This window comes from Burkholderia seminalis (assembly GCF_001718535.1).
GTDB lineage: Bacteria > Pseudomonadota > Gammaproteobacteria > Burkholderiales > Burkholderiaceae > Burkholderia > Burkholderia seminalis.
The window spans coordinates 2,744,011-2,855,427 of record NZ_CP013400.1 but is presented as its reverse complement, the minus strand read 5'-3'; the positions used below and the strand labels follow the sequence as shown (position 1 = coordinate 2,855,427).

Below are 111,417 nucleotides of genomic sequence, written 5' to 3'. Positions count from 1 at the left end.
AAATCGTTCATGTTCCGGGCGACCCGGGCGGACGCGCAGCGCATGACAGGCGGCCGGCAGGATCGGAAAGCGCGCTCGCACCGGAGCGCAACGGGGGCCAGTATGTCAGCCGTTATTTCGAAGAAAATGCGAAAAAATACCGGGAATCCCCTGATAAAACGGGGTTGTGCGATGGGGTCGGATGGCAACGCGCCGCGCGGTGCGGCAGGGGCGAATCGTCCGACGTTTGCGTGCAGGCGTGCACCGCTGTTGCAAAAATTAATCGGTTGAACTGGCTAATTCGTCAGGCGGATGCGGATCTTGCACCGAATGAACGAATGCGCGCGTCGGTGCGTCCGAATCTGCCGGGCCGCGCAGCATCATGCATGCGCCGATCGAAAATAAAAGAAAAGGCGGGCAAGCCCGTGGGCCTGCCCGCCTCGTCCTCGCGACGGCGGATGTCAGTTGCGCCAGATCCGCACCGCGAGCGCGGCCAGCGACGTCGCGACGGCCAGCGCGGTCACGGCATTCCAGCCCAGTTGCGCGAGCAACAAACTGCCGATCGCGGCGCCGGCCGCCATCCCGATGAACATCCCGACGAACAGCACCGCGTTGAGGCGGCTGCGCGACGCGGGATCGATCCGGTAGACGATGGCCTGGTGCGCGATCAGCGTCGCCTGCACGCCGAGATCGAAGCCGATCGTCGCGAGCGCGAGCAGGACGAGCTGCGCATGCGGCGACATCAGCGGCGCGGCGGCCATCGATGCGAACGACAGCGTCGCGATGCCGATACCGATGCGCGTGACGCGCTCGGGGCCGTGGTGGTCGGCCAGGCGTCCGGCGATCGGCGCGGCCAGCGCGCCGGCGGCGCCCGCGAGGCCGAATGCGCCGGCAGCCGCGCTGCCGAGATGGAACGGCGCGCCGTGCAGCATCACCGCGAGCGTCGACCAGAATGCGCTGAAGCCGATGGCAAGCAGTCCCTGCGCGAGCGCGGCGCGACGCAGAGCCGGATGATCGCGCCACAGCGCGCCGAGCGAGGCGATCAGCGCGCGGTACGGCAGCCGCGTGGTCGGCTCGAAGCGCGGCAGCCCGCGCGCGGCCACCCAGCCGATTACCGCGACGCTGACGGCCGCGAGCGCGAACATCGCGCGCCAGCCGGCCGTTTCGGCGATGAAGCCGGCCACGACGCGCGACAGCAGGATGCCGAGCAGCAGCCCCGTCATCACCGTGCCGACGATGCGGCCGCGATGCGTGTCGTGCGCGAGCGTCGCGGCGGCCGGCACGACGTCCTGCGCCATCGTCGCGGCGAGGCCGATCGCGAAACTCGCCGCGAGCAGCAGCCCGAGAGACGGCGCGATCGCGGCGAGCAGCAGCGCGACGACCAGCGCGGCAGCCTTGGTCACGATCACGCGGCGCCGGTCGAAGCGGTCGCCGAGCGGCGCGAGCAGCAGGATGCCGAGCGCATAGCCGAGTTGCGTGAGCGTCGGCACGAAGCCGATCGCGCGCGCCGATGCGCCGAGATCGGGCCCGAGCGCGCCGAGCATCGGCTGCGCGTAGTAGAGCGGGGCGACGGCGAGGCCGGCGGCGGCCGCGAGCAGCAGCACGAGGCGGCGATCGGGCATCGAATGGGCGGCCGGATGGGCCGGGGCGTGCGCCACACGGGGCGCGGCGTCGAGACGGGTCGGGGTGGACATGGTGTGCATCCTCGGTTGGATAACGGGATGGACGCGAGTGTGGCGGTACGCGGCCGGCCACGGTAGTGCCGCCTCGCGCAGATTTGTTATACGCTGCACGAATGACCGAAAAATCTTCTGCTTCTCCCGCCGCTGGCGGGTCTCAGCGCATTCAGGCCGTGCCGGTGGACGGTGCCGGCTATCGTTTCGAGCTGATGGAAACGTTCGTGCGCATAGTCGAGGCCGGCAGCCTGTCGGCGGCCGCTGCGCAACTGCATACGACGCAGCCGACCATCAGCCGGCGGCTGCAGGCGCTCGAACGGTCGCTCGGCATGCGGCTGCTGCAACGGACGACGCATACGATGCGGCTGACCGTCGACGGCGAGCGTTGCCTCAAGCGGGCGAAGGAGCTGCTGGCGAACTGGGCGGCGTTCGAGGCCGATTTGCGCGGCGCGCAGGAGGAGCCCGACGGGCTGCTGCGCGTCGCGGTGCCGCACGCGTTCGGGCAGGAACGTTTCGTCGCGCCGCTCGCGCAGTTCCTGCGCGACTACCCGCGCGTGTCGGTCGAGTGGCTGCTGCAGGACGAGGTGCGCGATTTCGTCGGCAGCGGCATCGATTGCGCGATCCAGGTCGGCGAGCCGACCGATCCCGGCGTGGTCGCGATCCGGCTGACGAAGGTGCCGCGCTTCGTGGTCGCCGCGCCGTCGGTGCTGAACGGCGCCGATCTACCGGGCGACCCCGACGCGCTGGCCGGGCTGCCGTGGCTCGCGTTGCGCACCTACTACCGCAACGAACTCGCGCTGACGCACGCGGTCACCGGCGACACGCGACGCATCGCGATCCGGCCGCGCATCACGACCGCGAACCTGTATGCGCTGCGTAGCGCGGCGCTGCTGGGCGTCGGTGCGTGTGTCGGCTCGTCATGGATGCTGGCCGGCCATCTCGCGCGCGGCGAGCTCGTGCATCTCGCGCCCGAGTGGCAGGCCGCGCCGCTGCCCGTCTATCTGACCTATCCGCACGCGCAGTTCTATCCGTCGCGGCTCGTGCGGTTCGTCGCGATGATGCGCGAGGCCGTGCCGACGCTCGTCGAAGGGCGCGAGGCATGATCGCGCAGGCGCGCGATGGCGGCCGTGCCGTCAGCCGCGCCGGATGCCTTCCGGCAGCGCGCTGATGCGGCGCACCTCGGGCGAGTCGAGCCACGCGCGCGACGTCGCGCAGTCGACGAACATGTCGGTCGCGTCCTCGCCCCAGAACAGGTCGCCGTCGAGCGCGAAGGTCGGCACGCCGAATACGCCGTCGGCGATCGCCCGATCGGTGTTCGCGCGCAGCGCGTCCTTGACCGGCTGTGCCTCGACGGCCGTCACGCCTTCCGGAAAGCCGACGGCTTCGCATAGCGCCGCGAAGCCGTCGGGCGTCGATACGTCGTGGCCGTCGCGCCAGATGTGCCGGAAGATCCGCCGGATCGCGTCGCGCGAACTGCCCATCGCGATCGCGAGGCGCAGCGGCCTGATCGGGTTGAACGGGTGCGCGGGCGGCATCCGGAACGCGATGCCGAGCTTGTCCGCGCGATATTGCGCGTGACGATAGGTGAAGACGCGTTTGGCCGCGATCTCGGCCGGCGCTTTCTGGCCCCAGTGCGTGAGCAGCGCGCCGAGCACGATCGGGCGCGGCTCGAACGCGGCGGCCGGCGGCAACCGGTCGAACTGTTCCTGCTGCAGATAGGCGAACGGCGAAACGAAATCGAAATACCAGGCGGCGGGGCGTGCGGCGCTCATCGCGATTGTCTCCTCGTGCGGGTCCGGTTGGCGGTTATACGCCCGGTGTGCATGCGAGTGGCACACCGGGCGTGCATCGTCGGCCAGTGTCGCATGCGGCGGCCCGTCGTGCCGTCGCATCGCCGCTGTCGTGCGCAATCGCCTACGACCGTGCAGCGTCGTCGGCCGACGACGCGAGCCGGGCGAGGCTGTCGCGCACGGCGGCCGCGTCGTAGCGCGTGCCCGCGCCGCCGAGCGCGACGGTCGCCTTCTGCGCGAGCGGCAGCAGCATGGCGAGCGCCGCGGCCATCGCCGGCGCGGCGGCGAGCCGCGATTTCGGGCCCGACACCGTCAGCGCGCCGACGCATTCGCCGGCCGCGCCGAACACGGGCACGGATGCCGATGCCGTCTCGGGGTCGCGCTCGCCGTACGACGCGGCCCACAGCTGTTCGCGCACGTCGTCCCAGCGGGCGTCGTGGGTGTCGGTGAAGGCCAGCAGCACCTTCCCGGACGCGCCCTGGCGAACCGGAAATTCCTCGCCGACGCGAATCGACACGCGCACGGCGCGGGCCGGTTCGACGCGATAGAGCACCGAACGCATGTCGCCCTGGCGCACGTAGAACGAAGCCGTTTCGCCGAGTTCGCGGCTCAGCGCCTCGAGCAGCGGCTCGATCACCGGGCCGACGCGGAACGAACGCTGGTACAGCGCGGCGAGCCGCAGCGGCTCGTGCCCGATCGCGTACTGGCCGTCGTCGAGCTTGCGCATGAAGCCGCCGTGTTCGAGCGCCGCGAGCAGGCGCAGGATCGTGCTCTTGTACAGCCCGGTGCGGCGCGACAGCTCGGCGAGCGACAGCCGGTCGTCGGTCTGGCCGAACGCACGGAGGATCGCGAACGCGCGATCGAGCACGGCGACGCCGCTGGATGCTTCTTCGGCCGCCGGATCGGACGTGTCGCTGGTATGACCTGCTTGATGCGTGGGCACTGACTGCTTCCTTCGAATGATGGTCGGCCCACTATATCGTTCTGTCTGACAGAACTCAAGTTCCATAAAATCGCGATTTCACGGGTATACCCCGCTTACCGCTCGTTCGCTGCCCGCCTAAAGTTCTGTCAAACAGAATGATGTTCTTTCAGATAGAACGATGAGGTGTCGAATGAGCGTTTCCGAATATCCGAAGGTGCTGGTCAGCGAGGTCGGTCCGCGCGATGGGCTGCAGAGCATCAAGGCCGTGATGCCGACGGCCGGCAAGCTGCGCTGGATCACCGCGCTGGCCGCGGCCGGCCTGCGCGAGATCGAGGTGGGGTCGTTCGTGCCGGCCCGGCTGTTGCCGCAGATGGCCGACGTGCGCGAAGTCGTCGCGCATGCGCGGGCGATTCCGGGGCTGCACGTCGCCGCGCTCGCGCCGAACCTGCGCGGTGCCGAAGGGGCATTCGACGCGGGCGTGCACAAGCTGACGCTGCCGGTCTCGGTCACGGAAGCGCATTCGCTGGCGAACATCCGCAAGACGCCCGCGCAGATGATCGACGAAGTGCGCGCGATCGTCGCGCTGCGCGATGCGCGGTATCCGTCGGTGCAGATCGAGGCCGGCGTGTCGGTCGCGTTCGGCTGCACGATCGCGGGCGCCGTCAGCGACGACGAGACGATCGCGATGGCCGCCGCGATGGCCGAATGCGGTGTCGACGAAATCGGCTTGTCCGATACCAGCGGTTATGCGAATCCGGCCCAGGTGCGCCGGCTGTTCACGCGGCTGCGCCGTGAAGTCGGCGACAAGGCGGGCGGCGCGCATTTCCACAACACGCGCGGGCAGGGGCTGGCGAACGTCGTCGCGGCGCTCGACGCGGGCGTGACGACGATCGACGCGAGCCAGGGCGGCCTCGGCGGGTGCCCGTATGCGCCCGGCGCGACCGGCAACATCGTGACTGAGGATCTCGTGTTCCTGCTCGAAGCGATGGGATACGACACGGGGGTCGACGTCGACGCGCTGCTCGCCGCGCGCGCGATCCTGCATGCGGCGTTGCCCGCCGAGGCGCTGTACGGCCACGTGCCCGATGCGGGTTTGCCGAAGGGTTTCCGCTATGCGGACGGGCGTGTCCCGTCGGCCGCGCAACCGGAAGGATGCCTGGCGGGAGTCGCGCAATGAACGAACGCCAACCGGCCTCGGCGCTGCCGTACGCAGGCGTGCGCGTGATCGAGATGACGCACATGGTGATGGGCCCGACCTGCGGGATGCTGCTCGCGGATCTCGGCGCGGAAGTGATCAAGATCGAGCCGATCGCGGGCGACGGCACGCGGGCGCTGCGCGGTTCCGGCGCGGGCTTCTTCGGGATGTTCAACCGCAACAAGAAAAGTCTCGCGGTCGACGTGAAGGATCCGCGCGGGCTGGAGATCGTGCTGCGGCTCGTCGCCACGGCGGACGTGTTCAGCGAGAACTTCAAGAGCGGCACGCTGGACCGCCTCGGCCTCGGCTATCCGTCGCTGCACGCGCTGAATCCGCGCCTCGTGTACGTGTCGCACAAGGGCTTCCTGCCGGGCCCGTACGAGCATCGCACCGCGCTCGACGAGGTCGTGCAGATGATGGGCGGCCTCGCCTACATGACGGGCCCCGAAGGGCGGCCGCTGCGCGCGGGTGCGAGCGTGAACGACATCATGGGCGGCATGTTCGGCGCGATCGGCGCGATGGCCGCGCTCGCGCAGCGCGAGCGCACGGGCCGCGGCCAGCAGGTGCAGAGCGCGCTGTTCGAGAACAACGTGTTTCTGGTCGCGCAGCACATGATGCAGTTCGCGGTGACGGGGCAGGCCGCGTCGCCGATGCCGAGCCGCATTTCCGCGTGGGCCGTCTATGACGTGTTCTCCGTCAAGGACAACGAACAGATTTTTCTCGCGGTCGTGTCGGACACGCAATGGGCGCTGTTCTGCGATGCATTCGGCCTGGCCGCGCTGAAGGACGATCCGCGCCTCGCGACCAACAACCTGCGCGTCCAGGCGCGCGAATGGCTGCTGCCCGCGTTGCGAGCGCGGCTGGCGTCGTACTCGGCCGCCGAGATCGGCGCGATCTTCGAGTCGACCGGTCTGCCGTACGCGCCGATCACGAAGCCGCAGGACCTGTTCGACGATCCGCATCTGCGCGCCACGGGCGGCCTCGAAGCCGTGACGCTGCCGGCCGACGCGAGCAGCGCCGGGCGGCCGGTCGACACGCGCACCGCGCTGCTGCCGCTCACGCTCGCGGGCGAGCGCCTGCGGCTGCGCTCGGCGCCGCCCGTGATCGGCCAGGACACGCATGCGCTGCTCGGCGAGCTCGGCTACACGCCCGACGACGCGCGTGCGCTGATCGACGCCGGCGTCGTCGCGGGCCGGGGCGGCGCGGACGACGCGGCGCACGGCGACGGGCCGGGCGGCGCGCCTTCGCCGACTGAAGTGGCGAGCGCGTAGCGCGGCCGCGATCCCCCGAACGAACACAGGCAGCCCGGCCGCGCCATGCGCGGACGAGGACCGCCGTATCCATGGAGACGAACATGACATCCGCTTCCCCGGCGCTCGCCGCCGACCGCGAGACCGACACGTCGGCCGAGCAGCGCGCCGTGCGCAAGGCCGCATGGCGCTTCATCCCGCTGCTCGCGCTCGCGTACTTCTTCAACTACCTGGATCGCACGAGCGTCGGGTTCGCGGCGCTCACGATGAACCGCGATCTCGGGCTGACCGCGACGCAGTTCGGCTGGGGCGCGGGGATCATGTTCGCGGGCTACTGCGTGTTCGAGGTGCCGAGCAATCTCGCGCTGTACCGCTTCGGCGCGCGTCGCTGGCTCGCCCGCATCATGATCACGTGGGGGCTGATGGCGGCCGCGACCGCGCTCGCGACCGGGCCGACGAGTTTCTACGCGATCCGGCTGCTGCTCGGCATCGGGGAGGCCGGCTTCTTCCCGGGCGTGATCTTCTTTCTCGCCGTGTGGTTTCCGGCGAGCTACCGCACGCGCGTGCTGGCGTGGTTCACCGTGTCGACGCCGCTGTCGTCGCTGATCGGCGGCCCGCTGTCGACGTGGCTGCTGCAGCTCGACGGCGTGCTCGGGCTCGCCGGCTGGAAATGGATGTTCATCGTCGAAGGGCTGCCGGCGTGCGCGCTCGGTTTCCTCGTCCTGAAGCTGTTGTCCGATTCGCCGGCGCATGCCGCGTGGCTGTCGGACGACGAGCGCGCGGCGCTGCAGCGCGCGTTCGAGCGCGAAGGCGCGGCGGCCGGCCGCAAGAAGGGCTTCGGCGTCGCGTTGCGCGACGTGCGCGTGTACGTGCTGGCGCTGATCTCGTTCGGCTTCACGATGGGCTCGTACGGGATCGGCATCTGGCTGCCGCAGATGCTGAAGGCGCACGGCATGTCGACGATGCAGACGGGCTGGCTGTCCGCGGTGCCGTACTGCTTCGCGACGGTCGCGCTGCTGTGGTGGGCGAAGCGGGTGGACCGTCGCGGCGGCCCGGTCGCGAACCTGGCCGTGGGGCTGTGCATCGGCGCGGTGGCGCTGGGCGTGTCGACGCATTTCCTGACGCTCGGGCCGGCGCTCGTCGGCATCACGTTCGCGTTGATCGGCACGATTGCCGGCCGCACGATCTTCTACACGCTGCCGTCGCGCTTCCTGTCCGGCCAGGCGGCGGCCGGCGGGCTGGCGCTGATCAACTCGATCGGCGCGCTCGGCGGCTTCGCGGGCCCCTATCTCGTCGGCTACCTGAAGGACAGCTTCGGCACGTTCACGGCCGGCATGCTCGGCCTCGCGATCGTGCTGGCGATCACGACGCTGCTCACGCTGTCGCTGTACGCGTTCGACCGGAGCGAATGACATGGATACGATTTCGATCAAGCGACGCCGGTTGCTCGGCGCGGCCGCGGCCTCGTTCGCGCTGCCCGCATGCGCCGACACGCCGGCCCACGATGGAGCTTCCCGCATGACGACGCAAGGCAACTATCTCGCGGTCCGCCCCGACTGGCTCGCGTCGGCGCTCGAACCCGCGCTCGAGCCGGACCTGCCGATCGTCGACGCGCATCATCACTTCTACGAACGGCCGGGCTGGATTTACATGCTCGACGACTATCTGCAGGACGCGCGCTCGGGCCACCACATCCAGGCGTCCGTCTACATGCAGGCGCAGACGCGCTATCGCGATTCGGGGCCGGCCGAACTGAAGCCGGTGGGCGAGACGGCCTACGTGGCCGGCGTGACCGAGCCGCTGCAGCACGGCCCGGTGGCCGTCGCCAAAGGTATCGTCGGCCATGCGGACCTGCGGCTCGGCGCACGCGTGCGCGACGTCCTGGAAGCGCATCTCGAAGCCGGACGCGGCCGGTTCCGCGGCGTTCGGCACCTGACCACGTGGGATCCCGATCCGACGCTCGCGAATCCGCTGTCGGCGGTGCCGCGCGGGCTGCTGCTCGATCCCGCGTACCGGGCCGGCGTCGCACAGCTCGCGCCGCTCGGGCTGTCGTACGACGCGTGGCTGTTCTTTCCGCAACTCCCCGAACTGTTCGACCTCGCGAAGGCAAACCCCGACACGCGGATCGTCGTCAATCACTGCGGCGGCGTCGTGCGGATCGCCAGCTATGCGGACAAGCGGCCGGAGGTGTTCGAGCGCTGGTCGGCGTCGATGCGTGCGCTCGCGCAACTGCCGAACGTTTACGTGAAGGTCGGCGGCCTCGGGATGCGCATCAACGGGTTCGATTTCGAGAAGGGCGCGACGCCGCCGTCTTCCGTGCAGCTCGCCGACGCGTGGAAGCCGTGGATGATGACCTGCATCGACGCATTCGGCCCCGGCCGCTGCATGTTCGAGAGCAATTTCCCGGTCGACAAGGGCTCGTATTCGTTCGTCAACGGCTGGAACGCGTTCAAGCGGCTGACCGCGCAGGCCAGCCGGGACGAGCGCGACGCGCTGTTCCGTGGCACGGTCACGCGCGCCTACCGGCTCGGCTGACGCGCGTGCGCGGCGTCACCCGGCTTCCACCAGCGCGGCCAGCCGCGCCAATGCCATCCGCCAGCCCGTTTCGTTGTCGGCGGCCGGCACGCCGGGCGGCACCCCGTCGTGCACGGCATCCACGCGCGTGCCGCCGGCTTCGTCGGACAGCGTGATGGTGATCGTCATCGCGCCGCGCAGCATCGGATCGTCGGTTTCGAACACGTCGATCTCGACGATCCGCTCGTCCGGCACGAGCGTGACGAAGCGGCCGTGATAGGTATCGGTGCGCGCGGTGGTCTTGCCGGTGTCGGCCGACGGCGCGTCGTAGCTCAGCGACACGCGCAGCGCGCCGCCTTCGCGCGCATCGTACGCGTGCACGCGGCACGTCATGCCGTCGGGCACCTTCCACTGCTCGACCGCGTGCGGATCGAGCAGCGCGCGGTAGACGCGCCCGCGCGGTGCGTTCAGGTGCCGGCTGACCCGGGTGGAATGCGTGTGCGTGTGCAACATGTGGCCTCCCGCGGAACGCGCGCGACGGTGCACGCCGGCGGCCGGCGTGTCGTCATGCTTCCTTCAGGAATCCTAGGCGCGGGCGCGGCGGCATGCAATGGCTGCCCGCGCGGGCGCGTTCAGCCGTTCAACGCAGGGCGGCGGCGAAGGCATCGAGCTGCGTGATGCAGGTGTTCCAGCCCTCGAAAAAGCCGAGCGCTTCGTGGCGCTCGCGCGTCGCGGCATCGGGATGCATCACGCGCGCCTCGTAGCGGCTGCCCGCGTCGTCGTCGGCCATCGTGACGATCGCCGTGAAGCCCATCCACGGCGTCTGCGGCCGCCAGCCCCCCGCGAGCATCGACGTGAACGCGATGCGCGATTCCGGCACGATCTCGAGAAAGCAGCCGGGATTGTCGCTCGTGCCGCCGTCGGGGCCGCGCATGAACGTGTGGAAGGCGCCGCCCGGGCGCAGGTCGAATGCGCGCACGTCGGTGGTCCACGGCTTCGGGCACCACCATTCCTTCAGCAATTCGGGGTCGGTCCACGCGCGCCACAGCGCACGGCGCGGCGCGTGCAGCGTGCGCGTGATGACGAGATCGTGGGCTTCAGCGGGGTCGACGGGGCTGGCTGACATCGTGCTCCTCCTGATGATGGCGTTCGACGAATTCGACGAGGCGGTCGGATCGCGCCTTCCACAGCGCGCGCTGGGCGGCGAGCCATGTCTCGGCCTCGGTCACCCGGCTGACCACCAGCGCGCAGGTGCGCGAGCGGCCGGTTTTCCGGGTCTGCACGAGGCCGCTGCGCTCGAGCACCGCGACATGCTTCATGAATGACGGCAGCGCCATGTCGAACGGCGCGGCCAGCGCGGAAACGGTTCGCTCGCCCTGGCCGAGTGCGCTGACGATCGCGCAGCGCGTCGGATCGGCGAGGGCGTGGAACACGTCGCTGATACCGGGTTGAAAGTTATCCATTCGGCTAAGTGTAGGCGACGTGACGGGTGATGCAGCGGAAGTTTTCATCGCGTACGATGATGGGGCGGTAACGCGCGCCGACCGGGCGCGGCGTTGCCGGACGCCTGCCGCCGTTTCTTGAGCCTCGACGACCGGCCGGCGTGCGTTTGGGATCCCGGCCCATGCCGAAACCGTGCGTGCGGCCTGCCTGACTACCGGAGAGGGCATGACCGAATCTGTTACCGTCCGTCGGATCGACGCACGCGACGCGATGCGTTGCGTCGACGCGCTGGCCGACCTGTTGATCGATTGCGTCGAAGGCGGCGCATCCGTCAGCTTCATGTTGCCGATCGCGCGGCCGACCGCCGTCGCGTTCTGGACGCGCGTGGCTGAGGGCGTCCAGAACGACGAGCGCATCCTGCTCGTCGCCGAGGATGCGGCGGGCCGGATCGTCGGCACGGTGCAGGTCGTGACCGCGCAGCCCGAGAACCAGCCGCATCGCGCGGATATCGCGAAGATGCTCGTCGCGCGGCACGCGCGCCGGCAGGGCATCGCCGCGCGGCTGATGGCGGCGGCCGACGCGGCCGCGCGCGACGCCGGCAAGACCGTGCTCGTGCTCGACACCGTGACGGGCGGCGACGCCGAGCGGCTGTACGAGCGGGCCGGCTGGCAGCGCGTCGGCGTCGTGCCGAACTATGCGCTGATGCCCGACGGCGCGCTCTGCGCGACGACCTATTTCCACAAGCAGCTCGCGTAACGACAGCCGTCATGCATCCCGTCGCCCCGGCGCTGCTGTGCGCCACGCTGGCGGCCGGTGTCGCGGCACTGATCGCGCCGGTGTGGCTCGCGGTCCGCTGGCGGCGCCGCACGCAGGTGCCGCTGCGCGTGTTTTGCTACGGCATGCTGACCTTCTTCGTGTTCCAGCCGCTGCTGCGCCTGTCGTGGCAGGCGCCGCTGTTCCACTGGCTCGGAACCAGTCCGCGCTGGCATCTGCCGATGCTCGTGTTCGCCGCGTTGACGGCCGGGCTCTTCGAGGAATGCGGGCGCTGGGTCGCGTTCCGGTATCTGCTGCCGAAGCGGCACGATGCGCGGACGGCCGTGATGCTCGGGCTCGGGCACGGCGGGCTGGAAGCGATGCTGCTGGTCGGCGTGGGGTTCGTCGCGCTCGGCACCGGCTACCTGCTCGCGCACGCGGGTGTCGCCGTGCCGGCCGGCATGCGATCGCTGATCGGGTCGGGGTTCGCGGGGATGACGCTCGTGTCGCCGCTGCTCGCGCTGTTCGAGCGCGTGAGCGCGATGGCCGCGCATGTCGGGCTGTCGCTGATCGTGCTGCAGGCGTTCGTGCGCGGCGCGAAACGCTGGCTCGCGTATGCGATCGCGTTCCATTTCATGTTCGACCTTGTCGCGGTGCTGCTGACGCGGTACTGGCACGTCGAGACCGTGCTGGTCGAGGTGCTCCTGTTCGTGTGCAGCGCGGGATTGCTGTGGCTGGGCGTGCGCGTGAGCCGTCGCGGAGCGGGCGCGGGCTCGGTGCGCAGCGAGCATGCCGCGTGACGCGTGGGGTCGGCCGCGGGCGTACGCGGCGCCTTCCTGGTCGCAGCGCGAACTGTCCGGCGGCCGGTTTTCCCGCAGCATGAAAAGCCGGGCCGGAAGCGCCGCCGGTTCGATATATTCACGCCAGAAGACTTCAACGAAAAGCCAGGGAACCGCCGCCCAGATGATGAAACGCTCACACGTCGCCTTCGCCCTTGCGGGCTTGCTCGTCGCGCTGCCGATTGCCGCTTATGCGCTCGTCAAGCCGCTGCGAATACTCGCGCCCGCGTTGATCCCCGGCGTGTCGTGCCCGAGCGCCGACATCTGCACGGACGATGCCGCGAAGCTTGGCGACGCGCAGCGGCTGTATCGCGACGGCTATGCGCGCGCGGCGGCGGCCGTCGGCCCGTTTCACGATGCGCCGCGCGTCGTGTTCTGTTCGACGCGCGCGTGTGCCGACGCGTTCGGCCTGGGCGCGCGCGCGGCGCTGACACTCGGCAATTTCGGGGTGGCCGTCGCGCCGCGCGGCTGGACCCCCTATTTCATCGCGCACGAGCTGATCCATCATCGTCAGGCCGAAGTGCTCGGCAACCTGGCCGTCGCGACCAAGCCGCGCTGGCTGATCGAGGGGATGGCGTATTCGCTCAGCGACGATCCGCGCCATCCGCTCGCGCAGCCGTTCGAAGCGTGGCGCACGCGTTTCGATGCGTGGCATGCGGCGCTTGGCGGGCAACCGCTGTGGGATGCCGCGCGGGCGGTCGAGTAGCGCGGGAGGGCGGCGTTACGCAGGCGTGCCCGGATCGCCGCGTCCGGCGCCCAGCGTCTTGCGTCCCGCGTCGAGGATCTCGTCGGCCAGCGCGCGATCGGTGCCCGCGACCGCGCGCGACAGCACGAGCGCGCCGACCATCTGGCTGAAGACCGCCAACGTGTCGCGACGTGTCTGCTCCGGCGTCGCGCCTTCGGCCGCCACCATCGGCGCCAGCCGGTCGAGATACGCGGCGAGACCGTGCGCGTAGCATGCGCGCGCCGCGTCGGTCAGCCGCGCCGCGTCGCCGGCGAAGCCGGACAGCGGGCACCCGGCCTCGACGTTGTCGCGATGCGCGGCCGACAGGTACGCCGCCACCTGCGCGTCGAGACTGCCGGCGTTCGGCGAATCGGCGCGGTCGTGCATCGCCTTTTCCATCACTTCGGCGACGAGCGCGTCTTTCGACTTGAAGTGGTTGTAGAAGCCGCCCTGCGTGAAGCCGGCTTCCTTCATCAGCTCCGTCAGCCCGACGGCATCGACGCCGCGCGCGCGGAACAGCCGCTCGGCGGCCGCGACGATCGCGCTCCGGTTCTCGGCGGCCTGCTGTCTTGATACGCCCATCGATCTCTCCCTGATTTTGCCGATCGCGTCGATTGGAAAACACAATTGCGATCACCATTGACATGAGGGCGTGGCACGAACAGAATGCACCGCAAAGACAATGGTGATCGACATTGACATCGAGTGTAGTCGACTTGGCCGGCGATGCAAAGCCACGGCCGGACACGGATGGCAGTCGGTTGGCGTCTTTGGCGCCGCGGCTATCGGGCGGCGGACGGCTCGCCGCCCGCCGTCGGCGGCGCACCGGTTCGGCAAGCAATGGCAACCTCGTTTTCCACCGGATCTCATGCGCGCGGCGAGCCGGCGCGCAGGCGATTCATCATGCGAAAGGAACGATCATGAAGATCGAAGGTGCAGTCGTTTTCGTGACGGGCGCGAACCGCGGGCTCGGGCTCGAGTTCGCGAAGCAGGCGCTCGCCAGAGGCGCGCGCAAGGTCTATGCGGCGGCGCGCGATCCGGCCACCGTGACGCTGCCGGGCGTCGTGCCCGTGAAGCTCGACGTGACCGATCCGGCGGCCGTCGCCGCGGCGGCCGATGCGGCCCGCGACGTCACGCTGCTGATCAACAACGCCGGCATCGCGCGGCTCGGCAGCCTGACGGACGACGGCGCGCCCGACGCGCTGCGCGAGCACTTCGAAACCAACGTGTTCGGGATGCTGGCGATGTCGCGGGCGTTCGCCGGCACGCTCGCCAGCCACGGCGGCGGCGCGATCCTGAACATCCTGTCGGTCGCGAGCTGGGTGAACCGGCCGATCCTGTCGGGCTACGGCGTGTCGAAATCGGCCGCGTGGGCGCTGACCAACGGGCTGCGCCATTCGCTGCGCGAACAGCATACGCAGGTCGTCGGGCTGCATGCGGGGTTCATCGATACCGACCTGACGGCCGGCCTCGACGTGCCGAAGGCCACGCCGGCCGACGTCGTGCGCCAGGCCTACGAGGCAATCGAAGCAGGAGAAGAGGAGGTGTCGACCGACGAATTCACGCGGCAAGTGAAGGCCACGCTGTCGTCGGGCGTCTATCTGGAAGAGCCGGCGCCGCGTTGACGCGGCCGGCAACGCGGCCCCGCCGCCCGCTCGATGAGCGCGGCGGCGGGGCGTTTCGTCAGACCGTCGTGTCGATGATGCCCGGGATCTTCACGTCCGGGTTCACGTCCGCGTCGTAGTCGACACCGGCGATCTCGAAGCCGAACAGCCGCAGGAAGTCGGTCTTGTAGCCGGCGAAGTCGGTCATCTCGTACAGGTTCTCGTTGGTCACCTTGTCCCACATCGCGACGACCTTCTCCTGCACCTGCGGATCGAGCTCCTTGTAGTCCGCGCGCAGGCGGCCTTCCGCGTCGATGTGCGGCGTCGCGCCGTACAGGCTGTCCTTCAGGAGCCCGTACACCTGCTCGATGCAGCCTTCGTGCGTGCCGGCTTCCTTCATCACCTTGAACAGCAGCGACAGGTACAGCGGCATCATCGGGATCGCCGAGCTGGCCTGCGTGACGACGGCCTTCAGCACCGACACGCGGGCATCGCCGCCGTGCGCGGCCAGCTTGTCGCGGATCGACAGCACCTTCTTGTCGAGATCCTTCTTCGCTTCGCCGATCGAGCCGTTCCAGTAGATGTCGTGCGTGATCTGCTCGCCGAGATACGTGAACGCGGTGGTCTTCGCGCCGTCGGCCAGCACGCCGGCGTCGGCCAGCGCGTCGATCCACATCTGCCAGTCCTCGCCGCCCATCACCGCGACGGTGCCGTCGATCTCTTCCTGCGTCGCCGGTTCGAGCGCGACGTCGCGGATCACTTCCTTGTCGGTGTCGAGGCCGCGGAACGTGACGGCCTTGCCGACCGGCTTGAGCGTCGAGCTGATCGTCTCGCCCGTCTTCGGATGCGTGCGGCGCGGTGCCGCGAGGCTGTAGACGACCAGATCGACCTTGCCGAGATCCTGCTTGATGGTGTCGATCGTGACCTGCTTGACCTTGTCGGAGAATGCGTCGCCGTTGATGCTGCGCGCATAGAGCCCCTTTTCGGCGGCGAATTTCTCGAACGCGGCGCTGTTGTACCAGCCGGCCGTACCGGGCTTCGTTTCGCTGCCGGCGCGCTCGAAGAACACGCCGAGCGTGTCCGCGCCCGAGCCGAATGCGGCCGAGATCCGGGCCGCGAGGCCATAGCCGGTCGACGCGCCGATCACGAGCACCTTTTTCGGGCCATTGGCGATCGGGCCGTGCGAAGTCACGTAGTCGATCTGTTCCTTGACGTTGGCCTCGCAGCCGACGGGATGAGTCGTCACGCAGATGAAGCCACGCACGCGCGGTTTGATGATCATGGAAAAACCTCTGTCTATCAGAAAGGCGGGGACGGCCTGAAATCGGAAAATCCCGCGCATTGTAAAGGAAGCGGCCGATCGCGGGCGGGCGCGGCCGGACGGTGTCGGATCGCCCCGGTTATTTCTCTCTTGACAGAAATAACTGAAATGAATAAATTTCCTGACATGGAACTCACACCGATTGCCGAACGATTCATTCTCCACTGGGGCGAAATGGGCTCGCGGTGGGGCGTCAACCGCACCGTCTCGCAGATTCACGCGCTGCTCTACCTGGCCGGCCGGCCGGTCGCGGCCGACGAGATCGCCGACACGCTCAACGTCGCGCGCTCCAACGTCAGCACGAGCCTGAAGGAGCTGCAGGCGTGGCGGCTCGCGAAGGTCGTGCACGTGCTGGGCGACCGCCGCGACCACTTCGAGACGTCGACCGACATCTGGGAGTTGTTCAAGCTGATCGTCGAAGGGCGGCGGCAGCGCGAGATCGAACCGACGCTCACGGTGCTGCGCGATTGCCTGACGAGTCCGGAGATCGCGAACGAAAGCCGCGAGACCGAACAGCGTATCCGCGACACGCTGCAGTTCGTCGAGACGCTCACGACCTGGTCGGACGAGATGCTGCGGCTCAAGCCCGATACGCTGATGAAGGCGCTCGGCATCGGCGCGAAGATCAGCCAGACGGTCAGGCGCAAGCCGTCGAAGTAAGCGGTAGCGGAAGTGCGGGCGGGCAGCCCGCTTTTTTTGGGGTTGATATTTCTGTCTTTACAGAAATAACTGTAAATAGAGGATGAAGATGAACGCAATCCTGCCGTCGGCCCGACAGCACGATCGCACCGGCGCGCGCAGTATCACCGTGCTCGTCTGCGGCGCGAGCGGCTTCATCGGGCGGGCGCTGTGCGCGCAGCTCGAAGCCGGCGGCCATCACGTGCTGCGCGGCGTGCGTCACGCGGCCGTCCCGCGCGACATCGCGATCGACTTCGCGCGGGACGTCGATCCGCAGGCGTGGCTGCCGCGGCTGACGGGCGTCGACGTGGTGGTCAACGCCGTCGGTATCCTGGCCGACCGACGCGGCGCGACGCTCGACGCCGTGCACCGCGCCGCGCCGTGCGCGCTCTTCACCGCATGCTGCCGCGCCGGCGTGCGGCGCGTGATCCAGATCTCGGCGCTCGGCGTCGAGCGCGGCGAGACGCGGTACTTCGCGAGCAAGCACGCGGCCGACCGGTTCCTGCGGACGCTGCCGATCGATTCCCGCATCGTGCGCCCCGCGCTCGTCTACGGCGCGGCCGGCGCGTCGGCGCGGTTGTTCCGGAGGCTCGCGAGCCTGCCCGTGCATGTGCTGCCGGCGGGCGGCCGTCAGCGGCTGCGCCCCGTGCACGTCGACGATCTCGCGGAAGTCGTCGCGCGGCTCGTCGTGCAACCGGACGATGCGGCGGAGGCCGGCAACCGGGTGATCGACGTGGTCGGCGGCGACGAAGTCGAATACCGCGAGATGCTGGCCTGCTACCGGGCCGCGCTGGGGTTTCCGCCGGCTGCGCGCGTGACGCTGCCGGGCCCGCTGGCCGGCGCGGCGGCTGTCCTGTCCGGCATGCTGCCGGGCGCGCTGTTCACGCGCGACACGTGGACGATGCTGCGCGCCGGGAACACCGGCGATCCGTCGGCCACCGCGGCCGTGCTCGGCCGGCCGCCGCGCGGCATCGGCCGCTTCATCGGCACGGAAAGCGCTGCCGCGCTGCGCCGCGAGGCGCTCGCGATGTGGCGGCGCCCGTTGCTGCGCGGCGTGCTCGCGATCGTGTGGATCTGGACGGCCATCGCGAGCGCGTTCATCCATCCGCTGCACGCGAGCCTCGCGCTGCTCGCGCCTGCGCACCTGACGGGACTGCCGGCGTTGCTCGCGCTCTATGGGGCCAGCGCGCTGGACTTCGCGTTCGGCATCGCGACCGTCGCCGCGCCTTCGCGGCGCCTGTGGGCTGCGCAAGCGGCGCTGATCGTCGCGTATTCGGCCGTGATCGCGGTCACGATGCCGGGCCTGCTGGCCGAACCGTTCGGTCCGGTGCTCAAGAACGTGCCGATTCTCGCCATCCTGTTGATCCTCTTTTCAGAAGAAGAACGCGCATGAATACCTATCTCGTCATCAAGGCGCTTCACATCCTGTCCTCGGTGCTGCTGGTCGGCACGGGGTTCGGCACCGCGTTCTACCTGTTCTTCGCGAACCGCACGCGGTCGGTGCCCGCGATCGCGGCCGTGTCGCGGCTCGTGGTGCGCGCGGACGGGTGGTTCACGACGCCGGCCGTGATCTTCCAGCCGGCGTCCGGCTTGTGGCTCGCGCACACGGCCGGCTGGCCGTGGCATACGCCGTGGTTGCTCGCGTCGATCGTGCTGTACGCGGTCGCCGGTGCGTGCTGGCTGCCGGTCGTGTGGCTGCAGCTCGAACTGGCATCGATGGCGAGGCTCGCGCACGCGAACGGCGATGCCGCGCTGCCCGAGCGCTACTGGCGCTACGCGAAACGCTGGGAACTGCTCGGTTATCCGGCGTTTTTCGCGATGCTGACCGTCTACTTCCTGATGGTCGTCAAGCCGATTTAAGCGTGTCGCCGCCGTGCGGGCGCGGCGGTTCGAGGCACCGGCATGCAGTCGATCGATTCATGATGCTTTCGATAAAAAGAAGGAGTGCAAATCATGAGCGCAAGTGAACTGGAAGTTTACTTCGACGGGCGATGTCCGTTATGCGTCGCGGAAATTCGGCGTCTCGCGGCGCGCGACGCGCGACACCGGCTGACGTTCGTCGATATCGCCGAACCGGGCTTCGACCCGGCGCCGCTGGGCGTCGACCTGCCCGCGCTGAATCGCGAACTGCATGCGCGCCTGCCTGACGGACGCATGCTGACCGGCGTCGACAGCGTCGCGGCCGCCCACGCGCTGGCCGGGCGCCGCTGGCTCGCCTGGCTGCTGCGCGTGCCGGCCCTGCGCGGTGTGCTCGCACCGCTGTATCGCCGCTTCGCACGCAACCGGCAGGCCGTTTCGCGCTGGCTCGGGTATCACGCCGAAGCGCGCTGCGACGACGCGGCGTGCGGGATCGGCGAGGCCGCCGGACGCAGGGCATCAGCGCGCCCCGCACGCGACACCCAGCGCCGCATCGTCGTGAACTGGATGGGGGCGGTCGCGATCGTGCACCTGCTGGTCGGCGCGGTCGTGCCGTGGATGGCCGGCGCGCCGTGGCTCGATGCCTATCACCGCGGCATCGAGCTGCATTTCTGGGCAGGAACGGCGCCCGACGCCGCACGTGCCCAGCAGGTCTGGTGGATGTCGCTGGCCGGCGCGACGGTACAGTGCGCGTCGGTCTGGATGCTCGCGCTCGTCCACCTCGGCAACCGGTTGCGCAAACGGGAAGTGTGGGGCTGGCTGCTGGCCGGCCTGTCGATCTGGGCGCCGCAGGACATGCTGTTGTCGTGGCAGGCGCATGTGCGGGGCCACGTAGCGATCGACCTCGTCGCGCTCGTCGCGATGGTGCCGCCGCTCGTCTGGCTGTGGAGGAGGGATACCGTATGAACACCTTGCCTGCTTTCGACTGGGCGCTCAACCTGCTGATCGTGCAGGGCGCGATGGGCGCCTTCGATACGCTTTATCACCACGAACTCACGCAGGACCTGCCGCACAGCCCGCGCGCGCGGCTCGAACTGGCGATTCATGCGGTGCGTTCCGTGTTGTACGGCCTCGTGTTCGCATCGATCGCGAACGTTGCGTTTCACGGGGCGTGGGTGGCAGCGCTCGCGGCGGTCGTACTCGTCGAAGTGGCGCTGACGTTGTGGGACTTCGTCGTCGAGGACCAAAGCCGCAAGCTGCCGGCCACCGAGCGCGTGCTGCACACGCTGCTGGCCGTCAACGGCGGCGCGCTGTTCGGGATGATCGCGATGCAACTGGCCGTGTGGGCGCACGAGCCGACCGCGCTGCAGCCGCTCGATCCCGGCTGGCGCGGCTGGCTGCTCAGCCTGTTTGCCGTCGGCGTGACCATATCGGGTGTGCGCGACGGGATCGCCGCGTGCCGGATCGCACGCCGGGTGCCGGCCGCCAATCCGTTCGCGGGTCAGCCGCCGGGCCACGTGCTCGTGACCGGCGGGACCGGCTTCATCGGCGAAACGCTCGTGAACCGGTTGCTCGATGCCGGGCATACCGTCACGCTGCTGGCGCGCGATCCGCTGCGCGCGGCCTACCTGTTTGACGGCCGCGTGCGCAGCGTGACGTCCGTCGAACAACTGCGGCCGCACGAGCGTGTCGACACGGTCGTCAATCTCGCGGGCGCGCCGGTGCTGGGCGCACGCTGGAGCAAGCGCCGGCAGGCGCGGCTGCTTGCGAGCCGCGTCGGCGTCACGCAGGCGCTGACGCGCTGGGTCGAGACCGCCGAGATCAAGCCGCGCACGTGGATCCAGGCATCCGCGATCGGCTACTACGGCGTGCGTCCGGCCGACGAACGGCTCGACGAGGCCAGCAGCGCCGGCACCGGCTTCATGTCCGAACTGTGCCGGCAGTGGGAGCGTGCCGCGCAGCCGCTCGAACGCCACGGCGTGCGCACGGTGGTGCTGCGGCTGGGCATCGTGTTCGGCCCCGGCGGCGCGTTGCGCCCGATGCTGCTGCCGCATTACTTCGGGATGGGCGGGCGATTCGGCGACGGCGCGCAGGTGATGAGCTGGATTCACCGGGACGACGTGCTGCGGATCGTCGCGCGCGCGATGTCGAGCGCGGGCATGCGCGGCGTCTACAACGCGGTCGCGCCGGTGCCGCTGACCCAGCGCGCGTTCGTGCAGGTCGTGTCGAAGGTGCTGCGCCGCCCCGCGTGGCTGCACGTGCCGGCCGCGCCGCTGCGCGTCGCGATGGGCGAGATGGCCGAGCTGCTGCTGGACGGGCAGCGCGTGATGCCGGCGCGGCTGCATCGGGAAGGATTCATGTTCCGCTTCCCGACGGCCGAGCATGCGCTGCGCGACCTGACGAACCGGCCGCACACCGATTTCGCGGGGCCGGCCTGCCGTTTGCCCCGCCGTCGTGTATAAATTCGGCGTGAACGTGCGCGGGGCGTGTCCTGCGTCCCGCGCGCTCCGCATCCGACCTCACAAGGAGACTGCATGCTGCACGTCCTCGGCAAGATCCCGTCCATCAACGTCCGCAAGGTGCTGTGGCTGTGCACCGAACTGAACCTGCCGTTCGAACAGGAAGACTGGGGGGCGGGCTTCCGCACGACCCACGATCCGGCCTATCTCGCGCTGAATCCGAATGCGCTCGTGCCGGTCATCAAGGATGACGACTTCGTGCTGTGGGAATCGAACACGATCATCCGCTACCTCGCGAACCGCCATGGCGGCGACGCGCTCTATCCGGCCGAGCCTCAGGCGCGCGCACGGGTCGACCAGTGGATCGACTGGCAGGGCTCGGACCTGAACCGCTCGTGGGTCGGCGCATTCCTCGGCCTCGTGCGCAAGTCGCCCGATCACCAGGATCCGGACGGCATCGCGCAGTCGATCGCCGGCTGGACGAAGCACATGCAGGTGCTGAATGCGCAACTCGACAAGACGGGCGCGTACGTGGCCGGCGATACGTTCACGCTCGCGGACATTCCGATCGGCCTGTCGGCGAACCGCTGGTTCGGCACGCCGTTCGCCCATCCGGAATTGCCGGCGGTGTCGCGCTATATCGAACGTCTCGCGACGCGCGAAGGCTTCAAGCAGTACGCGGGCAGCGCGAATCCGTAAAGCCGGGCAGGCCGCGTGTGAAGCGGCGGCGTTGCAAGCGCTGCCGCTTCACGCGCGCGTCATCGATTCGCGCGCCCGCCGTCACGCGCCGGGCGCCGGCACCGCATCGAGCACGCGCGCGAGAAACGCCTCGTGATTCCACGCGGCCTCCGGCCGCGACAGCCCGAGCCGCACGACCACCAGCTGACGGCTCGGCACCACGCTCACGAACTGCCCTTCATGGCCGACCGCATGAAACGCGTCGGCCGGCATCGCGGGCGCATTCGGATCGCGATCGTTGAACGGCTCCGGCACCTTGACCCACAGTTGCGCGCCGAACGTCTGCCGTGCCGACTGCGGCGTCGCGCGCGTCAGGTAACGCACCCAGCCCCGCGGCAGCAACTGCTGCCCGTTCCACCTGCCGTCCTGCAGCAGCAGTTGCCCGAAGCGCGCCCAGTCGCGCGCGTTCGCATACAGGTACGACGGCGCGACGAGCGTGCCGGATGCATCGGGCTCGAACACCGCGCTGCGCATCCCGAGCGGCGCGAACAACGCGCGGCGCGGATACGAGAGATAGTCGCCGTCGCTGCCGCCGAGCGCTTCGCGCATCACACGCGCGACGATCGCGCTCGTGCCGCTCGAGTAGTACCACTGCGTGCCGGGTGTCGCGGCGAGCGGTTTCGCCGACGCGAACCGCGCCATGTCGGGCTGCGTGAACAGCATCACGGCGACGTCGGAGAGCGGGTCGTCATAGTCCTCGTTGAACTGCAGGCCGCTCGTCATCCGCAGCAGCTCGTCGAGCGTGATGGCCGCGCGCGCGTCGCCGCTGCCGCGCCATTCGGGCAGCAGCGCCGACGTATCGGGCGACAGCTTGTGCTGCGCGACGAGCGTGCCGATCAGCGCGGCCGTCACGGTCTTCGTCATCGACCAGCCGGGCAGCGGCGTATCGGCCGTGAAGCCGGGCGCGTAGCGTTCGGCGATCACCTGGCCGCGCCACATCACGACGACCGCGCGGGTGCGCCGCGGCCGCGCCGGATCGGGTTCGTCGAACGCGCGGTCGAGCGCGGTCCGCAGCTTGTGCGCGTCGATGCCGGCGGGCGGTGTGGCGGGGGCGGGGGCGGGCGGGGTGGCCGGCGGGTCGGGAAGCGGCGGCAACGCGGCCGGCAACGCGGTCGACGTCGCGCCGGGCGAGGGTCCGGGCGCGAGCGTGCAGCCGAGCCCCGGCCGGAAGTCGGCTTCGCGCTCGGCGAAACCGGCGAAGGTCGCCGTCGCGCGATGATGGTCGGGATCGATCGACGGGCGCACCAGCTTCAGCAGCGGATGCACGCCGGCCATGATGTCCACGTCGATCACGGACGCGGCCGGCCGGCCCGATACGAACACGCCCGAACACAGCGCCTTGGCCGCATAGCCGGTCGCGATCGGCGCGAGCCGGGACAGCATGTAGCCCGTGTAGCCGATCGCGGCAACGAGCGCGAGTGCGACACCGCGCAGCATCAGCTTCTTGAGGGGGATCGTCATGCGCGAGCATCCTCGGTGGCGTGCCGGCCGGCAACGATCCGGCAGTGTCTCAGGTTTGGGCGATGCGTTGCAATCGCGGCCGCGTGACGTGCGATGACGACCGCATGCGTTCGCGTGGCCGTGTGTCCGGCGGCTCGCCCCGTGTTGCGCGTCGCGCAGGTTGATGTCCGGGCGGCCATCGGCCGATAATCGTCCGGCATTGGCCACCCGGCCCAACTGTCCAACCGAGATCGGAAAACGCCATGACCTACGACAACGACAACCCGTTCGCGAAAATCCTGCGCGGCGAACTGCCTTGCGTGAAAGTCGCCGAAGACGATGCGACGCTCGCGATCATGGACCTGATGCCGCAGGCCGACGGTCACGTGCTCGTGATCCCGAAGGAGCCGGCCGCGCAGATCTTCGAGCTGTCCGGCGACGCGGCCGCGGCCGGCATCCGCATGACGCAGCGCGTCGCGGCGGCGGTGCGCGCGGCGCTCGAGCCGGACGGCGTGTTCATCGGCCAGTTCAACGGCGCGGCGGCCGGCCAGACGGTCCCGCACGTGCATTTCCACGTGATTCCGCGCCGGGAAGGCGTCGAGCTGCGGATGCATGCGCGCGAGATCGCGGACGCCGCGACGCTCGAGGCGCTCGCGCAGCGCATTCGTGCGCATTTCGTGTAACGGATCGATTGCATGCGGTCCGGCAAGGGCCCGGCGGCCGGCCGCCGCCCCGCACCCGACTGTTTCAGCGGTCATGCGAGGTAACACGTGTAACCGCCGGCGAAACTCGGCCGGCCAGGCCCGGCGCTAGACTCCGCGCATTGCATCATCGAGCGACACGAGAGGCGGATCGCCTCGTCGTGCCGGCCGCCGCCGTCGCGGCGGCGCGGCCTTCGCGAGATGCCATTCGTCTTTCGCGCCGGGAACCGAGCCATGTCCAGAATTCTCATCACGCTTGCCCTGATCGGCGGCCTGTCAGGCTGCTACGTCGCGCCGCCATACGGTTACGCGCCCGCGCCGGCCTACTACGGCTATGCGCCCGCGTATTACGCGCCGCCCGTCAGCGTCGGGATCGGCGGCAACTTCCGCATCCGCTGATCGCCTCCGGGCGGGCGTTCCGGCCGCAGGGGCACGGTGCGCCGCCTTTCGCCGGGCGATCCGCCGGGCGTCGCGTGCCGCATGACGGCGGCGCACGGCGCTTCGCGAGCGCGCTTCCTATACTTCACGGGAAAGCGCATCCCCGCGAGGCCGTCATGGCAGTGCCCCCCAAGGTCGTCGTCCTGTCGAGCGTATCCACGCTCGTCTATCTCGGGCTCGCCGTTCTCGGTATCGGCGGGTTCGCCGCGTTCTTCTCGCATCCGCAGCTGACCGTCGTCGCGATCGCGACGCTCGCGATGGCCGTGGCCGCGCTGTTCACCGAAGGCAACCTGAGCAGCGGCGAGCGTGAAAATCGCGACAACCGCTGGGTGCTCGCCGCATTCGCGGTGAGCGGATTCCTGCTCGCCTACGTGCCCGCGCTGACCGACCGGCTCGAAGTCTGGACCTTCGGCGGCGACACGGTGCGCTGGCTCGGTGTCGTGCTGTACCTCGCGGGCGGTGCGTTGCGTATCTGGCCCGTGTTCGTGCTCGGCAGGCGCTTCAGCGGCCTCGTCGCGATCCAGCCGGGCCATACGCTCGTGACCGACGGCATCTACCGCCATATCCGCAATCCGAGCTATCTCGGCCTGCTCGTCAATTCGGTCGGCTGGTCGCTGGTTTTCCGCTCGGGCATCGGCCTGCTGCTGGTCGGGCTGACGCTGGTGCCGCTCGTCGCGCGGATCCGCTCGGAGGAGGCGCTGCTGCGCGCGCATTTCGGCGCCGAATACGACGCGTATTGCGCGCGGACGTGGCGGTTGCTGCCCGGCGTGTACTGACCCCGTCATCCTTCCCCGTTGCCGTCGTTCGGGCGCCTGCTCACGACGCGTGCCCGATGTGTTGCCACGTGTGTCTCGAACGTGCGACGACGCGCAGGGCCGGGCTCTCTCCGCGCTGGTCGGGACCCTCGCCGGAGCCAATGCCGGCGCGGGTTTGGCGCAATTTCGGGGTGCCCGTCCGACCTTCGTTATTCGTAAACAACTTGTTACCAGAATGTCCACGGCAAGGCGGCGGGACCGGTGCTATTCTTCGCCGCAAGCTCATTGAAATGAATTGGTCCGCGGTTCGGCACAATGCCTCACCCGACGTCGATCGATTCAGATCGTCGTAGCGAGCGGACCTTCGATAACCAGATTGCGAACAAGGAAGAATACGGGAATGTGGAAGAAAATCGCCCCCGCTCTCGTCGTCGCCGCGCTGACCGGCACGACTGCACTGCCGGCGCTGGCCGGTGACATGAACAACGCGCTTGGCGGCGCGCTCGGCGGGGTAGCCGGCGCGGCAGTCGGCGGTGCGCTCGGCGGCAGCACGGGCTCGGTGATCGGCGGCGCCATCGGCGGCGGCGCGGGTGGCGCGGTGACGTCGAACCGTCGCGAGCGCACCGGCGCGATCATCGGCGGCGCACTCGGCGGCGGCGCGGGGACCGCGGCGGGCAACGCGATGGGCGGCCGCACGGGCGGCCTGCTGGGCGCGGCCGTCGGCGGCGGCGCCGGCGCGGCGCTCGGCGGCAACATGTCGCGCAGCTCGTACGAGCGCGACTACGGCGATCGCGGTTATCGCCACCGCAAGCATCGTCACCACCACCGCGACTGGGACTGATCGCCGCGGGCGCGGCACGGTGCGCGACATGCGCACCGGCGCGCCGACGGCGTCGGCACCCGACGCGAGATTCGGCCCGGCGGCCTGCCGGGCCGTCATCGCCGGCCTGACCGGCGTCCCCCTTCCGGTTTCATCAGCCGCTGCCATGCGCCCGATCGACGGGCCGGCCATCCATCTCCCCCGTGTTTCCCCGTTGCTCGACGACCTGACCTGCCGCGCATGAACGCGTCCGGGCAGAATCGGCATGCGCCATCGCGGATCGTTCTTCCGACCATTTCAGCCTGACGACCCCGTCGCAGCGATCCGCTGCCGCAAGCCCGTCGTTTCCCCTCGATTCGCATGACCGGACATGACCTGGCCGCTGCCTGGCCGTCAGGATTTCCCTGATGGCCCGCCCGCCGCGCCATGGCCCTTCACCGCGCATCGCGGGCGCCGGCGGGTAGTGGCAAATCGAATGGATGTCATCGCAACATTTAATTGGTCGATCGCGATCGACTTCGCTATCGTCGGCGGTGCCCGCGTACGGAGTCGAACCGTGCCGCCCGCCGTGCCTCGCCGCATGACCGCGAGCGCCGCGGCCGGCCGCCGGACCCGACAACCCGGGTCGCCGCGTCCGATGAACCGGACGGACCCGACGCGAAGCCTGGCCGACCGAACGAAGGCGCACGCGCTTTCAAGCCACCCCGGCAACGATGTCCCGCCGCCGCATGCGTGCCCCACGCGCGTGCGAACCGCCCGATGCCGTTTGCGCCAGGGGCCGGACCAACCCATTGCCTGGATGCACTATGTCTAAGACAACGTATTACGCGCCGCATGGCGGCCACCCGCCGCAGACGGATCTGCTGACCGATCGCGCGATGTTCACCGAGGCGTACGCGGTGATCCCGAAGGGGGTGATGCGCGACATCGTCACGAGCTGGCTGCCGTTCTGGACGAACACGCGCCTGTGGGTGATCGCCCGCCCGCTGTCGGGTTTCGCCGAAACCTTCTCGCAGTACATCGTCGAAGTGAATCCGGGCGGCGGCAGCGACAAGCCCGAGCAGGACAAGAACGCCGAAGCCGTGCTGTTCGTCGTCGAAGGCGAGGCCGAGCTGACGCTGCAAGGCAAGCAGCACACGCTGAAGCCGGGCGGTTACGCGTTCATTCCGCCGGGCGCGGACTGGACGCTGCACAACGTCAGCGATGCCGCGGTGCGCTTCCACTGGGTGCGCAAGCACTACCAGGCCGTCGACGGCATTCCGCTGCCGGACGCATTCGTGACCAACGAGCAGGACGTCGAGCCGATCCCGATGCCGGGTACCAACGGCGCATGGGTGACGACGCGCTTCGTCGACATGAGCGACATGCGTCACGACATGCACGTGAACATCGTGACGTTCGAGCCGGGCGGCGTGATTCCGTTCGCGGAAACGCACGTGATGGAGCATGGCCTGTACGTGCTGGAAGGCAAGGCCGTCTATCGCCTGAACCAGGACTGGGTCGAGGTCGAAGCGGGCGACTTCATGTGGCTGCGCGCGTTCTGCCCGCAGGCCTGCTACTCGGGCGGCCCCGGCCGCTTCCGCTACCTGCTGTACAAGGACGTGAACCGTCACATGAACCTGTTGCTGAACCCGGCGCGCTAACGCGCCGCCACGCAGGTCGGACACGAAAGCCCGCCGGTGCAAGCCGGCGGGCTTTTCTTCATGGGTTTCCGCGAGTGTCCGGCGCGGCCCCGACCGCGCCGACCGTGGAGCCGGTCATGCGACCGCGATGGCGAGTTCCTCCGCATACGCATTCAAGCGGTCACCGACCCGCACCTTCAGGACATCGATGAACCGTTTGATCTTCGCGTCGACGAACTGACGGGACGAATACACCGCATATACGTTGCGCTGGGCGGTGTGGAATTCGGGCAGGACGCGAACGAGCGATCCTTTGCGCAAATCGTCGATCGCCGAGAAGGCGGCGATCAGCCCGATCCCCGCGCCCTCCTGCAGTACCGTGGACATCGCATCCATGTCGTTGATACTGAAGTGCGATCCCGACGGACGATACACGGCCTCGCCGGCCTTGCCTTGCAGATGCCATTCGTCCGGTGCGTAATCGACCGTGCTGAGGCGCACGCACGTGTGATCGGCGAGATCTTCCACGCACTCGGGCGCCGGATGCCGCGCCAGATAATCGGGCGACGCCGCCAGAATGCAGTGGCTTGCGCCGATCTTCTGGCTCACGTACGCCGAGTCCGGCAGCGTGCGGGCAATCACGACCGCCACGTCGAGCTGCTCTTCGAGCAGATTCGGCATCCGCTGCGACAGCATGAGATCGACCGATACCTCCGGGTAGGCGCTCCGATAGGCCAGCACGGCTTGCGCAACAAGTTGGCGGCCCAATCCCGGAACCGCATGTACGCGCAATACACCACGCGGCTCCAGCAGCGCATCGCGGGCTTCCGCTTCCGCCCGTTCGATGTCCGAGAGGATCGCAACGCTGCGCTCGTAAAAACGCCGCCCCGCATCGGTCACCACGAGCCGTCGCGTCGAGCGCTGCAGCAACCGCGTGTTGAGATTGTCCTCAAGTACCGAGACCGCTCGGGAAATGTTGCCGACAGTCGTATCGAGGTGGTTCGCGACAGCCGTGAAACTGCCCATCTCGACCACTTTCGCAAACACCGACATGGTGTGAACCTTGTCCATTACGCACCCTGGCTTTGAATTTTTCGTCGAATCGCCGCGTTCCGGCCCGCGCGAGCCTGTGATGATAGGGCCCGTGCCTGTTTCGTGCCGTCAGCGTGAAATCCCGTGTCGTTTTTATGCATCCCTTCAATATGCTTTCGTGCCGACGGGGCGATTTTCTCTCCACAGACAAGATTCATTCTTTCCGGCCCCTCTAAGTTGCCGCCCGCTTCACGCCTAGACTGAGTCCCGAAGTCAGGCAGTCGGAGCACCGACGTTTCGAACCCGGGCCCAGCCCGATGCGGCGGATCATCCCGACACGGCGCGGCGCGGGTTCTCCTGTCCGGCTCGCCGCGAACTTAAATTGAATCGTAATCCTAAACATAGAGGTCAATGCCATGGACATCACGTACGACGCACTTCATCTTTTCATCAACGGGGAATGGATCGACGCGGGCGAACGCGAAACGGCGCCGGTGATCAATCCCGCCACGCAAATCGAGATCGGACGCGTCCCGCTGGCGACGGCAGCCGATCTGGATCGCGCCCTGCAAGTCGCCGCCCAGGCGTTCGACGTCTGGCGCCGCACCGTGCCGGCCGAACGCGCGCGCATTCTCAAGCGCGGCGCGGAACTGATGCGCGAGCGTGCCGAGCACATCGCTACCGTCATGACGCTCGAGGAAGGCAAACCGCTGGCGGAAAGCCGCGACGAAGTCCTGCGTGCGGCCGACTACTTCGAATGGTTCGCCGAAGAGGCGCGCCGCATCGACGGCCGCGTCGTGCCGTCCAACCGCCCGGGTGTGCAACAGCTCGTGAAGAAACAGGCGATCGGGCCGGTCGCCGCATTCACGCCGTGGAACTTTCCGGCGATCACCCCGGCGCGCAAGCTCTCGGCCGCACTCGCCGCCGGATGCAGCGTCATCATCAAACCCGGCGAGGAAAGCCCCGCCACGGCGCTCGCGCTGGCGCGCGCACTGGATGACGCCGGTTTGCCGAAGGGCGTGCTTCAAGTCGTATTCGGCGTGCCCGACCAGGTGTCGAAGCACCTGATCGCGTCCCCGGTCATCCGGAAGGTGACGTTCACGGGCTCGGTGCCGATCGGCCGTCTGCTGTCGGCGCGCGCGGCCGAAGGCGTCAAGCCCATCACGCTGGAACTGGGCGGCCACGGGCCCGTCCTCGTATTCAACGATGCGGATGTGGAAAAGGCCGCGGTCGAAGGCGCGGCGAATCGCTTTCGCGGCACGGGCCAGATCTGCATCTCGTCGACGCGCTTCCTGATCCAGCGCGACGTCTACGACGCGTTCGCCGGTCACTTCGTGCGTGCGGCCAACGCGCTCAAGGTCGGGAACGGCATGGAGGCCGGCACGCAGGTCGGGCCGCTGGCGAATCCGCGCCAGCTTGCCAAGATGGAGGAACTCGTCGCCGACGCGGTGGAACGTGGCGCAACGGTTCTCGCCGGCGGAAAGCGTATCGAGGGCGAAGGGTACTTCTTCGAGCCCACGGTCCTCGCCGACGTGCCGAAAGACGCGCGCGTGATGCACGAAGAACCGTTCGGCCCGATCGCGGTGCTGATGCGCTTCGATGGCCTCGCCGACGGGCTCGCCGAAGCGAACCGGTTGCCGTACGGGCTCTCCGCCTATGCGTTCACGAGCAGTGCGCGCATGGCCATCGATGTCGCGGACGGTCTCGAGGCCGGCATGATCGGCATCAACCAGTACCGCATCGTTTCGACCGAACTGCCGTTTGGCGGCATGAAGGAAAGCGGCCACGGCTCGGAAGGCGGTGCCGAGGGCATCGAGTACTACCTCACGCACAAGTTCGTCAGCCAGGCTTGAAGGGGAATCGCCATGTCTCACGCAGATTTCAGCAGCCCGCGGGAAGCCGCACGCGCCTTTACGCCGACGCTCTCGGCATTCGTCGACGACACGCTCTATCCGCGAATCTGGAGCGATCCGGCGCTCTCGCCGCGCGACCGCAGCCTCGTGACCGTCACCGCGCTGATCGCGGGGGGCCATCTCGACGAGTTGCCGGCGCACCTGCGCCGCGCGTTGACGAACGGCGTAACGCGCGAAGAACTCGCCGCGGCGATCACTCACCTCGCGTTCTATGCGGGGTTCCCCGCGGCGATCTCGGCATCCGCCGCGGCGCAGGCGACGCTTGGCGCACCAACCCGGTCCGACGATTTCGCCGGCCATTCATCCACGACGCAGGAAGGTTCGAAATGAAAGCCATCACATTCAACGAATTCGGCGAGGCCGAGGTTCTCCAGCTCGCCGAGGTCCAGGCACCCGAGGTTCGTCCCGACGATCTGCTGGTACGCGTCCATGCCGCGGGCGTGAATCGCGCGGATCTGACGCATCGGCGAGGCGGATACGGCCGGCCGAACTTCGGCGACTCGACGATCATGGGACTCGAAATCGCCGGCGAGGTGATCGAGACCGGACCTGCCGTGCAGGGTTACAAGGTCGGCGATCGTGTCATGGGCGTCGTGGGCGGCGGGGCCTATGCGGAACTGGCGCGCATCGACTGGAGAATGGCGATGCCCATTCCGGCGACGATCGACTACGTGCATGCGGCTGCCATACCGGAAGTCTTCGTCACCGCGCACGAAGCGTTGTTGCATCTTGGCCGCTTGCAGCGCGGCGACTCGGTGCTCATTCATGCCGCGGCGGGCGGGGTCGGTTCCGCGGCGGTCCAGTTGGCCTATGCAACCGGTGCGACGATATTCGCGACTGCCGAAGCTTCGAAGCTGGAACGGATCGTTCAACTGGGTGTGGACCATGCGATCGACTACAAGACGCAGGATTTTTCGGAAGTCGTAGCCAGCAGGACGGACAAACGCGGTGTCGATGTCGTGATCGATTTCGTGGGCGCGCCGTATGTTTCCCGGAATGTCGCGTCATTGGCAAACGGTGGCCGGCTGGTGCAGGTCGGCATACTCGGCGGCGGCGGTGACGTGAGCGTGGGTCTCGAACAGATCCTGTACCGTCATCTGCAAATCATCGGCACGGTGATGAAGTCGCGCGACCCGCGCGAGAAACACGCGATGGTGCGGCGGTTTCGCGAACATTGGCTGGACCGCTTCGCGGGCGGGGCAGGCCTGGAGCCGGTCGTCGACAGCGTGTTTCCGCTCGCCGATGCCGCGGCCGCTCATCGACGGATGGAGTCGGCCGTGAACGTGGGCAAGATCATCCTGACGATGAACGAAAACAGCTGACGTGACGCTTGTTCACGTCGCATGCCGGCGCATGAAGCCGTCCGGCAGTTGCGTGGAGCGAAGCGGCCCCTCGGCGCAACCGGCGCGAGCGACCGCTTCCGGCCGGATACCGGTTGTCCTCGCCGCTTTCCCTTGGAAATCCGGTATGGACCCGCTCTTCACGGTCGGGGCGTATTGCTACAGACCGAGCGCGATTGCCGCGAGTTGCGCAACCTGCAGCCGCGTATCGGGCGGCAGGCCGTCTTCCATCAACCACACGGCCGACAGGCCCGACCACGCGAGAATCCATTGCAGCAGCCGCTGCCGGTCGAGTTGCGCGGCGTCGGTCACGAGCGCGACGCGCCGCTCGAAACGCGCGGGATCGACCGCGATGTCGTGCGCGGGATTGCAGAACAGGTTCGCGTAGTCGAACGCGCGCTCGCCGCGCAGCCCCTTCGGGTCGATCGCGAGCCAGCCTCGATCGCCGAAATGCAGGAGGTTGCCGTGATGGATGTCGCCGTGCAGGACGACTTCGTCGACGGTCGGGGCGGTTTCGGTCAGCAGCAGGCGTGCGACCGCGGCCGAGCGGCGCAGCACGTCGTCGCCCGCGTCACGCGACAGCCATGCATGGAACCACTCGTGCAGCGGCACGACCGGCGGCAACCGCGGCGCACGATGCGCGTGCAGCCGCGCGACGACGTTGCAGGCGATGCGTATCGTGTCGTCGTCGTGGCCCGCTGCCGACAACGCGGTGAGCGTCGGCGCCGGCTGCGCGCGTTCGAGCAGGATCGCGTCGCCGTCGTGCAGCCACACGCGGGCGGCGCCTTGCCCGTGCCACCAGGCCATCAGCGCATTGCCGCGCCGCTCCTCGTCGCAGGTGGCGACCTTCAGCATCGCGGGCCGGCCCTGCCAGACCACGGGCAGCAGGCCGCCGCTCGCGGTCAGGATCGCGCCGCCGTCGGGAACGAGGCCCCACAGGCCAAGGTATCGATCGAACATCACACGATGGTACAAGCGAACCGGAGCGCGTGTCTCGTGCGCGCTGCGGCGACGATACGCCGCAGGCCCGCACATGCCGCGCGGAAGGCTTCCGGCGCGCTTTCCTGAATAAAATTTAGCCTGCCAAACTTTGGCTAAAGAATGTTCCGGTTTCGGGTGATCCCTTCGACAATGCGCGCCTTCCGTGAACGGTCGGCGCTCCTCTCGCGCCGGCCGTCGCGGGCACTGAAGAAGGAGCCCGACATGACCGACCACACCGCCAACCCGTCACCGCCACCCGCCCCGCCGCCGCGCCGCGGACGCGTGTGGCGCACGCTCGCGGGCGTGCTGCTGGGCCTGACGCTTGCGTGCGCGGGCATCGGCGTTTGGACGATCAATCGCATCTGGACGCAACTGCCGTCCGTCGAGCATCTGGCCGTCTATCGTCCCGCGCTGCCGCTGCGGATTTTCTCGCGCGACGGCGACCTGCTGGCCGAATACGGCGTCGAGCGGCGCGAGTTCGTGCCGCTCGAACGCATCCCGCCGCTGATGCGGCACGCGCTGCTCGCGGCCGAGGACGCGAAGTTCTACGCGCACGGCGCGGTCGATGTCGGCGGCCTCGCGCGCGCGACGTTCGCGAACGTCGTGACGGGGCAGCCCGGGCAGGGCGGCAGCACGATCACGATGCAGGTCGCGCGCAACTTCTACCTGACGCGCGACAAGGTGCTGAGCCGCAAGCTCGCCGAGATCCTGATGGCCGCCAAGCTCGAGCGCGAGTACAGCAAGGACAAGCTGCTCGAGCTGTACATGAACGAGATCTACCTGGGCGAGCGCGCGTACGGTTTCGCGGCCGCCGCGAACGTGTATTTCGGCAAGCCGCTCGACGCGCTGAGCGCGGGCGAAGCGGCCGTGCTCGCGGGGCTGCCGAAGGCGCCCTCCGCGTTCAACCCGGTCGTCAACCCGGCGCGCGCGACCGCGCGGCGCGACTACGTGCTCGGCCGCATGCATGCGCTCGGCCAGCTCGACGACGCGACGTATCGCGCGGCCGTCGATGCGCCGATCGTGCTGGCGACCACGCCGCCGCCGGGGATCGTCGCGGCGCCGTACGTCGCCGAGCGCGCACGCCGGATGATGGTCGAGCGGTTTCACGACGACGCTTACACGCTCGGCCTCGACGTGACGACGACGATCTCGATGCGCGACCAGCGCGCGGCCGAAGCAGCGCTCGAGCGCACGCTGAACCGGCAGCCGCGCGCGAAGCGCGATGCGCGCAATGGGCTCGAGGGCGCGCTCGTGTCGCTCGATGCGGCAACCGGCGACATGCTGGCACTGGTCGGCGGCGCGAATTTCAATCGCAACGTGTTCGACCATGCGCTGCAGGCGTATCGCCAGCCGGGCTCGAGCTTCAAGCCGTTCGTCTATTCGGCGGCGCTGGAGAAGGGCTACTTCCCGGGCGTGCTGGTCGACGACACGCAGCGCACGCTCACGCGCGCGGAAACCGGCGCGCAGCCGTGGCGGCCGCGCAATTTCGGCAACCGCTACGAGGGCTTCATCCCGGTGCGGCGGGGGCTCGTGCGCTCGAAGAACCTGGTCGCGGTCAGCCTGATGCAGGCCACCGACGCGCGTTACGTGCAGCAGCACGCGGTGCGTTTCGGTTTCGACGCGCAGCGCAATCCGGCGTCGCTGCCGCTCGCGCTCGGCGCGGGCGCCGTGACGCCGCTCGAACTCGCGAGCGCCTACAGCGTGTTCGCGAACGGCGGCACGCGGATGGAGCCGCGCCTGATCCTGTCGGTGAAACAGCGTCACGGCGGCGCGATGTACGAGGCGACCGCGCCGTCGGGCGAGCGCGTCGTCTCGGCGCGCAACGCATTCGTGATGGACAGCATGCTGCGCGACGTCGTGCGCGCCGGCACCGCGCGCGGCGCGCTCGCGCTGCGCCGCGACGACGCGGCCGGCAAGACGGGCACGTCGAACGGGTCGAAGGACGTATGGTTCGCCGGCTACTCGTCGGGCATCGTCGCGGTCGCGTGGCTCGGCTACGACACGCCGCGCCCGATGGGGCGCGCGACCGGCGCGACGCTCGCGCTGCCGGTCTGGCTCGACTACATGAAGATGGCCGTCGACGGGCGCACGCCGGTCGACGCGACGCCGCCGCAGGACGTCGCGCTCGTCGATGGCGACTTCGTCTACGCCGAATACGCGCACGGCGCCTGCACGGCCGACGTGCCGGCGTATATTCGCAGCCGCTTCGCGTGCGGCGGCGCGCCGGCAACCGACAAGCCCGACGCGCCGGGCGACAGCGGCAAGCCCGACGAGCCGATGCCCGCGGCTGTCGATGCGGCCGAGCGCGAACGTGTGCTCGACCTGTTCCGGACCGACGACTGACGCGCGCCATGCATACGCTTTATCTGATTGCGATCGTCGCGGAAGCGATGTCGGGGGCGCTGATGGGCATGCGCCGCGGGATGGACCGTTTCGGGCTCGCGCTCGTCGGCGCGGTGACGGCGCTCGGCGGCGGCACCGTGCGCGACGTGCTGCTCGGCCACTATCCGCTCGGCTGGATCGCGCATCCGGAGTATCTGGTGATCACGCTGGTCGCGGCGACCGTCGCGTCGTGGGCCGCGCGGCACGTCGCGCGGATGAAGACGCTGTTCGTCACCGTCGATGCGATCGGCCTCGCGGCGTTCACGATCATCGGCTGCGACGTCGGCGCGTCGACCGGCATCGCGCCGATCATCGTCGTGCTGGCCGGCGCGATCACGGGCGTGTGCGGCGGGATGCTGCGCGACCTGCTGTGCAACGAGATGCCGCTGATCCTGCGCGAGGAGCTCTATGCAAGCGTCGCGTTCGTCACCGGTGCGCTGTACGTCGGCATGCCGCATCTCGGCATCGACGCGGATGTCGCGACGATCGTCGCGCTCGCGGCCGGGTTCTCGATGCGGATGCTCGCCGTGCGGCTCGGCTGGAAGATGCGGACGTTCGGCGCGGCGGACCTGGAGCACTGAGCGCTCGCGGCCACGTCGACCGGGACGGCGTTCAGTCGGGCTGCATCATCTGAAAGACGTTTCCTTCCGGATCGATGCCGTCGACCATCCGGTACGGGAAGCCGTCGTAGCGCTTGAGATCGCGCACGGCCACGCCGTCGCGGGCGAGCCGGTCGCGATGCGCGTCGATATCGGCATCGATCCGGAAGACGAGCTTGACGTGACGGGTGCCGGCGTTCGCGTGCGCGGGCACGGCCGTGTGGCGGAACGCCGGGCCGGCCCGATGCAGCGCGAGTTCGACCGCACCGGCGTCGAGCACGACCCATTCGCCGTCGATCTCCTCGATGACGGGCAACGCGAAATACCGCTGGTAGAACGCTTTCAGCAACGCGACGTCGTGGACGTACAGGATGATGCGAGTCATCGGAACGGGCATGGGGCGCCTCGAAGGAAAGGGGCAAACGATCTCGAATGAAAGCGGCGGACGATCGCGGGCATCGAGCCGTGCGGCGCCCGGCGCTACGCGGGCACCATCACCGGCGGCGCACCGTCGCCGGTGTCCACCATCTTTACCGCGAATCCATAGCATTGCGCGATATGCGCGGGCGTCATCACGTCGCGCGGTGCGCCGTGCGCGACGATCGTGCCGTCGGCGAGCATCGCGATCGTATCCGCGTGCCGCGCGGCGAGGTTCGGATCGTGAACGATCGCGAGCACGCCGAGCTGCCATTCGCGTGCAACCGCGCGCACGGTGTCGAGCAGGCGATGCTGGTGCGCGAGATCGAGCGCGGCGGTCGGCTCGTCGAGCAGCAGGTAGCGCGGGCCGCGTTCCGCTGCGTCGTCGTCCGGCCACAGCTGCGCGAGTACGCGGGCGAACTGCACGCGTGCGAGCTCGCCGCCCGACAGCGTCGTCACGTCGCGGCCGACGAGCGCATCGGCGCCCGCGCGTTCGAGCGCAAGCCACGCGATGTCGCGATCGCGGCGGGACGTCGCGCCGCTGCGTCGCGCATGCGGATAGCGGCCGAGCAGCACGATTTCGTCGACGCTGAAGGGGAACGCCGCCTGCGCGGCCTGCGGCAGCACCGCGCGCAGGCACGCGAGCCGCGGCGCGTCGATGCATTGGAGCGGCTCGCCGTTCAGCGTGACGTCGCCCGTCACGCGCACGCCGTTCGGCGCGACGCTGCCGGTCAGTTCGCCGGCGAAGGTTTTCAGCAGCGTGCTCTTGCCCGCGCCGTTGCGGCCGAGCAGCGCGGTCACGCGGCCGGGTTCGATCGACAGCGACAGGTCGCGCAGGATCGCGTGGTGCCGGCGGGCGACGTCGAGGTGGTGGGCGGTCAGCATGGTCGTCGTGAGGAAGGGATTACCCGCCGAGCGCGCCGCGGCTCTTCCACAGCAGCGCGAGGAAGAACGGTGCGCCGAGCAGCGCGGTCAGCACGCCGAGCGGAATGTCGGCCGGCGCGGCGACGGTGCGCGCGGCGAGATCGGCGGCGAGCGTCAGCAACGCGCCGAGCAGGGCGGCGCCGGGCAGCACGATGCGCTGGTCGGGGCCGCACGCGAGCCGCACGCAATGCGGCGCGACGAGCCCGATGAAGCCGATGATGCCCGCGCACGAGACGAGCGCGCCGACCGCGAGCGCGACCGCGACGAGCACACGCCGCTTCAGCCGCTGCACGGGCACGCCGAGATGCAATGCCTCGGTTTCGCCGAGCTGCAGTGCGTTCAGCGCGTCGCGTTCGCGCGCGAGCAGCACGCAGCCGATCGCGACGCATGGCGCGACGGCCGCCAGCGCGGGCCATTGCGCGCCGCCGAGGCTGCCGAGGCTCCAGAAGGTTAGCGAGCGCAACTGCGCGTCGTCGGCGACGAACGTGAGCAGGCCGATCGCCGCGCCGGCCAGCGCGTTGATCGCGATGCCGGCGAGCAGCAGCAGCGGCAGCGCGAGCCGGCCGCGCGACGCGGCGAGCCGATAAACGAGCGCGGCGACCGCGAGCGCGCCCACGAACGCGGCGACGGGCAGCGCGGCCGCGCTCACGTGCGCGGCAAAGAGCGCGGGGCCGAGCACGATCATCGTCGTCGCGCCGAGCGCGGCGCCGCTCGACACGCCGACGAGGCCCGGATCGGCGAGCGGATTGCGGAACAGCGCCTGCATCGCGGCACCGGTCGCGCCGAAGCCGCCGCCGACCAGCAGCGCGAGCGCGACGCGCGGCGCGCGGATGTCAAGCAGCACCGCGCGCGCCTGCTGCGCGGCGGCATCGCCGCTCAGGGCGGCCCAGGCCTCCGCGAGCGGAATGCGATACGCGCCGACGCACAGCGCGACGACGGACATCGCGCACACGAGCACGGCGAGCGCGGCCAGGGTGAACGGCGCCAGGCGGCGCGACGTGCCGACGCGCGCGGCGCCGGCGCGCGAGGCGGGCGACGGCGCGGAGAAGGGCGAAGCGTGAGCGGGCATCGAGATGATCCGGAATCAGGCGAGCGCATCCGACAGGCGTCGGTGCAGGGTCGTGACGGCGAGCGGCAGGCGCGGGCCGAAGCCGAGCAGCAACAGCGCGTCGAGCGACACCACGCGCCGCGCGCGGCCGGCCGGCGTCGCACCGAAACCCGGCGTTGCCAGTAGCGCGGCGCGACCGCCGACGGCGGCCAGCCCTTCGTCGGAGATCAGCACGACGTCGGGCGCGGCGGCCGCGAGTGCCTCGGTCGTCAGCGGCTTGTAGTGATCGAAGCCCTGCATCGCGTTGCGCGCGCCCGCATAGCGGATCATTGCGTCGGCGGCCGTGCGCTGGCCGCCGACGAGCGCCTGGTTGCCGGTATGGTTCAGCACGAACAGCACGCGCGGCGGTTGCACGCCGGCAGGCGCGCGCGCGGCGACCGCGTCACGCGCGGCCTGCCAGTCGCGCTCGAAACGTTGCAGCAACGCGGTGCCGGCCTCGCGCACGTCGAGCGCCTGCGCGATGCCCGTGATCTTCGCGCGCACCGATTCGACGTCGTGGCGTTCGTCGAACGTCGTGATCGTGACGCCGGCGCTTTTCACCTGCGCGATCGCGGTGGGCGGGCCGGCTTCCGCCGACGCGAGCACGAGATCGGGGCGCAGCGACAGCAGCCCTTCGGCCGACAGCGCGCGCTGGTAGCCCACTTTCGGCAAACGCTTCGCGGCGTCGGGATACGTACAGGTCGTGTCGGCGCCGACGAGCCGGTAGCGCGGCGTCTCGGCACCGCCGAGCGCGAACGCGGTTTCCGCGAGCGCGCCGCCGATCACGACCACGCGCTTCGGGGCGGCCTGCGCAGCCTGGGCGAGCACGCTGCCGGGCAGCGCGCCCGCGAGCGCGCCGGCCGCCGCGCCCGCGAGCACGGCGCGGCGGCGCGGATCGAACGGCCGCGCGCTCACCGCGCGCCCCCGCGTGCGGCCGCCGGCAGCGTCGCGACGAGCGCACGCCAGTCGTCGCGTTCGACCTTGCCCGGCTTGCGTTCGCCGAACAGCAGCGCGACGTGGTCGCCCTGCCGGTCGAACAGTTCGAGCGACGTGACGATGCCGTCGCTCGTCGGTTTCTTCACGACCCAGGCGGCGGCGATCAGGTCTTCGCGGACATGCAGGTTGAAGCCGGGGTCGAGCACGTTGATCCATGCGCCGACCTCGCGCACGTTCGCGACGGGACCCGTGTGGATCTGGATCATCCCCGCGTTGCCGACGAACACCATGATCGGCTGGCCGCTTTGTGCCGCCTGCTGAAGCACGTGGCGCAGCGCATGCGCGGTTTCGACCGGATATGCATGGTGCGGCTCGGCGAGACGCAGCGCCTGCATGCGGCTCACGCCGAAGCGCTGCGTGATGCCGAAGAACTGGTGCGTGTCGGTCATCGCTTCCCACGCGGCGCGGAAGCCCGCGACGTCGATCTCGGTGTCGGCACGCTCGGGTGTTTTCGGTGCGGCGGGCGCGACGTCGAGGCCCGGCTCCTGCGACGGCGCACGCCAGCGTTCGACGAACGCGTCGTACGCGGCGTGGTCGCTGTGCGCGCGCAGGTACACCTTGTGGATCGCATGGCCTTGCGCGTCGAAGAACTGCAGGCTCTTCAGCGGGCCGTGCGCGGTTTCGTCGCGCACCGCGAACGCCGACACCCAGTGACGATAGAAGATGCGCAGGTCGATGTCGCCGAGCGCGAGGCCGACCGGGCCGTCGTGGCTCATCTGCGCATATTCGCCGTCCTTCTCGTGGACGGCCGTGTCGTTGCGCGTGAGCGCCATCACGCGGCCGAGGCGCGGCATTTCCTCGAACATCGCCGGAAAGCGCGCGTCGAGCCGCACGACGTGCTCGCCGACGAACGCGGCAAGCGCCTCGCCTTCGCTGACGCCGAGCGCCTGGGCGACGTCGCGGTTGCGCAGCTGACGCTCGGTCTTGAGCTTGATGAATGCGTCGCGCAGCGCGGCGGCCGCACGGGCCGGGCCGGCCGATTGACCGGGAAGGGCGGATTGCATCATGTCGGACTCCTTCAAGTAGCGGTTGGGGTGGGTGCGCGGGCGATGCGCATCAGAAATCCACTTTCATGCTGACGGCGACCGTGCGGCCGGGCGACGAATACGCGTCGAGCACCTGCGAATCGGCCGCGATGCCGCGCACGTCCGACCAGTTCCAGTACTTGCGGTCGAACAGGTTGCGGATGCCGATCGTCGCGCTCACGTGCTTGCTGAAGCGGTAGCCGCCGCGCAGGTCGACGACCAACGACGACGGCGGCGTGAAGCACGCCTTGTTCGAGCAATCGGACTTGTCGACGTCCTTGTCGCGTTTCGCGGCCTGGAACAGCAGGTCGGTCTGCACGAACCAGCGCTCGCTCGGCTCATAACGCACGCCGAACACGGCGGAGAAAGGGTTGACGGTGTTCAGCGGCTGGCTGGCCGCGCCGTCGTTCTGCGTCGAGCCCTTCGTGAACGCCATCGCCGTCTTCAGCGTGATGCCGTTCGGCATCACCCATTCGGCGCGGCCTTCGAGGCCGTGGATGCGCGCGTCGGCGAAGTTCACGTACTGGAACACGAACGGGTCCGACGGCCGGCCGGCGCCGGCGATCGTCGTGCGCGAGATGAAGTTGCGGTAGCGGCCCGTGAACGCGGCCGCGCTGTAGCGCACGACGCCGTAGCCGGTGCCGGCCTTGCCGCGCAGGCCGGCTTCGAACGTGTCGCTCGTCTCGGGCTTCAGGTTCGGATTGCCGATCGACGTGTAGCCGTACACGGGGTTCGAGAAGCTGCTGTTCACCTGGTCGGGCGTCGGCGCGCGGAAGCCGTGCGCGTACTGCACGTACGGAATGACGGCCGGCGTGATCTCGTAGAGCACGGCGACGCGCGGCGACAGTTCGTTCGCACTCGTCGACACGGCCTTGCCGGTGAACAGCGGATCGTTTTCGGTCGGGCTCAGCCGGTACGTGTCGAAGCGCAGGCCCGGCGTGACGAGCAGGCGGCCGTAGCCGATCTGGTCCTGCACGAACGCGCCGAACAACGTGTAGTCGGTGTCGGGGAACGCCTTGTTCGGGAACGCTTCGCCGACGCCCGGCACCGTGCCGTCGCGCAGGTTCGTCACGCGCGACAGGCTGCCGTCGACGCCATACAGCAGCTTGTGCGCGAACGGGCCGGTCGCGAAGCCGCTTTCGGCGAACGCGGAGCCGCCGAACGTGCGTTCCCGGTACTGGTTGTCGCGCGAACGCGATTTCAGCGGCGCGCCGCGCGTCTCGAACGCGTACTGGTCCTGCTTCGCGTCCTGGTAGTAGAACTGCAGGTGCGCGGTCTGGAACCAGCGGAACGCGTCGTCGCGGAAGTCGTAGTCGACGCTGAAGCGGTTGCGCTCGAGCCGGTCGTGGGTCGTGAGGCCGAGCGTGGTCGGCGGGTTGATCGCCGACAGCACGTCGGTGCTCACGCGCCGCTGCACCGTTTCCGCGGTGAACTTGAAGGTGTCGCGCGTGGTGGGCGTCAGCACGAGCTTGCCGAGCAGCGATTCCGAATAGACGTCCTGCGGGTTCGACGTCGTGCGCAGCGTGCTCGCCGAATGGTTGCTGCCGCGCGTATCGACTTCGTGGCCGCGCCGGCCGTCGGCGATGATCATCCCCAGGATGCGGTCGTTGCCGCCCGCGGCCGACACGGTCGCGCCGATGCTGCGGTCGGCCGAGTCGTAGCTTGGCCGGAACGAGAAGTAGTACGGCTTGTCGTAGATCGACAGCAGGTCGCGCGGGTCCTTCGTGATGAAGTTCACCGCGCCGGTCAGGCCGTCGCTGCCGTACAGCGCCGATGCCGGCCCGCGCAGGATCTCGATGCGCTTGAGCGTGTCGAGGTCGGCGTAGTCGCCGCGCCCCGCTTCGAGCGGGCCGAACGAGAACGCGTTCGGCAGGCGGATGCCGTCTTCCATCAGCAGCACGCGGTTGCCCTCGAGGCCGCGGATGTTGATGCTCGAATCGCCGTCGCGGCCGCCGCCGAGCGCGGCGCTGCCCGGCCGGTACGCGGTGCGGCGCACCGTGATGCCGGGCTCATAGCGCAGTGCATCCTTGATGTTGGTGGCCTGCTGTTCCTCGAGATCCTCGTCGGTGATCACCGACACGGATGCCGCCGTGCGGCTCGCGGCGGTGGCGGTGCGGGTGGCCGTGACGGTGACGGGGTCGAGCAGCGCCGCGTCGCCGCGCTCGGACGCGGCGACGAGGACGGCGGAAGGCGGGTTGGCGCCTTGCGGCGACGAATCGGCGTGAGCCGTGGCGGCGGACAGGCCGAACGCGCCGAACAGCGCGGCACAGATCGGCCGCCGCGCCAGCGAATAACAATGCACAGGTGGTCTCCCATTGACGATAACAAGCCCGAAGGCTGGCTGGGTGACGCGTTCACCTGGCTGGCCCGTTTGCGCGCGGCAGGCGGCAAACGGCGAATTGAAAGGCAACTGACAACTTTACCAGTGTAAATGAGAATTATTATCAATACAAGGATGAAAGGCGGCGTGAGTGAGCGCTCGCGTGCGCGGCTCGCACGCGCGGCGGCAGCCCTTTCGGGAGCCGTGCGCGCGCCGGTCAGGCCAGCGCTTCGATGCGGATCAGCAGGTTGCGCGCGTGCGCGATGAACGCTTCGTGCGTCGCGCGATCGCTGTGGACGTCGAGGCCGGCCTGTTCGGCGAAGACGATCTGTTCGGTGTAGAGGTCGACGAGCGCGCGGCGTGCGTCAGGGGGCAGCGCGCGGATCATCGACACGATCAGCAATTCCTGCGCGCGAAGCGTGCCGGACAGCGACTGGACGTTCATGCTGGCCTCCTCGGACGATGCGGCGGCGCGCCGCTCCTTCCATACTAGGCGGTCGGCGCGCGCGGCGCAGGCGCGGGGCGGGCGATGACGTGCGGGAAGACGGTTCGCCGAGGCAGCCGCACGTGCCGACACGTGCCGGCACGCACCGCGTGCGTCCGGCAACCGTGAATCGAAGCGTGCAGCCGCGTGAAGGGGATCAGTTGGCGGGAGTGGCGGTCCTGGCGGCCCGTGCATCGCGCACGACCTGCGCGACGCGTTCGACGAACGCGGCGTCGGTGCTCGACAGCGCTTCGCGCTTGCCGTCGGGCATCTCGACCATCAGCCGGTACGTGATGTCCTGCGTGGCCCAGGCGAGGTAGCCGACGACGACGAGCATCACGCCGACGACGAGCGCGGCGCTCGATGCGCCGATGCCGCCTGCGACGGCGATGGCCGCGCCGATCAGCGAGATCAGCGACGGAACGAGGCGGTTCTTGGGAATCTTGACGACATCGACGTGACGGATGTCACGCAGTGCGAATACCTGCCCGGCGGCCGACAGGCCGTTGCGCGTGACCATGACGCCACGTTCGTTGAATGCGTTTTCCATCGTGTGTTGCGTGGACGAAAACGCGCAGCGTAGCAGGTTTCGTTGCCGCGTCAAACGAGACCGACTGCCGCACGATGCGTGCGGCGCGGCCGACAGGCGGGACGCGGGTGGCGCGGGAGCGCGGTCAGAACTGCAGCCGGCCGTCGCCGTAAAGGCGGCCCGGCACGTGCGAGGCGACGACCTCGGCGATCTCTTCGTCGGTCGATTCGGCCGGCACGATCTGGCGCCGTGCGGGGGCGTCGAGATGCATCGTCCATTCGACGAGCCGATACGGTCGGCCCCACGGGCGCTGCATTTCGACCGAGACGCGGCAACTCTGGACCGGCAGCGAGTGTTGGCACGTCAGAATCGCGTGCAGATGGCTGAAAACGGTATCTTCGATCATCATGGCCTCCGATCCTGTCTTGTGGGCAATCGATGGCGGCGCCGTCGGCATTTAAAAAAAAAGCCGCCGATGCTCAGGCGGCCAACAGGGGGGGTGAGAGCATCGTCTCAGCCCAGAATTAAGCGAAACTTAAAAGCCCATAAAAAAGCGCCCCGCGTGGAGCGGGGCGCTTCTTGCCGTCGTGATCCGCGAGTTAAGCGGACGCTTTAGAACTTGTGACGGATACCGATACGAGCGGCGATCTGGTTCTTCGAACCCGTGCCCGACGTGTTGAAGTAGCTCGTGCTCGAGCCGATCTGCGCTTGCACGCCCTTGCCCGAAGCCTGCTGGTACACGACCAGGCCGTACACGTCCGTTCGCTTGCTGAGTGCGTAGTCGGCGATACCGTTGACCTGGTTCCAGTGCCACGAATTGCCGTTCTGCGTCGCGTTCGTGTACGTGTAGCCGAGGCCGCCCGACAGGGCCGGCGTGAACGCGTACTTCGCGCCTGCTTCGTATGCGTTGTAGAACGTGCCGCCCGCGCCCGAAACGGTCGAGAACTGCGTACGCGTCCACAGCAGCCATGCCGTTGCCGGCCCCCAGACGTAGCGGCCGCCGACGCCGTACGTGCGCAGGTCGCGGACGTTGCCCGTGCTCAGGTTCGCGATCGTCGTCGAGAAGGCCGGCGACGACTGGCTCGGGTAGCGGATGTCCGTGTAGGCGGCGCCGACCGAGACCGGGCCGTTCGCGTAGTTCAGGCCGAAGCTGTATGCGCGCGACGAGCCTGCCGTCGTCGTCGTGCCCGACGTCGTGGCCGGTGCGCCCGCGAAGTCCGTCGAGTTCGAGAAGCCGTACAACGCGCCGAACGTGAAGCCCGAGTAGTTCGCGCTCTGGAACTTCACGGCGTTGTTGATGCGGCTCGACGTGAGCTGGTCGATGTCGTTCACGTGGTACGCGTAGTTGCCCGCGACCGTGTTGCCGCCCGTCGAGTAGTTCGAACCGAGGATGTCGGTCGAGAACGAGTACTGGCGGCCGAACGTGACCGTGCCGTACTGCGACTGGCTCAGGCCGACGTAAGCCTGGCGGCCGAAGATCGCGCCACCCTGGCCGATCGTGCCGTTGCCGCTGTTGAAGCCGTTTTCGAGCACGAAGATCGCCTTCAGGCCGCCACCGAGGTCTTCGGTGCCGCGCAGGCCCCAACGGCTGCCCTGGGCAACGCCGTCGTCGTACTTGAACAGCTTGCCCGTGCCGCCGTTGGCGGTCTTGCTGTGGTTCACGTAGCTGATACCGGCATCGATGACGCCGTACAGCGTCACGCTGCTTTGTGCGTGCGCCGTGCCGGCCGTTGCTGCCAGGGCGGCGATGGTCAACAGTTTCTTGTTCAAAGGATTCTCCGAGCGAATAAATGGCGTGTCCAGTTGCGGTTCCGGCGCTCTCTCTGGGCGCTTTCACGGACCGGCCGCAACTTTATCGGCGGGGCACGTAATGAATATGACAGCGACTGTCATATGAAGAATGTGTGGCGCCGATGCGACACCGAATTCTGCCCGGGTTGGCCAGCGGGGGTTATACCGATTTCGGCAGAGAATCGATCCCGATCCGGAATATGCACATGAAATAAGCTTGGTTTGTCGCGTTCGGGCCCCGTGTCACGATCCGTGCTCCAACAAACGACACGGGACAAGAGGACACCATGCGACGTTCGATCCTGACCGGCCTCGGCGCACTCGCCGCCGCGCTGGCATTCGCGGCGCCCGGCGCGCACGCCGATCCGCAAACGCTGAAGATCGGCACGATGAGCGGCCCCGACGCGCAGATCTGGACCGAAGTGACGAAGGTCGCCGCGCGCGAAGGGCTCGCGATCAAGGTCATCGAATTCAACGACTACGTGCAGCCGAACGCGGCGCTCGATTCGGGCGACCTCGACGCGAACGGCTTCCAGCACCAGCCGTTCCTCGACAGCCAGATCAAGCAGCGCGGTTACAGGATCGTGAACGTCGGGCTCACCTACACGGCGCCGATGGGCTTCTACTCGAAGAAGCTCAAGTCCCTGAAGGACTTGCCGGTGGGGGCGAAGGTCGGCATCCAGAACGACCCGTCGAACGGCAATCGCGCGCTGCTGCTGCTGCAGAAGTACGGCGTGATCAAGCTGAAGCCGGGCGTCGGCACGAACGGCGTGAACGCGACGCCGCTCGACGTCGCCGAGAACCCGAAGAAGATCAAGATCGTCGAACTCGACGCCGCGCAGTTGCCGCGCGCGCTGCCCGACGTCGATGCCGCGTCGATCAATACCGACTACGCGGTGAAGGCCGGGCTGACGCCGGTGAAGGACGCGATCGCGATCGAGGACCTGCGCGGGCCGTACGCGAACCTGATCGCGGTGCGTGCACAGGACAAGGACAAGCCGTGGGTGAAGAAGCTCGTCGCGGCCTATGAATCGGACGACGTGCGCAAGTTCATCGACCAGAAGTTCGGCGGCGCGATCGTGCCGGCATTCTGAACGGTCTTCACGCCGAACGGCCGGCGGCCGTCGCCGGCCGCCGACGTGCCCTCCGGAAAGCGAATCGCCCGCGCAAGCGGGCGATTTCGTTGGTGCGTGCGCTGCGCGCCGTGGCCCGGCGCGCGGGCCGCGCGCTCAGGCCGACAGCAGCGAACCCGTGCGGATCGCGGTCGCGCCGGCGACGCGCGCGACTTCCATGCCGGCCGTCGCGAAGCGCACGATCTGGCGCGCGTACAGCACGCCCGATACGCTGCTTTTCAGCGTGACGACGCGATCGGTCAGCGGATCGACGATGTCGGCCACGGCCTGGCCCGCCTCGATCATCGCGCCGACCGGCGTGCGGAACACGATCACGCCCGACACCGGCGCGACAAGCGGATCGGTGCCCGCGAGCGGCGTGGCCGGATGCGCGAGCGGCGGCAGCGGCGCCGGCGTGCCGTCGACGATGCCGCGCTCGGTCAGGTACTCGACGATGGCCTGTGCGTCCTTTTCGGCGAGTTCGTACGACACGTCGCGTTCGCTGCGCAGTTCCACCGTGACGGAAATCGCGCCGTTCGGGATCGGGAAGCGGTCGCCGAAACGGCTGCGCAGATCCGACCAGCAGAAGCTGTGGATTTCGTCGAACGGGTTGCCGACCGAATTCAGCGCGAGCAGCGACGCCTGCGCGTCGAGATAGCGCGACAGCGGCTCGACGTCCGGCCACAGGTCGGGATTCGTGTAGAGGTGCATCACCGCATCGCTGTCGCAGTGCAGGTCGAGCACGATATCGGCGTCGAACGACAGCTTCTGCAGCGCGAGGCGCTGCGAGTCGAGTTCGGTGCGCGGTTTCTGCTCGTCGAGCGCTTCGCGCATCGCGGCGCGAACGGCGACGAGGTTGCGCTGCGCGTCGTTCGTGAGATGGTGTTCGACGCGCGGCAGCACCAGTGCCGCGAGATCGTAGAAATTGCGGTTGAAGTTCTGCATCGAGCCGAGCTCGAAGCGGCCGAGGTGATCGCCGAACACGTGCTGCGACAGGCCGATCGGGTTCGGCACGGGCACGACCACGATTTCGCCGCGCAGCTTGCCGGCCGTCTCGAGCGCGGCGATCTTGCGGCGCAGCAGCGTGGCGACCAGCATGCCGGGCAGTTCGTCCGCATGCAGCGACGACTGGATGTAGACCTTCTTGCCGCCGCGCGGGCCGTAGTGGAAGCTCGTGATCTGGCGTTCGGTGCCGACGGCGGGGGAAATCAGCGGATGGGTCTGCGTTTGCATGATGGGGGAGTGCGGCGCAGCCGCGAAGGATCCGGTGTGCGTGGAAGGACGATTGTACGTTGCCTGCGTCGTCGCCATCAAACCGGTACCGGAACGCGCGGATTTTCCTTGCGAATCATCGGTTTGGTACGGAAAAAATAACGTCGCCCAACCCGCGCGCGCAAAAAAAACGGGCTCCTCGCGGAGCCCGTTTCATCGCGGCGCGCGGCGCGCCGGCTGGCCGTATTACTTGCCGTAGACGTCGAAATCGAAGTACTTCTTCGCGATCTTGTCGTACGTACCGTCCTTGCGCATGCCGGCGATCGCGCCGTCGATCTTCGCCTTCAGGTCGGTGTCTTCCTTGCGCAGACCGATACCGGCGCCGTTGCCGAGCGTCTTCGGATCGTCGATGTCCTTGCCGGCGAAGTCGAAGTTCGCGCCGCGCGGCGTCTTCAGGAAGCCGATCTCGGCTTGCACCGCGTCTTGCAGCGCGCCGTCCAGACGGCCGGAGATCAGGTCGGCGTAGACCTGGTCCTGGTTCTGGTAAGGCACGACGTTCACGCCCTTCGACGCCCAGTACGTCTTCGCGTAGGTTTCCTGGATCGTGCCCTGCTCGACGCCGACCGACTTGCCCTTCAGCGATTCGGCCGTCGGCATCAGGCCCGTGCCCTTCTTCGTGACGAGGCGCGTCGGCGTGTTGAACAGCTTCGCCGAGAAGGCGATCTGTTCCTGACGCGCCGGCGTCATCGACATCGACGACAGCACGCCGTCGAACTTGCGGGCCTTCAGCGCCGGGATCATCCCGTCGAAGTCGTTTTCGATCCACACGCACTTCGCGTGGATGCGGCGGCAGATTTCATTGCCGAGATCGACGTCGAAACCGACAACCTTGCCGTCGGCGCCTTTCGATTCGAAAGGCGGGTAGCTGGCGTCGACGCCGAACCGCACGGTCGACCAGTCCTTCGCGTACGCGCTGCCTGCCGATACGGCGAGCAGGGCAACGGTCACAGCCGCAAGAATCTTTTTCACTCGGTGACTCCTCGTTTTGTTCGATGGGTGCGCGGTTGTGCCGCGCCGTAAGCCTTCGGTCCGCCGCGGCTTCGCGTCGGACAGTCCGTTTCGCCCACCCGATGCGGGTGCGCGACGTGCGCAAGATTATCAAGACAAAATACCGGCAGGGCGCCTAGGACAAGCCCCGATACCGGGCCCGGCGGCGGCGCGTTGCGGGCGCCGCCGTTTCAGACACAGGAACGATTCAGCCGAGCGTTTCGTTGACCGCGCGCCGCAGGCACGTGACGAATTGCGACACGGCGGGCGTGGGCAGCAGGTCGCGCCGCGCGATGATCGACAGGTCGAAGCGCGGCATGCTTTCGTCGAGTTCGGCCGTGCGGATGCCGAGCGGCGCGACCATCGCGGCCAGCGGGCGCGTGAAGCAGCCGATCACGTCGGAGCGCGCGACGAGCCCGAGCGTCACCGCGAACGACATCGGCGAGCGCAGCAGACGTTTCGGCAGCGGCAGCCCGTGCTTCTCGAACATCCCGACCATCACGCTGTGCGGAAACTGCTCGGCGCCGACGGTGACGATCCACTCGGCATCGAGCAGTTCCTCTAAACGGCGCGCATGCGCGAGCGGGTGGCCGTCGCGCATCACGATCGTGAATTCGGTCGACAGCAGCGGCGATTGCGTGAAATCGCGGTCGAGCGCGGGCACATGGTGCATCGCAGCGATGTCGAGCGTGCCGTTGCGCAGCTGCGCGAGCGCGTCGGGCACCGTCACTTCCTCCAGATGGAGGCTCACGTTCGGCATCGACCGGCGGAACGCCGTCACCGCGTGCGGCAGCGCGGTCAGCGCGATCGACGGCATCGTGCCGACCGCGACGCGCCCCGACATCTCGCCTTTCACCTGCTCGACGGCCTCGACCGTGCGGCGGATGTCGCCGAGCAGCTGCTCGGCGCGCGGCAGCAGCGCGTGGCCGCATGCGGTCAGCTCGACGCCGCGCACGCTGCGCGCGAGCAACTCCGCGTTGAGCGCCGTTTCGAGTTCGCGGATCGTGTGCGTGATAGCGGGCTGCGTGACGCCGAGTTCGCGCGCGGCGGCGCGCAGGCTCTTGAGGTGCGCGGCGGAGACGAACGCCTGGAGCTGCGCGATGTTCAGCGGGTTGCGGATGCGGGTCATCGGTCGGGTCCGGTTGGCGCGAAAGGGGGCGACGGTTTCATGCTTCGGATGGCGGTCCTGGGGAACGTCATGCGCCGGCGCGTGCGCGGAACGTCTGGCGATAGCGTTGCGGCGACGTGCCGACGATGCGCGCGAACCGTTCGCGAAACGCGGTGACCGAACCGAACCCGGCTTCCGTCGCGACATGTTCGATCGACAGCTCCGTCACCTCCAGCAACTGCTGCGCGTGCCGGACGCGAGCGGTCTGCAGCCATTGGCGCGGCGACGTGCCCGTCTGCGCCTGGAAGCGCCGCGTCAGCGTGCGTACGCTCGTCGACGCCTTGCGGGCCATCGCATCGAGCGTGAGCGGCTTGCGCAGGTTCGCCTGCAGCCAGTCCATCAGGTCTTGCAGCCCGTCGCCGCCGGCAGGCCATTCCGGCGCGATGAACTGCGCCTGCCCGCCTTCGCGCACGCGCGGCGCCACCGCACTGCGTGCGGCGTCGACGGCCACCGCCGCGCCGTAGTCGGCCTGGATCATGTGCAGGCACAGGTCGAGGCCGGCCGCCGCGCCGGCCGACGTCAGGATCTGTCCGTTGTCGACGAACAGCACGTTCGGATCGACGTCGACGTGCGGATGGCGGCGTGCGAGTTCGGCGGCCGCGAGCCAGTGCGTCGTCGCGCGCAGGCCGTCGAGCAGCCCGGCTTCCGCGAGCACGAACGCGCCGCTGCAGATCGACGCGATCCGGCTGCCGCGCGCGGCCGCTTCGCGGAGTGCGGCGAGCACGCGGCGCGGCGTCGGCGCGAGCGGCACGGACGTGCCGGGGACCATGATCGTATCGGCGTCGGCCAGCGCGTCGAGACGAAACGGCGGGCGCAGCTCGAACAGGTCGCCGGCGACGCGCGGCTGCTCGCTGCACACGCGCACGCGGTAGGCGGGCGCGCCGTCGGGCAACCGCACGCGCGCGAACGTGTCGCACGCGATGCCCAGGTCGAACGGGACGACATCGGGCAAGGCGAGAACGGCGACCGTGTGCATGGCGTTCGCGGCCGTGGCCGGAATCCGTTGAAAGATGTCATTCTAGCCAATGGCCGGAACCCGCACCACACGCGACAATCGCGGCGGATCAACCTGGATGGAGCCGGCCGATGACACAAGACGATCGCAACGCGTTGCGGAACCTGCAGTACCTGTCGTTGCTGGAGGCGGCCACGCTCGTCGTGCTGGTGTGCGTCGCCGTGCCGCTCAAGCATCTGGCCGGTTATCCGGCCGCGGTATCGATCATGGGGCCGGTGCATGGCATCGCGTTCGCGATGTACGTGTGGGCGCTCGCCGGCACCGCCTCGAGCGGGCTGTGGAGCGGGCGCGAGGTCGCGCGACTCGTGCTGTCGGCCGTCGTGCCGTTCGCGGGGCTGGCGAGTGCGGGATGGATCGCGCGCCGGCGGCACGCGCGATGATCTACCTGGTGCTGAAGGCCGTGCATGTGGCGGCTGTCGTCACGTTCGTCGGCGGGCTGCTGATGTTGTCCGTCGGTGTCCGGATCGCGAACCTCGCCGTGCATCGCGCGGTGCGGCGCTGGGATCGCACGGTGACGGCGCCGGCCCTCGCGATCGTCTGGGTCACGGGGATCGCGATCGCGCTGAGCGGTCACTGGTTCGGCGCGGCGTGGCTGTCGGCGAAGCTTGCCGTCGTCGTCGCGCTGTCGGCGCTGCACGGCATGCTGGCCGGCACGCTGCGGCGCATGGCGCGCGACGATCTCGCCGTCGCGCCGGCTGCGTGGCTCGGGCAGGCGGCGGGCGCGGTCGTGGCCGCGGCTGCGATCGTCGTCGGGCTGGTCGTGATCAAGCCGTTCTGACCGGCCGGCTCAGGCCAGCGCCGTCTCCACCGCCGCGAGCGTGCGGCGCCGGATCCAGCCGCTCCCCAGCCGGATCGCGAGCCAGTACGGCGTGAGCAGCCAGCGCGTGCGCTCGCTCGGGCAGTGGATGAACGTTTCCGTGCGCAGCATGTGCGCGCCCGAGGCGAGCCCGACGACCTCGAACCGGAGCACCAGCTTCGCATCGCGCGGGTCGTCGTGCCGGACGAAGGCGGCGGCATCGGCGATGGCGCGCACGTCGGGCGCGGGACGCCAGAAGCGGCCGACGAGGCCGAGCGACAGCGACGTGTCGTCGCGATGCAGCGGCGTGAATGCATGGAGGCCGAAGCGTTCGCGTTCGCGTCGCGTGGTGCCGCGGCACAGCGAGGCGGCAAGCGCGGCCGGGAATTCGCGGAGGCTGAGCAGCGTATCGACGACCGGATCCGTGCGCATGTTGATCGCGGAGACCGCATCGATGATGCGCGCCGGATCGGCATCGATCGGCTTCGATTCGTGTATTTCGTAAAAGCCGAACGACGGGATGAACGGCGGCTTGCGCGCCGAGGTCCTGCTGTCCGATTCGGAGACGATGCCGAGCGCGTTCATGTCTGCTCCGGAACACAAAACGCGATCGTAGCACCGGCGGCGGATTCGCAGTGCGGCGGCAGCGCGGCGGCGATGCGGCGGCGATGCGGCGCTTCGCCGCGTCGCGCGCACCGGCAAAAAAAGCCTGGAAACTCGCGTTCCCAGGCCTGGAGACCATCAACGATGATGGTGGAGGAGACGTCGTCGTCCCGATGCGCGCCGCCCTTCTGCAGGCGACGTCGCGCATGTGTCGCGGTCAGATGGCCCAGCCGCCGAGATAGAAGGCGACGAGCACGGCCGCGATGAGCACGGTGCCGACGTTGAGCTTGCGGAATTCGCCGCTCGCGATGCGGCCGATCACGAGCGTCGAGAAGCCGAGCATGATGCCTGTCACGATGTTCGCGGTCAGCACGATGAACACCGCGCACACGAGGCCCGACATCGCATCGACCATGTCGTCCATGTGCAGCTTGCTCACGCTGCCGAGCATCAGCAGGCCGACGTACATCAGCGCGGGTGCGGTGGCGTACGACGGCACCAGGCCCGCGAGCGGCGAAAAGAACATCACGACGAGGAACAGCAGGCCGACCATGGCGGCTGCCAGGCCCGTCTTCGCGCCGGCGGCCACGCCGACGCTCGACTCGATGTAGGCCGCCGCCGGCGCGCCGCCGAGGAAACCGGAGAAGATCGAGCTGATCGAGTCGGCCGTCAGCGCGCGGCCGCCGTTGATGATGCGGCCGTTCTCGTCGAGCTGGCCGGCCTGCCCGGCGACCGCGCGGATCGTGCCGGTCGCGTCGAACACGGCGGTCATCACGAGTGCCAGCACGCTCGGCAGCACGGCCATCGACAGCGCGCCCTTGATGTCCATCGCGCCGATCAGCGATTCGTGCCCCGGTGCGCTCAGCGACGGCAGCGCGAAGATGCCGTGGTACTTCACGGCCGGATCGAAGATCAGGCCGAAGATCGAGATCGCGATCACGACGAGCAGGATGCCGCCCGGCACGCGGCGCTTCTCGAGGCCGAAGATCGCGGCGAGGCCGACGATCGACATGATGACCGGAAGTGCGGTGATCTGGCCGAGCGAGACCGGCAGGCCGGCGCCCGGGTTCTTGATCACGAGGCCGACGTCGTTCGACGCGATCAGCAGCAGGAACAGGCCGATGCCGATGCCCGTGCCGTGCGCGACGCCCGCGGGCAGGTTGCGCAGGATCCACGAACGCACGCCGGTGACCGAGATGCCGGTGAACACGAGGCCCATCAGGAACACCGCGCCGAGCGCGACCGTCGGATGCAGGCCCTTGCCGAGCACGAGGCCGAACGCGGTGAACGCGGTCAGCGAGATCGCGCAGCCGATCGCGATCGGCAGTTTCGCCCACAGGCCCATCAGCAGCGAGCCGAACGCGGTGGTGAGGCAGACCGCGACGAACACGGCGCTCGTGTCGAAGCCGGCCTTGCCGAACATGCCGGGCACGACGAACACGGAATAGACCATCGCGAGGAAGGTGGTGACGCCGGCAATGATCTCGCGGCGCTGCGTGCTGCCGCGCGACGAAATGCCGAAGTACCGGTCGATGACTCCCGGGGTGCCAAAGTCCGTTTTTGCCGCGCCGACGTCGACCGTCGGCTGCACCGGGGTATCACTCATGAGCTTGCTCCTTTATCAGCATGCTGAAACGGCTCGTCGCGAACCGTCGTCAGGGTGTCTCGTATCTAGTTGGGATTGTTCGGCAACGTCGTGGGGACGAATGACGCGTGATGCGTGTCGTTACGCGCGAATCGAAACGATCGCGAGGGTGTCGCGCCGGACGACGCGTGGTGAGGGCGATCCCGTCACGTGTGCTTTGCCGTAGCGAAGGTTAGGCGAGCGGCCCATCACGTCCCATCGGGGGAAGAGCATGCAGCGCATGTCGCAGCGCTTATATCGGCGTGCAACGGGGCTTCGATGCGGCGACACACGTGTATACGCCTAGTTCGAATCCGTTAAGGCGACTATTTGAATGCGGGGTCGACGGGCCTGGCGGAAGCGGTTGAGGTATCGAATATTACGAGTATCTTTCATCGGGGCTGCGCACGCGCAAGCGAACGGCGGCGGGCGGCGCGACCTGCGGCCATGCGCCAGCGGCAGCCGGATGATACCGGTGCCGCGCGAGGCTTGCGCGCACGCCTTTCGGCGCTCGTCGTGTCAGGCGCGCGCGAGATGCGCGAGGTACGCGCAGAACATGTCGGCCATCGCGGCCGAATAGGCGTCGATTTCCGCCGGCGTGCGCGCGGTTTCGGAGAAGGTCTTGCCGCCCGACGTGAGCGTCGTCATGACCAGTTCGCAGGCGAGCGCATGCGTGGCGTCGGGCACGCCGGGCAGCGCTTCGCGCATGAACGCGTTGAAGACCCGGTGGCCCTCCGTCCGCACTGCCTGCGCCTCGGGGGCGTCGCGATAGAGCGGCGCGGCGTCGTCGAGTGCGATGCGCATGCCCGCCTCGTCGCATTCCGAGCGGATGAACGCATGGACGGCCGTGCGCAGCCGCTCGGGCGGCGTTTTTCGCGTGTCCTGCAGTATCCGGCACAGCATGTCGGACGTCTGCCGCCATTCGTCGTGCTGCAGCCGGAACAGCACGGACGCCTTGTTCGGGAAGTACTGGTACAGCGAGCCGACGCTCACGCCGGCGCGCTCGGCGACGCGCGCCATCGTGAAGCGCTGCGCGCCTTCGGCGGCCAAAACCTGAATAGCGGCCTGGAGAACGTCTTCGACGAGACGGGTCGAGCGCGCCTGCCGAGGCAGCCTGCGCGTGGCGATCGGGGCGTTGCGGCGGTCGGTCATGGGCGGTTGGCCAATGCGAATAGCAAAACATGAATAGTTCGTCATATTCTAGTCGGGCGCACTGACGCACTCAACCTGACACCGGAGAACCGCATGACCACCCTGATTCACGACCCGCTGGCGTCGCTGCTCGCGCGCCTGTTCGACGAAGCCGAGGCGTCGTCGCCCGCGACGAGCCCCGGCTTCGCCGGCGTGTCGCGCGACGAGCAAGCGCGGCTGATGCGCAGCAAGACGGACTACGCCGATCTGTATGCGCGCCTGAAGGACTATCCGCTGGCCGTGTCGCGCGAGACGGGCTCGCTGCTGTACATGCTCGCGCGCAGCGGCGGCGCGCGGGCGATCGTCGAATTCGGCACGTCGTTCGGCATCTCGACGCTGCATCTCGCGGCCGCATTGCGCGACAACGGCGGCGGCCGGTTGATCACGAGCGAGTTCGAGCCGTCGAAGGTCATGCGCGCACAAGCGAACCTGGCCGCGGCCGGGCTCGCCGATCTCGTCGAGATTCGCGAGGGCGACGCGCTGCGCACGCTGGCCGTCGATCTGCCGGATGCGGTCGACCTGTTGCTGCTCGACGGCGCGAAGGCGCTGTATCCGGAAATCCTGGCGCGGGTCGAGCCGCACCTCAGAACGGGGGCGTTCGTCGTGGCCGACAACGCGGAATACAGCCCCGACTACCTCGCGTACGTGCGCGCGCCGGAAAACGGCTATCTGTCGGTGCCGTTCGGCGGCGACGTCGAGTTGTCGATGCGGATCGGCTGAGCAGCCGGAACGAAGATGCCGGCGGTTTCACGCATCCGGGCCTGAAAGATAGGAAAACTGATTAACTGGTCGCGAGGGCGAAAGGTACCGGGTGATGCCCGGTGCCCGCGCCGCCGCGCGCATCACTTCAGGAACACGTATCGCGCGAAGTATGGGAAGCGCCCGACCGCGTGCTCGGTCGGGCACGATGCGGCCGGCGGCGTGCCGCCCGCCGTGTCGAGCCGCTGCACGAAGCGCACGCCGGCAAGCGTGCCCGTGGCGGCCGGCGTCGCCGCGAGCAGCAGTTGCGGAATGCTGGCGGGGCTCGCGCTCGGCGCTTCCGCGAGTTTCTTGCCGGTGATGCGGCTGCCGTCGAGCGCCTCCCACGACGGCCCCGCGCCATGCCGCACGACGAGCGTGCCGCCGCCGTCGAACAGCGTCGCCTCCGGACGCTGGAAGGCCCACGCGAGCCGATGGTCGGCATCGTATTCGCACGAATAGATCTGCACACCGGTCGCGGTGGTCGACAGTACCGGCGCGGCCGGCGCCGGCGGCGCGAGGCCGGCAGCGTCGTCGGCCCGCACCGGTGCGGCGAAGGCCGCCAGGGAAAGACCGGCCGCCAGGGCCAGCAGCATGTCGCGTGTCGGGGAACGGCTTGGCATGGCGGAGCGTCCTTTCAGGTCGGGTGGCGGTCGTGCGGAGGGGATCCTGTCAACGTTAGACGCCGAATGCACAGGCTGCCATTCGGAAATGACAATCGCGGCGATAGCGGCCGCGATCGTCGGGGGGGCGCAGGCGCGATCAGCGGATCGCGACCGGGTCGATGTCGACCTGCGTGGAGGACGGCGGTCAGGCCGCGGCTTGCGCGAGCGTCGGATAGTCGGTCAGGCCCCGGGCGCCGCCGCCGAACAGCGTGTTGCGGTCGTGCGGCGCGAGCGCGGCGCCGGTGCGCAGGCGTTCGGGCAGATCGGGGTTCGCGACGAACGGGCGGCCGAACGCAATGAGGTCGGCCCAGCCGGCGGCGATCGCCTCGCGTGCGCGCTCGGCGGTGTACGCGCCGGCGTAGATCAGCACGCCCGGGTAGGCGGCACGCAGTTGCTGCTTGAAGGCGACCGGCATCAGCGGCGCGTCGTCCCAGTCGGCTTCCGCGATGTGCAGGTAGCCGACGCCGAGTTCGCCGAGCAGCTTCGCGGCCGCGAGATAGGTCGTTTCCGGATCGTCGTCGACGCAACCGTTCAGCGTGGTCAGCGGCGCGAGGCGGATGCCGACGCGCGCGGCGTCGCCGGTGCCGTCGATCAGCGCCTGCGTGACTTCGCGCAGGAAGCGCAGCCGGTTGTCGAGCGAGCCGCCGTATGCGTCGGTGCGCGTGTTGGCGTTCGAATCGATGAACTGGTTCACGAGGTAGCCGTTCGCGCCGTGCAGCTCGACGCCGTCGAAGCCGGCCTCGATCGCGTGGCGCGCGGCGGCGCGGTACTGGTCGACGATCTCGCGGATCTCGTCGATCGACAGCGCGCGCGGCTCGGATGCCTGCACGAAGCCCGGCGTGCTGCCGTCTTCACCGGCGATGAACACGTTCACGCCCTTCGCCTGGATCGGCGACGACGATACGGGTTGCGCGCCGCCGAGCAGGCTCGTATGGCTCAACCGGCCGACGTGCCACAGCTGCGCGAAGATGCGGCCGTGCGCGGCATGCACGGCGTCGGTCACCTTGCGCCAGCCGGCGACCTGCGACGGCGTGTGAATGCCGGGCGTCCACGCGTAGCCCTTGCCGAGCGGCGCGATATAGGTGCCTTCGCTGACGATCAGGCCCGCACTCGCGCGCTGCGCGTAGTACGCGGCCATCAGGTCGTTGGCTTCGTCGCCGGGCTGGCTCGCGCGCGAGCGCGTCATCGGCGGCATCACGATGCGGTTCGGCAGCGTCAGCGCGCCGAGTTGCAGCGGTTGAAAAAGCGGGTCCTGGGTCATGGTGGTGTCCTGTGGATGCCGCGGCCGGCTGGCCGCGGACGGGTCGATGAGGCGGGGCGGCGCGCTTAGTCCCACTGCGGCGCGAGGCCGGCCGGGTCGACTTCGCGGCCGTTGCGCTCGAGCGCGGCGATCTGCGCCATGTCTTCGTCGGTGAGGCGCAGCGTCTGCGCGAGCAGGTTGCTTGCGAGGTTTTCGCGCTTCGTCGACGACGGAATCACCGAGTAGCCGAGCCGCAGCGCCCACGCGAGCGCGACCTGGGCGGGCGTCGCGTCGTGACGGCGGGCGATCGCGCCGAGCACCGGGTCGCCGAGCACCTTGCCGTACGCGAGCGTCATGTACGACGTCACGTGGATGCCTTCGCCGTTCAGGAACTCGACGAGCTTGCGGTTCTGCAGGTACGGGCTCAGTTCGATCTGGTTCGTGGCGATCGCCTCCTTGCCGACGGCCGCGATCGCTTCCTTCGTCAGTTCGATGTTGAAGTTCGAGATGCCGATCTGGCGCGTGAGGCCTTTCGCCTTGGCGTCGGCGAGTGCGGTCATGAATGCCTGGATCGATACGCCGTTGCCCGGGGCCGGCCAGTGGATCAGCGTCAGGTCGACATGGTCGGTGCGCAGCTTGCGCAGGCTGTCTTCCAGGCTTGCGCCCAGCTTTTCCGGCGCGTAGTTGTCGACCCAGATCTTCGTGGTCAGGAACAGGTCTTCGCGGCGCACGCCCGAGGCGGCGATCGCTTCGCCGACTTCGGCTTCGTTGCCGTAGATCTGCGCGGTGTCGATCGCGCGGTAGCCGACTTCGAGGCCGTTGCGGACCGAGTCGATGACAACCTGGCCTTGCAGGCGGAAGGTACCGAGGCCGAATGCGGGAATCTTGCTCATCACGTGCTCCAGGGAGGGTGAAACGATTACGGGTCAGGCGTCATTCTGGCGTCTTGGACTGATGAAATAAACGCCTATAGAAGTCAATGATATTTGACTTGAAATCAAATATAAGTCCTGCGGCGGGCCCGCCGCAGGCCGTTGCCGGCCTTATGCGGCGCGCGTCTGCACGTTCGTCGCCGGATGAAAGACGGGCAGCACGTCCGATGCGATCTCGGCCATCGTCTCGTCGAGCGGGCGGCGGTTGCGGCGGAAATGCAGGCCGATGTGCCGCACGCCCGCGTCGCGCATCGCCGCCAGTTCTTCCGTCAGCGCGATGCGGCCCGCGCGGGCGCCGAAGCGGTGCCGCTGCAGCGGCTCGTGCGGATCGTCCGCGAGGTCGAGATGGATGAAGCTCACGTACGGCTTGTCGCCGGCCACCGCGCGCCAGTTCGCGGCGCGCTGCGCGTGGTCGGCCGGCGTGCCCGGATACGCGAGGCAGCCGTCCATGTGCTCGCCGATCCACGCGGGCGTCTGCTGCGCAAGGCCCGCGACGAGCAGCGGCACCGGCGAACGGGCGACCGGCAGCACGTCGAGACCGGGCGGCAGGTGGCCGCGCGCGCCGTCGCGCAGCAGCGCGATCTGGTCGCGGAAATTCGCGCCGCGCGACGCGAAATCGCGGCCGAACAGCGGATATTCGACCGGCCGGTCGCCGCTCGCGACGCCGAGCATCAGGCGGCCGCCGCTCAGTTCCTGGATCGTCGCGGCCGATTTCAGCGTCAGCAGCGGCTCGCGCAGCGGCAGCACGACGGCTGCCGTGCCGAGCAGGATGTCGTTCGTGATGCCGGCGAGGTAGCCGAGATACGAGAACGTTTCGAACACCTGCGCGGCGTCGCCGAACGACGGGTCGTATACCGGCACGTCGCGTACCCAGAGCGCGCGGAAGCCGAGCGTGTCGGCCAGTTGCGCGAGCTCCGCGTGGATCTCCAGGTCGGGCACGCCGGGGCGGCGGCCCTGGTGCTGGCGCTTCGCGTCGCCGGCCGGCGACCAGTCGTTGTCGAGCGGCAGTTCGATGCCGACGCTGAAGTCGCCGTCGGCGAGTTTCTCGAGTGAAGTGGACATGTTCGGGCTCCGTTCAGACCGCGCGCAGGCTGCCTGCGAGGCGGTGGAAATCGAGCGACGGCGCGGTGAAGAACGCGCGCGACGTGCCGGCGGCGAAATCGTCGATGTGCACGACCGTCGCGCGGTCGGCTTCCTGCCACGCGATCGCATAGGTCTCGCCGGCGACGGGCTGCCACGCGTATTCGACTTCCCCCTTCGCGCCCGCGTACGGGCCTTCGGTGATCTCGTAGCGCATGTGGAGGCCGTCCTCGTCGTACGCGTTGAGCGCGGTGAGGCCGTCGTAACGGACTTCGAAAGTCTTGCCGGCGAACGGCGGACGTCGGGTCGATGCGTTCATGCGGGTGGACTCCTGCAAAAAAGTGACGTTCAGTGGGCGAGTTCGACGGGTTCCGCCGTGCGTTCCGGCAGCCCGTGGCGACGGTCGAGGCGGCCGCTCAGCGCGGTGAGCGCGAATGCGCCGAGCGTGACGACGGCGGCGATCCACGGCGTGTGGCCGAGGCCGACGTTCGCGACGATCAGGCCGCCGAGCGACGAGCCGCCGGCCACGCCGAGGTTGAACGCGGCGATGTTGAAGCCCGAGGCGACGTCGGCGGCGTCCGGCGCGAAGTGGCGCGCCTGCTTGACGACGTACACCTGCAGCCCCGGCACGTTGCCGAACGCGACCGCCCCCCAGGCGAGCATCGTCAGCACCGCGAGCCATTTCACGTGGATCGTGAAGGTCAGCGCGAGCAGCACGATCGCGAGCAGCAGGAAGATCCGCTTGAGCGCCTTCACGGGGCCGACGGCATCCGCGAGCTTGCCGCCCCACACGTTGCCGAACGCGACCGACACGCCGTAGCCGACGAGCACGAGGCTGACCTGCGACGGCGTGAAGCCGGCGATCTGTTCGAGCAGCGGCGCCATGTACGTGAACGCGATCAGCGAGCCGCCGTAGCCGACGGCCGTCATCGCGAAGACGAGCAGCAGGCGCGGCTGGGCCAGCACGCGCAGCTGGCGGGCGAGCGGCGCCGGCGGCGTCCGCGGCAGCCCGCGCGGCACGAAGGCGACTGCGCCGAGGAACGCGACGAGGCCGAACAGCGCGACGATCAGGAACGTCGCGCGCCAGCCGAAGTGCTGGCCGATGAAGGTGCCGAGCGGAATACCGGCGACGAACGCGACGGTCATCCCGCTGAACATCGTCGCGATCGCGCTCGCGGCCTTGTCCTTCGGCACGAGCGTCGTCGCGATGATCGAGCCGACCGAGAAGAACACGCCGTGCGCGAGGCCGGTGAGGACGCGCGCGACGATCAGCGATTCGTAGCCCGGTGCCTGCCAGGCGACGAGGTTGCCGACGGTGAAGAGGGCCATCAGCCCGGCGAGCAGCGTCTTGCGCGGCACGCGGCCGGTGAGCGCGGTGAGCAGCGGCGCGCCGATGGCGACGCTCAGGGCATAGAGGCTGACGAGCAGGCCGGCCGACGGCAGGCTGACGCCGAGATCGGCGCCGATCGTCGGGATCAGCCCGACGATCACGAACTCGGTCGTGCCGATGGCAAACGCGCTGATGGTCAGCGCAAGCAGGGCGAGTGGCATGGTGGATCCTGGTTCCGGTAAGGATGGATCGCAGTGTGCCGACTTTACTTTTGCGGAAAAACTGGTCTATAAACCAAATTGTTTTGATTTCAGATCAACAATGAAGATCACGCTCGACGAACTCCAGGCCTTTGCCGCCGTGGTCGACACCGGCTCGATCACCGCCGCGTCCCAGCAGCTCGACCTCACCGTGTCGGCGACGAGCCGCACGCTCGCGCGGCTCGAGGAGAAGCTGAAGACCACGCTGCTGCGCCGGACCACGCGCCGGCTCGAACTGACCGAGGAGGGGCGTGCGTTCCTGCAGGATGCGCGCGCGATCATCGAATCGGTCGAGAATGCGGAGGAGCAGATGCTCGCGCGGCGCGAGATGCCGTCCGGGCGCCTGCGCGTCGACGCCGCGACGCCGTTCATGCTGCACGTGATCGTGCCGCTCGTGCGCGGCTACCGCGCACGCTTCCCGAAGGTCGAGCTGGAGCTGAACAGCAACGAGGGCATCATCGACCTGCTGGAGCGGCGTACCGACGTCGCGATCCGGATCGGCCGGTTGAAGGATTCGACGCTGCACAGCCGACGCATCGGCAACAGCCGGCTGCGCATTCTGGCGAGCCCCGCCTATATCGAAGCGCACGGCCAGCCGCGCAAGGTCGAGGAGCTCGCCAGGCACGCGCTGCTCGGCTTCACGCAGCCCGAGTCGTTGAACGTGTGGCCGATCCTCGGCGCCGACGGCGAAGCGTGCCGCATCGAGCCGGACGTCAGTTCGTCGAGCGGCGAGACGCTGCGGCAGCTCGCGCTGGAGGGCGCGGGCGTCGTCTGCCTGTCGGATTTCATGACCGCGCAGGATCGCGAGGCGGGGCGGCTCGTGCAGGTGCTCGCGCGTCAGACGCTCGAGGTCGAGCAGCCGATCCATGCGGTGTATTACCGCAATACCGCGATCTCGTCGCGGATTGCGTCGTTCGTCGACTACATGATCGAGGTGCTGGGCGGCAGCAACGGCGGCGGCGGGACGCCGACGCGGCGCAAGGCCGCGTGGCTGGAGCCGCAGTAGCGGCGCCTCGCGGACGGGAAGACGGCGGGCGCCGCCCCCATTGATCCGGCGTGCCGCGCGGGCGGCACGCCGTCATGCGGCCGTTACGCCTCTTCGGCCCAGGACATCCCGTCGCGCGCGAGCAGCGCCGACGAAGCGGCCGGCCCGAACGTGCCGGCCGTATAGAGGCGCGGCCGGTCGCCGAGCTGCTTCCAGCCGTCGAGGATCGGCTCGACCCACGTCCACGCGGCTTCGAGCTCGTCGCGACGCATGAAGTGCGTGAGGCGGCCGCGGATCACGTCGATCAGCAGCCGTTCGTACGCTTCCGCGCGCCGCTCCGGAATCGCCTGCTGCAGGTCGAGGTTCAGGTTGACCGGCACCATGTTCATCCCGCTGCCCGGTTCCTTCGCGAGCATCTGCAGCTGGATCGACTCTTCCGGCTGGAGCTGGATCACGAGGCGGTTGCCGTAATGGCGCGGGCCGTTCGGGATGATCGAGAACGGCATGTCGGCGAACTCGACCACGATTTCCGACTGGCGGCGCTGCAGCCGCTTGCCGGTGCGCAGGAAGAACGGCACGTTCGCCCAGCGCCAGTTGTTGATGTGCGCGCGCAGCGCGACGAAGGTTTCCGCGCGGCTGTCCGCCGGCACGTTGTCTTCCTCGAGGTAACCCTTCACCGGCTGGCCGTCGACCGCGCCGGCCGTGTACTGGCCGCGCACCGTGTCGCGCGCGACGTCCGACAGCGACATCGGCCGCAGCGAGCGCAGTACCTTCAGCTTCTCGTCGCGCACCGCGTCCGGGTCGAGCGACACGGGCGGCTCCATCGCGACGATGCACAGCAGCTGCAGCAGGTGGTTCTGCACCATGTCGCGCAGCGCGCCCGTATGGTCGTAGAAGCCCGCGCGGCTGCCGACGCCGACCGTCTCCGCCACCGTGATCTGCACGCTGCGGATGTTCGGCGCCTGCCACAGCGGCCCGAAGATCGGGTTGCCGAAGCGCAGGACCATCAGGTTCTGCACGGTTTCCTTGCCGAGATAGTGGTCGATCCGATAGATCTGCGATTCCTCGAAGTGCTTGCCGACCGCATTGTTGATCGCCTTCGCGGACGCAAGATCGTGGCCCAGCGGTTTTTCGAGGACGACGCGCGAGCGCGCGTCGACCAGGTGCGCGGCCGACAGGTTGTCGCAGATCGTCGTGAACAGCTCCGGCGACGTCGACAGGTAGAACACGCGGATCGCCTCGCCGCGCGCCGCTTCGGCGAGGCGCTGGTAGTCGTCGGGCGCGTTCACGTCGATCAGCACGTACTTGAAGAGATCGAGGAAGCGGCTCCACGCGTCGGCGTCGAACGCCTTCGCGTCGATGAACGGGCGCGACTGCTCGTCCATGAACTTGCGATAGCCGTCGATGCCCCAGTCGCGGCGGCCGACGGCGATGATGCGCGTCTCGGGCGGAAGATTGCAGTGCAGGTGCGCCATGTACAGCGCGGGCAACAGCTTGCGGGCGGCCAGGTCGCCGCCGCCGCCGAAGATGATCATGTCGACGGGCCGGTCGGCCGCGGTCTGGGTAGGCTGATTCGTCATGGGAGGTTCGCGGTTTGAAGCGGTGAACGTGAAACGAACGTCGAGGGCGCCGGGCGCTGGCACGGCAAAACCCTAATAGTGCACGGTTTTGATGGATTGCGTGTGCGTTCGCCCGGATGTAACAGCGCTTGCGTTCCGGATGAAGGCTTGATTATGATTGAGTGCTCACTCATTAAAGGAATCGAACGTGGCTCGACCGCGCAGTCCCGACAAGCACGAAGCCATCCTCGCCGCCGCCGCCCGCGCACTCGCCGAGGACGGCGCCACTGCGACCACCGCGCGCATCGCGCGGCTCGCCGGCGTGGCGGAAGGCACGGTGTTCACGTACTTCGAGACCAAGGATGCGTTGCTGAACGCGCTGTACCTGAGCCTGAAGGCCGACATGCGTGAAGCGATGATGACCGGATTTCCGGAACACGCGCCGGTCGAGCAGGCCGTGCGGCATGCGTGGAACGGCTATGTGTCGTGGGGCGTCGCGAATCCGGACGGGCGGCGCGCGCTGCAGCAGCTTGGCGTGAGCGGGCGCATCGACGACGCGCATCGCGCGGCCGGCGCCGAAGGCTTCGGCGGAATCAGCACGCTGCTGCGCGAGCAGGTTGCCGCGTCGGGCGCGCTGAACCGCGACGAAGCGCATGCGTTCTGCGCGGCATTGTTTACGTCGATCGCGGAAACGGCGATGGAGTCGATCGCGCGCGATCCGGCACGGGCGGATGCCTATCGGGAAGCCGGGTTTCGTGCGTTGTGGGCCGTGCTGCACGCGGTGTGAGTGAAGGATTGCCGTCGTGGCGGCGCGTGCGGTTGCGCGTGTCGCGGCGGCGGCCGGCGGTGCGTTTCGGGCAGGGTGATGCAGGTCATGAAGGACCGAATCGTTGCCCTTATTAATGAGTGAGTAATCATTCATTTTTGTGATTTCACCACGATCAAGGAGTGGAACATGTCGAAAGTCTGGTTGGTAACGGGGGCCGCGCGCGGCCTGGGGCGAGCGATTTCGGAAGCGGTGCTCGCGGCGGGCGACCGGCTGGTGGCCGGCGCCCGCGATCCGGCGCGGCTGGCCGATCTGGCCGAGCGGTACGGCGACCGGCTGCTGACGGTCGCACTCGACGTCACCGACGAAGCGGCGGCCGCGCAGGCCGTCGCGGCCGCACAGGCGGCGTTCGGCCGTATCGACGTGCTGGTGAACAACGCGGGTTACGGCCATACGGCGCCATTCGAGCAGATGGGCGCCGACGACTTCCGCGATCAGATCGAAACGAACCTGTTCGGCGTGATCAACCTGACGCGCGCGGTGCTGCCGACGCTGCGTGCGCAGCGTGCGGGGCACATCTTCCAGGTGTCGTCGGTCGGCGGGCGCACGTCGACGCCCGGGTTGTCCGCGTACCAGGCCGCGAAGTGGGCGGTCGGCGGGTTCAGCGACGTGCTCGCGAAGGAAGTCGCGCCGTTCGGCGTGCGCGTGTGCACGCTCGAACCGGGCGGGATGCGTACCGAATGGGCCGCGCAGGCGAAGCGCGACATCGACGAGCTGCTGCCCGACTACCAGCCGTCGGTCGGGAGGATTCTCGAGTTGCTCGGCACGTATGGCGGCCACGAGGTCGGCGACCCCGCGCGGATCGCGGCGCTGATCGTCGAGTTGTCGCGCCGCGACGATGTGCCGCTGCGTCTGCTGCTCGGCGGCGATGCGCTGTACGTGTGCGAGCAGGCGGAAACGCAGCGCGCGGAAGAGGCGGCGCGGTGGCGCGATGCGACGCTGTCGACGATGTTTCCGGATGCGAGGCTGCCCGACGGGCTCGATGCGCTGAAGGCGGTCGACTGAGCGATGCCGCGGGGGGCTGCCCGGCTGTTCGAAGCGTGCGGCATGGAGGTTGTGCCGGTGACGGGGGAGAGGACGGCCGGGCCCATGCCCGTATTAACCCTGATCAACAAATCTTATCGCGGTGAAAAATTCCGCATCTTATTGAATCGATATCGGCTCGATATAGTGGCTCGCTTTCCCGCACGCGGCCCCCGCATGCGGCTGACACGCTGACATCAGCAGGAGCCCTCTTGATGACCACCGATACCCGATTCACCGAAATCGAGGATCTGATGCCCGCCGCCGGCGGGCTGCGCGAGATCCGTCACCACATCCATCACCATCCCGAACTCGCGTACGAAGAGCACGACACGGCCGCGCTCGTCGCGGACAAGCTCGAGCAATGGGGCTGGCAGGTGACGCGCGGAGTCGGCAAGACGGGGGTGGTCGGCACGCTGCGCGTGGGCGACGGGACGCGCAGCATCGGCATTCGCGCCGACATGGATGCGCTGCCGATCGTCGAGGCGACCGGCCTGCCGTATGCGAGCGGCACGCACGGCAAGATGCACGCCTGCGGCCACGACGGCCACACGACGATGCTGCTCGGCGCCGCGCAGCATCTCGCGAAGACGCGCAACTTCTCGGGCACCGTGCACCTGTATTTCCAGCCGGCGGAAGAGCACGGCGTCGACAGCGGCGCGAAGAAGATGATCGACGACGGCCTGTTCGAGCGCTTCCCGTGCGACGCCGTGTTCGGCATGCACAACCATCCGGGCGCGGCGCCCGGCGTGTTCCTCACGCGGCGCGGCCCGTTCATGTCGGCCGGCGACAAGGCGATCATCACGATCGAGGGCGTCGGCGGCCACGCGGCGCGGCCGCACCTGACGGTCGACCCGGTGGTCGTCGCGGCGAGCATCGTGATGGCGCTGCAGACGATCGTCGCGCGCAACGTCGACCCGGCGCAGCCGGCGGTCGTCACGGTCGGCTCGATGCACGCCGGCACTGCGAACAACGTGATCCCGAACGGCGCGCGCCTCGAACTCAGCGTGCGCTCGTTCAGCCCCGATGTCCGCGCGCTGCTCAAGCGCCGCATCACCGAGCTGGCCGAAACGCAGGCCGCGAGCTACGGCGCGACGGCCAATGTCGAGTACATCGAAGGCTACCCGGTCGTCGTCAATACGGATGCCGAAACGGATTTCGCCGCGCAGGTCGCGCGCGAACTGGTCGGTGACGCGCAGGTGGTCGAGCAGACCGACCTGCTGATGGGCAGCGAGGATTTCGCGTTCATGCTGCAGCGGCGGCCGGGCTCGTTCGTGCGGCTCGGCAACGGCGAAGGCGAGGACGGCTGCATGGTGCACAACCCGAAGTACGACTTCAACGACCGGAACCTGCCGATCGGTGCGGCGTACTGGACGCGTCTCGTCGAGCGTTACCTCGGGCAGTGATCGCAGCGGCGCGCGGCCGGCGCTTCCGGCCGCATTGAGAAGAGGCGACAACGATGCAGAAAGACCATCTCGCGCTGCACCCCGCATCGGCGGGGACCGCCGAAACCGGCATGCCCGGCGCGCGTGCCGTCGCGCGGCGCGGCGCGATCGCCGCGGCCGTGATCGGCAACTGGCTGGAGTTCTTCGATTTCACCGTGTACGGCTTCTTCGCGGTGCTGATCGGCAAGCTGTTCTTCCCGTCGAGCGACTCGACCACGTCGCTGCTGCTGTCGGTCGCGACGTTCGCGGCCGGCTTCTTCACGCGGCCGCTCGGCAGCATCGTGCTCGGCGTCTATGCGGACCGCAAGGGGCGCAAGGCGGCGCTGAACCTGACGATCATGCTGATGGCGCTCGGCACCGGCCTGATCGCGATCGCGCCGACCTATGCGCAGGTCGGCGTGGCCGCGCCGCTGCTCGTCGTGTTCGCGCGGCTGCTGCAGGGCTTCTCGCAGGGCGGCGAATTCGGCGCGGCGACCACGACGCTGCTCGAACACGGCGGCACGTCGCGCCGCGCGTTCCGCGCGAGCTGGCAGCTGGCGACGCAGGGCGGCGCCGCGCTGATGGGCTCGGGCTTCGCGGCGCTGCTGTCGAACACGATGACGAAGGACGCGCTGGAAAGCTGGGGCTGGCGGCTGCCGTTCCTCGTCGGCGTGCTGATCGCGCCGGTCGGCATGTACCTGCGCCGCCGGCTCGCGGACGACGCGCCCGGCGACCGTCATCACGGAATCGAGCGCGGCGTGCTGCACGCGCTGTTCTCGAAGCACGCGCGCACCGTGCTGCTGCTGATGCTCACGGTGATGGGCGGCACGGTGTCGACCTACATCCTGACGTTCTACATGCCGACCTACGCGATCCACACGCTCGGCCTGCCGATGAAGCTGTCGATGTTCGTCGGCGTCGCGTCGGGCTGCGTGATGCTGGTCACGTGCCCGCTGTTCGGCTGGCTGTCGGACCGGCTCGGCAGCCGGCGCCTGCCGATCTTCGTCGGCCGCGGCGTGCTGGTCGTGCTGCTGTTCCCGGCGTTCTGGCTGATGAACCATCACCCGACGCTGTCGGTGATCCTGCCGCTGACCGCGCTGATGCTGCTGTTCTATTCGCTTGGCTCGGCGTCGGAAATGGCCTTGATGTGCGAATCGCTGCCGCGCCACGTGCGCGCGACCGGCATCTCGATCGCGTATGCGCTCGCGGTGACGATCTTCGGCGGCACCGCGCAGCTGATCGCGACCTGGCTCGTGAAGACGACCGGCAGCAAGCTCGCGCCGGCCGGCTACGTGGCCGCGTGCGTGGTGCTGTCGCTGATCGCGGTCGCGATGCTGCGCGAGACGGCCGGGGAGTCGCTGGACTGACGCGCGACGCGGGCGGCGGGGCGGTGCCGCGCGCTTACCGCCCGCGCACCATCCTCAGGTACGACGCGAGCATCGCCGCGAGTTCCTGCGCGGCCGGCGTCAGCGGCACGGCCGCGCGCTGCAGCAGGCAGATGTCCTGCGCTTCGGCCTGCTCGCGCACGGGCACTTTCGCGAGCGCGCCGGCGAACGGCCCGTGCCGCGTGATCGCTTCGGTTTCGAGCGCGAGGGAGTCGGTCTGCGTGACGATCTGCAGCGTCTCGAACATCCCTTCGACGGTGGCGAGCACCTTCGGCGGCGGCTGGCCGTGCGCGTCGAAGTACGCGAGCAGGCGGTTCACGACCGGGTCGGCGCTCAGGTTCGGCGAGCGCGTGGACACCCACGGGTAGCCGGCCAGCTCGGCGAGCGATTGCGCGTGCATCGCCGGATGCCCGCGGCGGCAGACGACCACCGGCGCCGACGCACGCAGCGGCGTCACCGCGAGATCGGTCGTGTCGGTCTGCTTCGCGACCAGCGCGATCGCGAAATCGACCGCGCTTTCCCGCAACCAGCCGACCATCATCCGCGACGTGCCGGTGCGCAGGTGCACGTCGACCTTGTCGAAGCGCGCGCGAAACGCGCTCAGCACCGGCGCGAACGCGTCGATCAGCGGCTCGGTCGCGAGCCCGAGCGTGACGGTGCCTTCGTACGCGCCGCTCAACTGGCGGATTTCCCGTTCGACCTGTTCGCATTCACCGAGGATCGCGCCGGAGCGCGCGAGCAGGCGCTGGCCGACGGCCGTCGGCACGATGCCGCGATTGGTGCGCGTGAACAGCGTCGCGCCGAGCGTGGCCTCGAGGCTCTGCAGCTGTTGCGTGACGCCGCTTTGCGCGAGATCGAGCGCGCGTGCGGCGGCGCGCAGGCTGCCGTGCTCGACGACGGCCTGGAAGATGCGGAGCTGGGACAGCGTGAACGCCATGGATGCGCGCGAGGCCGGTGATCGGAAATACCGATCATGATAAGGCAGGCGATGGTTCCGGCGGCGGCCCGTGCCGCCTACGATCGCAGGCAGTCCGGCTGATGCCGCTTGTTTCTCTTCCTGCCCTCCGTCGACCATGAAACGTTTCCTCGTCCCGCTCGTTTCCCTGTGCGTCGGCCTGGCCGCCACGTCCGCGTCCGCGCTCGACGCGCACGTCGTGCGGCTCGGCATCGATCCGACCTATCCGCCGATGGATGCGAAGGCGCCCGACGGCAGCCTGAAGGGCTTCGACGTCGATCTCGGCAACGAGATCTGCCGCCGCGCGCAGTTGCGCTGCCAGTGGGTCGAACTCGAATTCTCCGGGATGATCCCGGCGCTGCAGGCGCGCAAGATCGACGCGATCCTGTCGTCGATGGCGATCACGGCGAAGCGCGAGAAGCAGATCCTGTTCTCGTCGAAGCTGTTCCGCTTCAAGTCGCGGCTCGTCGCGCGGCCGGGCCTCGGGCTCGGCAGCACGGCCGCGTCGCTGGCGGGCAAGCGCGTCGGCGTGCAGTCGGGCACCCAGTTCGAATCGTGGGCGCTCGCGCACTGGGCGACGGCCGGCGTGAGCGTGGTGCCGTACAAGAGCCAGGACGACGTGTTCGCCGATCTCGTGAACGGCCGTCTCGACGCGGCGCTGCTCGGCACGGTGGAGGCCGACTACGGGTTCCTGCGCCAGCCGCGCGGCAAGGGCTTCGCGTTCGTCGGCGCGCCGCTCGACATGGGCGATCGCGGCGTCGGCATCGGCATGCGGCAAGCCGATACGGCGCTGAAGGCGTCGATCGACGGTGCGATCGCGTCGATGCTGAAGGACGGCACCTACGACCGGATCGCGAAGCAGTACTTCGATTTCAACCCGTACGGCGACTGAGCGCCGCGCAGGCCCGTTGCCACGATCCCTCCGATGCCCCCGTTTTCATCCGTTCGAGACCATCGATGCAGATTCGCACCACGCCGCTCCTGTCGCCGTCGATCGGCACGCAGCGCACGCTGACGAGCTTTCATTTCGGGCCGGCCGACACCGGCCGCAAGATCTACCTGCAGGCCGCGCTGCACGCGGACGAGACGCCCGCGATGCTCGCGGCGTTCGTGCTGAAGCAGCGCCTCGCGCGGCTCGATGCCGACGGCCGGCTCGCGGCCGAGATCGTGCTCGTGCCGGTGTCGAACCCGGTCGGCCTCAATCATCATCTGCTCGGGCAGTTCATCGGCCGGTTCGACCTGGCGAGCGGCCGCAACTTCAATCGCGGCTTCATGCCGCTCGCGGAGATCGCCGCGCAAGCGCGCGACCGCCTCGGCGACGACGGCGTGCGCAATCGCGCGATCGTGCGCGAATGCGTCGGCGCGGCGCTCGACGCCGTCGAACCGCGTACCGAATTCGACGCGTTGCAGCTTGCGCTGCTGAAGCTGTCGCACGACGCCGAGGTCGTGATCGACCTGCATTGTTCGCTCGAAGCGGTGATGCACGTGTACACGAGCGACACTGCATGGCCGGAGATCGAGCCGCTGGCGCGTTATCTCGGGGCGGAGGCGTCGCTGCTCGCCGAGGATTCGGGCGGACAGGCGTTCGACGATGCGCATCACCTGCTGTGGGCGCGGTTGCGCCAGCATCTGCCGGAAGGCAGGCCGATGGCGGCCGGCACGGTGGCCGTGACGGTCGAGTGCCGCGGCCAGCGCGACGTGACGTACGAATACGCGCAACGCGATGCCGACGCGCTCGTCGACTATCTCGTCTGGCGCGGCGCGGTGCACGGCGAACGCACGCCGTTGCCGCCGCTGGCCGCGCCCGCCACGCCGCTCGCGGGCAGCGAGCAGTTCTACGCGCCGGTCAGCGGGATCCTCGTGCATCGTGCGGCGATCGGTGCGACGATCCGCGCGGGCGAGCCGCTGTTCGACATCGTCGATCCGCTGACCGATGCGATCACGACGATTTCGAGCGCGACCGACGGCGTGTTCTACATGCGGCGCGCGATCCGCTTCGTGACGGCCGGCGCGCCGCTCGGCCGCGTGACGGGCACGGTGCCGGTGCGCACGGGGATGCTGCTCGGCGCGTGAGCGCGGCGCCGGACGCGCGGCGGTTCGATCGCGGCCTGCGCCGGGCCGGCCGCGACGCGAGGGCGGGCGCGGCCGGTGCGGCCGGTCACGGCTCGCCGCGATGCGCGGCGGCACGTTTGCCCGCCCGGCCGCGCGCGGTTGTCTTGCCGCTGCGCGTGCCCGCGTTCGAGAACATCTTCATCTCCTGCAGGATGCCGCGCAGCAACGTATCGGCCGCGACGCCGAGCGTCCGTCCCGCCTTGACCAGCAGCCGCGCGTTGGCCGCCTCGAGCAACGGATGCGCGACGGGCACGGCGACGAGCTCGCCTGCCGCCAGTTCCTGATACGCCGCGAAGGCGGCGAGCAGCGTGACGCCGTCGTTGCGCTTCACGAAGTGGCGCAGCACGGCAAGCGAGTTGGTGGTGAGCGTCGGGTGGAGGTGGATGTTCTCCGCGTAGGCAAGCATCTGCACGGCCTGTCCGAGACCGAACGCGGGCGGCATCAGCGCGAGCGGATACCCGGTGAGTTCGCGTACCGCGACGGGGCGGCCGCGTACGGCGAGCGGGTGCCCGGGATGGACGAGCGCCACCACCGGCTGCGACGCGGTGGCGACGTACTCGATGTCCGGATGCGCCGGCGGGTTGTAGGCCAGGCCGATATGCGCGCGGCTTTCGGCGACTTCCTGCAGCAACGTGCTGACCGGCAGGAGATCGACGGTGACGTCGAGCTTCGGGTAGCGCGCGCAGAAATCGGTGAGTACCTCGTCCATCAGGCAGTCGATATAGCCTTCGCTGGCCACGATGCGGATCTGGCCGTGCTGCAGCCCGCGAAGCGCCTGCAGGCGGTCTTCGAAGAGTTCCTGCTGGGAACGGCAGCCGCGCCAGTATTCGAGCAGGTGTGCGGCGGCCTCGGTCGGCTGCACGCCGCGCGGCTGGCGCTCGAACAGCGGGGCGCCGATTTCTTCCTCGAGCAGGCGGATCTGCCGCGTGATGACGGACGGCGACGTGTTGATGCTGTCGGCCGCGCCGCGGATGGAGCCGTGCGTCAGGACTTCGTGGAAATAGCGCAGGCGGCGCTGGTTCAGTTCGCGCATGGTGTCGGTCCGTGTGCCTTCGAAGTGTTGCTCATTGAGCAACGATAACTCGCTTAGGTTGCTATTGCGCCGCTTTTTCGTCTCCTCGACGATTCGAACAGCGTTGAACATCGTTGCGGGATTCGAAGCAATAGGCCCTAAAGGAGAGCGCATGTCCGCCATTCCATCCCCTCAAGACCCGGTCGCGCCCGGCAGCCCGGCGCATCAGGCCCTCTACCGCAAGCTGAACTGGCGCCTGCTGCCGTTCCTGCTGCTCTGCTACACCTTCGCGTATCTCGATCGCGTGAATATCGGGTTCGCGAAGCTCGCGATGCAGAGCGACCTGGGTATCTCCGATGCGGTGTACGGGCTGGGCGCGGGCATCTTCTTTCTCGGCTACGTCCTGTTCGAGATCCCGAGCAACCTGCTGCTGCCGCGGATCGGCGCGCGCAAGACCATCAGCCGGATCATGGTGCTGTGGGGCCTGACCTCGGCCGGCATGATGTTCGTCCACGACGAGACCACGTTCTATGCGATGCGCTTCCTGCTCGGCGTGTTCGAGGCCGGCTTCGCGCCGGGAATGATCTTTTACCTGACGTACTGGTATGGCCAGCGCCGGATGGCCGGCGTGATGGCGGTCGTCATGCTCGCCGGCCCGATCGGCGGCGCGTTCGGCTCGCCGCTGTCGGCGTGGCTGATGACCGGGCTGTCCGGTGCCCACGGCCTGGCCGGCTGGCAGTGGATGTTCGTCGTCGAAGGCCTGCCGTGCGTGCTGTTCGGCGTGCTCGCGCTCAAGGTGCTGTCCGACCGGCCGGCCGATGCGAAATGGCTGACCGACGACGAGAAGCGGCTGCTCGCCGCCGAGCTGCACACCACCGATGCGGGCCATCACTCGTTCGGGCAGGTGGTGCGCGATCCGCGCGTGTACCTGCTGGCGTTTGCGTACTTCACGATCATCTGCGGGATCTACGCGGTGAGTTTCTGGCTGCCGTCGATCATCAAGGCCGACGGCGTGACCGACACGATGCAGATCGGGCTGTACTCGATGATTCCGTACGTGTGCGCCGCGATCGCGATGGTCGTCATCGGCCGCCGGTCGGACCGTCGCGGCGAGCGCCGTTTCCACAGCGCGGTGCCGGCCCTGATCGGCGCGATCGCACTGGCCGTGGCGACGACGGCCAACGGCAATCTTGCCGTCTCGCTGGTCGGCATGACGATCGCCACGTCGATGATCTGGGCCGCGTACACGGTGTTCTGGGCGATTCCGTCGCAATACCTGAAGGGCGACGCCGCGGCGGGCGGCATCGCGTTGATCAACACGATCGGCCTGATCGGCGGCTTCCTGAGCCCGACCATCATCGGTGCGATCCACTCGGCGACCGGCAGCATGGCCGCGGGGCTGCTGGTCATGGTCGCACTGCTCGTCGCCGGTGCCGCGGTACTCGTGGCGAACCGGCTTCCCGCATCCCGCGACGCGCTGGCGACAGCCTGACGTCACGGGCCCGCGGGCATTCCAATATCCAGCGCGCCGTCGCCCGCCGGCCCTGACGGCGGGGTGCCGGCGCCTTGACGGCCTTTTCCGGAGACACATTTTTGAACACGCGCATCCTGATCGCCGGTTTCCAGCATGAAACCAATACGTTTGCACCATCGAAAGCCGCATACGCCAACTTTGAGCGGGGCGAAGGCTTCCCGGCCATGGTGCGCGGCGAGGACGTGCTCGCGCTGCGCGACGTCAATATTCCCGCCGGCGGCTTCATCGCCGCGGCCGAACGGCGTGGCTGGACCTTGCTGCCGGTCATCTGGGCGGGCGCGAGCCCGTCGGCCCACGTGACCGAGGACGCGTTCGAGCGCATTGCCGGAGAAATCGTCGCGGCGGTTCGCCGCGGAGGCTACGACGCGGTGTACCTCGACCTGCACGGCGCGATGGTCGCCGAGCATACCGACGACGGCGAAGGCACGTTGCTCGAGCGCGTGCGTGCGGCGGTCGGCCCGGACGTGCCGGTGGTCGCGTCGCTCGACCTGCATGCCAACGTCACCGCGCGGATGCTGCGCGAGGCCGATGCGCTGGTCGCCTTTCGTACCTATCCGCACGTCGACATGGCCGAGACCGGCGCGCGCGCGGCCGCGCTGCTCGAGCGCCTGTTCGACGCGCGGGCGGGCCGCCGCCCGCTGCATCGCGCCGCGCGCCGGCTGCCGTTCCTGATTCCGATCAACGGCATGTGCACGCTGCTCGAACCTGCGCGCGGCATGTATGCGCGGCTCGCGGCGCTGGAGACCGGGGCCGTGGCGTCGCTGTCGTTCGCGCCGGGCTTTCCGGCGGCCGATTTCCCCGAATGCGGCCCGGTCATCTGGGGCTACGGCGACGACGCCGCGTCGGCCGAGGCGGCCGTGCAGGCGCTCCACGACAAGATGCTGGCGGACGAAGCCGCGTGGCAGGTGCCGTTCCTGTCGCCCGACGATGCCGTGCGCGAGGCCATGCGGCTGTCCGAGGGGGCCGGCAAGCCGGTCGTCATCGCCGATACGCAGGACAATCCCGGCGCGGGCGGCGACTCGAACACGACGGGCATGCTGCGGGCGTTGCTGCGCAACGGCGCGAAAGATGCCGCGATCGGCTTGATCTGGGACCCGGCGGCCGCGGCCGCGGCCCATCGCGCCGGTGTCGGCGCGTTCATCGACGTGGCGCTCGGCGGTGTCTCTGGCGTGCCCGGCGACGCGCCGCACCACGCGCGTTTCGAGGTCGTGCACCTGTCCGACGGGGTATGCCGGTATGACGGCCCGATGATGAACGGCATGCGCGCGGATGTCGGCCCGGTCGCGTGCCTGCGGATCGACGGCGTGCTGATCGTGGTGAGCAGCGGCAAGGCGCAGATGCTCGACCGCAATCTCTATCGCGTGGGCGGGGTCGAGCCGGAATCGATGAAGATCCTCGTCAACAAGAGCTCGGTGCACTTCCGCGCCGATTTCCAGGATATCGCCGAGGCGGTGCTGGTCGCCACGGCGCCTGGCCCGATGACGGCCGATCCGGCCGAGTTGCCGTGGACCCGGCTGACGCCGGGAATCCGCATGAAGCCGACGGGAAAGGCGTTCGCCGGCAACGGCTGACGCGCGGCCGGCCGCTCAGCCGCGCCGCGCGACCAGTTCCGATACCGTCTGCGCGGCCTGCTGCAGCGGCCCGAGAAACTCCTTCACCATCTGTTTCGCGGTGTGCCGCTGCGCGTTGCCGCTGATGTTCATCGCCGCGATGATCTGCCCGCGCCGGTTGCGGATCGGCGCGGACAGCGACATCAGGCCCACTTCGAGTTCCTGGTCGACCACGGCCCAGCCCTGCTGGCGCACCTGCGCGATCGTTGCCTTCAGTTCGCCGAGATCCGTGATCGTGCGCGGCGTATGCGCGCGGATGCTGCTCTGCGCGAGCGTTTCGTCGAGCGCCGCGTCGTCGAGCGCGGACAGCAGCACGCGGCCCATCGACGTGCAGTACGCGGGCAGCCGGCTGCCGATCGACAGGTTGATCGTCATGATCTTGTGCGTCGGCACGCGCAGCACGTAGACGATCTCGGTGCGGTCGAGCACCGCGGCCGAGCAGCTTTCGTGGATCTGCGCGGACAATTGCTCCATCACCGGATCGGCGAGATTCCAGAACGGCATCGACGTGAGGTACGCGAAGCCGAGCTCGAGGATTTTCGGCGTGAGCCGGAACAGCCGGCCGTCGGCCTCGACATAGCCGAGCGTCTGCAGCGTGAGCAGGATCCGGCGCGCGCCTGCACGCGTGAGCCCGGTGGCCGACGCAACTTCGGTGAGCGTCTGCTCGGGCCGGGCCGCGTCGAACGCGCGGATGACCGCGAGGCCGCGCGCGAACGACTGCACATAGGAGTCGCCGGGTTTCGTCTGGGTGTCTTCGGTTGTCATGAGCGCCTGGAATATCGTGCAGCCGAGAAGATAGCGCATGGGGCCTGACACGCCAACCGCGCGGCAGGCCGCGCGCTTGACAGGTCGTCCCCGCACTCCCTATGATGCGTTGAACGTTCGATACACGATCTTATGTTCGTATATAGAACATTTAAGCGCATCCCGGCGGGCAATGCAAGGGGCGCGCCCTGTTCATTTCCCAGCCTTCATGGGACCGGAGACACTGATGACCGAAGCTTTTCTGTGTGATGCGATCCGTACGCCGATCGGGCGTTACGGCGGTGCACTGTCCGGCGTGCGCGCCGACGATCTGGGCGCGGTGCCGCTCAAGGCGCTCGTCGAGCGCAACCGCGACGTCGACTGGACGGCGATCGACGACGTGATCTACGGCTGCGCGAACCAGGCCGGCGAGGACAACCGCAACGTCGCACGCATGTCCGCGCTGCTCGCGGGCCTGCCGCAGGGCGTGCCGGGTTCGACGATCAACCGCCTGTGCGGTTCCGGGATGGATGCGGTCGGCGTGGCCGCGCGCGCGATCAAGTCCGGCGAAGCCGCGCTGATGGTCGCGGGCGGCGTCGAGAGCATGACGCGCGCGCCGTTCGTGATGGGCAAGGCCGCCAGCGCGTTCGCGCGCCAGGCCGACATCTTCGACACGACGATCGGCTGGCGTTTCGTCAATCCGCTGATGAAACAGCTGTACGGCGTCGACTCGATGCCGGAAACCGCCGAGAACGTCGCGGTCGACTACCACGTCAGCCGCGCGGATCAGGACCTGTTCGCGCTGCGCAGCCAGCAGAAGGCCGCGCGTGCGCAGCAGGACGGCACGCTGGCCGAGGAGATCGTGTCGGTCACGATCCCGCAGAAGAAGGGCGATCCGGTGGTCGTGTCGCGCGACGAGCATCCGCGTGAAACGTCGCTCGACACGCTCGCGAAGCTGAAGGGCGTCGTGCGCCCGGACGGTTCGGTGACGGCCGGCAACGCGTCGGGCGTCAACGACGGCGCCGCCGCGCTGCTGCTCGCGAACGAGGAAACCGCGAAGCGCTTCGGCCTGACGCCGCGGGCACGCGTGCTGGGTATCGCGACGGCCGGGGTGGCGCCGCGCGTGATGGGCATCGGCCCGGCGCCGGCCACGCAGAAGCTGCTCGCGCGGCTCGGGATGACGATCGACCAGTTCGACGTGATCGAGCTGAACGAAGCCTTCGCGTCGCAGGGCCTCGCGGTGCTGCGCATGCTGGGCGTCGCCGACGACGATCCCCGCGTGAACCCGAACGGCGGCGCGATCGCGCTCGGCCACCCGCTCGGCGCGTCGGGCGCGCGTCTCGTGACGACCGCGATGTACCAGCTGCATCGCACGAACGGCCGCTTCGCGCTGTGCACGATGTGCATCGGCGTCGGCCAGGGCATCGCGATCGCGATCGAACGCGTCTGATCGGTATGACGCGGTGACGCGGCCGGCCATGCGCCGCGTCACTGTCGCTCCGCTTCGCAACGATGGGCGGCACGAGGAGGCTCGTGCCGCCCATCGTCGTTAACCGCGGAGCTGTTTGATGCGCGCGTCGAGCGCGTCGATCTCGGTGTCCGCGAACACCTCGATGCCGTGCGCGCGCAGCAACGCCGCCGTGACGCCGGCGCCCGCATGCCGCCGGTGCGCGAAATGCCCGTCGTAAATGAACGTGCTACCGCACGACGGACTGCCGTCGGCGAGGATCGCGAAACGGCAGTCGTGCGCCTGCGCGAGCGCCAGCGCGGTGCGCGCGCCGGATACGAAGGGCGCCGTCACGTCGGCGCCGTTCACGTCGACGATGCGTGCGGTACCCGATAGAACCTGCTGCCCCGATCCGCCTTCGGCGATTTCGGCGGGCGGGCGCGGCACGCCGAGGCCGCCCGCGAGTTCCGGGCAGACCGGCACGAGACGCCCCTCACGCTGCCACCGCGCGAGCGCTTCGTGCGCGGCGGTCTTCGCCGAGCCGTTGTAGCGGACCGGATGGCCGATCACGCACAGGCTGACGAGGATCTTCGGGGCGGCTGGCGGTGGCGGGTCGTGCCTCAATGTCGCGCTCCATGGCGGTTAATGGCGGCTGTTGGTCGCTTCGGCAGGGGGGGGGGGGAAATTCCCTGTGCCATCGCGCGTCGGATCGTCAGGCCGCCGGTCCTTCCAGATGCAGGTCCTCGGGCTCGAGCGCGTAAAGCTCGGGGTCGGGCGACGGGCTGATCGTGAAGCCGAGCCGCAGGTAGAAGTCGATCGTGTTCCGCGACGGCGTGGCGGACACATACAGGCGGCGCGCGCCCATCGCGCGTGCCTGCCCCTGCGCCGTGCGGTAGAGCTGCTCGCCGAGCCCGCAACCGCGCCAGTCGTGGCTCACGTGCAGGAACTTCAGTTGCAGCATGTCGCGTTGCGGGCCGAGCGGCCGGCTGTCGACGATCACCGCCGCGACGAGCCGTGCACCGTCGAACCTGCCGAGGAACCAGCCGCCGCGATCGTGGCAGTCGAGCAGGATCGGCGTGTAGTGGTCGGCTTCGCCGTCGGGCCAGCCGGCGACGTCGTGGAACTCGGGCACGAGGTGCAGCGTGCCGTCGCGCAGCACGTACAGGTGCTCGATGATCTCGCGCCGGTCGATGGTCCACACGAGCGGCACGTCGTCGCGTGCAAGGAGGCGGGCGGACAGCGCGTCGCGTTCGGCGGCGGTGCGGCGCGTCATGCGGCCACCCGGTGCGCGGCGATCGCGTACATCAGCGGCAGGCGCGGCATGCCGTCGGGCGGCACCATCCGGCGGCCAGCCCGCTCGCGCATGCCGTCGAAGCCCTTCCAGCCGTTCGCATACGGATATTCGTTCAGGCGGTCGATCGCGAGCCCGGCCGACACGAGCGCGTTCACCACGTCGCCGATGCCCCACATGAACTCGTAGCTCGGGTGCGGATTCGCGAAATCGACGATGCCCGGATGATCGTGCCGCGCGCCGAGCCCGGTGCCGGACACCGCGACGTAGTCGCCGACGCCTGCCGGCTCCTCGGTCGCGTCGCGCTGGAAGTAGTCGTAGTGCGGCTGCCAGTGTTCATCGAAAACCAGCGCGAACGGATGGAACTCGACCATCGCGAAGCGGCCGCCCGGCGCGAGCAGCGCGGCGATTCCGCGCGCCCAGACGGTGAGGTCCGACAGCCAGCAGATCGCGCCGTACGACGTGAACACGCGGTCGAAGCGCTCGCCGCGCGCGGCCGCTTCGGGCATCCAGTCGAGCACGTCGGCGCGCTCGAACCGCGCGGGCAGCCCCGCATCGGCCGACAGCTGCCGCGCGAAGCCGATCGCCTCGTCGGCGATGTCGACGCCGGTGGCATCCGCGCCTTCGCGCACGAGGCTCAATGTGTCCTGTCCCGCGTTGCATTGCAGGTGCAGGAGCCGCAGGCCGGCGAGATCGCCGAGCAGCTCTCGTTCTTCTGGAAACAGCGTCGTGCCGCCATCGCGGAAAAACGCGGCCTGATCGCCTTTATGGCTGTTATGGGCGACCGTCGCCGTATTCCAGGACAGCCGATTCAGTTCATGCAATGCCTTTTTCATCGAATTCGAATTCCGGTGGAATGGAGCAGGATAGGCCATATCGTTTCGCCGTGCGCAATGGATGCCCGCATTGGCACGCCGGGCGGTGCGTTGTGACCGGCGGACACGCGTGCGCGGCGATTATCGCCGGAATATTTGATCGAAATCATGGTAATGGCTGGATTGCATATTTTATGCGCGACAGGATTAAGGTTTTCTGCCGAATTGCCGACAGCAAGGACGAGAACGTCGTAAAGCGATCAACCGTTTTTCGGCTACTGAGCGTGATTTCAGCGCGGCGCGGACAACCAATCCGCCTTTCGGAGCCTTGCATGCGCAACAACCAGCCCGTTACCCAACAGGAATTCGATTTTCCCGACGACGTCACGCTGATGTCGACGACCGATGCCGACAGCTACATCACGTACGCGAACACGACATTCGCGCAGGTGAGCGGCTATTCGAACGAGGAACTCGTCGGCCAGCCGCACAATGCCGTGCGCCACCCGGACATGCCGCGCGAGGCGTTCGCCGACATGTGGGCGACGCTCAAGCGCGGCGAGCCGTGGACCGCGCTCGTGAAGAACCGCCGCAAGAACGGCGATCACTACTGGGTGCGCGCGAACGCGATTCCGGTGATGCGCAACGGCCAGCCGCAGGGCTACATGTCGGTGCGCACGAAGGCGCCGAGCGACGAGACCGTGGCCGCCGACGCGCTGTATCGCGCGTTTCGCGAAGGCAAGGCCGGCCAGCGCCGCTTCCACAAGGGGCTCGTGATCCGTACCGGGCTGCTGCGCATCGCGTCGCTGCCGCAGACGATGTCGGTGCGCGCGCGCGTGCATGCGGCGCTGGGCGTGCTGGCGCCGGTCGTCGTCGGCACGGGCTGGGCCTGCGGGCTGACCGGCGGCGCGCTCGCGGCGTTCGCCGCGGTGACGGCCGGCGTGGCGGCCGCGGCCGGCTGGTGGCTCGAGGCGCAGATCGTGCAACCGGTGAAGCGGTTGCACGAGCAGGCGCTGAACGTCGCGACCGGTGAAAGCCGGCGCGGCGTGCGGATGAACCGCGTCGACGAGATCGGCATGACGCTGCGCACGATCAATCAGCTCGGGCTGATGTTTCGCTGGCTCGTCGACGACGTCAGCGAGCAGGTGCACAACGTGCAGCGCGCGAGCAACGAGATCGCGCAGGGCAACAACGACCTGAGCGCGCGCACCGAGCAGGCTGCGTCGAGCGTGCAGCAGACGGCCGCATCGATGGCCGAGATGACGGCGACCGTGTCGAGCAATGCGGAGACGGCCCTGCAGGCGAACCAGCTGTCGGTGTCGGCGAGCGACGCGGCCGAGCGCGGCGGGCAGGCGGTGAGCGAGGTCGTGACGACGATGAGCGAGATCACCGACAGCTCGCGCAAGATCGCCGACATCATCGGCGTGATCGACGGCATTGCATTCCAGACCAACATCCTCGCGCTGAACGCGGCGGTCGAGGCCGCGCGGGCCGGTGAACAGGGGCGCGGTTTCGCGGTGGTCGCGGGCGAGGTGCGCGCGCTCGCGCAGCGCAGCGCGAACGCGGCGAAGGAGATCAAGACGCTGATCGGCGCGAGCGTCGAGCGCGTGGAATCGGGCGCGCGGATCGTCGACGGCGCGGGCAAGACGATGGAGGACATCGTCACGCAGGTGAAGCGCGTGTCGGACCTGATCGCGGAGATCAGCTCGTCGACGGCCGAGCAGAGCACGGGCGTCGCGCAGGTCGACCAGGCGGTCGTGCATCTGGACAACATCACGCAGCAGAACGCGGCGCTCGTCGAGCAGAGCACGGCGGCATCGGAGAGCCTGAAGCAGCAGGCGACCCGGCTGGTGGATGCGGTGAACGTGTTCCGCTGATGGCCGCAAGCGTGCGCGACGGGCGGATTCGATCGAAGATTTCCGAATGTCGCGCACCCTGCGCATGGCTTTTTTTGCTTCAATCGAAATTCGATAAACGAGAAATATTCGTATTCCGATTTTTCCGGCGGCGCATTAAATGGAATTGGCCGAATCGAAATCAATAATCAGACGAATACCAGTTAAACCGTTGTCCGGCAAGGCTTTTGTTTCATCCATAAACAAACGATTCGGCAAAAACAAGATGATGCAAATTTAATGAATATTTTCCCGAATACACCGTAATGTTTTCGTGGAATTTGCCGAAAGCGCAGGAGCACGGCTCACGCGCATGCGAATCGACAGCAATGCGCGCGGGTCTCGAATCAATCCACAAGCGGGCGCAAGATCCGCCATCCGGAGCTCCTCACCATGCGCAACAACCAGCCCGTCACGCAACGCGAATTCGATTTCCCCGATGACGCGACGCTGATGTCGACGACCGATGCCGACAGCTACATCACGTACGCCAACGCGGCATTCATCCAGGTCAGCGGATTTTCTCCCGACGAAATCGAACGTCAGCCGCACAACGTCGTGCGCCATCCGGACATGCCGAAGGAGGCGTTCGCCGACATGTGGGCGACGCTCAAGGGCGGCGAGCCGTGGACGGCGCTCGTGAAGAATCGCCGCAAGAACGGCGATCACTACTGGGTGCGCGCGAACGCGATTCCGGTGATGCGCAACGGCCAGCCGAAAGGCTATATGTCGGTGCGCACGAAGGCGACGCGCGACGAGATCGCGGCCGCCGAAGCGTTGTATCGCGATTTCCGCGAAGGCAAGGCCGGCAATCGCCGCTTCCACAAGGGGTTGATCGTCCGCACGGGTGTGATGCGCGTTGTTTCGCTGTTCCAGACGATGTCGGTGCGCGCGCGCGTGCATGCGGCGCTGGGCGTGCTGGCGCCGGCCGTCGTCGGCGCCGGCTGGGCCTGCGGGCTGACCGGCGGCGCGCTGGCGGCGTTTGCCGGCGCGGCGGTGGGCGTGACGGCGGTTGCCGGCTGGTGGCTCGATGCGCAGATCGTGCAGCCGCTTCGGCAATTGCGCGACGAGGCGCTGCGCGTCGCGACCGGCGAGAGCCGCAGCAGCGTGCGGATGAACCGCGTCGACGAGATCGGCATGACGCTGCGCACGATCAATCAGCTCGGGCTGATGTTCCGCTGGCTGGTCGACGACGTCAGCGAGCAGGTGCACAACGTGCAGCGCGCAAGCAACGAGATCGCGCAGGGCAACAACGACCTGAGCGCACGTACCGAACAGGCCTCGACGAGCGTGCAGCAGACGGCCGCGTCGATGGCCGAGATGACGGCGACGGTGTCGAGCAATGCGGAAACGGCGCTGCAGGCGAACCAGTTGTCGGTGTCGGCGAGCGATGCGGCCGAGCGCGGCGGGCAGGCGGTGAGCGAGGTCGTGACGACGATGAACGACATCACCGCCAGTTCGCGCAAGATCGCCGACATCATCGGCGTGATCGACGGCATCGCGTTCCAGACCAATATCCTCGCGCTGAACGCCGCGGTCGAGGCCGCGCGCGCGGGCGACCAGGGACGCGGTTTCGCGGTGGTGGCGGGCGAGGTGCGCGCACTCGCGCAGCGCAGCGCGAACGCGGCGAAGGAGATCAAGGCGCTGATCGGCGCGAGCGTCGATCGCGTGGAATCGGGCGCGCGGATCGTCGACGGCGCGGGCAAGACGATGGAGGACATCGTCACGCAGGTGAAGCGCGTGTCGGACCTGATCGCGGAGATCAGCTCGTCGACGGCCGAGCAGAGCACGGGCGTCGCGCAGGTCGACCAGGCGGTCGTGCATCTGGACAACATCACGCAGCAGAACGCGGCGCTCGTCGAGCAGAGTGCGGCGGCGTCGGAGAGCCTGAAGCAGCAGGCGGCGCGGCTCGTGGAAGCGGTGAACGTGTTTCGTTGATCGCGGGAGGGAAGGTGACGCGGGCGCGGCGGAGAGGGGCGCCGGCCCGCGTCGGACCGCCCGGTTCCGGCCGGGCGGTCAGGGCCTGTCGCCGAAGCGGCAGGCCCCGAGCCGTCAGACGGCGAGGCAGAGGTACTTGATCACGACGTAGTCGTCGATGCCGTAGTGCGAGCCTTCGCGGCCGAGGCCCGACTGCTTGACGCCGCCGAACGGCGCGACTTCGTTCGAGATCAGGCCCGTGTTCACGCCGACCATCCCGTATTCGAGCGCTTCCGCCACCTTCCACACGCGGCCGATGTCGCGGCTGTAGAAGTAGGCGGCCAGGCCGAACTCGGTATCGTTCGCGAGGCCGATCACTTCCTCGTCGCTGCTGAACTTGAACAGCGGCGCGAGCGGCCCGAACGTCTCTTCCTTCGCGACCTTCATCGCCGGCGTGACGCCCGTCAGCACGGTCGGCTCGAAGAAGCCGTGGCCGAGCGCGTGGCGCTTGCCGCCCGTCACGACGGTCGCACCCTTCGCGAGCGCGTCCTCGATGTGCGCCTCGACCTTCAGCACGGCCGCCTCGTTGATCAGCGGGCCCTGCGTGACGCCCGGCTCGGTGCCGCGGCCGACCTTCAGCTGGCCGACGGCGGCCGCGAGCTTCTGCGCGAACGAGTCGTACACGGCTTCATGCACGTAGAAGCGGTTCGTGCACACGCAGGTCTGGCCGCTGTTGCGGTACTTCGATGCGATCGCGCCCTGCACGGCCGCATCGAGGTCGGCGTCGTCGAACACGATGAACGGCGCGTTGCCGCCCAGCTCCAGCGACACCTTCTTGACCGTCGCCGCGCATTGCGACATCAGCAGGCGGCCGACCGGCGTCGAGCCCGTGAACGACAGCTTGCGCACGATCGGGTTCGACGTCATTTCGCCGCCGATCGCCTTCGGGTCGCCCGTGACGACGCTGAACACGCCGGCCGGCACGCCCGCGCGTTCGGCCAGCACGGCCATCGCGAGTGCGGAGAACGGCGTGGCCTCGGCCGGCTTCACGACGATCGGGCAGCCGGCCGCGAGCGCCGGGCCGACCTTGCGCGTGATCATCGCCGCCGGGAAGTTCCACGGCGTGATCGCCGCGCACACGCCGATCGCTTCCTTCGTCACGACGATGCGCTTGTCGCTCGCCGGCGTCGGGATCGTGTCGCCGTACACGCGCTTGCCCTCTTCCGCGAACCACTCGAGGAACGACGCCGCGTAGCCGATCTCGCCCTTCGCCTCGGCCAGCGACTTGCCCTGCTCGGTCGTGAGGATCAGCGCGAGGTCGTCGGCGTTTTCCATCATCAGGTCGTGCCACTTGCGCAGGATGACCGCGCGTTCCTTCGCGGTCTTCTTGCGCCACGCCGGCCATGCGGCGTTCGCGGCGTCGATCGCGTGACGCGTCTCGGCCGTGCCCATCGCCGGCACGGTGCCGAGCAGGCCGCCCGTCGCCGGGTTGCGGACATCGAACGTCTCGCCGTTCGTTGCGCCTTGCCATTCGCCGTTGACGTACGCCTGCTGGCGGAACAGCGACGGATCTTTCAGTGCCAGGGTTTCCTGAACGGTGCTCATATGAATCGCCTGCTTTGAAAAGGACGGATAAGGACGGATGAAAACGGCCGCCGCCGTCTTCACGACGGCGGCGGCCCATTCAGTTGAAGTGGGCGGGCACTCAGGCCGGCACGCCGACCGTTTCCTTCAGCACTTCCTCGAGGATCGCGAGCGCTTCGTCGAACACGGGCTGCGTGATCGTCAGCGGGAACAGGAAACGTACGACGTTCGAGTACACGCCGCACACGAGCAGCAGCAGGCCGCGCTCGAGCGCGCGCGTCTGCACGCGCTTCGTGAATTCGGCATCCGGCTCGCCCGAGCCCGGCTTCAGGAACTCGACCGCGATCATCGCGCCCGGGCCGCGCACGTCGGCGATCTGCGGCACGTCGGCCTGCAGCGACGTCAGCTTCGCCTTCAGCACGTCGCCGAGCTGCGTCGCGCGTTCGCACAGCTTTTCCTCGTCGATGATCTCGAGCACCGCGTGCGCCGAGGCGACGGCCAGCGGGTTGCCCGCGTACGTGCCGCCGAGGCCGCCGGGCGCTGCCGCGTCCATCACGTCCGCACGGCCGACGACGCCCGACAGCGGCATGCCGCCCGCGAGGCTCTTCGCCATCGTGATCAGGTCGGCCAGCACGTCGTAGTGCTGCATCGCGAACAGCTTGCCGGTGCGTGCGAAGCCCGTCTGGACTTCGTCGGCGATCAGCAGGATGCCGTGTTCGTTACAGATCTTGCGCAGCGCGCGCACGAATTCGGCCGGCGCCGGGTTGAAGCCGCCTTCGCCCTGGACCGGTTCGAAGATGATCGCGGCGACGCGCTTCGGATCGATGTCGGCCTTGAACAGCATCTCGATCGCCTTGATCGAGTCGGCGGTCGTCACGCCGTGCAGCGCGTTCGGGTACGGCGCGTGGAACACGTCGCCCGGGAACGGGCCGAAGTTCAGCTTGTACGGGGCGACCTTGCCGGTCAGCGCCATGCCCATCATCGTGCGGCCGTGGAAGCCGCCCGAGAACGCGATGACGCCCGGGCGGCCGGTCGCGGCCCGCGCGATCTTGATCGCGTTCTCGACGGCTTCGGCGCCGGTCGTGAAGAATGCGGTCTTCTTCGGGAAGTCGCCCGGCGCGCGGTCGTTGATCTTCTCGGCCAGCTCGACGTACGACGCGTACGGGACGATCTGGTAAGCGGTGTGCGTGAAGCTGTTCAGTTGATCCGAGATCGCCTTGACGATCTTCGGGTGGCGGTGGCCCGTGTTCAGCACCGCGATGCCGGCGGCGAAATCGATGAAGCGACGGCCTTCGACATCCCACAGTTCCGCGTTCTCGGCGCGGGCTGCGTAGAAATCGCACATCACGCCGACGCCGCGCGGGGTGGCGGCGTTCTTGCGGGCCTGCAGATCGGCATTCTTCACGGTCATCTCCTTGATGTTCTTTCCGGTGAGTAGAAATTCGGGCGCCTTGGCAGCCCATGGAGGCGACTATAATCACATTTGGCTCTGGCAATCAGAGCCATTTCAATAAATATTCAGGAGCCAATCATGCGCGCGAGCGTGTTGTCGGACTGGCTGGCGCAGCGCCTCGTGCGCGGCGGCGCACAGCCGATCTACCGGCAGCTTCACCGGCTGCTGCAACAGGCGATCCTGTCGCGCGAACTGCCGGCCGGCACGCGCGTACCGTCGTCGCGGCTGCTGGCCGCCGAGCTCGGCATCGCCCGCAACACGGTCACGCAGGTTTACGAACAGCTGGCGCTCGAAGGCTATGTGAATTCGGCGACCGGCCGAGGCACCTTCGTCGCCGACAGCGCGCCGGACGAGATCGTCGGCGTGCCGCCCGACGCGGCGGCCGGGCCCGCCGTCGTGATGCCGTCCGCGCGGCGGCTGTCCGCGCGCGGCACGCGGCTCGTCGAAGGCGCCGGCGTGTCGAAGCGCCAGGGCGGCGCGTTCATGCCGGGCGTGCCCGATGTGTCGCGATTTCCGGCGCGCGTGTGGACGCGGCTGCACAACAAGTACTGGCGGCGCCTGCGCCCCGACCTGCTGACGTACGCACCGGGCGGCGGGCTCGCGCTGCTGCGCGAGGCGCTGGCCGACTACCTGCGCACGTCGCGCTCGGTGCGCTGCACGCCCGAGCAGATCGTGATCACGACCGGCATCCACCAGTCGATCGACCTCGCGGTGCGGTTGCTGACCGATCCGGGCGACGCGATCTGGACCGAGGACCCGTGCTACTGGGGCGTGCGCAGCGTGCTGAACGTGTCGGGGCTGACCACGCGGCCGATTCCGGTCGACGACGAAGGCATCGCGCCGTCGGCCGCCGATCTCGCCGCGCCGCCGAAGCTGATGCTCGTCACGCCGTCGCACCAGTATCCGCTCGGCATGGTGATGAGCCTCGCGCGGCGGCGGATGCTGCTCGAATACGCGCGCCAGCACGGCTGCTGGATCATCGAGGACGACTACGACAGCGAATTCCGCTACGGCAGCCGGCCGCTCGCGTCGCTGCAGGGGCTCGACACGGCCGGGCAGGTGATCTACGTCGGCAGTTTCGGCAAGACGCTGTTCCCGGGGCTGCGGGTCGGGTATCTCGTCGCGCCGGAACCGCTCGCGGAAAGTTTCGCGACCGCGAGCGCCGAGCTGTACCGCGAAGGGCAACTGCTGCAGCAGGCGGTGCTCGCGGAATTCATCGCGGAAGGGCACTTCGTGTCGCATATCCGCAAGATGCGCACGCTGTACGGGCAGCGCCGCGAGGTGCTGCTCGAGGCGGTCGCGCGCCGCTACGGCGATACGCTGCAGGCACTCGGCAGCGACGCGGGGCTGCATCTGGTCACGCAACTGCCGGAAGGGGTCGACGATCGCGCGGTCGCGCAGGCCGCGCTCGAACGCAATATCGTTGTGCGGCCGCTGTCCGGTTACTACGCGGATCGCGAGCGCGCCGCGTCGGGGTTGCTGCTCGGTTATGCGTGCGTGCCGGAAGACGAGATCGCGACCGCGTTCGCGACGCTCGCCGAGGCGATCGACGAGCGGGCGTTCGGCAGGGCCGTCGCGGTGGCTTGACGGCGCGGCAGCGGCATCGTCGCGGGGCGGCGCCGGTGGTCGGTGCGAGGCCGGCGCGGGCGCGCCTACAGCCGGATCAGCGCCGCGCCGGCCACCACCAGCGCGCACGCGGCGAGCCGTTGCGCGCCGGGCCGCTCGCGCATCACGAACCAGCCGATCGCGACCGCGAAGATCGAGCTCGTTTCGCGCAGCGCGGACACGGTCGCGACCGGCAGGTGCCGGTACGCGAGGATCACGATCCCGTATGCGGCGAGCGAGATCGTGCCGGCGATCGCGCCCTGCGTGAGCGCCGTGCGCGACGCGAGCACCGCGCGCGGGCCGCCGCGCAGCACGCCGACGAGCACGAGCTGCGGCACGCTCCATAGCAGGTACACCCACGCGATGTAGCCGAGCGCGCCGCCGGACAGGCGCGAGCCGATTCCGTCGCAGATCGAGTACGCGGCGATGAACACGCCCGTGAGCAGCGCATACGGCACGCCTTCGCCGGAGAACCGGAAGCCGCGCCGCAACGCGAGCGACATGATCCCGAACGACACCAGCGCGATGCCCGCGAAGCCGAATGGCGTCGGCCGCTCGTGCAGCATCGCGAGCGCCAGCACCGACACGAGCAGCGGCGAGATACCGCGCGCGATCGGATAGATCTGGCCGAATTCGCCGCTGCGGTACGCGCGCGCGAGCGTGAAGCAGTACGCGACCTCGAGCGTGGCCGACGCGACGATGTACGGCCACGCGGCGGGCGCCGGCGCCGGCAGCAGCGCGGCGCCGGCGATGCCGAACGCGAGATACGGCAGCGACATCGTGCCGAGCTGCACGAGCCGGTCTTCGCTGACGTGGAGGAACGCATTCCAGATGGCGTGCAGCAGCGCGGAGCACAGCACGAGGCCGATGAACAGGTGATCCATGAACGAAGGTGCGGGCGGCGGCGGGCGGGGGACGGCGCCGTCAATTATGTGGGTATCCGGCGCGCTCGCGCGGAATTGTCGATAATAGAACGTTGTTATTCACCGGATGCCGACGATGACCGAAGCCACCCAAGCCCAGCCTGCCGTTCCGCGCCTCACGAGCCTGTCGCACGGGGGCGGCTGCGGCTGCAAGATCGCGCCGGGCGTGCTGTCCGAACTGCTGAAGCGCGCGACGCCGCCCGCGCTGTTCCCGGACCTGCTGGTCGGCACCGAGACGTCCGATGACGCGGCCGTCTACCGGCTCAACGACGAGCAGGCGATCGTCGCGACCACCGATTTCTTCATGCCGATCGTCGACGATCCGTTCGACTTCGGCCGCATCGCGGCGACCAACGCGCTGTCCGACGTGTATGCGATGGGCGGCAAGCCGATCCTCGCGCTCGCGCTGGTCGGCATGCCGATCAACGTGCTGCCGCATGAAACGATCGCGGCCGTGCTGCGCGGCGGCGAATCGGTGTGCGCGGACGCCGGCATTCCGGTCGCGGGCGGCCATTCGATCGATTCGGTCGAGCCGATCTACGGGCTCGCGGCGATCGGCGTCGTGCACCCGTCGCGCGTGAAGCGCAATGCGGCCGCGCGCGCCGGCGACGTGCTCGTGCTCGGCAAGCCGCTCGGCGTCGGCGTGCTGTCGGCCGCGCTGAAGAAGAACCAGCTCGATGCCGACGGTTACGCGCAGATGGTCGCGACGACCACCAAGCTGAACCGGCCGGGCACGGAGCTGGCCGCGCTGCCGGGCGTGCACGCGCTGACCGACGTCACGGGCTTCGGGCTGCTCGGCCATACGCTCGAGCTGGCGCGCGGCGCGCAGCTGACCGCGCGCGTGCACTATGCGTCGCTGCCGTGGCTCGCCGGCGTCGAGGCGTTCGTGGCCGACGGCGTGTTCACCGGTGCGTCGGGCCGCAACTGGGCCGCGTACGGCACCGACGTGCGGCTTGCCGACGGCCTGCCGCCGGTCGCGCAGGCGCTGCTGACCGATCCGCAGACGTCGGGCGGCCTGCTCGTCGCGTGCGCGCCCGACGCGGTCGACGACGTGCTCGCGTGCTTCCGTGCCGACGGTTTCGACCGCGCGGCCGTGATCGGCGAGATGGTGGACGGGCCCGCGCGCGTCGACGTCGCCTGACGCGGATTTTCCGCGCGGGTTCTTTATGCGGTCGCCGGAATCGATGCCTTCCCTCGAAGGCATCGACGATCGATGAACGACTTCCTGTTCGGGCTGATGATCGCGCTGTCGGTCGGGCCCGTTGCATGGATGATCGCGAACTACGGCATGCGCGCCGGCACGGCGACCGGCGTGCGCGCGGCAATCGGCGTTGCCGCGGCGGACGGCTGTCATGCAGTCGTCGCGTTCACGATCGGCGTGATGCTCGCGAGCACGCTCGCGGCGCATCTGTCGTTGTTCCGTAGCGTGGGCGCGGGCGTATTGCTCGCGATGGGCATGCGGATGCTGTGGCAGTCGCTGCGCGACCGTCGGCGCACGCTCGAAGGCGATACGCCGCCGCCGGGTGACCGCCCGTTGATGTCGATGTTCGTCGTCACGCTCGCGAACCCGCTGACGATCCTGCTGTTCTACGGCTATGCAACGGCTGCCGCCGGCGCGCTTCGGCACTGGCTGACCGGTGCCGCGTGCGTGTTCGCGGGCAGCCTCTGGGGCAGCTCGTGTTCGCGTTCGGCGGCAGCGCGATCGGCCGCTTCGTGAAGTCGCCCGGGTGGCTCGCGGCGAGCCATGTGGTCGCCGCGCTCGTCGTGCTCGGTTACGGTGTTGCGGGGCTGATGCGCGTGTAGCGCGGCGGGCAGCGGCCGGCGTCGCACGGGCGACCAACCCGATAGCATTCCTGATGTTTGCAATACGGCGGCGAACGCGCGCATTCCGTCACGCAACACGCGTCCATGCGCACGAAACACCGTTCGCCGTTTCGTAGTCGGGTTCCGCATTGCGTACGCCCGTTCTATACTCCCTCGCGCAGTCTCCGAGAGCCGTTCTCACCCAACATCATCGAAACAAGGAACGCCGATGCTGACTCGCTCCATCCTTTCCGCTGCCGCATTCTCGCTCGCGGCCTGTGCGACCGCGCCGTCGATCGCGCAGGACAACCAGGGCAACAACGCGGGCAACCATGCATTCGCCGAGACCGGTGCACAGGGCCGCCCGGTCAAGGTCATGATCATCACGATGTTCGGTCCGGAGGGCCAGGCGTGGCTCGACCGGCTCGGCCCGTGGCGCGACATCGCCGTGCCGGGCCTGTCGCCCGACTACCCGGCCGTTCACTGCAACAAGCAGGACGTGTGCGTCGTGACGACCGGCATGGGTTATGCGAACGCGTCGGCGACGATCATGGCGCTCACGTTCTCGCAGCGCTTCGATCTGCGCCGGACGTATTTCCTGGTGTCCGGCATCGCGGGCGTCGACCCCGCGCAGGGCACGGTCGGTTCGGCCGCGTGGTCGAAATACCTCGTCGATTTCAGCCTGCAGTGGGAGCTCGACGCGCGCGAGATTCCCGCCGGCTGGAACACGGGTTTCCTCGGCATCAACACGAAGAGCCCGAACGACAAGCCGCCGCTCGACTATCGCACCGAAGTGTTCCAGCTCAACCCGCAGCTGACCGACGCCGCGTACGCGCTGTCGCGCAACGTCGTGCTCGCCGACAGCGCGCAGGCGCAGGCTGCCCGCGCGAAGTTCACGTATGCGCCGGCGAACCGGCCGCCGACGGTGATCCAGTGCGATACGTCATCGGGTAACACGTGGTTCTCCGGCACGCTGATCGGCGAGCGCGCGCGCCAATGGACGAAGATCCTGACCGACGGCAAGGGCACTTACTGCATGACCGCGCAGGAAGACAACGCGACGTATGAGGCGCTCAAGCGCGCGGCGAGCGTGAAGCGGGTCGACCTGTCACGCGTCGCGGTGCTGCGCACGGGGTCCGATTTCGACCGCCCGTATGCGGGGCAGACGAGCGCCGACAACCTGCTGAACTACGCGGACCAGGGTGGTTTCGCCCCGGCGACCGAAAACCTGTACCGCGCGGGCAATCCGCTGGTTCAGGACATCGTCACGCACTGGGGCGAATGGCGCGACGGCGTGCCGCGCCGTTGACGGCCGGACGATGACTCGGCCGGCGGTCAATGCGATCGCGGGGCCGAACGGAACGGCGTCCAGACCGGCGTGGTGTCGTCCCAGTGATCGAGCGGCGAAGGAAGGGTGTCGTTCATCATGTGCTCCTGCAAGTCACTGACTCGGCGAGTCGTCGAAAGGTATGCCGCGACGCCGCGCACGGGCCGACCCGTTGCGCGGCGTCGCGCGTTTACCGGCCCCCGCCGGCGAGCTGGTTGCTTTCCGGCAGCGAGCGATACGGGCCCTGGGCGAGTTCGAGCCCTTGCGGATACGAATTCGCCTTGCGCAGGTACGCGAGCGTGCCGTCCTTGCGCGCTTGCACGACTTCCGCGCTCACTTCGGCACGCGTACGCGGGCCATTGTGCTGCGCGTACCACGACGTATTGCCGTAGTCGCCGGCGTGCGGCGTGCCCGAATCGGCGAAGGCCGGTGCGGACACGGCGAGCGTGAGCGCGAGGGCGGAGAGAAGATGGCGGCGGTTCATGGCATAACTCCTGTGTCGATATGAGTCAGCGCTTCAGCGCTGACTCGGATCCCATGTCGGAGCGGGCGTCCGAGCGCTGCTCCGGTCCCATCGAGCGGGATCTGTTCGATGCGCAACGAGGTGCGCGACAGGGTTTACTCTAGGTATCTGTTCGGTCGCGATAAATGCGGCAGACGCGAATTGATTTGTCGCCGCACCGGAACAATCGACATCCGCATGGACGACAGGGTTATGCGGAAATTGCCGGCAGCCCCGTGCAGCGGGGCGCACGCGGGTGCGGCGGCCATCCGCGACGGCGCGCGCGGGCGATTGCTGCTCGCGACACAAAGGTTTGCTGCGGAATCGGGAAGGATCGGATGCGCCGCGCGCATCGGCGGCTTGAAGACGGCGAGGAGAGCGGACGATGCGCGGGCCGCGCGGCCCGCGCATGCAGGTCAGACGATTACGCGACCCATTCGTTGATGACCGGCGTGTCGAGCGCCGGTGCGCGTTCGGCTTCCTCGAACGTGCGCTTGCTGCACGTCGCGTCGAGGCTGCCCTTGCCGCTCAGCAGCGGGCAGCGGTCGAACACCTCGGCCACCCAGTCGACGAACACGCGCACCTTCGGCGACAGGTGGCGGCTGTGCGGATACACGACCGAGATCGGCATCGGCAGCGGCTTGACGCCGGGCAGCACTTCCTTGAGCCGGCCTTCGCGCAGCTGCGGCAGCACCATGAAGAGCGGCGGCTGGATCAGGCCGAAGCCTTCGATCCCGCAGGTCACGTACGCATCCGCGTCGTTCACCGACACGATGCTGTTCATCTTCACCTCGATTTCCTTGCCTTCGGTGAGGAACGTCCAGTCGATCGTGCGGCCGGTGCGGCTTGAGAAATAATTGACGGCCTTGTGCTGGCCGAGATCGTCGATCGTCTGCGGCTCGCCGTGGCGCTCGAGATACGCGGGCGCGGCGACCGTCACGCATTCGAACAGGCCGACGCGACGCGCGACCAGCGACGAATCCTGCAGCGCGCCGACCCGGATCACGCAGTCGACGCCTTCCTGCAGCAGGTCGACCGGCCGGTCGGACAGGCCGAGCTGCAGGTCGATGTCCGGATAGCGTGTATGAAATTCGCACAGCGACGGAATCACGAGCAGCCGCCCGATCGAGCCCGGCATGTCGATACGCAACTTTCCGTGCGGTTTCCGGTTGTTGGCCTGGAAGCTCGCTTCGGTTTCCTCGACGTCCGCGAGGATCCGCACGCATCGTTCGTAGTACGCGGCGCCGTCCGGCGTGAGCGACAGCCGGCGCGTGGTCCGGTGCATCAGCCGCACGCCGAGGAAGGCTTCGAGATTCTGGATGATCGTCGTGACGGACGCTCGCGGCAGGCCGAGCGTTTCTGCTGCCTTGGTGAAGCTGCTTGTATCGACGACGCGAGTAAACACCTGCATGGCCTGAAGCCGGTCCATCACAACCTCCGCAATCTAATTTGCCGCCGGAACGACAAGGCTGCGCTACCTCGTGGGTAAACGCAGCCTCGGATTGTTCGGGGGCGTTGAATTGTGTTGCCGGATTATAGGCATTTATCCCAATGTCTGCCGGACCCAGAATTCGTTCCATCTCGAAATGGATGCTGCATCGTCATGGACGCTTCTGAATTCAGCAAATTCCTGAAAGCCGCGTTGCCCGCGCAAGCCTTGGCGGGCGCGGCGCTGACGGTCGCCGAAGTGGAAATTCCCGGCTACGCGCAGGACATCGTGCTGCGCCTCTACCGCCGCCCGGACAAGACCGGGTTGCCGGTAGTGCTTTATTTCCACGGCGGCGGTTTCGTCCGCGGTTCGCTCGAGGACGCGGATTTCGCCGCGCGTTTTTTAGCAGAACGCTTACCAGCACTCGTAGTGTCGGTCGATTATTCGCTCGCGCCGGCCTTTCCCTTTCCGGCCGCGCCGGAGGATGCGTATCGCGCGGCCGTGTGGGTCGCGACGCGGGCCCGCGCGTTCGGCGGCAACCCGAAGAAGATCGGGGTCGCCGGCCACGACGCGGGCGGCCAGCTCGCGAATTGCCTCGCCTTCATCGCCCGCGACCGCGGTGAAGTGTCGATCGCCGCGCAGGCGCTGTTCGGACCGATGCTCGACCCGAGCATGACGCGCATCGGCGACGCCGAGCGCCTCGCGTCCGACATCACCCCGCGCGAATGCGCGGCCTGTTATCGCGCGTATCTGCCGCAGGCGGCGCAGCGCATGCATCCGTACGCGGCGCCGCTCGAGTCGGTGCGCCTCGCGGGGCTGCCGCCGACGCTCGTCGTCACCGCGCAGAACGACGTGCTGCACGTCGAAGCGGAGAAATATGCGAGCTGCCTGATCTCGTCGGGCGTGCTCACGCAGGTGATCCGCTATCCGGACATCACGCACGCCGCGCTCGCGACGCACGAAGCCGCGTTCGAGGAAGCCGTGCGCTTCTTCCAGTGCCGCTTCCAGGCGCGCCAGCCGAACCGTTCCGAATAACCAAAACCATTCCACGTTTACTGGAGATCCACATGGTCATCCTACGCACCTCCCGCTCGCGAATCGCCACCGCGGCGATCGTGACGCTCGCCGTCGTCGGCCTCGGCACGTTCGGCGCGATGCGCGTGAACGCGAACGCGCCCGAGAAAGCGGCGGCGCCGCTGCCCGAAGTCGACGTCGCGACCGTCGTGCCGCAAACCGTGACCGACTGGCAAAGTTATTCGGGCCGCCTCGAAGCGGTCGAGAAAGTCGACGTGCGTCCGCAGGTGTCGGGCACGATCGTCGCGGTGAACTTCAAGGACGGCGCGCTCGTGAAGAAGGGCGACGTGCTGTTCGTGATCGACCCGCGCCCGTACCAGGCCGAAACCGATCGCGCGGCCGCGCAGCTGGCCGCCGCGCAGGCGCGCAACGGTTATGCGCAGACGGACTGGCAGCGCGCGCAGCGGCTGATCGGCGACAACGCGATCGCGAAGCGCGACTACGACGAGAAGCAGAACGCGGCGCGCGAGGCGACGGCGAACCTGAAGGCCGCCGAAGCCGCGCTGGAAACGGCGCGCATCAACCTCGGCTATACGCGGATCACCGCCCCCGTGTCGGGCCGCGTGTCGCGCGCGGAAATCACGCTCGGCAACGTCGTGTCGGCCGGCGCGTCGGCCGCGCCGCTGACGACGCTGGTATCGGTGTCGCCGATCTACGCGTCGTTCGACGCGGACGAGCAGACCTACCTGCAATACATCAACGGCGCGCGCAATGGCCGCAAGGTGCCGGTGGAGCTCGGTCTCGCGAACGAAACGGGCTACTCGCGCAGCGGCGAGATCGATTCGGTCGACAACCGGCTCGATACGTCGTCCGGCACGATCCGCGTACGCGCGCGTTTCGACAACGCCGACGGCGCGCTCGTCCCGGGGCTCTATGCCCGCGTGAAGGTGGGCGGCAGCGCGCCGCACGAGGCATTGCTCGTCGACGACGCGGCGATCAACACCGACCAGGACAAGAAGTTCGTGTTCGTCGTCGACCAGCAGGGCCGTGTGTCGTACCGCGAAGTGCAGCAGGGAATGCAGCACGGCAACCGGCGCGTGATCGTGAGCGGGTTGTCGGCCGGCGATCGCGTGATCGTGAACGGCACGCAGCGCGTACGCCCCGGCGAGCAGGTGAAGCCGCACATGGTCCCGATGACGGGCGGCGATGCGCCGTCCGCGCCGCTCGCGAACAACGCGAAGCCGGCCGCACCGGCGAAGGCGGATTCGTAAGCGGCCCGCCGCTTCGCATCCGCGTTCAACCAGACAGAGCCACACATGAACATTTCCAAATTCTTTATCGACCGGCCGATCTTTGCAGGAGTCCTATCGGTGATCATCCTGCTCGGCGGGGTGATCGCGATGTTCCTGCTGCCGATTTCGGAATATCCGGAAGTCGTGCCGCCTTCGGTGATCGTGAAGGCGCAGTATCCGGGCGCGAACCCGAAAGTGATCGCCGAGACGGTCGCGTCGCCGCTTGAAGAGCAGATCAACGGCGTCGAGGACATGCTCTACATGCAGTCGCAGGCGAACAGCGACGGCAACATGACGATCACCGTCACGTTCAAGCTCGGCACCGATCCGGACAAGGCCACGCAGCTCGTGCAGAACCGCGTGAACCAGGCGCTGCCGCGCTTGCCGGAAGACGTGCAGCGGCTCGGCATCACGACGGTGAAGAGCTCGCCGACGCTGACGATGGTGGTCCACCTGATCTCGCCGGACAACCGCTACGACATGACCTACCTGCGCAACTACGCGCTGATCAACGTGAAGGATCGCCTGTCGCGGATCCAGGGCGTCGGCCAGGTGCAGCTGTGGGGTTCGGGCGACTACGCGATGCGCGTATGGCTCGATCCGCAGAAGGTCGCGCAGCGCGGGCTGTCGGCCGAGGACGTCGTGCAGTCGATCCGCGAGCAGAACGTGCAGGTCGCGGCCGGCGTGATCGGCGCGTCGCCGTCGCTGCCCGGCACGCCGTTGCAGCTGTCGGTGAACGCGCGCGGCCGTCTGCAGACGGAAGACGAATTCGGCGACATCGTCGTGAAGACGACGCCGGACGGCGGCGTCACGCACCTGCGCGACATCGCGCGGATCGAGCTCGACGCGTCCGAATACGGGCTGCGCTCGCTGCTCGACAACAAGCCGGCCGTCGCGATGGCGATCAACCAGTCGCCGGGTGCGAACTCGCTGCAGATCTCGGACGAAGTCCGCAAGACGATGGCCGAGCTGAAGCAGGACATGCCGGCGGGCGTCGACTACAAGATCGTCTATGACCCGACGCAGTTCGTGCGCTCGTCGATCAAGGCCGTCGTGCACACGCTGCTCGAGGCGATCGCGCTGGTCGTGATCGTCGTGATCGTGTTCCTGCAGACCTGGCGCGCGTCGCTGATTCCGCTGATCGCGGTGCCGGTGTCGATCATCGGCACGTTCTCGCTGCTGCTGGCGTTCGGGTATTCGATCAACGCGTTGTCGCTGTTCGGGATGGTGCTCGCGATCGGGATCGTGGTCGACGATGCGATCGTCGTCGTCGAGAACGTCGAGCGGAACATCGAGAGCGGGATGAACGCGCGGCAGGCGACCTACAAGGCGATGCAGGAAGTGAGCGGGCCGATCATCGCGATCGCGCTGACGCTCGTCGCCGTGTTCGTGCCGCTCGCGTTCATGTCGGGCCTGACCGGCCAGTTCTACAAGCAGTTCGCGATGACCATCGCGATCTCGACGGTGATCTCGGCGTTCAACTCGCTGACGCTGTCGCCGGCGCTGTCCGCGATCCTGCTGAAGGGTCACGGCGACAAGGAAGACTGGCTCACGCGCGTGATGAACCGCGTGCTCGGCGGCTTCTTCCGCGGCTTCAACAAGGTGTTCCATCGCGGCGCGGAGAACTACGGCCGCGGCGTGCGCGGCGTGCTGTCGCGCAAGACGCTGATGCTCGGCGTGTACCTCGTGCTGGTGGGCGCGACCGTGCTCGTGTCGAAGGTCGTGCCGGGCGGCTTCGTGCCCGCGCAGGACAAGGAATACCTGATCGCGTTCGCGCAGCTGCCGAACGGCGCGTCGCTCGACCGTACCGAGAAGGTGATCCGCGACATGGGCTCGATCGCGCTGAAGCAGCCGGGCGTCGAGAGCGCGGTCGCGTTCCCGGGGCTGTCGGTGAACGGCTTCACGAACAGCTCGAGCGCGGGCATCGTGTTCGTCACGCTGAAGCCGTTCTCGGAACGGCATGGCAAGGCGCTGTCGGCCGGCGCGATCGCGGGCGCATTGAACCAGCAGTACAGCACGATGAAGGATTCGTTCGTCGCGGTGTTCCCGCCGCCGCCGGTGCTGGGGCTCGGTACGCTCGGCGGGTTCAAGATGCAGATCGAGGATCGCGGCGCGGTTGGCTACGCGAAGCTGTCGGATGCGACCAACGACTTCATCAAGCGCGCGCAGCAGGCGCCTGAACTCGGCCCGCTGTTCACGAGCTACCAGATCAACGTGCCGCAGCTCAACGTCGATCTCGATCGCGTGAAGGCGAAGCAGCTCGGCGTGCCGGTGACCGACGTGTTCAACACGATGCAGGTGTATCTCGGCTCGCTGTACGTGAACGACTTCAACCGCTTCGGGCGCGTGTACCAGGTGCGCGTGCAGGCCGATGCGCCGTTCCGCCAGCGCGCGGACGACATCCTGCAGCTGAAGACGCGCAACGACAAGGGGGAGATGGTGCCGCTGTCGTCGCTCGTCACCGTGACGCCGACGTTCGGCCCCGAAATGGTCGTGCGCTACAACGGCTACACGGCGGCCGACATCAACGGCGGCCCGGCGCCGGGTTTCTCGTCGGGCCAGGCGCAGGCCGCGATCGAGCGCATCGCGCATGAAACGCTGCCGCGCGGCGTGCGGTTCGAGTGGACCGACCTCACGTACCAGCAGATTCTTGCCGGCGATTCGGCGATGTACGTGTTCCCGATCAGCGTGCTGCTCGTGTTCCTCGTGCTCGCGGCGTTGTACGAAAGCCTGACGCTGCCGCTCGCGGTGATCCTGATTGTGCCGATGAGCATTCTGTCGGCGCTGACGGGCGTGTGGCTCACGCAGGGCGACAACAACATCTTCACGCAGATCGGCCTGATGGTGCTGGTGGGGCTGTCGGCGAAGAACGCGATCCTGATCGTCGAGTTCGCACGCGAGCTCGAACACGACGGCAGGACGCCGCTCGAGGCCGCGATCGAGGCGAGCCGGCTGCGTCTGCGCCCGATCCTGATGACGTCGATCGCCTTCATCATGGGCGTGGTGCCGCTTGTCACGTCGACGGGGGCCGGGTCGGAAATGCGCCATGCGATGGGGGTCGCGGTGTTCTTCGGGATGCTGGGCGTGACGCTGTTCGGGCTGATGCTGACGCCGGTGTTCTACGTCGTGCTGCGGACGCTCGCGGGCGGCAAGATCCACGTCGCCGGCAAGGATTCGTCGGGATACGGCGTGCCGCCGTCGGGCGCGTCGGCTTCGGATGCTTGAGGAAAACAAGATGGACAACATGCACAACACGAACGGCCTGATGCGCTTCGCGAAGGTGGCGGCCGCGAGCACCCTGCTCGCGACGCTGCTCGCCGCGTGCGCGGTGGGCCCCGACTACCAGCGTCCGGATGCCGCGGCGCCCGCCGCATTCAAGGAAGCGCCGACGCTCGCCGCCGGCGAGCAGGCCGGCACCTGGAAGACGGCCGAGCCGTCGGACGGCGCCCATCGCGGCGAATGGTGGAAGGTATTCGGCGACCCGGTGCTCGATTCGCTCGAGACCCAGGCGCTCGCCGCGAACCAGAACCTGAAGGCCGCGGCCGCGCGTGTCGAGGAAGCGCGCGCGGCGACGCGTTCGGCGCGTTCGCAATGGTTCCCGCAGGTCGGCGCCGGTTTCGGGCCGACGCGCGAAGGGCTGTCGTCGGCGTCGCAGTTCCAGCCGCAGGGCACGGGCCCGACCAACGCGACGCTGTGGCGCGCGCAGGGCACGGTGTCGTACGAGGCCGACCTGTTCGGCCGCGTCGGCCGCAACGTCGAGGCGTCGCGTGCGGACCAGGCGCAGAGCGAAGCGCTGTTCCGTTCGGTGCAGCTCGCGCTGCAGGCCGACGTCGCGCAGAACTACTTCGAACTGCGCCAGCTCGATGCGGACCAGGACCTGTACCGCCGCACGGTGGAGCTGCGCGAGCAGGCACTGACGCTCGTGCAGCGCCGCTTCAACGAAGGCGACATCAGCGAGCTCGACGTGTCGCGCGCGAAGAACGAGCTGGCCAGCGCGCAGGCCGATGCGGTCGGCGTCGCGCGCCGGCGTGCGGCGTCCGAGCATGCGCTCGCGATCCTGCTCGGCAAGGCGCCCGCGGATTTCGGGTTCAAGGAAACGCCGATCGTGCCGGTCGCGGTGAAGATTCCGCCGGGCCTGCCGTCCGCGCTGCTCGAACGCCGTCCGGACGTGTCGGCGGCCGAGCGCGCGATGGCCGCCGCGAATGCGCGGATCGGCCTCGCGAAGTCCGCGTACTTCCCGAAGCTCGATATCACGGGCTCGTTCGGTTATGAAGCGTCGACGCTCGGCAACCTGTTCCTGTGGTCGAGCCGCACGTTCCTGCTCGGGCCGTTCGCCGGCACCGCGCTGACGTTGCCGCTGTTCGACGGCGGCCGTCGCGCGGCCGGCGTGCAGCAGGCGCGCGCGCAGTACGACGAGCAGGTCGCGAACTACCGGCAGCAGGTGCTCGTCGCGTTCCGCGAGGTCGAGGACAATCTGTCCGACTTGCGCCTGCTCGACGACCAGATCCGCGCGCAGGATGCGGCCGTCAATGCGTCGCGCCGTGCGGCGAAGCTGTCTCGGACGCAGTACCAGGAAGGCGAGGTCGCCTATCTCGACGTGATCGACAGCGAGCGCTCGGTGCTGCAGTCGCAACTGCAGGCGAACCAGTTGACCGGCGCGCAGGCCGTGTCGACCGTCAACCTGATCCGCGCGCTCGGCGGCGGCTGGGGCGCGGCGCCGACGGCGGTCGGCGATGCGGCCTCCGTGAAGGCGGAAGTCGCAGCACGTTGACGCGGCGGCCCGTCAAGGGCCGTTCAGGCAGATGGTGGAGGCCAGTACCCCGATTCGCGGCAACGCGGGTCGGGGTTTTTCATTGGCCGGTCGTCAGGGCTGCCGTTCGGGCTGCACGTCCGTGCGCTCGGCGATCACGACTGCGTAGCGGCCGACCGCATCGGCGATGCGCTGCGCGAGTTCGGGATCGCGCACGGCACGCGCGAGCGTGACGCCGCCCGACAGCAGCGCGAGGAACGCGATCGCGCGGTCGTCGTCGGGTGGGTCGCCGAGCCCGGACGACACTTCGTCGACGATCTGCCGCAACGCCTGTTCGTACGCGTCGCGCGTGTCGTCGTCGGCGCGCATCACTTCGGGCGACAGGCTCGGCAGCGCGCAGCTTTCGCCGAGTGCGCAGGTGCGCCGCGGCCCGAGATAGAACGACACGAACGGGCGCCGCCAGCGCGCGCCGTGTTCGGCCTTGAGCGCCGCGACGCCTTGCCGGAGCTGGTCGAGGCCGTCGAGCACGACGGTGCGGAACGCTTCGCCTTTCGATTTGAAATGCCCGTAGAACGCGCCGTTGGTGACGCCGGCCGCTTTCGTCAGCGGACCGATGCCGGAGCCGCCGTAACCCTCCTGGCGGAACAGGCGGCTCGCGGCTTCGAGGATGCGCGTGCGGGTTTCGTGCTTGTGCTCGACGGAATAACGCATGACAGGCTCGCTTCAGGGCGATCGCTCTCTTTATGACTTGCATAGAGAGCGATCAGTGTCTAATGTATAGAGAGTGACTGATATTTATATCACGTCACGATTCCGATGACCTGACCTGGAGAAAGTGCGATGCCGATTACGCTGACAGTATCCGAAGGGGTTTTCACGCCGGACGACGAGGGGCCGGTGTTTGCCGAGTTGACCGATGCGCTGCTGGAAGTCGAGGGCTTGACCGGGAACGGGTTCCTGGCGCCGAACGTGGTGGGCACGCTCAACGTGCTGCCGCGTAACAGGACCTTCGTGCACGGCCGCGCGGCGCCCGCCGCGTTCGTCGAACTGAAACTGCCTGCCGTGGCGCTCGCGGCGCCCGACAAGCAGCGGCAATTCGTCGAACGGGCGACCGGGATCGTGCTGCATCGCGCGGGCGGGCGCCTGACGCCGGCGCAGGTATGGGTGAATGTCGTGCATGCGGCCGATGGCGGATGGGGCATTGCCGGGCGACGGTACGACAACGCAGCGCTCGTCGATTCGATTCAGGGCGCGGCGGTTGCCTCGCATTGATCGCAACTAACGGTCAGGCCGCCGGGCGTTGACCGACGGCGTGGCGGCGATGGCCGCCACGCCGGCTATTTGCCGTCGCCGGCCGCCCGCAGCGCGCGCACCAGCTCGCTCGCCGCCTTGCCGAGCTCCGTATGCTTCGGCCGCCGCAGATAAACGGGCAGCGGCAAGCCGTTGCGGATGTTCGCGAACACGAGCGGCGCGAGTTCGCCGTCGGCGACATACCGGCCGATCATGGATTCGGGCAGGTTCGCCCAGCCGTGCCCGGCCTTCACGAGCGAGATCGCGGTCGCCATGTCGGTCACTTTCCAGGTGCGGTTGCCGATCAGCGGCCGCACGTCGGTCAATGGCCGTTCGGGATCGGCGATCACGATCTGCCGGAAACCCGACAGCCGCTCGATCCCTTCGGGATGCGCGGCTTCGGCGAGCGACGGATGATCGGGCGCCGCAACGGCTAGCAGCGTCTCGGTCCACAGCGCATGAATCTGCTCCCGCGGATGCAGGTCGAGCCCGCCGTACGCGACGCAGAGATCGACGGTGCCGCGATGCAGGGCGTCGACGATCGCGTCCTGCGGCGCGGTCACGATGCTGATCGCGAGCGCCGGGTATTTCGCGGCAACGGCGGTCAGCGCACGCGCAACGGGCGCGCCGTCGAGTTCGGCCGCGAGCCCGAGCCGCAGCGTGTCCTCGACGCCTTCCGACAAGTGCCGCGCATGCGCACGCAGCGCATGCAGCCGTTCGGCGATCGAGCGTGCATCGGGCAGCAGCGCGATCATCGCGGCGGTTGGCGTCGGTTCGCGCGAGCCGCGATCGAACAGCACGAGATCGAGTTCGGCCTCGAGGTTCGCGATCGCCATGCTGACGGCCGACGGCGTGCGACCGAGCGCACGCGCGGCTGCCGAGAACGAGCCTTGGTCGATCACGGTCAGCAGCATGTCGATGTGATCGCTGGTCAGCATCGGCGGCCTCCTGTCAGCAAAATTGAAAGGACCTGACTTGGGCGGGCGGCGGCCCGCTGATAGTCTCGCCACCTTGTTCGACATGAAGGTGGATGGTCATGCAAGGGTGGAAGAGACGCATAGTTTACGTCGTGATGTTCGAGGTGCTCGGCATCCTCGTCGCGTCGTCGGTGCTCGGCATGCTGAGCGGGGCGAGTGTCGCGGCGAGCGGCCTGCTGGGCGTGATGATCTCGACGACGGGCGTCACGGTCAATTTTCTGTACAACCTCGCGTTCGAGGCATGGGAGCGGCGCAGCGCGGCGACGACGCGCACGGTCGGGCGGCGTGTGGTGCATGCGATCGGGTTCCAGGTCGCGCTGGTGACGTTCCTGATTCCGCTGATCGCGTGGTGGCTCGACGTGTCGCTGTGGCAGGCGTTCCTGTACGACGCGGTGCTGATCGTGTTCTTCCCGATCTTCACGTTCACGTACAACTGGGCGTTCGACAGCGTGTTCGGATTGCCGGATGCGGTGACGCGCAAGGCCGAACCGGTCGTCTGAGGCAAAGGCAGGCGCAACGGTGCGACGCGGGGTTGGCCGCCCGCATCGTTTCGTGTCGGAGGGGAAAAGGCGTGACGGGCGGCGCGACAGCCGCCCCGGAAATCACGCGGCGACGAATTCGTGCACGTAACGGTTGAACACGGCGGGGCTCGCGGCGTTCATCCCGTGCGACGCGCCGGCGACGGTCTGCCGTTGCGCGTTGGCGATCCACTGCGACAGCGTATCGACGTTGTGGCGGAACATCTTCGGGCTGCGCTGGCCGTCGATCAGCAGCGTGCGGCATGCGATATCGCCGGCCGTGTGCTGCGAATACGCGGGTAGCGGGTCGCGCAGCTGTTTCGGCAGCGTGCTCGCGTTGTCGATCGCCATCGTGCGGAAGCGCGACGTGCTCTTTTTCCACGCGCCCGGCAGGCTCACCGAATCGACGAACATCTCGAGACCGGATTCGACGTCGCCTTGGCCGATCAGGTTCACGGCCTGCGTGCGCAGCGCGAGCGCGGCGGCCGGCAGCGCGGCTTCGCGCACGCCCGGCTGCTGCAGCGGGCCGCCCGGATCGGCGAGCACGAGCGACTCGACGAGGTGCGGATGCTGGCGCGCGACGTTGAATGCAACGCTGCCGCCACGCGAATGGCCGACCAGGTGCACGGGGCCGAGATCGAGCGCGTCGATGAATTCGGCGAGCTCGTCGACGTGGTTCTGCCAGCTGAACTCGTCCTGGATGCCCGCTTCGACGGCCGGCCAGTAGTGGCTGAGGCTCGGCGCGATGCAGCGGTAGTGGGCCGACAGCGCGGCAAGTTGCGGATCCCAGTAGCGGTAGTCGCACAGCGAGCCGTGCACGAACACCATCGGCGCACCGCTGCCCCGCTCGACATACGGCAGGCTGATGCCCGACGAAAGCGTCGCAAATTGCAGGTCGGGGTTCGCGAGCACGGACGGCTCGATTCGCATGTTCATGACTGAAAGGCTCAAAGGTGCGTCAACACGACGCAACTATGCATCACGGCGACCTGCAAGGAAAACGCATAATTTTCATCGTGACGATCAATTTTTTTGATGGCTGTGGCGGAAACCCTTGTCGCAGCGTGGTCATGTGTCGAGGCCTTCAATCGTCTGACGATTCATTTCGCCGATGAAAGGGCGCGCGACGGCCCGCGCGCATGCGCCTTCGCCGCGAAAAAGGAGGCCCGCGCGTCAGCGCACCGTCAACGCGGGCGCGGTCTGAAGCGCGACGGGAAGGTCGTTGTCGGCGGCGAACTGCATCGCGAAGGCGAATGCGTCCGCGCATACGGTGCGCAATTCGTCCGACACGAACAGGCATTTGACGTTGCCGTCGACGATGGGCATCGCGAGCCGCGACAGCGCGCACGGATAGCCGGGCCGCCGTTCGCCGACGAACAGCGTGATGACGCCCGCGAGGCGCTCGGGCCAGTCGCTCGGGCGGAAGGTCTTCCGCGCGTGCGTGATGCCGCGGATCAGGTGGCCGGTGATGCGTCCGCGTTCGGTGACTTCGATGCGATCCATGCTGTCGTGCGTGCCCTCGTTCGCGTCATTCGCCACCGTCGGCCGCCGCGTCGCCGCGCGCGGGGATCCGCAGGTTGCGCAGCTTGTGATAGAGCGTCTTCTTCGGCATGCCGAGCGCGACGCTGGCATCGGCCACGTTGCCGTGGTGACGCTGCAGCATGTCCTCGATCAGCATCCGTTCGAAATACGCGAGCTGCTCCGCGAGCGTGCCGCCCACGACCGGCGCTGCGCCGGACGACAGCAGGCTGTCGCCGGTCAGCCCGAGCACGAAGCGGTCGGCCACGTTCTGCAGCTCGCGCACGTTGCCGGGCCACGCATGCGTCATCAGTTCGGACACCTGCGCGGCCGTGACGACCGGCGCCGGCTGCCCGAAGCGCCGCGCGGCCGCGAGCACGAAATGCTCGAACAGCAACGGTACGTCCTCGCGCCGCTCGCGCAGCGGCGGCAGCTCGATCTGCGCGACGTTGAGGCGATACAGGAGGTCCGCGCGAAAGCGCCCGTCGGCCGCGAGTTCGGCGAGATCGGCCTTCGAGGCGGCCACCACGCGGCAGTCGACCGGAATCAGCTCGTTCGCGCCGAGCCGCTCGACCACGCGCTCCTGCAGCACGCGCAGCATCTTGATCTGCAGCGCAATCGGCATCGTCTCGATCTCGTCGAGGAACAGCGTGCCGCCGTCCGCCCATTCGATCTTGCCGATGCGCTTCTTGATCGCGCCCGTGAACGCGCCGGCTTCGTGGCCGAACAGTTCGCTCTCGAAGATCTGCTCGGGCAGGCCGCCGCAATTGAGCGCGACGAAATGCGCGTCGCGCCGGCCGCCGAAGTCGTGCAGGCTGCGCGCGATCAGTTCCTTGCCGGTACCCGTCTCGCCGGTGATCAGCACCGACACCGCGGTATCGGCGAGGCGCAGGATCTTCTTGCGCACGTCGGCCATCGCGGGCGACTTGCCGAGCACGAACGCCTCGATGCCCTGCCAGTTGTTCAGCGCCGCGCGCAGCCCCTGCACCTCGAGCGTCAGGCGGCGCTTCTCGACCGCGCGCGCGACGCGCCCGGCGATCACGTCCGACGAAAACGGCTTCTCGATGAAGTCGTACGCGCCGACCTGCATCGCGCCGACGGCCGTCGAGATGTCCGCGTGGCCGCTGATCAGCACGACCGGGATCTGCGCATCGACGGCCATCACGCGGTCGAGCAGCTGCAGCCCGTCGATGCCCGGCATCCGCACGTCCGACACGATCACGACCGGCGCGCCCGGTGCGACGTGGGCGAGCGCGTCGGCGGCCGACGCGAATGCGTCCACCGGGAACCCGGCGAGCGCGACGGCCTGCTCGACGCCGATCCGGACGTTTTCATCGTCCTCGACGACCAGCACGCGAATCTTATCTTCCATGCTCTATCCTCTGTTGCGGCGTGGCCGCCGCGAATTCGATACTGAACTGCGCGCCGCCCTCGTCGCGGTTCGTCGCGGCGATCCTCGCGCCGAATGCCTCGACGAGGCGCGACGTGATCGCGAGGCCGAGCCCGAGGCCCTGGCCGCGCGGCTTGGTCGTGACGAACGGCTCGAACAGGTGCGGCAGCACGTCGGGCGCGATGCCGGCGCCGCTGTCGGCCACCGTGAAGCGCACGCGGCCCGCTTCGTCGGGCCCGGCGGCTTCGATGACGATGCGGCGCACCGGTGCGTCGTGCACCGCGTCGAGCGCGTTGCCGAGCAGGTTCACGATCACCTGCTGCAACTGGCTCGACTCGGCCGACACGGTCGTGCCGGGGGCGATGTTCACGTCGAGCCGCACGCCTTCGTCGCGAATCCGCGCGTCGTAGATCAGCCGCGCATGCGCGACGGCCTCGTTCAGCGACACCGCGACGCGTTCGACGTCGGGCTTGCGCGCGAAGGTCTTCAGCTCACCGGTGAGCACGGCCATGCCGTCGACCAGCTTGCCGATCCGTTCGAGGTTCGCGAGCGCCGGCGCCGGCTGGCCGCGCTCGAAGAACGTGCGCGCGTTGTCGCACAGCGTGCGGATCGCGACGAGCGGCTGGTTCAGCTCGTGGGTGAGGCCGGCGGCCATCTGCCCGAGCACCGCGAGCTTGCCCGCATGCACGACTTCCTGTTGCGACGCGCGCAGCCGCTGCTCGGTGCGCTCGCGCTCGACGATCTCGCGCTGCATCCGCTCGTTCGCGGCCGTCAGCGCGGCCGTGCGCTGCGCGACGGTCAGTTCGAGCCGGTCGTTCGCGCGGCGCAGCGCGTCCTGCGCGTTCAGCCGCGCGACGATCGCCCGGCGGCGCTGGATCGCATAGCCGGCCAGCAGCGCCGCGATCAGGAACGCGCCGGTGACGAACACGAACGCCGTCTGCTGCTGGCGCCGCGCGCCCGCGATGTCGAGCAGTACCATCAGCGAATCGCCGGCCTGCGGCGCGGGGCGCGACATCACGAGATAACGCGTGGTGTGGCCCGCGCGGCGTGGATCGGGGAACGTGCCGAACCACGCGGCCGAGCTGCGGTCGCCGATGCGGCGGTACGGCAGCGCGTCGACGGTGCGGCCCGCGTATTGGCGCGACGCCTGGATGTCGCGCTGCTGCTGCGCGGTGATCGGGCGCAGCGCGGTGAATTTCCATGCGGGCTCGGTCGAGATCACGACCACGCCGTTGCTGTCGACGACCATCGCGGCGACGCCCGGCGCGCGCCAGGCCGATTCGAGCGGATCGACGCTGATCTTCACGGCGGCCACGCCGATCGGCACGCCGTCGTCGCGCACCGCGCTCGCGAAATAGACGCCCGGCACGCCCGTGTTGGTGCCGATCCCGAAGAAGCGGCCGCTGCCGCGCGCGAGCGCGTCCTTGAAGTACGGCCGGTACGACACGTTGGTGCCGACGAAGCTGATCGTCTCGTTCCAGTTGCTGGCGGCGATCACCTCGCCCTGCAGGTCGATCACGTCGACCGCGCCGCTGCCGGCGTCGCGGTTCACGGCTTCGAGGTAGGTGTTTACCGAGTGCACGAGCGCGGGCGCATCGTGCGGCGCGGCCTTCAGCATCGCGCGCACGCCGTCCTGCCGCGCGACGAGGCCCGGCAGGATCTCGAAGCGGCCGAGTTCGCTCTTCAGGCTCGACGCGTACAGGTCGAGCCGGTGCGCGCCGGTTTCCTCGAGCGCGTCGATCGCGCGTTCCCACGCGAAATCGACGGCGGCGCCCGCCACGCCGACATACAGCGCGGCAGCCGACGCCCAGCCCCACCACGGGATTCCCTTGAAGCCCTTTTGCACGTTCGCCCTCATCGAAGCCCGCTACCGTCGATCTGCCACCGGCCGTCCGCCACCGGCCCTCCGCCACCGGCCCTCCGCCACCGGCCCTCCGCCACCGGCCCTCCCTAACGACACGCGCCGCGCGCCGGCGAGGCCGGCGGCGGCGCGTGCGAAGCAGCCTGCGCGACGGTGCGCGCGGCCGCGCATCAACCGAAGTGCGCGACCAGGATCAGCGTCACCGTGACGACGATCGCGCCGCCGATCCGCGTCGCGATCTGCGCGAACGGCATCAGCTGCATCCGGTTCGCGGCGGTCAGGATCGCGACGTCGCCGGTGCCGCCTTGCCCGCTGTGGCAGGCGTTCACGATTGCGGTGTCGATAGGGTACATCTTCAGCAGGCGGCCGACCACGAAACCGGTGCCCATCAGCGTCGCGACGGTCGACACGATCGTGACCACGTTGACGATCGTGAACGCGGCGGTCAGCTTGTCCCACGGCGTCATCGCGACGCCGATCGCGAACAGCAGCGGATACGTGACGGCGGTCGAGAAGAACTTGTAGACGACGAACGCGCCTTCCTGCAGCGGCGGCGACACCGCGCGCGCGAGCTTCACGAGCACCGCGAGGAACAGCATCGCGACCGGCGCGGGCAGGCCGAACAGCTTGTGCGCCATCAGGCCGACGAGGTACAGCGTGATGGCGGTGATGCCGGCGCCCGCGATGTGCGTGACGTCGACATGGCCGCGGATCTCTTCGCTTTCCGGCGTCATGTCGCCGCTTTCGCCGACCTGCAGGCGGCCGTTGCCGGTCAGGTGCGGCAGGCGCTTGCCGAGCATGTCGAGCGCGCCCGACAGGATGATCGCGGTCAGGCTGCCGAGCATCACCGGCGGCAGCACCATCGCGAACATCTCGCCCTGCGGCAGGTGCATCAGTTCCGAATAGCCGATCGACAGCGGAATCGCGCCTTCGCCGACGCCGCCCGCCATGATCGGCACGACGATGTACAGCAGCGTGTGGCGCGCGCCGAGGCCGAGCGCGGTGCCGACGGCCGTGCCGACGATCGCCGCGGCGACCGAACCGGCCGCGAGCGGGATGAAGATCTTCACGAAGCCCTGGATCAGCACGCGGCGATCCATGCTCAGGATGCTGCCGACGATGATCGACGCGATGAACAGGTACAGGAAGTTGGTCGACTTCGTGAATTCGACGGTCAGGTTCAGCACCGGCTTCGGCAGCACATGGTAGTACGTGAGCGCCGACGGCACGAAGGTCGCGAAGATCGCGGCCGCGCCGATGTTGCGCAGGAGCGGCAGGCGCTTGCCGAGTTCCGCGCAGGTGAAGCCGAAGAACGCGAGCACGGCGATCGCCATCGAGATTTCGCCCGGCACCTTGCCCGTCACCGCGAAGCCGACGATCAGCGCGAACAGGATCACGTAGACGGGCAGCGGGATGATGCCGATGCGGATTTCCATCAGCTTCCACCAGCCTTCCGGCCAGAAGCGTGCGCGCGTGGCGGGGCCGGCTTCGGCAATCGGCTCGGGATGGGACGGGGTATGGATAGAGGTCTGCAAGACGTGTCTCCTGATGTTGGAATGCCTGCATCGCTTCGCGGCATCGTGTGCCGTCTGTTACGCAACCCCCGTGCCAGGAATCCGGCCTGCCGGAATATTTTCAATGCATTGATTCATAAGGGATTTGTTTCGTCTGCGGAAAGGGTTGGCCGGCCGGCTGGCCGAGATTTCGGAATTCGCCGCGCGCCCAGGCCGAGATTTCGGCCAGACGGCCGGCCAGGCACCCGGTCCGGCGTCCGGCCGGCCCTTTGGGCGCGCCCGGCCGCCCGCCATATCGCCGCGCGCGATTTTCTTCCCACAATCGCTTCGTAGACCGCCCCCGCGCCGCTCTCTATCATCGGCTGATCCTTTTCCGATGCGATGACGACCGTCCGGAGAACGCCCATGCGTTCGCCGCGGCGCCGCTCATCCGTCGATACCGTCTTTGGACAGGAGTGGTTTCATGCTGCATCCCGTTTTTTCCGCCCGCTTTTCCGCCGGCCGCGCGGCTCGCCTGCTGATGGCCGCGCTGCTCGGCGTCGTGCTGCTGAACGGCGCGCGCGCCGACACCGCGCCGCTGAAGGTCGGCATCTCGACCAGCCCGCAGATCGAGGCGCTGAAGATCGCCGCGAAGGAGGCGAAAGAGCAGGGGCTCGACGTGAAGATCGTCGAGTTCACCGACTGGAATACGCCGAACGCCGCGCTCGCGAACAAGGACATCGACGTCAACTACTTCCAGCACATCCCGTTTCTCGAGAACGCGAAGAAGCAGGGCGGCT

At 68.6% G+C, this 111,417-nt stretch carries 105 protein-coding genes and 1 pseudogene (2 of these 106 cut by a window edge); 52 read left to right on the top strand and 54 right to left on the bottom strand.

All coding sequences use genetic code 11. The features are described from left to right. Together WJ12_RS33255 and WJ12_RS33250 are read right to left on the bottom strand one after the other, a co-directional pair. Positions 1-11, bottom strand: the 5' end (the start) of a protein-coding gene (locus tag WJ12_RS33255; RefSeq protein WP_034187701.1) for a phosphatase PAP2 family protein. The gene continues 682 nt to the left of window position 1, outside the view; only the first 11 of its 693 coding nucleotides appear in the window; its start codon is at positions 9-11; the stop codon falls past the left edge of the window. Positions 12-440: 429 nt separating this feature from the next. After that, entirely contained in the window at positions 441-1,673 is a 1,233-nt protein-coding gene (locus WJ12_RS33250; RefSeq protein WP_059559070.1) for an MFS transporter, read from the bottom strand. Between the two features lie 101 nt (positions 1,674-1,774). Here WJ12_RS33250 and WJ12_RS33245 point away from each other — a divergent pair, with 101 nt between their 5' ends. After that, entirely contained in the window at positions 1,775-2,758 is a 984-nt protein-coding gene (locus tag WJ12_RS33245) for a LysR family transcriptional regulator (RefSeq protein ID WP_034187703.1), read from the top strand. A 30-nt stretch (positions 2,759-2,788) separates the two neighbouring features. Here WJ12_RS33245 and WJ12_RS33240 read toward each other — a convergent pair whose 3' ends face one another. Further along, complete coding sequence (locus WJ12_RS33240; protein ID WP_034187704.1) at positions 2,789-3,427, bottom strand: 2-hydroxychromene-2-carboxylate isomerase; 639 nt, start codon at positions 3,425-3,427, stop codon at positions 2,789-2,791. Positions 3,428-3,569: 142 nt separating this feature from the next. After that, positions 3,570-4,313, bottom strand: a complete 744-nt coding sequence (locus tag WJ12_RS33235) for an IclR family transcriptional regulator (RefSeq protein ID WP_404823865.1) — start codon at positions 4,311-4,313, stop codon at positions 3,570-3,572. Positions 4,314-4,560: 247 nt separating this feature from the next. Between WJ12_RS33235 and WJ12_RS33230 the strand changes: the two genes are divergently transcribed. The 4 genes from WJ12_RS33230 to WJ12_RS33215 all read left to right on the top strand — a co-directional run bounded on the left by WJ12_RS33230 (position 4,561) and on the right by WJ12_RS33215 (position 9,350). Continuing rightward, complete coding sequence (locus WJ12_RS33230) at positions 4,561-5,547, top strand: hydroxymethylglutaryl-CoA lyase (protein WP_034187706.1); 987 nt, start codon at positions 4,561-4,563, stop codon at positions 5,545-5,547. Next, positions 5,544-6,836: a CaiB/BaiF CoA transferase family protein gene (locus WJ12_RS33225; RefSeq protein ID WP_059559068.1), complete on the top strand. Its 1,293-nt coding sequence runs from the start codon at positions 5,544-5,546 to the stop codon at positions 6,834-6,836. Before WJ12_RS33230 ends, WJ12_RS33225 begins: the two co-directional genes overlap by 4 nt. Positions 6,837-6,919: 83 nt before the next feature. Then, positions 6,920-8,227: an MFS transporter gene (locus WJ12_RS33220; RefSeq protein WP_034187708.1), complete on the top strand. Its 1,308-nt coding sequence runs from the start codon at positions 6,920-6,922 to the stop codon at positions 8,225-8,227. A gap of 1 nt (position 8,228) precedes the next feature. Beyond that, positions 8,229-9,350: an amidohydrolase family protein gene (locus WJ12_RS33215; RefSeq protein ID WP_059559065.1), complete on the top strand. Its 1,122-nt coding sequence runs from the start codon at positions 8,229-8,231 to the stop codon at positions 9,348-9,350. 15 nt (positions 9,351-9,365) lie between these two features. Here WJ12_RS33215 and WJ12_RS33210 read toward each other — a convergent pair whose 3' ends face one another. The 3 genes from WJ12_RS33210 to WJ12_RS33200 all read right to left on the bottom strand — a co-directional run bounded on the left by WJ12_RS33210 (position 9,366) and on the right by WJ12_RS33200 (position 10,792). Continuing rightward, positions 9,366-9,842 carry an SRPBCC family protein gene (locus WJ12_RS33210; RefSeq protein ID WP_034187710.1) on the bottom strand — a complete coding sequence of 159 codons (477 nt, stop codon included), beginning with the start codon at positions 9,840-9,842 and terminating at the stop codon, positions 9,366-9,368. A 127-nt stretch (positions 9,843-9,969) separates the two neighbouring features. Further along, a complete protein-coding gene (locus tag WJ12_RS33205) occupies positions 9,970-10,455 on the bottom strand; it encodes an SRPBCC family protein (protein ID WP_059559063.1) in 486 nt (161 codons plus the stop codon). Further along, the gene (locus tag WJ12_RS33200) at positions 10,427-10,792 is read right to left on the bottom strand and encodes an ArsR/SmtB family transcription factor (protein WP_059559060.1); all 366 of its coding nucleotides are present in this window, start codon (positions 10,790-10,792) and stop codon (positions 10,427-10,429) included. The genes WJ12_RS33205 and WJ12_RS33200 overlap by 29 nt, the downstream gene beginning before the upstream one ends. 205 nt (positions 10,793-10,997) lie before the next feature. Here WJ12_RS33200 and WJ12_RS33195 point away from each other — a divergent pair, with 205 nt between their 5' ends. The 3 genes from WJ12_RS33195 to WJ12_RS33185 all read left to right on the top strand — a co-directional run bounded on the left by WJ12_RS33195 (position 10,998) and on the right by WJ12_RS33185 (position 13,070). Beyond that, positions 10,998-11,528, top strand: a complete 531-nt coding sequence (locus WJ12_RS33195; protein ID WP_059559057.1) for a GNAT family N-acetyltransferase — start codon at positions 10,998-11,000, stop codon at positions 11,526-11,528. An 11-nt stretch (positions 11,529-11,539) separates the two neighbouring features. Continuing rightward, positions 11,540-12,325, top strand: coding sequence for a YhfC family intramembrane metalloprotease (locus WJ12_RS33190; RefSeq protein WP_059559055.1), 786 nt, complete (start codon positions 11,540-11,542; stop codon positions 12,323-12,325). 166 nt (positions 12,326-12,491) lie between these two features. After that, positions 12,492-13,070 (top strand): hypothetical protein, encoded by a 579-nt coding sequence (locus WJ12_RS33185; protein ID WP_059559294.1) that lies wholly within the window; start codon positions 12,492-12,494, stop codon positions 13,068-13,070. A gap of 15 nt (positions 13,071-13,085) precedes the next feature. Here WJ12_RS33185 and WJ12_RS33180 read toward each other — a convergent pair whose 3' ends face one another. After that, complete coding sequence (locus WJ12_RS33180; RefSeq protein WP_034187715.1) at positions 13,086-13,670, bottom strand: TetR/AcrR family transcriptional regulator; 585 nt, start codon at positions 13,668-13,670, stop codon at positions 13,086-13,088. Between the two features lie 338 nt (positions 13,671-14,008). Here WJ12_RS33180 and WJ12_RS33175 point away from each other — a divergent pair, with 338 nt between their 5' ends. Next, positions 14,009-14,713 (top strand): SDR family oxidoreductase, encoded by a 705-nt coding sequence (locus WJ12_RS33175; RefSeq protein ID WP_034187716.1) that lies wholly within the window; start codon positions 14,009-14,011, stop codon positions 14,711-14,713. A 58-nt stretch (positions 14,714-14,771) separates the two neighbouring features. Here the strand turns inward: WJ12_RS33175 and fabV are convergent, their stop codons facing one another. Then, the gene (gene fabV, locus WJ12_RS33170) at positions 14,772-15,974 is read right to left on the bottom strand and encodes an enoyl-ACP reductase FabV (RefSeq protein ID WP_034187717.1); all 1,203 of its coding nucleotides are present in this window, start codon (positions 15,972-15,974) and stop codon (positions 14,772-14,774) included. Between the two features lie 165 nt (positions 15,975-16,139). Between fabV and WJ12_RS33165 the strand changes: the two genes are divergently transcribed. The 6 genes from WJ12_RS33165 (at position 16,140) to WJ12_RS33140 (ending at position 21,706) form a co-directional block, all read left to right on the top strand. After that, positions 16,140-16,673, top strand: a complete 534-nt coding sequence (locus tag WJ12_RS33165; protein WP_034187718.1) for a GbsR/MarR family transcriptional regulator — start codon at positions 16,140-16,142, stop codon at positions 16,671-16,673. An 88-nt stretch (positions 16,674-16,761) separates the two neighbouring features. Beyond that, entirely contained in the window at positions 16,762-18,084 is a 1,323-nt protein-coding gene (locus WJ12_RS33160; protein ID WP_059559291.1) for an SDR family oxidoreductase, read from the top strand. Then, complete coding sequence (locus tag WJ12_RS33155; RefSeq protein ID WP_059559052.1) at positions 18,081-18,551, top strand: DUF2269 family protein; 471 nt, start codon at positions 18,081-18,083, stop codon at positions 18,549-18,551. Before WJ12_RS33160 ends, WJ12_RS33155 begins: the two co-directional genes overlap by 4 nt. Positions 18,552-18,644: 93 nt before the next feature. Continuing rightward, complete coding sequence (locus tag WJ12_RS33150; protein ID WP_059559050.1) at positions 18,645-19,514, top strand: thiol-disulfide oxidoreductase DCC family protein; 870 nt, start codon at positions 18,645-18,647, stop codon at positions 19,512-19,514. Beyond that, positions 19,511-21,010 carry a TIGR01777 family oxidoreductase gene (locus WJ12_RS33145; RefSeq protein WP_059559047.1) on the top strand — a complete coding sequence of 500 codons (1,500 nt, stop codon included), beginning with the start codon at positions 19,511-19,513 and terminating at the stop codon, positions 21,008-21,010. The genes WJ12_RS33150 and WJ12_RS33145 overlap by 4 nt, the downstream gene beginning before the upstream one ends. A 72-nt stretch (positions 21,011-21,082) precedes the next feature. Next, positions 21,083-21,706 (top strand): glutathione S-transferase family protein, encoded by a 624-nt coding sequence (locus tag WJ12_RS33140; protein ID WP_034187722.1) that lies wholly within the window; start codon positions 21,083-21,085, stop codon positions 21,704-21,706. Positions 21,707-21,787: 81 nt separating this feature from the next. Here WJ12_RS33140 and WJ12_RS33135 read toward each other — a convergent pair whose 3' ends face one another. Continuing rightward, positions 21,788-23,206 carry a serine hydrolase domain-containing protein gene (locus WJ12_RS33135; RefSeq protein WP_059559043.1) on the bottom strand — a complete coding sequence of 473 codons (1,419 nt, stop codon included), beginning with the start codon at positions 23,204-23,206 and terminating at the stop codon, positions 21,788-21,790. 242 nt (positions 23,207-23,448) lie between these two features. Between WJ12_RS33135 and WJ12_RS33130 the strand changes: the two genes are divergently transcribed. From WJ12_RS33130 to WJ12_RS33115, 5 genes are all read left to right on the top strand, one after another. After that, entirely contained in the window at positions 23,449-23,868 is a 420-nt protein-coding gene (locus tag WJ12_RS33130) for an HIT family protein (protein ID WP_034187724.1), read from the top strand. A gap of 252 nt (positions 23,869-24,120) precedes the next feature. Beyond that, positions 24,121-24,285, top strand: coding sequence for a hypothetical protein (locus tag WJ12_RS36565; protein ID WP_167361907.1), 165 nt, complete (start codon positions 24,121-24,123; stop codon positions 24,283-24,285). 155 nt (positions 24,286-24,440) lie between these two features. Next, entirely contained in the window at positions 24,441-25,100 is a 660-nt protein-coding gene (locus tag WJ12_RS33125; protein ID WP_059559041.1) for a methyltransferase family protein, read from the top strand. A gap of 379 nt (positions 25,101-25,479) precedes the next feature. Beyond that, on the top strand, positions 25,480-25,920 hold the full coding sequence (locus tag WJ12_RS33120; RefSeq protein ID WP_034187726.1) for a hypothetical protein: 441 nt from the start codon (positions 25,480-25,482) through the stop codon (positions 25,918-25,920). 785 nt (positions 25,921-26,705) lie between these two features. Further along, positions 26,706-27,542: a bifunctional allantoicase/(S)-ureidoglycine aminohydrolase gene (locus WJ12_RS33115; protein ID WP_034187727.1), complete on the top strand. Its 837-nt coding sequence runs from the start codon at positions 26,706-26,708 to the stop codon at positions 27,540-27,542. A gap of 114 nt (positions 27,543-27,656) precedes the next feature. Here the strand turns inward: WJ12_RS33115 and WJ12_RS33110 are convergent, their stop codons facing one another. Next, positions 27,657-28,592 (bottom strand): LysR family transcriptional regulator, encoded by a 936-nt coding sequence (locus WJ12_RS33110; protein ID WP_034187728.1) that lies wholly within the window; start codon positions 28,590-28,592, stop codon positions 27,657-27,659. A gap of 377 nt (positions 28,593-28,969) precedes the next feature. On the opposite strand from WJ12_RS33110, the gene WJ12_RS33105 reads away from it, so the two are divergent. The 3 genes from WJ12_RS33105 to WJ12_RS33095 are packed head-to-tail and all read left to right on the top strand — an operon-like array spanning position 28,970 to position 31,788. Then, positions 28,970-30,406, top strand: a complete 1,437-nt coding sequence (locus tag WJ12_RS33105) for an NAD-dependent succinate-semialdehyde dehydrogenase (protein WP_059559038.1) — start codon at positions 28,970-28,972, stop codon at positions 30,404-30,406. 12 nt (positions 30,407-30,418) lie between these two features. Continuing rightward, positions 30,419-30,796, top strand: a complete 378-nt coding sequence (locus tag WJ12_RS33100) for a carboxymuconolactone decarboxylase family protein (RefSeq protein ID WP_059559036.1) — start codon at positions 30,419-30,421, stop codon at positions 30,794-30,796. Further along, positions 30,793-31,788: an NAD(P)H-quinone oxidoreductase gene (locus WJ12_RS33095; RefSeq protein WP_059559032.1), complete on the top strand. Its 996-nt coding sequence runs from the start codon at positions 30,793-30,795 to the stop codon at positions 31,786-31,788. Before WJ12_RS33100 ends, WJ12_RS33095 begins: the two co-directional genes overlap by 4 nt. 177 nt (positions 31,789-31,965) lie before the next feature. Here the strand turns inward: WJ12_RS33095 and WJ12_RS33090 are convergent, their stop codons facing one another. Next, the gene (locus WJ12_RS33090) at positions 31,966-32,766 is read right to left on the bottom strand and encodes an aminoglycoside phosphotransferase family protein (RefSeq protein ID WP_059559030.1); all 801 of its coding nucleotides are present in this window, start codon (positions 32,764-32,766) and stop codon (positions 31,966-31,968) included. Between the two features lie 243 nt (positions 32,767-33,009). Here WJ12_RS33090 and WJ12_RS33085 point away from each other — a divergent pair, with 243 nt between their 5' ends. Together WJ12_RS33085 and WJ12_RS33080 are read left to right on the top strand one after the other, a co-directional pair. After that, the gene (locus WJ12_RS33085; protein ID WP_059559289.1) at positions 33,010-35,130 is read left to right on the top strand and encodes a penicillin-binding protein 1A; all 2,121 of its coding nucleotides are present in this window, start codon (positions 33,010-33,012) and stop codon (positions 35,128-35,130) included. An 8-nt stretch (positions 35,131-35,138) separates the two neighbouring features. After that, the gene (locus tag WJ12_RS33080; protein WP_049030738.1) at positions 35,139-35,750 is read left to right on the top strand and encodes a trimeric intracellular cation channel family protein; all 612 of its coding nucleotides are present in this window, start codon (positions 35,139-35,141) and stop codon (positions 35,748-35,750) included. A gap of 31 nt (positions 35,751-35,781) precedes the next feature. On the opposite strand, the gene WJ12_RS33075 is transcribed toward WJ12_RS33080, so the two are convergent. From WJ12_RS33075 to WJ12_RS33030, 10 genes are all read right to left on the bottom strand, one after another. Continuing rightward, entirely contained in the window at positions 35,782-36,165 is a 384-nt protein-coding gene (locus tag WJ12_RS33075; protein ID WP_034187734.1) for a VOC family protein, read from the bottom strand. An 83-nt stretch (positions 36,166-36,248) separates the two neighbouring features. After that, entirely contained in the window at positions 36,249-37,070 is an 822-nt protein-coding gene (locus WJ12_RS33070) for a heme ABC transporter ATP-binding protein (RefSeq protein ID WP_059559027.1), read from the bottom strand. A gap of 19 nt (positions 37,071-37,089) precedes the next feature. Further along, positions 37,090-38,178, bottom strand: a complete 1,089-nt coding sequence (locus WJ12_RS33065) for a FecCD family ABC transporter permease (RefSeq protein ID WP_034187736.1) — start codon at positions 38,176-38,178, stop codon at positions 37,090-37,092. 15 nt (positions 38,179-38,193) lie between these two features. Beyond that, positions 38,194-39,111: a heme/hemin ABC transporter substrate-binding protein gene (locus WJ12_RS33060; protein ID WP_059559025.1), complete on the bottom strand. Its 918-nt coding sequence runs from the start codon at positions 39,109-39,111 to the stop codon at positions 38,194-38,196. Continuing rightward, positions 39,108-40,199 carry a hemin-degrading factor gene (locus WJ12_RS33055; protein WP_034187859.1) on the bottom strand — a complete coding sequence of 364 codons (1,092 nt, stop codon included), beginning with the start codon at positions 40,197-40,199 and terminating at the stop codon, positions 39,108-39,110. The genes WJ12_RS33060 and WJ12_RS33055 overlap by 4 nt, the downstream gene beginning before the upstream one ends. 49 nt (positions 40,200-40,248) lie before the next feature. Then, positions 40,249-42,519, bottom strand: coding sequence for a TonB-dependent hemoglobin/transferrin/lactoferrin family receptor (locus WJ12_RS33050; RefSeq protein ID WP_059559022.1), 2,271 nt, complete (start codon positions 42,517-42,519; stop codon positions 40,249-40,251). 235 nt (positions 42,520-42,754) lie between these two features. Further along, positions 42,755-42,982 (bottom strand): hypothetical protein, encoded by a 228-nt coding sequence (locus tag WJ12_RS33045; RefSeq protein WP_049034581.1) that lies wholly within the window; start codon positions 42,980-42,982, stop codon positions 42,755-42,757. 196 nt (positions 42,983-43,178) lie between these two features. Continuing rightward, the gene (locus WJ12_RS33040) at positions 43,179-43,571 is read right to left on the bottom strand and encodes a DUF6232 family protein (RefSeq protein ID WP_059559020.1); all 393 of its coding nucleotides are present in this window, start codon (positions 43,569-43,571) and stop codon (positions 43,179-43,181) included. Between the two features lie 124 nt (positions 43,572-43,695). Next, entirely contained in the window at positions 43,696-43,956 is a 261-nt protein-coding gene (locus tag WJ12_RS33035) for a DUF2866 domain-containing protein (protein WP_011548992.1), read from the bottom strand. 206 nt (positions 43,957-44,162) lie between these two features. Then, entirely contained in the window at positions 44,163-45,320 is a 1,158-nt protein-coding gene (locus WJ12_RS33030) for a porin (protein WP_034187741.1), read from the bottom strand. A gap of 308 nt (positions 45,321-45,628) precedes the next feature. On the opposite strand from WJ12_RS33030, the gene WJ12_RS33025 reads away from it, so the two are divergent. Next, on the top strand, positions 45,629-46,435 hold the full coding sequence (locus WJ12_RS33025) for a MetQ/NlpA family ABC transporter substrate-binding protein (protein ID WP_034187742.1): 807 nt from the start codon (positions 45,629-45,631) through the stop codon (positions 46,433-46,435). Positions 46,436-46,570: 135 nt separating this feature from the next. On the opposite strand, the gene WJ12_RS33020 is transcribed toward WJ12_RS33025, so the two are convergent. The 4 genes from WJ12_RS33020 to WJ12_RS33005 form a co-directional block, all read right to left on the bottom strand. Next, positions 46,571-47,686, bottom strand: coding sequence for a succinylglutamate desuccinylase/aspartoacylase family protein (locus WJ12_RS33020; protein WP_034187743.1), 1,116 nt, complete (start codon positions 47,684-47,686; stop codon positions 46,571-46,573). A gap of 225 nt (positions 47,687-47,911) precedes the next feature. After that, the gene (locus WJ12_RS33015) at positions 47,912-48,694 is read right to left on the bottom strand and encodes an ABC transporter substrate-binding protein (protein ID WP_034187744.1); all 783 of its coding nucleotides are present in this window, start codon (positions 48,692-48,694) and stop codon (positions 47,912-47,914) included. A gap of 226 nt (positions 48,695-48,920) precedes the next feature. Further along, complete coding sequence (locus WJ12_RS33010) at positions 48,921-49,841, bottom strand: LysR substrate-binding domain-containing protein (protein WP_034187745.1); 921 nt, start codon at positions 49,839-49,841, stop codon at positions 48,921-48,923. A 67-nt stretch (positions 49,842-49,908) separates the two neighbouring features. Then, on the bottom strand, positions 49,909-50,856 hold the full coding sequence (locus WJ12_RS33005; protein ID WP_059559017.1) for a GlxA family transcriptional regulator: 948 nt from the start codon (positions 50,854-50,856) through the stop codon (positions 49,909-49,911). Between the two features lie 110 nt (positions 50,857-50,966). On the opposite strand from WJ12_RS33005, the gene WJ12_RS33000 reads away from it, so the two are divergent. Together WJ12_RS33000 and WJ12_RS32995 are read left to right on the top strand one after the other, a co-directional pair. Beyond that, complete coding sequence (locus tag WJ12_RS33000; RefSeq protein ID WP_049032938.1) at positions 50,967-51,275, top strand: DUF3817 domain-containing protein; 309 nt, start codon at positions 50,967-50,969, stop codon at positions 51,273-51,275. Further along, positions 51,272-51,673 (top strand): CopD family protein, encoded by a 402-nt coding sequence (locus tag WJ12_RS32995; RefSeq protein ID WP_034187860.1) that lies wholly within the window; start codon positions 51,272-51,274, stop codon positions 51,671-51,673. Before WJ12_RS33000 ends, WJ12_RS32995 begins: the two co-directional genes overlap by 4 nt. Before the next feature lie 9 nt (positions 51,674-51,682). On the opposite strand, the gene WJ12_RS32990 is transcribed toward WJ12_RS32995, so the two are convergent. From WJ12_RS32990 to WJ12_RS32980, 3 genes are all read right to left on the bottom strand, one after another. Further along, positions 51,683-52,276, bottom strand: coding sequence for a hypothetical protein (locus tag WJ12_RS32990; RefSeq protein WP_059559015.1), 594 nt, complete (start codon positions 52,274-52,276; stop codon positions 51,683-51,685). 235 nt (positions 52,277-52,511) lie between these two features. Then, entirely contained in the window at positions 52,512-53,900 is a 1,389-nt protein-coding gene (locus tag WJ12_RS32985) for an NCS2 family permease (RefSeq protein WP_059559013.1), read from the bottom strand. A 537-nt stretch (positions 53,901-54,437) separates the two neighbouring features. After that, positions 54,438-55,115 carry a TetR/AcrR family transcriptional regulator gene (locus tag WJ12_RS32980; RefSeq protein WP_059559011.1) on the bottom strand — a complete coding sequence of 226 codons (678 nt, stop codon included), beginning with the start codon at positions 55,113-55,115 and terminating at the stop codon, positions 54,438-54,440. A gap of 48 nt (positions 55,116-55,163) precedes the next feature. Here WJ12_RS32980 and WJ12_RS32975 point away from each other — a divergent pair, with 48 nt between their 5' ends. Then, entirely contained in the window at positions 55,164-55,829 is a 666-nt protein-coding gene (locus WJ12_RS32975) for an O-methyltransferase (protein WP_034187751.1), read from the top strand. Between the two features lie 122 nt (positions 55,830-55,951). On the opposite strand, the gene WJ12_RS32970 is transcribed toward WJ12_RS32975, so the two are convergent. The 6 genes from WJ12_RS32970 to WJ12_RS32945 form a co-directional block, all read right to left on the bottom strand. Further along, complete coding sequence (locus WJ12_RS32970; RefSeq protein WP_059559008.1) at positions 55,952-56,470, bottom strand: DUF3455 domain-containing protein; 519 nt, start codon at positions 56,468-56,470, stop codon at positions 55,952-55,954. Between the two features lie 187 nt (positions 56,471-56,657). Beyond that, positions 56,658-57,773 carry an alkene reductase gene (locus WJ12_RS32965; protein ID WP_059559006.1) on the bottom strand — a complete coding sequence of 372 codons (1,116 nt, stop codon included), beginning with the start codon at positions 57,771-57,773 and terminating at the stop codon, positions 56,658-56,660. A gap of 65 nt (positions 57,774-57,838) precedes the next feature. Then, on the bottom strand, positions 57,839-58,645 hold the full coding sequence (gene dkgB, locus WJ12_RS32960) for a 2,5-didehydrogluconate reductase DkgB (protein ID WP_059559003.1): 807 nt from the start codon (positions 58,643-58,645) through the stop codon (positions 57,839-57,841). Positions 58,646-58,795: 150 nt separating this feature from the next. Continuing rightward, positions 58,796-59,746: an LLM class oxidoreductase gene (locus tag WJ12_RS32955; RefSeq protein ID WP_069246019.1), complete on the bottom strand. Its 951-nt coding sequence runs from the start codon at positions 59,744-59,746 to the stop codon at positions 58,796-58,798. Positions 59,747-59,759: 13 nt separating this feature from the next. Further along, positions 59,760-60,083, bottom strand: a complete 324-nt coding sequence (locus WJ12_RS32950; protein WP_034187756.1) for a MoaF-related domain-containing protein — start codon at positions 60,081-60,083, stop codon at positions 59,760-59,762. A 29-nt stretch (positions 60,084-60,112) separates the two neighbouring features. Then, positions 60,113-61,315, bottom strand: a complete 1,203-nt coding sequence (locus WJ12_RS32945) for an MFS transporter (protein ID WP_059559000.1) — start codon at positions 61,313-61,315, stop codon at positions 60,113-60,115. A 100-nt stretch (positions 61,316-61,415) separates the two neighbouring features. Here WJ12_RS32945 and WJ12_RS32940 point away from each other — a divergent pair, with 100 nt between their 5' ends. After that, positions 61,416-62,360, top strand: coding sequence for a LysR family transcriptional regulator (locus WJ12_RS32940; protein ID WP_059558998.1), 945 nt, complete (start codon positions 61,416-61,418; stop codon positions 62,358-62,360). A gap of 83 nt (positions 62,361-62,443) precedes the next feature. Here WJ12_RS32940 and zwf read toward each other — a convergent pair whose 3' ends face one another. After that, positions 62,444-63,919: a glucose-6-phosphate dehydrogenase gene (gene zwf, locus WJ12_RS32935; RefSeq protein ID WP_034187759.1), complete on the bottom strand. Its 1,476-nt coding sequence runs from the start codon at positions 63,917-63,919 to the stop codon at positions 62,444-62,446. A gap of 187 nt (positions 63,920-64,106) precedes the next feature. On the opposite strand from zwf, the gene WJ12_RS32930 reads away from it, so the two are divergent. The 4 genes from WJ12_RS32930 to WJ12_RS32915 all read left to right on the top strand — a co-directional run bounded on the left by WJ12_RS32930 (position 64,107) and on the right by WJ12_RS32915 (position 68,538). Beyond that, positions 64,107-64,685 (top strand): TetR/AcrR family transcriptional regulator, encoded by a 579-nt coding sequence (locus WJ12_RS32930; RefSeq protein WP_034187760.1) that lies wholly within the window; start codon positions 64,107-64,109, stop codon positions 64,683-64,685. Positions 64,686-64,853: 168 nt separating this feature from the next. Further along, on the top strand, positions 64,854-65,729 hold the full coding sequence (locus WJ12_RS32925) for an SDR family NAD(P)-dependent oxidoreductase (protein ID WP_034187761.1): 876 nt from the start codon (positions 64,854-64,856) through the stop codon (positions 65,727-65,729). A 233-nt stretch (positions 65,730-65,962) separates the two neighbouring features. Continuing rightward, positions 65,963-67,153, top strand: coding sequence for a M20 aminoacylase family protein (locus WJ12_RS32920; protein WP_034187765.1), 1,191 nt, complete (start codon positions 65,963-65,965; stop codon positions 67,151-67,153). 53 nt (positions 67,154-67,206) lie between these two features. Further along, on the top strand, positions 67,207-68,538 hold the full coding sequence (locus WJ12_RS32915) for an MFS transporter (RefSeq protein WP_069246018.1): 1,332 nt from the start codon (positions 67,207-67,209) through the stop codon (positions 68,536-68,538). A gap of 34 nt (positions 68,539-68,572) precedes the next feature. Here the strand turns inward: WJ12_RS32915 and WJ12_RS32910 are convergent, their stop codons facing one another. Continuing rightward, complete coding sequence (locus WJ12_RS32910) at positions 68,573-69,493, bottom strand: LysR family transcriptional regulator (protein WP_034187767.1); 921 nt, start codon at positions 69,491-69,493, stop codon at positions 68,573-68,575. A gap of 136 nt (positions 69,494-69,629) precedes the next feature. Here WJ12_RS32910 and WJ12_RS32905 point away from each other — a divergent pair, with 136 nt between their 5' ends. Together WJ12_RS32905 and WJ12_RS32900 are read left to right on the top strand one after the other, a co-directional pair. Beyond that, positions 69,630-70,403, top strand: coding sequence for a transporter substrate-binding domain-containing protein (locus WJ12_RS32905; RefSeq protein ID WP_069246017.1), 774 nt, complete (start codon positions 69,630-69,632; stop codon positions 70,401-70,403). Between the two features lie 65 nt (positions 70,404-70,468). Then, positions 70,469-71,584, top strand: coding sequence for a succinylglutamate desuccinylase/aspartoacylase family protein (locus WJ12_RS32900; protein WP_059558989.1), 1,116 nt, complete (start codon positions 70,469-70,471; stop codon positions 71,582-71,584). An 85-nt stretch (positions 71,585-71,669) separates the two neighbouring features. Here the strand turns inward: WJ12_RS32900 and WJ12_RS32895 are convergent, their stop codons facing one another. Further along, positions 71,670-72,656: a LysR family transcriptional regulator gene (locus WJ12_RS32895; protein WP_059558987.1), complete on the bottom strand. Its 987-nt coding sequence runs from the start codon at positions 72,654-72,656 to the stop codon at positions 71,670-71,672. Between the two features lie 151 nt (positions 72,657-72,807). Here WJ12_RS32895 and WJ12_RS32890 point away from each other — a divergent pair, with 151 nt between their 5' ends. Next, positions 72,808-74,127, top strand: a complete 1,320-nt coding sequence (locus WJ12_RS32890; RefSeq protein WP_059558985.1) for an MFS transporter — start codon at positions 72,808-72,810, stop codon at positions 74,125-74,127. A gap of 101 nt (positions 74,128-74,228) precedes the next feature. Then, a complete protein-coding gene (locus WJ12_RS32885) occupies positions 74,229-75,740 on the top strand; it encodes a M81 family metallopeptidase (RefSeq protein ID WP_059558983.1) in 1,512 nt (503 codons plus the stop codon). A gap of 15 nt (positions 75,741-75,755) precedes the next feature. Here WJ12_RS32885 and WJ12_RS32880 read toward each other — a convergent pair whose 3' ends face one another. After that, positions 75,756-76,544: an IclR family transcriptional regulator gene (locus WJ12_RS32880; protein WP_049028801.1), complete on the bottom strand. Its 789-nt coding sequence runs from the start codon at positions 76,542-76,544 to the stop codon at positions 75,756-75,758. A 226-nt stretch (positions 76,545-76,770) separates the two neighbouring features. Here WJ12_RS32880 and pcaF point away from each other — a divergent pair, with 226 nt between their 5' ends. Then, positions 76,771-77,973: a 3-oxoadipyl-CoA thiolase gene (gene pcaF, locus WJ12_RS32875; protein ID WP_034187773.1), complete on the top strand. Its 1,203-nt coding sequence runs from the start codon at positions 76,771-76,773 to the stop codon at positions 77,971-77,973. A 99-nt stretch (positions 77,974-78,072) separates the two neighbouring features. Here pcaF and WJ12_RS32870 read toward each other — a convergent pair whose 3' ends face one another. The 3 genes from WJ12_RS32870 to WJ12_RS32860 form a co-directional block, all read right to left on the bottom strand. Further along, on the bottom strand, positions 78,073-78,594 hold the full coding sequence (locus WJ12_RS32870) for a 2-thiouracil desulfurase family protein (RefSeq protein ID WP_059558980.1): 522 nt from the start codon (positions 78,592-78,594) through the stop codon (positions 78,073-78,075). Between the two features lie 88 nt (positions 78,595-78,682). Next, entirely contained in the window at positions 78,683-79,243 is a 561-nt protein-coding gene (locus WJ12_RS32865; protein ID WP_059558978.1) for a GNAT family N-acetyltransferase, read from the bottom strand. Further along, entirely contained in the window at positions 79,240-80,097 is an 858-nt protein-coding gene (locus WJ12_RS32860; protein ID WP_059558976.1) for a class I SAM-dependent methyltransferase, read from the bottom strand. Before WJ12_RS32860 ends, WJ12_RS32865 begins: the two co-directional genes overlap by 4 nt. Before the next feature lie 311 nt (positions 80,098-80,408). Between WJ12_RS32860 and WJ12_RS32855 the strand changes: the two genes are divergently transcribed. Both WJ12_RS32855 and WJ12_RS32850 read left to right on the top strand, forming a co-directional pair. Beyond that, positions 80,409-81,953, top strand: a complete 1,545-nt coding sequence (locus tag WJ12_RS32855) for a methyl-accepting chemotaxis protein (RefSeq protein ID WP_059558974.1) — start codon at positions 80,409-80,411, stop codon at positions 81,951-81,953. A 411-nt stretch (positions 81,954-82,364) separates the two neighbouring features. Next, on the top strand, positions 82,365-83,909 hold the full coding sequence (locus tag WJ12_RS32850) for a methyl-accepting chemotaxis protein (protein ID WP_069246016.1): 1,545 nt from the start codon (positions 82,365-82,367) through the stop codon (positions 83,907-83,909). A gap of 114 nt (positions 83,910-84,023) precedes the next feature. On the opposite strand, the gene gabD is transcribed toward WJ12_RS32850, so the two are convergent. Together gabD and WJ12_RS32840 are read right to left on the bottom strand one after the other, a co-directional pair. Beyond that, positions 84,024-85,493 carry an NADP-dependent succinate-semialdehyde dehydrogenase gene (gabD, locus tag WJ12_RS32845; RefSeq protein WP_034187779.1) on the bottom strand — a complete coding sequence of 490 codons (1,470 nt, stop codon included), beginning with the start codon at positions 85,491-85,493 and terminating at the stop codon, positions 84,024-84,026. A 100-nt stretch (positions 85,494-85,593) separates the two neighbouring features. Next, positions 85,594-86,883, bottom strand: a complete 1,290-nt coding sequence (locus tag WJ12_RS32840; RefSeq protein ID WP_049028866.1) for a 4-aminobutyrate--2-oxoglutarate transaminase — start codon at positions 86,881-86,883, stop codon at positions 85,594-85,596. A gap of 120 nt (positions 86,884-87,003) precedes the next feature. Between WJ12_RS32840 and pdxR the strand changes: the two genes are divergently transcribed. Next, on the top strand, positions 87,004-88,512 hold the full coding sequence (gene pdxR / locus WJ12_RS32835; protein WP_034187780.1) for a MocR-like pyridoxine biosynthesis transcription factor PdxR: 1,509 nt from the start codon (positions 87,004-87,006) through the stop codon (positions 88,510-88,512). Between the two features lie 65 nt (positions 88,513-88,577). Here pdxR and WJ12_RS32830 read toward each other — a convergent pair whose 3' ends face one another. After that, a complete protein-coding gene (locus WJ12_RS32830; protein ID WP_069246015.1) occupies positions 88,578-89,414 on the bottom strand; it encodes a DMT family transporter in 837 nt (278 codons plus the stop codon). A gap of 115 nt (positions 89,415-89,529) precedes the next feature. Between WJ12_RS32830 and selD the strand changes: the two genes are divergently transcribed. From selD to WJ12_RS32815, 3 genes and pseudogenes are all read left to right on the top strand, one after another. After that, on the top strand, positions 89,530-90,594 hold the full coding sequence (gene selD / locus WJ12_RS32825) for a selenide, water dikinase SelD (RefSeq protein WP_063851213.1): 1,065 nt from the start codon (positions 89,530-89,532) through the stop codon (positions 90,592-90,594). A 72-nt stretch (positions 90,595-90,666) separates the two neighbouring features. Further along, positions 90,667-91,256, top strand: a pseudogene (locus WJ12_RS32820) (LysE family translocator). A 229-nt stretch (positions 91,257-91,485) separates the two neighbouring features. Further along, a complete protein-coding gene (locus WJ12_RS32815) occupies positions 91,486-92,565 on the top strand; it encodes a purine-nucleoside phosphorylase (RefSeq protein ID WP_034187784.1) in 1,080 nt (359 codons plus the stop codon). Between the two features lie 208 nt (positions 92,566-92,773). On the opposite strand, the gene WJ12_RS32810 is transcribed toward WJ12_RS32815, so the two are convergent. Both WJ12_RS32810 and ceoR read right to left on the bottom strand, forming a co-directional pair. Beyond that, positions 92,774-93,067 carry a DUF4148 domain-containing protein gene (locus WJ12_RS32810; RefSeq protein WP_034187785.1) on the bottom strand — a complete coding sequence of 98 codons (294 nt, stop codon included), beginning with the start codon at positions 93,065-93,067 and terminating at the stop codon, positions 92,774-92,776. A gap of 442 nt (positions 93,068-93,509) precedes the next feature. Further along, the gene (gene ceoR / locus WJ12_RS32805) at positions 93,510-94,514 is read right to left on the bottom strand and encodes a putative multidrug efflux transcriptional regulator CeoR (RefSeq protein WP_034187786.1); all 1,005 of its coding nucleotides are present in this window, start codon (positions 94,512-94,514) and stop codon (positions 93,510-93,512) included. A gap of 174 nt (positions 94,515-94,688) precedes the next feature. Here ceoR and WJ12_RS32800 point away from each other — a divergent pair, with 174 nt between their 5' ends. From WJ12_RS32800 to opcM, 4 genes are read left to right on the top strand one after another with little or no spacing between them, the layout of a single operon-like run. Further along, complete coding sequence (locus WJ12_RS32800) at positions 94,689-95,549, top strand: alpha/beta hydrolase (protein ID WP_034187787.1); 861 nt, start codon at positions 94,689-94,691, stop codon at positions 95,547-95,549. 32 nt (positions 95,550-95,581) lie between these two features. Then, entirely contained in the window at positions 95,582-96,799 is a 1,218-nt protein-coding gene (ceoA, locus tag WJ12_RS32795) for a multidrug efflux RND transporter periplasmic adaptor subunit CeoA (RefSeq protein WP_069246014.1), read from the top strand. Between the two features lie 45 nt (positions 96,800-96,844). Beyond that, positions 96,845-100,045, top strand: coding sequence for a multidrug efflux RND transporter permease subunit CeoB (gene ceoB / locus WJ12_RS32790; RefSeq protein ID WP_034187789.1), 3,201 nt, complete (start codon positions 96,845-96,847; stop codon positions 100,043-100,045). A 10-nt stretch (positions 100,046-100,055) separates the two neighbouring features. Continuing rightward, positions 100,056-101,591, top strand: a complete 1,536-nt coding sequence (gene opcM, locus WJ12_RS32785) for a multidrug efflux transporter outer membrane subunit OpcM (RefSeq protein ID WP_034187790.1) — start codon at positions 100,056-100,058, stop codon at positions 101,589-101,591. A gap of 93 nt (positions 101,592-101,684) precedes the next feature. On the opposite strand, the gene WJ12_RS32780 is transcribed toward opcM, so the two are convergent. Further along, positions 101,685-102,281 carry a TetR/AcrR family transcriptional regulator gene (locus WJ12_RS32780; protein WP_059558960.1) on the bottom strand — a complete coding sequence of 199 codons (597 nt, stop codon included), beginning with the start codon at positions 102,279-102,281 and terminating at the stop codon, positions 101,685-101,687. 129 nt (positions 102,282-102,410) lie between these two features. Here WJ12_RS32780 and WJ12_RS32775 point away from each other — a divergent pair, with 129 nt between their 5' ends. Continuing rightward, positions 102,411-102,842 (top strand): hypothetical protein, encoded by a 432-nt coding sequence (locus tag WJ12_RS32775; RefSeq protein WP_034187792.1) that lies wholly within the window; start codon positions 102,411-102,413, stop codon positions 102,840-102,842. 65 nt (positions 102,843-102,907) lie between these two features. Here WJ12_RS32775 and WJ12_RS32770 read toward each other — a convergent pair whose 3' ends face one another. After that, a complete protein-coding gene (locus WJ12_RS32770) occupies positions 102,908-103,798 on the bottom strand; it encodes a LysR family transcriptional regulator (protein WP_049029246.1) in 891 nt (296 codons plus the stop codon). 98 nt (positions 103,799-103,896) lie between these two features. Here WJ12_RS32770 and WJ12_RS32765 point away from each other — a divergent pair, with 98 nt between their 5' ends. Beyond that, the gene (locus WJ12_RS32765) at positions 103,897-104,337 is read left to right on the top strand and encodes a PACE efflux transporter (protein WP_034187865.1); all 441 of its coding nucleotides are present in this window, start codon (positions 103,897-103,899) and stop codon (positions 104,335-104,337) included. Between the two features lie 102 nt (positions 104,338-104,439). Here the strand turns inward: WJ12_RS32765 and WJ12_RS32760 are convergent, their stop codons facing one another. The 5 genes from WJ12_RS32760 to WJ12_RS32740 form a co-directional block, all read right to left on the bottom strand. Next, the gene (locus tag WJ12_RS32760) at positions 104,440-105,291 is read right to left on the bottom strand and encodes an alpha/beta fold hydrolase (protein WP_059558958.1); all 852 of its coding nucleotides are present in this window, start codon (positions 105,289-105,291) and stop codon (positions 104,440-104,442) included. 237 nt (positions 105,292-105,528) lie between these two features. Further along, complete coding sequence (locus tag WJ12_RS32755; protein WP_069246055.1) at positions 105,529-105,858, bottom strand: DUF3579 domain-containing protein; 330 nt, start codon at positions 105,856-105,858, stop codon at positions 105,529-105,531. A gap of 25 nt (positions 105,859-105,883) precedes the next feature. Next, on the bottom strand, positions 105,884-107,245 hold the full coding sequence (locus tag WJ12_RS32750; RefSeq protein ID WP_059558955.1) for a sigma-54-dependent transcriptional regulator: 1,362 nt from the start codon (positions 107,243-107,245) through the stop codon (positions 105,884-105,886). Beyond that, complete coding sequence (locus tag WJ12_RS32745; protein WP_034187796.1) at positions 107,235-109,121, bottom strand: sensor histidine kinase; 1,887 nt, start codon at positions 109,119-109,121, stop codon at positions 107,235-107,237. The genes WJ12_RS32750 and WJ12_RS32745 overlap by 11 nt, the downstream gene beginning before the upstream one ends. A gap of 173 nt (positions 109,122-109,294) precedes the next feature. Continuing rightward, the gene (locus tag WJ12_RS32740) at positions 109,295-110,659 is read right to left on the bottom strand and encodes a 2-hydroxycarboxylate transporter family protein (RefSeq protein ID WP_049028681.1); all 1,365 of its coding nucleotides are present in this window, start codon (positions 110,657-110,659) and stop codon (positions 109,295-109,297) included. A 442-nt stretch (positions 110,660-111,101) separates the two neighbouring features. On the opposite strand from WJ12_RS32740, the gene WJ12_RS32735 reads away from it, so the two are divergent. Then, positions 111,102-111,417 carry the start of a MetQ/NlpA family ABC transporter substrate-binding protein gene (locus WJ12_RS32735; protein WP_034187798.1) on the top strand. The gene runs 515 nt beyond the window's last position, so the window shows 316 of its 831 coding nt (coding positions 1-316); it begins with the start codon at positions 111,102-111,104; the stop codon falls past the right edge of the window.

Bases quoted from the DNA above. Each gene is read 5' to 3' on its own strand.
- WJ12_RS33250 (WP_059559070.1), bottom strand. From the start codon at position 1,673: ATGTCCACCCCGACCCGTCTCGACGCCGCGCCCCGTGTGGCGCACGCC.
- WJ12_RS33245 (WP_034187703.1), top strand. From the start codon at position 1,775: ATGACCGAAAAATCTTCTGCTTCTCCCGCCGCTGGCGGGTCTCAGCGC.
- WJ12_RS33240 (WP_034187704.1), bottom strand. From the start codon at position 3,427: ATGAGCGCCGCACGCCCCGCCGCCTGGTATTTCGATTTCGTTTCGCCG.
- WJ12_RS33230 (WP_034187706.1), top strand. From the start codon at position 4,561: ATGAGCGTTTCCGAATATCCGAAGGTGCTGGTCAGCGAGGTCGGTCCG.
- WJ12_RS33225 (WP_059559068.1), top strand. From the start codon at position 5,544: ATGAACGAACGCCAACCGGCCTCGGCGCTGCCGTACGCAGGCGTGCGC.
- WJ12_RS33220 (WP_034187708.1), top strand. From the start codon at position 6,920: ATGACATCCGCTTCCCCGGCGCTCGCCGCCGACCGCGAGACCGACACG.
- WJ12_RS33215 (WP_059559065.1), top strand. From the start codon at position 8,229: ATGGATACGATTTCGATCAAGCGACGCCGGTTGCTCGGCGCGGCCGCG.
- WJ12_RS33210 (WP_034187710.1), bottom strand. From the start codon at position 9,842: ATGTTGCACACGCACACGCATTCCACCCGGGTCAGCCGGCACCTGAAC.
- WJ12_RS33205 (WP_059559063.1), bottom strand. From the start codon at position 10,455: ATGTCAGCCAGCCCCGTCGACCCCGCTGAAGCCCACGATCTCGTCATC.
- WJ12_RS33200 (WP_059559060.1), bottom strand. From the start codon at position 10,792: ATGGATAACTTTCAACCCGGTATCAGCGACGTGTTCCACGCCCTCGCC.
- WJ12_RS33195 (WP_059559057.1), top strand. From the start codon at position 10,998: ATGACCGAATCTGTTACCGTCCGTCGGATCGACGCACGCGACGCGATG.
- WJ12_RS33190 (WP_059559055.1), top strand. From the start codon at position 11,540: ATGCATCCCGTCGCCCCGGCGCTGCTGTGCGCCACGCTGGCGGCCGGT.
- WJ12_RS33185 (WP_059559294.1), top strand. From the start codon at position 12,492: ATGAAACGCTCACACGTCGCCTTCGCCCTTGCGGGCTTGCTCGTCGCG.
- WJ12_RS33180 (WP_034187715.1), bottom strand. From the start codon at position 13,670: ATGGGCGTATCAAGACAGCAGGCCGCCGAGAACCGGAGCGCGATCGTC.
- WJ12_RS33175 (WP_034187716.1), top strand. From the start codon at position 14,009: ATGAAGATCGAAGGTGCAGTCGTTTTCGTGACGGGCGCGAACCGCGGG.
- fabV (WP_034187717.1), bottom strand. From the start codon at position 15,974: ATGATCATCAAACCGCGCGTGCGTGGCTTCATCTGCGTGACGACTCAT.
- WJ12_RS33165 (WP_034187718.1), top strand. From the start codon at position 16,140: ATGGAACTCACACCGATTGCCGAACGATTCATTCTCCACTGGGGCGAA.
- WJ12_RS33160 (WP_059559291.1), top strand. From the start codon at position 16,762: ATGAACGCAATCCTGCCGTCGGCCCGACAGCACGATCGCACCGGCGCG.
- WJ12_RS33155 (WP_059559052.1), top strand. From the start codon at position 18,081: ATGAATACCTATCTCGTCATCAAGGCGCTTCACATCCTGTCCTCGGTG.
- WJ12_RS33150 (WP_059559050.1), top strand. From the start codon at position 18,645: ATGAGCGCAAGTGAACTGGAAGTTTACTTCGACGGGCGATGTCCGTTA.
- WJ12_RS33145 (WP_059559047.1), top strand. From the start codon at position 19,511: ATGAACACCTTGCCTGCTTTCGACTGGGCGCTCAACCTGCTGATCGTG.
- WJ12_RS33140 (WP_034187722.1), top strand. From the start codon at position 21,083: ATGCTGCACGTCCTCGGCAAGATCCCGTCCATCAACGTCCGCAAGGTG.
- WJ12_RS33135 (WP_059559043.1), bottom strand. From the start codon at position 23,206: ATGACGATCCCCCTCAAGAAGCTGATGCTGCGCGGTGTCGCACTCGCG.
- WJ12_RS33130 (WP_034187724.1), top strand. From the start codon at position 23,449: ATGACCTACGACAACGACAACCCGTTCGCGAAAATCCTGCGCGGCGAA.
- WJ12_RS36565 (WP_167361907.1), top strand. From the start codon at position 24,121: ATGTCCAGAATTCTCATCACGCTTGCCCTGATCGGCGGCCTGTCAGGC.
- WJ12_RS33125 (WP_059559041.1), top strand. From the start codon at position 24,441: ATGGCAGTGCCCCCCAAGGTCGTCGTCCTGTCGAGCGTATCCACGCTC.
- WJ12_RS33120 (WP_034187726.1), top strand. From the start codon at position 25,480: ATGTGGAAGAAAATCGCCCCCGCTCTCGTCGTCGCCGCGCTGACCGGC.
- WJ12_RS33115 (WP_034187727.1), top strand. From the start codon at position 26,706: ATGTCTAAGACAACGTATTACGCGCCGCATGGCGGCCACCCGCCGCAG.
- WJ12_RS33110 (WP_034187728.1), bottom strand. From the start codon at position 28,592: ATGGACAAGGTTCACACCATGTCGGTGTTTGCGAAAGTGGTCGAGATG.
- WJ12_RS33105 (WP_059559038.1), top strand. From the start codon at position 28,970: ATGGACATCACGTACGACGCACTTCATCTTTTCATCAACGGGGAATGG.
- WJ12_RS33100 (WP_059559036.1), top strand. From the start codon at position 30,419: ATGTCTCACGCAGATTTCAGCAGCCCGCGGGAAGCCGCACGCGCCTTT.
- WJ12_RS33095 (WP_059559032.1), top strand. From the start codon at position 30,793: ATGAAAGCCATCACATTCAACGAATTCGGCGAGGCCGAGGTTCTCCAG.
- WJ12_RS33090 (WP_059559030.1), bottom strand. From the start codon at position 32,766: ATGTTCGATCGATACCTTGGCCTGTGGGGCCTCGTTCCCGACGGCGGC.
- WJ12_RS33085 (WP_059559289.1), top strand. From the start codon at position 33,010: ATGACCGACCACACCGCCAACCCGTCACCGCCACCCGCCCCGCCGCCG.
- WJ12_RS33080 (WP_049030738.1), top strand. From the start codon at position 35,139: ATGCATACGCTTTATCTGATTGCGATCGTCGCGGAAGCGATGTCGGGG.
- WJ12_RS33075 (WP_034187734.1), bottom strand. From the start codon at position 36,165: ATGCCCGTTCCGATGACTCGCATCATCCTGTACGTCCACGACGTCGCG.
- WJ12_RS33070 (WP_059559027.1), bottom strand. From the start codon at position 37,070: ATGCTGACCGCCCACCACCTCGACGTCGCCCGCCGGCACCACGCGATC.
- WJ12_RS33065 (WP_034187736.1), bottom strand. From the start codon at position 38,178: ATGCCCGCTCACGCTTCGCCCTTCTCCGCGCCGTCGCCCGCCTCGCGC.
- WJ12_RS33055 (WP_034187859.1), bottom strand. From the start codon at position 40,199: ATGATGCAATCCGCCCTTCCCGGTCAATCGGCCGGCCCGGCCCGTGCG.
- WJ12_RS33045 (WP_049034581.1), bottom strand. From the start codon at position 42,982: ATGAACGTCCAGTCGCTGTCCGGCACGCTTCGCGCGCAGGAATTGCTG.
- WJ12_RS33040 (WP_059559020.1), bottom strand. From the start codon at position 43,571: ATGGAAAACGCATTCAACGAACGTGGCGTCATGGTCACGCGCAACGGC.
- WJ12_RS33035 (WP_011548992.1), bottom strand. From the start codon at position 43,956: ATGATCGAAGATACCGTTTTCAGCCATCTGCACGCGATTCTGACGTGC.
- WJ12_RS33025 (WP_034187742.1), top strand. From the start codon at position 45,629: ATGCGACGTTCGATCCTGACCGGCCTCGGCGCACTCGCCGCCGCGCTG.
- WJ12_RS33020 (WP_034187743.1), bottom strand. From the start codon at position 47,686: ATGCAAACGCAGACCCATCCGCTGATTTCCCCCGCCGTCGGCACCGAA.
- WJ12_RS33010 (WP_034187745.1), bottom strand. From the start codon at position 49,841: ATGACCCGCATCCGCAACCCGCTGAACATCGCGCAGCTCCAGGCGTTC.
- WJ12_RS33005 (WP_059559017.1), bottom strand. From the start codon at position 50,856: ATGCACACGGTCGCCGTTCTCGCCTTGCCCGATGTCGTCCCGTTCGAC.
- WJ12_RS33000 (WP_049032938.1), top strand. From the start codon at position 50,967: ATGACACAAGACGATCGCAACGCGTTGCGGAACCTGCAGTACCTGTCG.
- WJ12_RS32995 (WP_034187860.1), top strand. From the start codon at position 51,272: ATGATCTACCTGGTGCTGAAGGCCGTGCATGTGGCGGCTGTCGTCACG.
- WJ12_RS32990 (WP_059559015.1), bottom strand. From the start codon at position 52,276: ATGAACGCGCTCGGCATCGTCTCCGAATCGGACAGCAGGACCTCGGCG.
- WJ12_RS32985 (WP_059559013.1), bottom strand. From the start codon at position 53,900: ATGAGTGATACCCCGGTGCAGCCGACGGTCGACGTCGGCGCGGCAAAA.
- WJ12_RS32980 (WP_059559011.1), bottom strand. From the start codon at position 55,115: ATGACGAACTATTCATGTTTTGCTATTCGCATTGGCCAACCGCCCATG.
- WJ12_RS32975 (WP_034187751.1), top strand. From the start codon at position 55,164: ATGACCACCCTGATTCACGACCCGCTGGCGTCGCTGCTCGCGCGCCTG.
- WJ12_RS32970 (WP_059559008.1), bottom strand. From the start codon at position 56,470: ATGCCAAGCCGTTCCCCGACACGCGACATGCTGCTGGCCCTGGCGGCC.
- WJ12_RS32965 (WP_059559006.1), bottom strand. From the start codon at position 57,773: ATGACCCAGGACCCGCTTTTTCAACCGCTGCAACTCGGCGCGCTGACG.
- dkgB (WP_059559003.1), bottom strand. From the start codon at position 58,645: ATGAGCAAGATTCCCGCATTCGGCCTCGGTACCTTCCGCCTGCAAGGC.
- WJ12_RS32955 (WP_069246019.1), bottom strand. From the start codon at position 59,746: ATGTCCACTTCACTCGAGAAACTCGCCGACGGCGACTTCAGCGTCGGC.
- WJ12_RS32950 (WP_034187756.1), bottom strand. From the start codon at position 60,083: ATGAACGCATCGACCCGACGTCCGCCGTTCGCCGGCAAGACTTTCGAA.
- WJ12_RS32945 (WP_059559000.1), bottom strand. From the start codon at position 61,315: ATGCCACTCGCCCTGCTTGCGCTGACCATCAGCGCGTTTGCCATCGGC.
- WJ12_RS32940 (WP_059558998.1), top strand. From the start codon at position 61,416: ATGAAGATCACGCTCGACGAACTCCAGGCCTTTGCCGCCGTGGTCGAC.
- zwf (WP_034187759.1), bottom strand. From the start codon at position 63,919: ATGACGAATCAGCCTACCCAGACCGCGGCCGACCGGCCCGTCGACATG.
- WJ12_RS32925 (WP_034187761.1), top strand. From the start codon at position 64,854: ATGTCGAAAGTCTGGTTGGTAACGGGGGCCGCGCGCGGCCTGGGGCGA.
- WJ12_RS32920 (WP_034187765.1), top strand. From the start codon at position 65,963: ATGACCACCGATACCCGATTCACCGAAATCGAGGATCTGATGCCCGCC.
- WJ12_RS32915 (WP_069246018.1), top strand. From the start codon at position 67,207: ATGCAGAAAGACCATCTCGCGCTGCACCCCGCATCGGCGGGGACCGCC.
- WJ12_RS32910 (WP_034187767.1), bottom strand. From the start codon at position 69,493: ATGGCGTTCACGCTGTCCCAGCTCCGCATCTTCCAGGCCGTCGTCGAG.
- WJ12_RS32905 (WP_069246017.1), top strand. From the start codon at position 69,630: ATGAAACGTTTCCTCGTCCCGCTCGTTTCCCTGTGCGTCGGCCTGGCC.
- WJ12_RS32900 (WP_059558989.1), top strand. From the start codon at position 70,469: ATGCAGATTCGCACCACGCCGCTCCTGTCGCCGTCGATCGGCACGCAG.
- WJ12_RS32895 (WP_059558987.1), bottom strand. From the start codon at position 72,656: ATGCGCGAACTGAACCAGCGCCGCCTGCGCTATTTCCACGAAGTCCTG.
- WJ12_RS32890 (WP_059558985.1), top strand. From the start codon at position 72,808: ATGTCCGCCATTCCATCCCCTCAAGACCCGGTCGCGCCCGGCAGCCCG.
- WJ12_RS32880 (WP_049028801.1), bottom strand. From the start codon at position 76,544: ATGACAACCGAAGACACCCAGACGAAACCCGGCGACTCCTATGTGCAG.
- pcaF (WP_034187773.1), top strand. From the start codon at position 76,771: ATGACCGAAGCTTTTCTGTGTGATGCGATCCGTACGCCGATCGGGCGT.
- WJ12_RS32865 (WP_059558978.1), bottom strand. From the start codon at position 79,243: ATGACGCGCCGCACCGCCGCCGAACGCGACGCGCTGTCCGCCCGCCTC.
- WJ12_RS32860 (WP_059558976.1), bottom strand. From the start codon at position 80,097: ATGAAAAAGGCATTGCATGAACTGAATCGGCTGTCCTGGAATACGGCG.
- WJ12_RS32855 (WP_059558974.1), top strand. From the start codon at position 80,409: ATGCGCAACAACCAGCCCGTTACCCAACAGGAATTCGATTTTCCCGAC.
- WJ12_RS32850 (WP_069246016.1), top strand. From the start codon at position 82,365: ATGCGCAACAACCAGCCCGTCACGCAACGCGAATTCGATTTCCCCGAT.
- gabD (WP_034187779.1), bottom strand. From the start codon at position 85,493: ATGAGCACCGTTCAGGAAACCCTGGCACTGAAAGATCCGTCGCTGTTC.
- WJ12_RS32840 (WP_049028866.1), bottom strand. From the start codon at position 86,883: ATGACCGTGAAGAATGCCGATCTGCAGGCCCGCAAGAACGCCGCCACC.
- pdxR (WP_034187780.1), top strand. From the start codon at position 87,004: ATGCGCGCGAGCGTGTTGTCGGACTGGCTGGCGCAGCGCCTCGTGCGC.
- WJ12_RS32830 (WP_069246015.1), bottom strand. From the start codon at position 89,414: ATGGATCACCTGTTCATCGGCCTCGTGCTGTGCTCCGCGCTGCTGCAC.
- selD (WP_063851213.1), top strand. From the start codon at position 89,530: ATGACCGAAGCCACCCAAGCCCAGCCTGCCGTTCCGCGCCTCACGAGC.
- WJ12_RS32815 (WP_034187784.1), top strand. From the start codon at position 91,486: ATGCTGACTCGCTCCATCCTTTCCGCTGCCGCATTCTCGCTCGCGGCC.
- WJ12_RS32810 (WP_034187785.1), bottom strand. From the start codon at position 93,067: ATGAACCGCCGCCATCTTCTCTCCGCCCTCGCGCTCACGCTCGCCGTG.
- ceoR (WP_034187786.1), bottom strand. From the start codon at position 94,514: ATGGACCGGCTTCAGGCCATGCAGGTGTTTACTCGCGTCGTCGATACA.
- WJ12_RS32800 (WP_034187787.1), top strand. From the start codon at position 94,689: ATGGACGCTTCTGAATTCAGCAAATTCCTGAAAGCCGCGTTGCCCGCG.
- ceoA (WP_069246014.1), top strand. From the start codon at position 95,582: ATGGTCATCCTACGCACCTCCCGCTCGCGAATCGCCACCGCGGCGATC.
- ceoB (WP_034187789.1), top strand. From the start codon at position 96,845: ATGAACATTTCCAAATTCTTTATCGACCGGCCGATCTTTGCAGGAGTC.
- opcM (WP_034187790.1), top strand. From the start codon at position 100,056: ATGGACAACATGCACAACACGAACGGCCTGATGCGCTTCGCGAAGGTG.
- WJ12_RS32780 (WP_059558960.1), bottom strand. From the start codon at position 102,281: ATGCGTTATTCCGTCGAGCACAAGCACGAAACCCGCACGCGCATCCTC.
- WJ12_RS32775 (WP_034187792.1), top strand. From the start codon at position 102,411: ATGCCGATTACGCTGACAGTATCCGAAGGGGTTTTCACGCCGGACGAC.
- WJ12_RS32770 (WP_049029246.1), bottom strand. From the start codon at position 103,798: ATGCTGACCAGCGATCACATCGACATGCTGCTGACCGTGATCGACCAA.
- WJ12_RS32765 (WP_034187865.1), top strand. From the start codon at position 103,897: ATGCAAGGGTGGAAGAGACGCATAGTTTACGTCGTGATGTTCGAGGTG.
- WJ12_RS32760 (WP_059558958.1), bottom strand. From the start codon at position 105,291: ATGAACATGCGAATCGAGCCGTCCGTGCTCGCGAACCCCGACCTGCAA.
- WJ12_RS32755 (WP_069246055.1), bottom strand. From the start codon at position 105,858: ATGGATCGCATCGAAGTCACCGAACGCGGACGCATCACCGGCCACCTG.
- WJ12_RS32750 (WP_059558955.1), bottom strand. From the start codon at position 107,245: ATGGAAGATAAGATTCGCGTGCTGGTCGTCGAGGACGATGAAAACGTC.
- WJ12_RS32745 (WP_034187796.1), bottom strand. From the start codon at position 109,121: ATGAGGGCGAACGTGCAAAAGGGCTTCAAGGGAATCCCGTGGTGGGGC.